This window comes from Beijerinckia sp. L45, from assembly GCF_009765775.1.
Classification (GTDB): Bacteria; Pseudomonadota; Alphaproteobacteria; order Rhizobiales; family Beijerinckiaceae; genus RH-AL1.
The window spans coordinates 33,173-130,887 of sequence record NZ_LMUU01000259.1 but is presented as its reverse complement, the minus strand read 5'-3'; the positions used below and the strand labels follow the sequence as shown (position 1 = coordinate 130,887).

General features: G+C 64.3%; 89 protein-coding genes, 1 tRNA gene and 2 pseudogenes. 55 read left to right on the top strand and 37 right to left on the bottom strand.

Going from position 1 to position 97,715, the window contains the following annotated elements:
• Positions 1-477: 477 nt before the first annotated feature.
• On the bottom strand, positions 478-1,524 hold the full coding sequence (locus tag GSQ79_RS26815; protein WP_158811794.1) for a helix-turn-helix domain-containing protein: 1,047 nt from the start codon (positions 1,522-1,524) through the stop codon (positions 478-480).
• Between the two features lie 210 nt (positions 1,525-1,734).
• On the opposite strand from GSQ79_RS26815, the gene GSQ79_RS26810 reads away from it, so the two are divergent.
• The gene (locus GSQ79_RS26810) at positions 1,735-3,207 is read left to right on the top strand and encodes an aldehyde dehydrogenase family protein (RefSeq protein WP_158811793.1); all 1,473 of its coding nucleotides are present in this window, start codon (positions 1,735-1,737) and stop codon (positions 3,205-3,207) included.
• Between the two features lie 331 nt (positions 3,208-3,538).
• Complete coding sequence (locus GSQ79_RS26805; RefSeq protein WP_246725609.1) at positions 3,539-4,051, top strand: MarR family winged helix-turn-helix transcriptional regulator; 513 nt, start codon at positions 3,539-3,541, stop codon at positions 4,049-4,051.
• 266 nt (positions 4,052-4,317) lie between these two features.
• Here GSQ79_RS26805 and GSQ79_RS26800 read toward each other — a convergent pair whose 3' ends face one another.
• Positions 4,318-4,734, bottom strand: a complete 417-nt coding sequence (locus tag GSQ79_RS26800) for an acyl-CoA thioesterase (RefSeq protein WP_246725608.1) — start codon at positions 4,732-4,734, stop codon at positions 4,318-4,320.
• A 207-nt stretch (positions 4,735-4,941) separates the two neighbouring features.
• On the opposite strand from GSQ79_RS26800, the gene attM reads away from it, so the two are divergent.
• The 6 genes from attM to GSQ79_RS26770 all read left to right on the top strand — a co-directional run bounded on the left by attM (position 4,942) and on the right by GSQ79_RS26770 (position 8,788).
• Positions 4,942-5,727 carry an N-acyl homoserine lactonase AttM gene (gene attM / locus GSQ79_RS26795; RefSeq protein ID WP_158811792.1) on the top strand — a complete coding sequence of 262 codons (786 nt, stop codon included), beginning with the start codon at positions 4,942-4,944 and terminating at the stop codon, positions 5,725-5,727.
• A 35-nt stretch (positions 5,728-5,762) separates the two neighbouring features.
• Positions 5,763-6,566: an SDR family NAD(P)-dependent oxidoreductase gene (locus GSQ79_RS26790; protein ID WP_158811791.1), complete on the top strand. Its 804-nt coding sequence runs from the start codon at positions 5,763-5,765 to the stop codon at positions 6,564-6,566.
• Between the two features lie 14 nt (positions 6,567-6,580).
• Positions 6,581-7,006, top strand: coding sequence for a cupin domain-containing protein (locus GSQ79_RS26785; RefSeq protein ID WP_158811790.1), 426 nt, complete (start codon positions 6,581-6,583; stop codon positions 7,004-7,006).
• 151 nt (positions 7,007-7,157) lie between these two features.
• Positions 7,158-7,925: an SDR family NAD(P)-dependent oxidoreductase gene (locus GSQ79_RS26780; RefSeq protein WP_246725607.1), complete on the top strand. Its 768-nt coding sequence runs from the start codon at positions 7,158-7,160 to the stop codon at positions 7,923-7,925.
• Between the two features lie 8 nt (positions 7,926-7,933).
• Positions 7,934-8,416, top strand: coding sequence for a thioesterase family protein (locus tag GSQ79_RS26775; RefSeq protein WP_210253230.1), 483 nt, complete (start codon positions 7,934-7,936; stop codon positions 8,414-8,416).
• A gap of 177 nt (positions 8,417-8,593) precedes the next feature.
• Complete coding sequence (locus GSQ79_RS26770; RefSeq protein ID WP_158811788.1) at positions 8,594-8,788, top strand: hypothetical protein; 195 nt, start codon at positions 8,594-8,596, stop codon at positions 8,786-8,788.
• Positions 8,789-8,851: 63 nt separating this feature from the next.
• Here the strand turns inward: GSQ79_RS26770 and GSQ79_RS26765 are convergent, their stop codons facing one another.
• Positions 8,852-9,190, bottom strand: a complete 339-nt coding sequence (locus GSQ79_RS26765) for a DoxX family protein (protein WP_158811787.1) — start codon at positions 9,188-9,190, stop codon at positions 8,852-8,854.
• Between the two features lie 62 nt (positions 9,191-9,252).
• Positions 9,253-9,636, bottom strand: a complete 384-nt coding sequence (locus tag GSQ79_RS26760; protein ID WP_158811786.1) for a DUF4267 domain-containing protein — start codon at positions 9,634-9,636, stop codon at positions 9,253-9,255.
• Between the two features lie 100 nt (positions 9,637-9,736).
• Here GSQ79_RS26760 and GSQ79_RS26755 point away from each other — a divergent pair, with 100 nt between their 5' ends.
• Positions 9,737-10,306: a TetR/AcrR family transcriptional regulator gene (locus tag GSQ79_RS26755; protein WP_158811785.1), complete on the top strand. Its 570-nt coding sequence runs from the start codon at positions 9,737-9,739 to the stop codon at positions 10,304-10,306.
• Between the two features lie 61 nt (positions 10,307-10,367).
• Here GSQ79_RS26755 and GSQ79_RS26750 read toward each other — a convergent pair whose 3' ends face one another.
• The 4 genes from GSQ79_RS26750 to GSQ79_RS26735 all read right to left on the bottom strand — a co-directional run bounded on the left by GSQ79_RS26750 (position 10,368) and on the right by GSQ79_RS26735 (position 15,888).
• Complete coding sequence (locus GSQ79_RS26750; protein ID WP_158811784.1) at positions 10,368-10,952, bottom strand: hypothetical protein; 585 nt, start codon at positions 10,950-10,952, stop codon at positions 10,368-10,370.
• A complete protein-coding gene (locus GSQ79_RS26745) occupies positions 10,949-11,932 on the bottom strand; it encodes a helix-turn-helix domain-containing protein (protein ID WP_158811783.1) in 984 nt (327 codons plus the stop codon). The genes GSQ79_RS26750 and GSQ79_RS26745 overlap by 4 nt, the downstream gene beginning before the upstream one ends.
• A gap of 645 nt (positions 11,933-12,577) precedes the next feature.
• A complete protein-coding gene (locus GSQ79_RS26740; protein ID WP_158811782.1) occupies positions 12,578-14,932 on the bottom strand; it encodes an FAD-dependent monooxygenase in 2,355 nt (784 codons plus the stop codon).
• Between the two features lie 83 nt (positions 14,933-15,015).
• Positions 15,016-15,888, bottom strand: coding sequence for an alpha/beta hydrolase (locus GSQ79_RS26735; protein WP_246725606.1), 873 nt, complete (start codon positions 15,886-15,888; stop codon positions 15,016-15,018).
• 275 nt (positions 15,889-16,163) lie between these two features.
• On the opposite strand from GSQ79_RS26735, the gene GSQ79_RS26730 reads away from it, so the two are divergent.
• A complete protein-coding gene (locus tag GSQ79_RS26730) occupies positions 16,164-16,829 on the top strand; it encodes an isochorismatase family cysteine hydrolase (protein WP_158811780.1) in 666 nt (221 codons plus the stop codon).
• 135 nt (positions 16,830-16,964) lie between these two features.
• On the opposite strand, the gene GSQ79_RS26725 is transcribed toward GSQ79_RS26730, so the two are convergent.
• From GSQ79_RS26725 to GSQ79_RS26705, 5 genes are all read right to left on the bottom strand, one after another.
• The gene (locus tag GSQ79_RS26725; RefSeq protein WP_158811779.1) at positions 16,965-17,708 is read right to left on the bottom strand and encodes an ABC transporter ATP-binding protein; all 744 of its coding nucleotides are present in this window, start codon (positions 17,706-17,708) and stop codon (positions 16,965-16,967) included.
• Positions 17,701-18,435 carry an ABC transporter ATP-binding protein gene (locus GSQ79_RS26720; protein ID WP_158811778.1) on the bottom strand — a complete coding sequence of 245 codons (735 nt, stop codon included), beginning with the start codon at positions 18,433-18,435 and terminating at the stop codon, positions 17,701-17,703. The genes GSQ79_RS26725 and GSQ79_RS26720 overlap by 8 nt, the downstream gene beginning before the upstream one ends.
• Positions 18,432-19,346, bottom strand: coding sequence for a branched-chain amino acid ABC transporter permease (locus tag GSQ79_RS26715; protein ID WP_158811777.1), 915 nt, complete (start codon positions 19,344-19,346; stop codon positions 18,432-18,434). The genes GSQ79_RS26720 and GSQ79_RS26715 overlap by 4 nt, the downstream gene beginning before the upstream one ends.
• A complete protein-coding gene (locus tag GSQ79_RS26710) occupies positions 19,343-20,227 on the bottom strand; it encodes a branched-chain amino acid ABC transporter permease (protein WP_158811776.1) in 885 nt (294 codons plus the stop codon). Before GSQ79_RS26710 ends, GSQ79_RS26715 begins: the two co-directional genes overlap by 4 nt.
• Positions 20,228-20,305: 78 nt before the next feature.
• Positions 20,306-21,493 (bottom strand): amino acid ABC transporter substrate-binding protein, encoded by a 1,188-nt coding sequence (locus GSQ79_RS26705; protein WP_158811775.1) that lies wholly within the window; start codon positions 21,491-21,493, stop codon positions 20,306-20,308.
• Between the two features lie 383 nt (positions 21,494-21,876).
• Here GSQ79_RS26705 and GSQ79_RS26700 point away from each other — a divergent pair, with 383 nt between their 5' ends.
• From GSQ79_RS26700 to GSQ79_RS26665, 8 genes are all read left to right on the top strand, one after another.
• Positions 21,877-23,109, top strand: coding sequence for a flavin-dependent oxidoreductase (locus tag GSQ79_RS26700; protein WP_158811774.1), 1,233 nt, complete (start codon positions 21,877-21,879; stop codon positions 23,107-23,109).
• A gap of 122 nt (positions 23,110-23,231) precedes the next feature.
• Positions 23,232-24,899 carry an AMP-binding protein gene (locus tag GSQ79_RS26695; RefSeq protein WP_246725605.1) on the top strand — a complete coding sequence of 556 codons (1,668 nt, stop codon included), beginning with the start codon at positions 23,232-23,234 and terminating at the stop codon, positions 24,897-24,899.
• Between the two features lie 2 nt (positions 24,900-24,901).
• Positions 24,902-25,690, top strand: coding sequence for an alpha/beta fold hydrolase (locus GSQ79_RS26690; protein WP_158811773.1), 789 nt, complete (start codon positions 24,902-24,904; stop codon positions 25,688-25,690).
• A gap of 21 nt (positions 25,691-25,711) precedes the next feature.
• Positions 25,712-26,842 carry an NAD(P)/FAD-dependent oxidoreductase gene (locus tag GSQ79_RS26685; RefSeq protein ID WP_158811772.1) on the top strand — a complete coding sequence of 377 codons (1,131 nt, stop codon included), beginning with the start codon at positions 25,712-25,714 and terminating at the stop codon, positions 26,840-26,842.
• A gap of 224 nt (positions 26,843-27,066) precedes the next feature.
• Positions 27,067-27,507: a RidA family protein gene (locus GSQ79_RS26680; RefSeq protein WP_246725619.1), complete on the top strand. Its 441-nt coding sequence runs from the start codon at positions 27,067-27,069 to the stop codon at positions 27,505-27,507.
• Positions 27,508-27,560: 53 nt separating this feature from the next.
• Complete coding sequence (locus GSQ79_RS26675; RefSeq protein WP_158811770.1) at positions 27,561-28,688, top strand: LLM class flavin-dependent oxidoreductase; 1,128 nt, start codon at positions 27,561-27,563, stop codon at positions 28,686-28,688.
• A gap of 250 nt (positions 28,689-28,938) precedes the next feature.
• Positions 28,939-30,519: an NAD(P)/FAD-dependent oxidoreductase gene (locus GSQ79_RS26670; RefSeq protein ID WP_158811769.1), complete on the top strand. Its 1,581-nt coding sequence runs from the start codon at positions 28,939-28,941 to the stop codon at positions 30,517-30,519.
• 113 nt (positions 30,520-30,632) lie between these two features.
• Positions 30,633-31,100: a MarR family winged helix-turn-helix transcriptional regulator gene (locus GSQ79_RS26665; protein ID WP_158811824.1), complete on the top strand. Its 468-nt coding sequence runs from the start codon at positions 30,633-30,635 to the stop codon at positions 31,098-31,100.
• 185 nt (positions 31,101-31,285) lie between these two features.
• Here GSQ79_RS26665 and GSQ79_RS26660 read toward each other — a convergent pair whose 3' ends face one another.
• The 4 genes from GSQ79_RS26660 to GSQ79_RS26645 all read right to left on the bottom strand — a co-directional run bounded on the left by GSQ79_RS26660 (position 31,286) and on the right by GSQ79_RS26645 (position 36,429).
• Positions 31,286-31,498 (bottom strand): hypothetical protein, encoded by a 213-nt coding sequence (locus GSQ79_RS26660; RefSeq protein ID WP_158811768.1) that lies wholly within the window; start codon positions 31,496-31,498, stop codon positions 31,286-31,288.
• Entirely contained in the window at positions 31,495-32,622 is a 1,128-nt protein-coding gene (locus GSQ79_RS26655) for a hypothetical protein (protein WP_158811767.1), read from the bottom strand. Before GSQ79_RS26655 ends, GSQ79_RS26660 begins: the two co-directional genes overlap by 4 nt.
• Positions 32,623-32,713: 91 nt before the next feature.
• On the bottom strand, positions 32,714-34,267 hold the full coding sequence (locus GSQ79_RS26650) for an indolepyruvate oxidoreductase subunit beta family protein (RefSeq protein ID WP_158811766.1): 1,554 nt from the start codon (positions 34,265-34,267) through the stop codon (positions 32,714-32,716).
• Entirely contained in the window at positions 34,264-36,429 is a 2,166-nt protein-coding gene (locus GSQ79_RS26645) for an indolepyruvate ferredoxin oxidoreductase subunit alpha (RefSeq protein ID WP_158811765.1), read from the bottom strand. Before GSQ79_RS26645 ends, GSQ79_RS26650 begins: the two co-directional genes overlap by 4 nt.
• A 435-nt stretch (positions 36,430-36,864) precedes the next feature.
• Between GSQ79_RS26645 and GSQ79_RS26640 the strand changes: the two genes are divergently transcribed.
• From GSQ79_RS26640 to GSQ79_RS26595, 10 genes are all read left to right on the top strand, one after another.
• Complete coding sequence (locus GSQ79_RS26640; protein ID WP_158811823.1) at positions 36,865-38,373, top strand: ABC transporter substrate-binding protein; 1,509 nt, start codon at positions 36,865-36,867, stop codon at positions 38,371-38,373.
• A gap of 67 nt (positions 38,374-38,440) precedes the next feature.
• Complete coding sequence (locus GSQ79_RS26635) at positions 38,441-39,412, top strand: ABC transporter permease (RefSeq protein WP_174243281.1); 972 nt, start codon at positions 38,441-38,443, stop codon at positions 39,410-39,412.
• A gap of 25 nt (positions 39,413-39,437) precedes the next feature.
• A complete protein-coding gene (locus GSQ79_RS26630) occupies positions 39,438-40,322 on the top strand; it encodes an ABC transporter permease (RefSeq protein ID WP_158811764.1) in 885 nt (294 codons plus the stop codon).
• Positions 40,319-41,200 carry an ABC transporter ATP-binding protein gene (locus GSQ79_RS26625; RefSeq protein ID WP_158811763.1) on the top strand — a complete coding sequence of 294 codons (882 nt, stop codon included), beginning with the start codon at positions 40,319-40,321 and terminating at the stop codon, positions 41,198-41,200. The genes GSQ79_RS26630 and GSQ79_RS26625 overlap by 4 nt, the downstream gene beginning before the upstream one ends.
• Positions 41,193-42,020, top strand: coding sequence for an ABC transporter ATP-binding protein (locus GSQ79_RS26620; protein ID WP_158811762.1), 828 nt, complete (start codon positions 41,193-41,195; stop codon positions 42,018-42,020). The genes GSQ79_RS26625 and GSQ79_RS26620 overlap by 8 nt, the downstream gene beginning before the upstream one ends.
• Before the next feature lie 29 nt (positions 42,021-42,049).
• Entirely contained in the window at positions 42,050-42,661 is a 612-nt protein-coding gene (locus GSQ79_RS26615) for a VOC family protein (protein ID WP_246725604.1), read from the top strand.
• Between the two features lie 203 nt (positions 42,662-42,864).
• Positions 42,865-43,647: a cyclase family protein gene (locus GSQ79_RS26610; protein WP_158811761.1), complete on the top strand. Its 783-nt coding sequence runs from the start codon at positions 42,865-42,867 to the stop codon at positions 43,645-43,647.
• 10 nt (positions 43,648-43,657) lie between these two features.
• Positions 43,658-44,566, top strand: a complete 909-nt coding sequence (locus GSQ79_RS26605) for a fumarylacetoacetate hydrolase family protein (protein ID WP_158811760.1) — start codon at positions 43,658-43,660, stop codon at positions 44,564-44,566.
• Between the two features lie 389 nt (positions 44,567-44,955).
• On the top strand, positions 44,956-45,408 hold the full coding sequence (locus GSQ79_RS26600; protein ID WP_158811759.1) for a hypothetical protein: 453 nt from the start codon (positions 44,956-44,958) through the stop codon (positions 45,406-45,408).
• 77 nt (positions 45,409-45,485) lie between these two features.
• Positions 45,486-45,740, top strand: a complete 255-nt coding sequence (locus tag GSQ79_RS26595) for a hypothetical protein (protein WP_158811758.1) — start codon at positions 45,486-45,488, stop codon at positions 45,738-45,740.
• 77 nt (positions 45,741-45,817) lie between these two features.
• Here GSQ79_RS26595 and GSQ79_RS26590 read toward each other — a convergent pair whose 3' ends face one another.
• The 3 genes from GSQ79_RS26590 to cpdR form a co-directional block, all read right to left on the bottom strand.
• A complete protein-coding gene (locus GSQ79_RS26590; protein ID WP_158811757.1) occupies positions 45,818-46,090 on the bottom strand; it encodes a hypothetical protein in 273 nt (90 codons plus the stop codon).
• A gap of 198 nt (positions 46,091-46,288) precedes the next feature.
• A tRNA-Val gene (locus GSQ79_RS26585) sits at positions 46,289-46,363 on the bottom strand.
• A gap of 128 nt (positions 46,364-46,491) precedes the next feature.
• Positions 46,492-46,875, bottom strand: a complete 384-nt coding sequence (cpdR, locus tag GSQ79_RS26580; protein ID WP_305764643.1) for a cell cycle two-component system response regulator CpdR — start codon at positions 46,873-46,875, stop codon at positions 46,492-46,494.
• Between the two features lie 299 nt (positions 46,876-47,174).
• Between cpdR and GSQ79_RS26575 the strand changes: the two genes are divergently transcribed.
• The 3 genes from GSQ79_RS26575 (at position 47,175) to GSQ79_RS26565 (ending at position 51,099) form a co-directional block, all read left to right on the top strand.
• Positions 47,175-48,116 (top strand): N-formylglutamate amidohydrolase, encoded by a 942-nt coding sequence (locus tag GSQ79_RS26575; protein ID WP_158811756.1) that lies wholly within the window; start codon positions 47,175-47,177, stop codon positions 48,114-48,116.
• Positions 48,117-48,401: 285 nt separating this feature from the next.
• A complete protein-coding gene (gene hisN / locus GSQ79_RS26570; protein ID WP_158811755.1) occupies positions 48,402-49,199 on the top strand; it encodes a histidinol-phosphatase in 798 nt (265 codons plus the stop codon).
• Positions 49,200-49,332: 133 nt separating this feature from the next.
• A complete protein-coding gene (locus GSQ79_RS26565; RefSeq protein ID WP_158811754.1) occupies positions 49,333-51,099 on the top strand; it encodes a DUF2786 domain-containing protein in 1,767 nt (588 codons plus the stop codon).
• Here the strand turns inward: GSQ79_RS26565 and GSQ79_RS26560 are convergent.
• Positions 51,059-51,778 (bottom strand): NUDIX hydrolase, encoded by a 720-nt coding sequence (locus tag GSQ79_RS26560; RefSeq protein ID WP_158811753.1) that lies wholly within the window; start codon positions 51,776-51,778, stop codon positions 51,059-51,061. The genes GSQ79_RS26565 and GSQ79_RS26560 overlap by 41 nt on opposite strands.
• Positions 51,778-52,668, bottom strand: coding sequence for a PhzF family phenazine biosynthesis protein (locus GSQ79_RS26555; RefSeq protein ID WP_158811752.1), 891 nt, complete (start codon positions 52,666-52,668; stop codon positions 51,778-51,780). Before GSQ79_RS26555 ends, GSQ79_RS26560 begins: the two co-directional genes overlap by 1 nt.
• Positions 52,669-52,805: 137 nt before the next feature.
• On the opposite strand from GSQ79_RS26555, the gene GSQ79_RS26550 reads away from it, so the two are divergent.
• Both GSQ79_RS26550 and GSQ79_RS29955 read left to right on the top strand, forming a co-directional pair.
• Positions 52,806-53,138, top strand: a complete 333-nt coding sequence (locus GSQ79_RS26550) for a rhodanese-like domain-containing protein (protein ID WP_158811751.1) — start codon at positions 52,806-52,808, stop codon at positions 53,136-53,138.
• Between the two features lie 95 nt (positions 53,139-53,233).
• Complete coding sequence (locus GSQ79_RS29955) at positions 53,234-53,482, top strand: hypothetical protein (protein WP_246725603.1); 249 nt, start codon at positions 53,234-53,236, stop codon at positions 53,480-53,482.
• 353 nt (positions 53,483-53,835) lie between these two features.
• Here GSQ79_RS29955 and GSQ79_RS26540 read toward each other — a convergent pair whose 3' ends face one another.
• Positions 53,836-54,099 carry a hypothetical protein gene (locus GSQ79_RS26540; RefSeq protein WP_158811749.1) on the bottom strand — a complete coding sequence of 88 codons (264 nt, stop codon included), beginning with the start codon at positions 54,097-54,099 and terminating at the stop codon, positions 53,836-53,838.
• A gap of 240 nt (positions 54,100-54,339) precedes the next feature.
• On the opposite strand from GSQ79_RS26540, the gene GSQ79_RS26535 reads away from it, so the two are divergent.
• The gene (locus GSQ79_RS26535) at positions 54,340-54,615 is read left to right on the top strand and encodes a hypothetical protein (RefSeq protein WP_246725617.1); all 276 of its coding nucleotides are present in this window, start codon (positions 54,340-54,342) and stop codon (positions 54,613-54,615) included.
• Between the two features lie 60 nt (positions 54,616-54,675).
• On the opposite strand, the gene GSQ79_RS26530 is transcribed toward GSQ79_RS26535, so the two are convergent.
• Positions 54,676-55,812, bottom strand: a complete 1,137-nt coding sequence (locus GSQ79_RS26530; protein ID WP_158811748.1) for an alanine racemase — start codon at positions 55,810-55,812, stop codon at positions 54,676-54,678.
• A 149-nt stretch (positions 55,813-55,961) separates the two neighbouring features.
• On the opposite strand from GSQ79_RS26530, the gene GSQ79_RS26525 reads away from it, so the two are divergent.
• Positions 55,962-56,222 carry a hypothetical protein gene (locus GSQ79_RS26525; protein ID WP_158811747.1) on the top strand — a complete coding sequence of 87 codons (261 nt, stop codon included), beginning with the start codon at positions 55,962-55,964 and terminating at the stop codon, positions 56,220-56,222.
• Positions 56,223-56,228: 6 nt separating this feature from the next.
• On the opposite strand, the gene GSQ79_RS26520 is transcribed toward GSQ79_RS26525, so the two are convergent.
• Entirely contained in the window at positions 56,229-57,752 is a 1,524-nt protein-coding gene (locus GSQ79_RS26520) for a CYTH and CHAD domain-containing protein (RefSeq protein WP_158811746.1), read from the bottom strand.
• 126 nt (positions 57,753-57,878) lie between these two features.
• Between GSQ79_RS26520 and GSQ79_RS26515 the strand changes: the two genes are divergently transcribed.
• Genes GSQ79_RS26515 through GSQ79_RS26505 form a run of 3 tightly spaced genes read left to right on the top strand, consistent with a single transcriptional unit; the run spans position 57,879 to position 60,434 of the window.
• Entirely contained in the window at positions 57,879-58,832 is a 954-nt protein-coding gene (locus GSQ79_RS26515) for an ABC transporter substrate-binding protein (protein WP_158811745.1), read from the top strand.
• 2 nt (positions 58,833-58,834) lie between these two features.
• Entirely contained in the window at positions 58,835-59,662 is an 828-nt protein-coding gene (locus GSQ79_RS26510) for an ABC transporter permease (RefSeq protein WP_246725616.1), read from the top strand.
• Positions 59,655-60,434: an ABC transporter ATP-binding protein gene (locus tag GSQ79_RS26505; RefSeq protein ID WP_158811743.1), complete on the top strand. Its 780-nt coding sequence runs from the start codon at positions 59,655-59,657 to the stop codon at positions 60,432-60,434. Before GSQ79_RS26510 ends, GSQ79_RS26505 begins: the two co-directional genes overlap by 8 nt.
• A 40-nt stretch (positions 60,435-60,474) precedes the next feature.
• Here the strand turns inward: GSQ79_RS26505 and GSQ79_RS26500 are convergent, their stop codons facing one another.
• The 8 genes and pseudogenes from GSQ79_RS26500 to GSQ79_RS26465 form a co-directional block, all read right to left on the bottom strand.
• Positions 60,475-61,806: a TadE/TadG family type IV pilus assembly protein gene (locus GSQ79_RS26500; RefSeq protein WP_158811819.1), complete on the bottom strand. Its 1,332-nt coding sequence runs from the start codon at positions 61,804-61,806 to the stop codon at positions 60,475-60,477.
• Between the two features lie 2 nt (positions 61,807-61,808).
• Positions 61,809-62,360, bottom strand: a complete 552-nt coding sequence (locus GSQ79_RS29950) for a TadE/TadG family type IV pilus assembly protein (RefSeq protein WP_158811742.1) — start codon at positions 62,358-62,360, stop codon at positions 61,809-61,811.
• The gene (locus tag GSQ79_RS26490; protein ID WP_158811741.1) at positions 62,360-62,905 is read right to left on the bottom strand and encodes a TadE/TadG family type IV pilus assembly protein; all 546 of its coding nucleotides are present in this window, start codon (positions 62,903-62,905) and stop codon (positions 62,360-62,362) included. Before GSQ79_RS26490 ends, GSQ79_RS29950 begins: the two co-directional genes overlap by 1 nt.
• A gap of 271 nt (positions 62,906-63,176) precedes the next feature.
• Positions 63,177-63,488 carry an integration host factor subunit alpha gene (locus tag GSQ79_RS26485; RefSeq protein WP_210253232.1) on the bottom strand — a complete coding sequence of 104 codons (312 nt, stop codon included), beginning with the start codon at positions 63,486-63,488 and terminating at the stop codon, positions 63,177-63,179.
• A gap of 355 nt (positions 63,489-63,843) precedes the next feature.
• A complete protein-coding gene (locus GSQ79_RS26480; protein WP_158811739.1) occupies positions 63,844-64,131 on the bottom strand; it encodes an MTH1187 family thiamine-binding protein in 288 nt (95 codons plus the stop codon).
• Between the two features lie 95 nt (positions 64,132-64,226).
• Positions 64,227-65,117, bottom strand: a pseudogene (gene mmsB / locus GSQ79_RS26475) (3-hydroxyisobutyrate dehydrogenase).
• 109 nt (positions 65,118-65,226) lie between these two features.
• A complete protein-coding gene (locus GSQ79_RS26470; RefSeq protein WP_158811738.1) occupies positions 65,227-65,628 on the bottom strand; it encodes a Rid family hydrolase in 402 nt (133 codons plus the stop codon).
• A 60-nt stretch (positions 65,629-65,688) separates the two neighbouring features.
• The gene (locus GSQ79_RS26465; protein WP_158811737.1) at positions 65,689-66,525 is read right to left on the bottom strand and encodes an alpha/beta fold hydrolase; all 837 of its coding nucleotides are present in this window, start codon (positions 66,523-66,525) and stop codon (positions 65,689-65,691) included.
• Positions 66,526-66,884: 359 nt separating this feature from the next.
• Between GSQ79_RS26465 and GSQ79_RS26460 the strand changes: the two genes are divergently transcribed.
• Positions 66,885-67,820 carry a LysR family transcriptional regulator gene (locus GSQ79_RS26460; protein ID WP_158811736.1) on the top strand — a complete coding sequence of 312 codons (936 nt, stop codon included), beginning with the start codon at positions 66,885-66,887 and terminating at the stop codon, positions 67,818-67,820.
• Between the two features lie 107 nt (positions 67,821-67,927).
• On the opposite strand, the gene GSQ79_RS26455 is transcribed toward GSQ79_RS26460, so the two are convergent.
• A complete protein-coding gene (locus tag GSQ79_RS26455) occupies positions 67,928-69,469 on the bottom strand; it encodes a carbohydrate porin (protein ID WP_158811735.1) in 1,542 nt (513 codons plus the stop codon).
• 505 nt (positions 69,470-69,974) lie between these two features.
• Between GSQ79_RS26455 and GSQ79_RS26450 the strand changes: the two genes are divergently transcribed.
• The 7 genes from GSQ79_RS26450 (at position 69,975) to GSQ79_RS26420 (ending at position 76,760) form a co-directional block, all read left to right on the top strand.
• Positions 69,975-71,087, top strand: coding sequence for an LLM class flavin-dependent oxidoreductase (locus GSQ79_RS26450; RefSeq protein ID WP_210253228.1), 1,113 nt, complete (start codon positions 69,975-69,977; stop codon positions 71,085-71,087).
• Complete coding sequence (locus tag GSQ79_RS26445) at positions 71,084-71,482, top strand: RidA family protein (protein WP_158811733.1); 399 nt, start codon at positions 71,084-71,086, stop codon at positions 71,480-71,482. Before GSQ79_RS26450 ends, GSQ79_RS26445 begins: the two co-directional genes overlap by 4 nt.
• Positions 71,483-71,619: 137 nt before the next feature.
• A complete protein-coding gene (locus GSQ79_RS26440; RefSeq protein ID WP_158811732.1) occupies positions 71,620-72,597 on the top strand; it encodes a BMP family protein in 978 nt (325 codons plus the stop codon).
• A 14-nt stretch (positions 72,598-72,611) separates the two neighbouring features.
• On the top strand, positions 72,612-74,129 hold the full coding sequence (locus tag GSQ79_RS26435) for an ABC transporter ATP-binding protein (protein WP_158811731.1): 1,518 nt from the start codon (positions 72,612-72,614) through the stop codon (positions 74,127-74,129).
• Positions 74,126-75,232: an ABC transporter permease gene (locus tag GSQ79_RS26430; protein WP_158811730.1), complete on the top strand. Its 1,107-nt coding sequence runs from the start codon at positions 74,126-74,128 to the stop codon at positions 75,230-75,232. Before GSQ79_RS26435 ends, GSQ79_RS26430 begins: the two co-directional genes overlap by 4 nt.
• Entirely contained in the window at positions 75,214-76,152 is a 939-nt protein-coding gene (locus tag GSQ79_RS26425) for an ABC transporter permease (protein ID WP_158811729.1), read from the top strand. Before GSQ79_RS26430 ends, GSQ79_RS26425 begins: the two co-directional genes overlap by 19 nt.
• 74 nt (positions 76,153-76,226) lie before the next feature.
• Positions 76,227-76,760, top strand: a complete 534-nt coding sequence (locus GSQ79_RS26420) for a flavin reductase family protein (protein WP_158811728.1) — start codon at positions 76,227-76,229, stop codon at positions 76,758-76,760.
• 129 nt (positions 76,761-76,889) lie between these two features.
• Here the strand turns inward: GSQ79_RS26420 and GSQ79_RS26415 are convergent, their stop codons facing one another.
• On the bottom strand, positions 76,890-77,603 hold the full coding sequence (locus GSQ79_RS26415) for a hypothetical protein (RefSeq protein ID WP_158811727.1): 714 nt from the start codon (positions 77,601-77,603) through the stop codon (positions 76,890-76,892).
• Between the two features lie 57 nt (positions 77,604-77,660).
• Here GSQ79_RS26415 and GSQ79_RS26410 point away from each other — a divergent pair, with 57 nt between their 5' ends.
• Positions 77,661-77,879, top strand: a complete 219-nt coding sequence (locus GSQ79_RS26410; RefSeq protein ID WP_158811726.1) for a hypothetical protein — start codon at positions 77,661-77,663, stop codon at positions 77,877-77,879.
• 100 nt (positions 77,880-77,979) lie between these two features.
• Here the strand turns inward: GSQ79_RS26410 and GSQ79_RS26405 are convergent, their stop codons facing one another.
• Both GSQ79_RS26405 and GSQ79_RS26400 read right to left on the bottom strand, forming a co-directional pair.
• Complete coding sequence (locus tag GSQ79_RS26405; protein WP_158811725.1) at positions 77,980-84,072, bottom strand: autotransporter domain-containing protein; 6,093 nt, start codon at positions 84,070-84,072, stop codon at positions 77,980-77,982.
• A gap of 338 nt (positions 84,073-84,410) precedes the next feature.
• A complete protein-coding gene (locus GSQ79_RS26400) occupies positions 84,411-85,679 on the bottom strand; it encodes an MFS transporter (RefSeq protein ID WP_158811724.1) in 1,269 nt (422 codons plus the stop codon).
• A 249-nt stretch (positions 85,680-85,928) separates the two neighbouring features.
• On the opposite strand from GSQ79_RS26400, the gene GSQ79_RS26395 reads away from it, so the two are divergent.
• From GSQ79_RS26395 to urtD, 8 genes and pseudogenes are all read left to right on the top strand, one after another.
• On the top strand, positions 85,929-86,921 hold the full coding sequence (locus GSQ79_RS26395) for an ABC transporter substrate-binding protein (protein ID WP_210253227.1): 993 nt from the start codon (positions 85,929-85,931) through the stop codon (positions 86,919-86,921).
• 17 nt (positions 86,922-86,938) lie between these two features.
• Positions 86,939-90,544: a hydantoinase B/oxoprolinase family protein gene (locus tag GSQ79_RS26390; protein WP_158811722.1), complete on the top strand. Its 3,606-nt coding sequence runs from the start codon at positions 86,939-86,941 to the stop codon at positions 90,542-90,544.
• Positions 90,541-92,253: an FAD-binding protein gene (locus tag GSQ79_RS26385; RefSeq protein ID WP_158811721.1), complete on the top strand. Its 1,713-nt coding sequence runs from the start codon at positions 90,541-90,543 to the stop codon at positions 92,251-92,253. The genes GSQ79_RS26390 and GSQ79_RS26385 overlap by 4 nt, the downstream gene beginning before the upstream one ends.
• Positions 92,228-92,569, top strand: coding sequence for a 2Fe-2S iron-sulfur cluster-binding protein (locus GSQ79_RS26380; protein ID WP_210253226.1), 342 nt, complete (start codon positions 92,228-92,230; stop codon positions 92,567-92,569). The genes GSQ79_RS26385 and GSQ79_RS26380 overlap by 26 nt, the downstream gene beginning before the upstream one ends.
• Before the next feature lie 231 nt (positions 92,570-92,800).
• Entirely contained in the window at positions 92,801-94,111 is a 1,311-nt protein-coding gene (urtA, locus tag GSQ79_RS26375; protein ID WP_158811720.1) for an urea ABC transporter substrate-binding protein, read from the top strand.
• A 105-nt stretch (positions 94,112-94,216) separates the two neighbouring features.
• A pseudogene (gene urtB, locus GSQ79_RS26370) lies at positions 94,217-95,781 on the top strand (urea ABC transporter permease subunit UrtB).
• Positions 95,782-95,794: 13 nt separating this feature from the next.
• Positions 95,795-96,946, top strand: a complete 1,152-nt coding sequence (urtC, locus tag GSQ79_RS26365; protein ID WP_158811719.1) for an urea ABC transporter permease subunit UrtC — start codon at positions 95,795-95,797, stop codon at positions 96,944-96,946.
• Positions 96,943-97,701 carry an urea ABC transporter ATP-binding protein UrtD gene (gene urtD, locus GSQ79_RS26360; protein ID WP_158811718.1) on the top strand — a complete coding sequence of 253 codons (759 nt, stop codon included), beginning with the start codon at positions 96,943-96,945 and terminating at the stop codon, positions 97,699-97,701. The genes urtC and urtD overlap by 4 nt, the downstream gene beginning before the upstream one ends.
• Positions 97,702-97,715 lie beyond the last annotated feature (14 nt).

The window sequence follows — 97,715 nt, the reverse complement described above, 5'->3', positions numbered from 1 at the left end:
TGACCGTATTGTCCTGGAAGATGAAGAACGGCACAGGCGCGGTCGAAATGACGGGCGCCGCCTTGGACGGCAAGTCTGCTGCGCTGGCCGTCTGGGCCTGGCCCAGCAGGCCGGCCAATCCGACGACACCAGCCCCGAAGATTGATTTCATTGCAGTTTTCCCCCTGCCCACACAATCGTGATGTAAATCCTTTAAGCTTGAGAGATCCAAATCGCCTAGCTTAAAGAGTCGCCCGTTGCGGCGAATAAAACAGCGTGGCGGCTGAATCTGCTCAGTAATTCTGCAAGTAACGCAGGATTTGCTTGATTGAGGCCCGCCGGCTCTTCAGTTCCCGCGAATACAATATGGACCGTGTCGCTTTAGTTACACACGCGCAGGCCCCGGAAAGGCCAGTGCGCAACCCTGACGACGCTTTGTCACGGATCCTGCTCTGGTCGCCGTGATTGGCGGTGGCCCCGGCGCCGCGGTGACCTGATCTACCGCGGGTGTCCAAGTTCGTGGTTTTGGCGGAAATGACGCGGGCTCGTCTGATAGGCCGTGCGGAAGGCTCGGCTGAAGCTGCTCGCCTCGGAAAACCCCCAGCGGTAGGCGATCGACGTGATACTCTGGTGCCGGAGGCTTTGGTCGGCGAGCTCACGACGGCATTGCGCAAGCCGACGCCGGCGAATGTACTCGCCGACCGTCGTCGCCGCGGCGGCCCGGAAGACTTCGTGAAGGTGACCCGTCGACAGCCCGATCGCCCGCGCCACGCTTTGCACGCTCAGCGCGGGTTCGTGGAGATGCGCCGCGATATGTTCGGTCGCGCGCGAAAAGTGCAGCGCCGACGCATCGCCGCCGCTGCGATGGGAGGCGCCGTCGAGCTGCGCCCGCATCGCCAGCGCGAGATGATCCGTCGCGCGTTGCGCCGCCGCCGGCAGAAACGCCGGATCGATCTCCTGCGCCAGGCGGTCGAGGAGCAGAAGGTTGTGCCGCGCGATTTGGACCAGAGCGTCGTTGCCGGACAGCGCCATGCCGGCGACATCGCGGCGCATCGGAAACAGGTCGCGGAACAGCGCTGCCGGCACCTTCAGAATGCTCTGGCGGAACACCTCGGGAAACGTGACCTCATAGGGACGGGACGTATCGAGAAACGCGATATCGCCGGCGACGAGCGTGGCCTGCCGTCCCTCCTGCGCGATGGCGCAGGTGCCGAGGTCCTGGATCATCAGTAGCCAACTGTCGTCCGTCCTTACACTGATCAGATCGCGCGTCCGGCTGACGCGCTGCGCATCCGCCTGGACGCTCAGAAGATCGTATCCCGGCGTGTCCGCGACCGGGATCGTTTGCGCGCGGATGCGACCGGCGTAAGGCGCCGCGTCCGACAGCGGCCTGGCGTCGACGCCGGCAATGGTTTGGCACACGTAGTCGCGCCAGAACGCCAGCCGCTGCCGCTTCGGAACGCTGGCCGTCGTCAAAACAAGTTCGGGACGGCGCGGTGTCGGCATTGTCGCTATGGGGCGCCGAGCCAGGGATTTCGACGTCATGACACACCTCCGCCCGTTGCGCTCCGATGCGCCGGGACCGCCAACCGGCAGATCATCCCGCGATCGAGACGGGAATCTGACGTGGTGTCAACTTCGAGCCAAGTTCCGGTCAAGACGAGGCGCGGTGGTTCTGAAATATTGCGAAGATGTCGAGTGACCGGACCGCGCATGCGGATCGACGCTCGGGGCATCGGCCTGCAGGAGAGTGTGATGAGCGCGGCGTTTGAAATCATCGACGGGGTCAAGACGTACAATCTCTTTATCGGCGGCGAGTGGACGCGATCCTCGCGCAACGAAGCGACGGAAAGCTACAACCCCGCCACCGGCGAACTTTTCGCCCGCGTGCATCAGGCCGGCGCCGTCGAAACCGAACGCGCCATCGCCCTTGCCGATGGGGCTTACAAGGCTTGGGCCAACATGGTCGTCTCCGAGCGTGAGACCGTATTTTTGCGCGCCGCCGATGTGCTCGCCGCGAAGACGCAGGAGATCATCGAGGTTCTCGTCCAGGAATCCGGCTCGGTCGGCGGCAAGGCCGGCTTCGAGGTCGGCTATTGCTTCGACCTGCTGCGCATTGCGGCGTCGGAACTCCGCCGTTCGCAGGGCGAGACCCTGCCGCAAACCGTGCCAGGCCAGTTCGGCTTCACGATCCGCCAGCCGCTCGGCGTCATTGCCGGCATCGCACCGTTCAACGCCCCGTTCCTGCTGGCGATGAAGAAGGTGGTTCTGGCGCTCGCCGCCGGCAACGGCTTCGTCCTCAAGCCGTCGGAAATGACGCCTGTCACCGGCTTGAAGATCGCCGAGATCTTCGACGAGGCCGGCCTGCCGAAAGGCCTGCTCAGCGTCATTCCCGGCCCCGCCGCCGAGATCGGCACCGCCATCTTCGCCGACAAGCGCGTGCGGATGATCACCTTCACCGGCTCGACGCAGACCGGCCGCTACCTCGCGGTGGAGGCCGCAAAAACCTTCAAGCGCTTTACCCTGGAGATGGGCGGCAAGAGCCCGTTGATCGTGCTCGCTGATGCCGACATCGATTATGCCGTGCGCGCCGCCGCCTTCGGCATCTTCTTCCACCAGGGCCAGGTCTGCATGGCGAACTCGCGCATCATCGTCGAGGCGCCGATCTTCGACGCGTTCTGCGAGCGTTTCGCCGCCGTCGCCAAAAGCCTGAAGGTCGGCGATCCGCGCGAGCCCGACACAATCATCGGGCCGCTGATCCGCCAGTCGCAGTGCGCGGTCATCGACGGCCACGTCAAGGATGCCACCGACAAGGGCGCGAGCCTGCTGTGTGGCGCCAGGCACGAGGCTCAGTTCTACTGGCCGACCGTCCTCAGCGGCGTGACGCCGGAGATGCGCATCTTCCACGAGGAGAGCTTCGGCCCGATCACCGCGATCATCAAGGTCGCGGATTACGAGGAAGCCATCGAAGTCGCCAATGGCACCGACTACGGCCTATCGTCGGGCGTCATCACCAACGACATGCAGAAGGCGCTCGACATCGCCTTCCGGCTCGAAACCGGCATGGTGCATCTCAACGACTGTTCGGTGACCGACGAGCCGCACGTACCGTTCGGCGGCGTCAAGAACAGCGGTTTTGGTCGCGAGGGCGGGCGCTACTCCATCGAGGAGATGACCGAGCTGAAGTGGATCACGGTCCAGCAGGGCCAGCGCGCCTTCCCGATCTGATCAAACGGGATTGCGGCAACCGCCGCTGGCGCGTCCGCGCGCAGGCGGCGTTTTCGTTTTGTGGGATACGGCGCGAGACCGCGCCGCGACAGTTCGCCGGCAGGCGGCCGTTCCCGACTTTGAGGCAGATGCGGCGAGTCGTCTGTGAATTGTGGTTTATTCACGTTGCAGTGCCCGCGTCTCTGGCTCTTCATCGGCGGCGGCGAGTCTCGAACATCTCTGTTGTTTCAGAGCGCCGCGGGTAAGCTTAAGACAGTGGGTCTGGAGCGGGTGGCATGGGGCGCCTGCGAAAAGGCCTGTTGTGACGGCAGCGGCTAAGGTGCTGAAGTTGGTGGACGTCGTAGCATTGAGTGGAGACATCGAACCGGATCACAAGCAGGAGCTGCGGGTCTGGCTGCGTTTGTTCGCCTGCACGACGCTGATCGAGAACGAAATCCGCCGCCGCCTGCGCGAGCAGTTCGAGTTCACCCTCCCCCGCTTCGACCTTCTCGCCCAGTTGGACAAGGCCGAGGATGGCTTGGTGCTCGGCGAAGTCTCGCGCCGCCTGATGGTCTCGCCCGGCAACATCACCGCGATCACCGAGCGACTCATGGAAAGCGGCTACATCACCCGCCTGCCGGCACCGTCCGACCGCCGCATCCAGATCATCCGCATGACCCACGCCGGCCGCGCCGCCTTCCGCACCATGGCGGATGCGCATAGCGAATGGATCAGCGAGCTGTTCGCCGGCCTCTCCCCCGAGGACCTCGAGGTGCTGAAGGACAAGCTGGTGATCCTCAAGCGCTCGACGCAGACTGCGCTTGGCGATGCCGCCGCGGCGCCCAAGGAACCGCTGACGCCTTAAGGTGGTCGTCGGCGATCGGAATGTCCACAGGCGCGCAGACGTCGAGTTGCGGAGATCGGGTCGCGCGCCGGGTCCTTGCCCCATCCCGGAGCATCACTCATCCTGACTCGACGTGGGTGTTTACGCAGCAGCCAAAATCGTGACGCGTGACGCAGAGTGACGCAAAAATGGTGATGTTGAAGCGCGTGCGTGTTGTCAGCCAGCAACAGCCGGGGCCCCCTCCACCGCCCTCGGCGGGTTCCTCCGCCGCTGCGTGGGTGAGGATTTTACCCGATCGTCTGAGCGGTGGGCGCCTTCGCCGGCACGGGCCTTGGCGCCCCTTCGTCGTCGAGGCTCACCACGATGAACAGCGCATCGACCACCTGGTGCTCGATACCGTCACGCGGGGCCGCTGCAAACCCTTCGAGCCGCAGCCGCAACGAGGTCCGGCCGACGCCTTCCACCGTGCCGTAGATGGAAAACTCTTCGCCGACGCGCAGCGGCTTCAAAAAGCGGAAATTTTCGACGGCGACCGTGGTGCAGGGCCCGGCGGCGCGGCGCATGCCGAGCAGGCCCGCGGCGAGATCCATCTGCGCCATCACCCAGCCGCCGAAAATCCCGCCGTTCAGATTGCCTTCCGAGGGAAGCGTCAGCGTCCGCAGCAGCGGCATGCGGGCGACAGGCTCGGGCGACGGAACGGACATGAGCGGGGTATCCTCGACCGCCGCGGACAGGGGTTTGCGGCACGCCTCATCAAACCAGAAGCCTCGCCGCGCGGCAATCATTTCAAGCTTAAATTACTTATTGACGCCCTTTCGAGCCCGGCCTAAATCGGATTGCTGCCAACGGATGAGCAGACCGGAAACCGGCGCTCGAGGCGATAAACCAGGCCGCTGTCGCGAGGGACGCTCATGTCTGATATCCGGCTTACCATTTTCCAGACCGGCACGCTGCGCTGCAAGTATCACGACGTCTATCTCAACCAGGGCATCGGCCAGGATTTCGAGATTCCCGTGCCGTGGTATCTGATCACCCATCCCCGCGGAAACGTCGTCATCGACGGTGGCATTCCATCGGGATGCGTCCAGGACCCCAAGGCCTATTGGGGCGTCGCCGCCGATTATTTTTGGCCGCAGGTCGGCGCGAACGAGCACTGTCTGGCGCAGATCGACGCCGCTGGCGTCGATCCCGCCAGCGTCACCACGGTGCTGCTCTCACACCTGCATCTCGACCATACCGGCGCGATCGGCCGCTTTCCCAACGCCACCCACGTCGTGCAGCGCACCGAATTCGAATATGCGCTGGCGCCGGACTGGTTCTGCGCCGCCGGTTTCATTCGCGCGGATTTCGATCGGCCTGAGCTCAAGTGGCGGCTTCTCGAAGGCGCCTGGGGCGATTTCTACGATCTCTACGGCGACGGCTCGATTATTTGCATCCGCACGCCGGGCCACACGCTCGGCCACCAGTCCTTCCTGATCACGACACCGCGGAACCGCGTGCTGCTCGCGGTCGATGCCGCCGACACGATGGACCATTGGGAGGAGCGCGCGCTGCCCGGTGCCGTCGCGTCCGTCGTCGATGCCGTGCGCTCCGTTCGCAAACTGCACGCGGTGCGCGAGCGTGCCGACGCGCTGGTCGTCGCCGGCCATGATTCCAAGCAGTTCGCCAGCCTCAAGACGGCGCCGGATTTCTACTAGCCCGCACGCAAACGACGATCGAGAGGACCATCGGCATGACACAGTTCGCGGGGCAAACGGCCATCGTCACCGGCGGCAGCCGCGGCCAGGGCGCGGCCGAAGCGCACCTGCTGGCGCGTGAAGGCGCGGCGGTCGCGATCTGCGACGTCCTGGTGCCGGAAGGCGAGGCGTTGGCCGAGCAGTTTCGCGCGGAAGGTTTTCTCGCGCGTTTCTATCATCTCGACGTCACCGCGCCGGAAAACTGGGCCAGCGTCGTCGCCGACGTGCTGGCGTGGCAAGGCCGCATCGATATTCTCGTCAACAATGCCGGGATCATCAACCGTACCGGCGTTCTCGCTACCGAGCCTGCCGCGTGGAGCCGCGTCATCGAGGTCAACCTCACCGGTGCCTTTCTCGGCATCCAGGCCGTCGTGCCGGCAATGCGCCGCCAGGGCCGCGGCGCCATCGTCAACATCGCGTCCAACAGCGGGTTTTCCGGGCACTACGATCCCGCCTATACCGCCAGCAAATGGGGCATCCGCGGCCTGACGAAATCGGCGGCGATGGAATTCGTCGCCGACGGTATCCGAGTCAACTGCATCTGCCCCGGCCTGGTGATCACCGGCCTCAACGCGACATCGCCGCATCTCGGTTCGATGATCGGCATGACGCCGATGAAACGCGCCGGCGCGCCGGACGAGATCGCCAAGCTCGTGCGCTTCCTCGCCAGCGAAGACTCGAGCTTCATCACCGGCGAGGATTTCGTCATCGACGGCGGATTCACCGCCGGCGCGGCGTATCGACAGGTCGCGGTGCAAACCGGTCTGCTGTCCGACGCGCCGGCTCCCGAACAAGTCTAGGAAGGAAGGACACGATGGACATGGTGAGACCGGTCGTCACGCGCGCAGGCCACGAGGACACGCAGACCGGCCAGTCCGGCGGCGCGGTCCGCGTTTCCGGCGTCAGCAGGCAGCATACGCCGGCGACCAGGATCTGGTACGGCAAGGTGAGCAACCTGCCGGGCTACCGCTCGCCACCGCACCATCACGGCGAGGCCGAGACCGGCGGCTACGTGCTGCGCGGCACGGCGCGCATCTATTTCGGGCCGGACTATGCGGAGTTTCTGGACATGAGCGAAGGCGACTTCGTCTTCGTGCCGCCCTTCATGCCGCATGTCGAAGCCAACATGAGCCTCACCGAAGACTTGGTTTGGATCACCGCACGCACGCCCGACAATATCGTCGTCAATCTCGACGACGTGCCGGATTCGACGCTCGCCGGCTTCGTTCGCGGCAAATGATCCGCTTGTCCAAGCGCGTGTGGCTAGAGCATTTTCCACAAAAGTTGCAGACGTTTGTGGTCAAGAAAATGCTCTACCGTTTTTGAACGAGAGCAATTTCTTTACCGCTTTGGTGATTCCACCAAAGCGGAAAGCCTTTTAGGCCTGAGATATGACGAGCGACATGGAATTTTCGGGCCGGCATGCCCTGGTTACGGGCGGCAGTCGCGGCATCGGCCGCGCCATCGCCGCCGCCCTGAAGCGCCGCGGGGCAACGGTCACGATCCTCGGCCGCGACGAGGTGACCATGCGCGCGGTGGTCGCCGCCGGCGAGGCCGATGCCTGCGCGGTTGCCGACGTCACAGACACGACGGCGGTGGACGCCGCGGTGCGCCAGGCGACGCAGCGCGCGCCGATCGACATCGTGGTGGCCAATGCCGGCGCCGCGCAATCCGCGCCCTTCGGGCAGACCACGGCAGCCATGCTGCGGGCCATGCTCGACGTCAATCTGATGGGCGTCATCCATATCGCGCAGGCCGTCGCGCCGGCCATGATCGCGCGCGGCGAGGGGCGCATCATCGCCGTCGCCTCCACCGCCGGCCTCAAGGGCTACCCCTATGTCACCGCCTATTGCGCGGCGAAACACGCTGTCATCGGCTACGTCAGGGCGCTCGCCGCCGAAACCGCGCGCACCGGGTTGACGGTGAACGCGGTCTGCCCCGGCTTCACCGAAACCGACCTCGTCGAAGAAAGTATTGCGACCATCATACAAAAAACCGGGCGGCCGCGCGAGGCGGCGCTCGCCTCGCTGACCAAGCGCAATCCGCAGGGACGCCTGGTACAGCCGGACGAAGTGGCGGATGCCGTCTTATGGCTGGCCGGCCGCGGCGCGAGCGCCATCACCGGCCAGGCCATCGCCGTCGCCGGCGGCGAGGTTTAGAGGCACCCGTGACCGCCGTGTCCGATACCCCGCCCGCCCGAGCCAAGCCGCTGCCGCTCGCCGATCTGCCCGCAGCGGCCTGGCGGCAGGACGTGCGCATCCGCTTCTCGCATTGCGACCCCGCCGGCATCGTCTATTTCGCGCGCTATTTCGACATTTTGCACGGCGTCGTCGAAGACTGGTTCGAGGACGCGCTCGGCCTTTCACATGCCACCCTGATCAAGCAGCACCGCATCGGCCTCGGCTACGCCCACGCGGAGGCCGATTTCTTCGCCCCCGGCTTTCACGGCGACGTGCTCACGGTGATCCCGCTGATCGCGCGCATCGGCGGCAGCTCGATCGGGTTGAGACTGCACGCCTATCGCGGCGACACGCCGGTGCTTGCGGCAAACCTCGTCATCGCCACGACATCGCTCGACGCGCACCGTTCGATTTCGGTCCCGGATGACGTGCGGGCTGCCCTGACGGCATATCACGCAGTGGTAGTTTAGTATCAAACTATTTTGTCCCGGGGCTTGCCGCAAGCGAGAGCCCGGGATGCTCGTCATCGTTCAAGCACGAGCCCCGCCGCTGCGTTGGGATCTCGTTAAGACTCCGCGCGCATACCGCTTCGACCATCCGAACGGCGATGATTCGCCCCGCCCGCAAAGGCGTTGCAGGAGTTTGACGTGTACAGCCCGCATCCGCTCGAAGACCTGCTGCACGACGCCGACTTGTTCTGGATCTACCTGAAAGGGCAGTGGCAGATGGCGAGCATCATCTGGCGCGGCGGCCGTCCGCTGCAGGTGTCGGTGGCCCCGGGGGCGGTGATCGATAGTTGGGAAGCCTGCCGTTTGCTGCCAGCCATAGCCGTCGTCGCCTGAGGCCCCTGAAGGGCGGTCCGTGACCGCCGTCGCTACTGCCGCCACGGTCGCTTGCGGCCAAAATCACCCGTGAATCGCGATCGCCGCGATGGCCGCCGCCGCCAGGACAGCGGCAGCCGGCAGGTGCCCCCAGTCACGATGGCGGATGACCGTCGCGACGGCGGCCGCCAAAATGATGGCGCTTGCGGCCGCTCCCAGCCGAGACGTCGCCGGGATCAGCAGAAGCAGACCAGCCGCGATTTCGAGGCCGCCGGTTATCCGATGGAACCCAGCCGGATAGCCCCACCGCGCGAAGGATTTGCGGATCGACGCCGGGCCCGCGACATTGACCGCTCCGGCTCCGATCATCACGATACCGAGTGCGATCGGAAGCCCATCAGCGAAGAGTTTTGCTGCCAGCATGGCTTGCTCCTTATTTGCAAGTCTCTGATTTTATGGATCTTTCGATCGGCGGCTCGCACCGATCATGAGGCGCCGCCGATGAGGCACGCGGCGGCGGCGATAATGGCCAGCGCCGCACTGCCATGGATGCCGAATGCGACGGCTCTGCTTCCGCCCGTTCGAAGGACGATCGTCGCGTCGCCCAAGGGGATGAGGCTTGCCACGAGCAAGAAATCGCCGAGCAGACGCGGCGATCCGTTCGCCATGAGCAGGCAGACAAAAAGGCCGGAAACGATGTCTCGCATGCCCTTCGCGGCCAGCCAGCCGATAAAGCCGCCCGATGGTTGCGGGGAGTCAGGAATACCAAACTCACGGGAGGCGACGGCCGGCCCCCACAGAAACCGCGAGCCGATAAACATAATGGCCGCCGCGATCAGGCCCGAAAGCACATATCCGATGAAGATCATTGCAAGCTCCTGTCATTTGCAGAATATCTAGCGCCGCTAGATTAGCGTGTCAAATCGAATCTAGCGTTGACACGGTTTCGCGCATTGATAGGAATGTGGGATGTCTATTGTCGATCGCAAGGAGCGCCAGCGGGCGGAGCGCTATGACCTCATCGTGGCGGCAGCGCGCGACCTGGCCGAAGCCGAAGGCTGGGATGCCGTCACCACGCGCCGTCTAGCGGGCCTCATCGACTACAGCCAGCCGGTTCTCTACAGCCACTTCAAGGGCAAAGCCGACATCATGGCCGCCGTGGCCAACGGCGGATTCGAGGAGCTTGCGACACGCTTGCGGACGCAGACGGCCATGGGCACGCCCGACGTCTTGCGCAACGTCTGTGCCGCCTACCTCGAGTTCGCCCGGTCGCAGCCGGTCACCTACGAGGCGATGTTCGTGCTCCCGACGCAGATCAAATTTGCCAGCGCGGACACGCCCATCGCGCTGCGGGCGACCTTCGCCGAGTTACTCGCAGCCCTCGGGCCAGACCGGCCATCACCGGAACTGCTTGCCGAAGTGCTCTGGAGCGCGCTGCACGGGATGGTGGTTCTCGTCCAATCCGAACGCATCCCGGCGCGAGGTGCCGACGTTCGACTGGATGTTCTCGTCCAAAGTTTCGGTCGGCAGAGCAGGTAACGCCGCGCGACACGGTCGCTCCTGGCCTGAGCGAGCGACGGCGTTCGCAGTGCCCTCGGCCTCAGCGAGCCGCGGTCAGCGTTGAGACCAGCAGCTTGACGCCGAATGCGCTCATCTTGACACGCTGTTCCCGCGACAAGCCCTGAAACGCCCTGCCCATGCGTCTGAAATAGTCGACGACCAAAGTGCTTCCCTCATTCTCGCCGACACACACGTTGATGATGTCGTGGGCGGACTGGAAGGCGCCCTCAAAATAGAGGCGCGGGATTTTCATGACGAAGATCTGATAGTCGTCGAATTCGGCGCGGTACGCTTTCGTCGCATCGAGCACGAGGAGATGCCCGGGCGTCAGGCGGATATCGCGATCGTGTTGTTCCAGATGCATAGTTCCCCGCATCTGCATGATCGCGATGAGATGATCGACATCGTCCGTTATGCCCGAAGCCGTCCGCTCATGTACTTGAGCAACGCTCGATATGGCGGCAAGGGTCATGGAGCCGACCCGGGATTGCACGATCATGCCGGCCGGCGCCAGCTTCGACGGGAAGCGGATATCCAAATCCAGGTAATTCTGCCTAATGGTTTTGTCCCAAACGTTTGCTCGTTCAGTCGCATTGACGTTTCTGAGATCGATAAGCGGATTCATCGGCCGTCTCCAACCGCAATTTGTTGAAGGCGCTCATCCCGACGCGAGGCTCTGACGTCTTTCGGGGACACGCCGAAGCGCTCCTTGAACCGACGTGAAAAATGGCCCTGATCGATGAAGCCATTTTTGTAGGCGACGGCGCCAACGGCCACCCCCGCATTGGCATTCTCGGACAGCATCGCATGCGCGCGAAGCAGGCGCCGCTCCCACATCCAATCGATCAGCGAGATCCCTTCGTCAGCCGCAACCTGATGAAGGCGCCTGACCGAGATGTTTAGAGCGGCAGCCACCTCCTGCATCGCCAATCCGGCGACGCCGATGTGACTGGAAATATAGCTTTGCGCGCGACAGAGTATGGCGGCGCCGCTCATCGTTCGCGGCGGCGCTTGTTCGATCTTCTCCGCAAACCCGGCAGCGATCAGTTCGATCGCTATAGACGACAGTCGGGCGGCGCTGGCTTCTGCCAGGCCCGCGTTATGATGGGTCAAGGACCGGAGGAACGCCGATATGACGGGAAAGCTCGGTTGGTCGGCCTCGATGCAAAGGCCTGGCGCATGACGGATCGGCCCCAATGCCCGCTCCAGCGCTTTTCGCGGCACGAAGACGTCGATTACGTCGAGACGCTCGGGGTGACTGCTGTAGTAAGGCTGCGTGATGTCGATGAGCACCATGCCGCCGCGGCCGCTCCGCTGACGCCCGCAATGGTCCAGGTTGAAAAGCTGGTCCGACTCGAGCAGGACGACATAATCGTCGTTGTCGCCGGACTTGATCAGCGATCGCGTGCGATGCAACGTCTGACTGACCCCGGTGAATCGCCCGACCTTGAGGTCGCCGACCTCCACCAGGTTGATGTGCGAACTGAAGCCGTTGGTCTCGTAATCGCCGAGCGCGACCGATCCGATGAGTTCGCCGCAGACGAACTGCCAGTAATCGAGCCGGTCCTTCTCGGCCACGTCTTCGGTGCTGAAACGCTCGGTCATCGTCGCGCCTTCTGGATGAACCGGCGGCGTGGCGGCAACCGGGTTTCGCGTGAGAGCGTTGTGCGCGCACCGCCCCCAGGCTTCGATCGAATATACTTTTTTTTAGAGATTAAGATACTACCGCCAGCTTGGTGCCTATTAGTTGCGTATGCATGCATTTATCCGGCAGTTCGAGGCAAGAACTGCAGCAGTCTCGGTCATTCACCTTTGAAGGCGGATCGGTATGCTCCGACGTACCACCGCAGGACGCTCGAATGAGTGTCCGCAAGGCAGCACCATTTGGAGCCCAGAGGTGACACTATCGGAAGCCGAGACGATTCTTGCATCAGCGACAAGAATAGACGACGACACGATCTACAATGCCGCGAAAGTCATTCTCCGCCAGGGACATCCTGACGTTTTCGCCGCGATGGCACAGGCCTTTATCAGGACCTTGCGAGCCAAGCGCTGGCATGAGGAAAGTGCTTTAGGCCGGCCCATCTTCGAAAGCGCCCATCTTTAATTCAAAAAACGTCGAGTGTCAGACCACGCCCGAGAGCGCTTATCGCTTTGGTGGAATCACCAAAGCGATAAGACGTCTCTTTTTCTCACGACGTCAGAGCATTTTCCCGATTACGAAAGTCTGCAACGTTTGTGGAAAATGCTTTAAACGCCGACGTCCCGCCGATGCTTCGCCGGCCGGGCCTTCTTCTGCACGGCTATCTGCTTTTCCCGCACCTTGGCCATCTCGCTATGCGCCTGGTTGCGGCCGGCCAGATAGGGCGCCGGCCAGGACTGGTTGCGGGCGCCGTACCAGGCTTCGGCCTGGTGGGTGAAATAGGGGTTCCACAGATGCGGCCGGCCGAGCGCGACGAGGTCGGCGCGGCGGGCATGAAGGATGGTGTTGACCTGGCTCGGCTCGGTGATCGCGCCGACCGTCATCGTCGCGAGCTGCGGCACGTTGCGGATCGCCTCGGCGAACTGCACCTGGAACATCCGGCCGTAGACCGGCTTCTGGTTCGCCACCGTCTGGCCTGCCGAGACGTCGATGAGATCGCAACCGACCTCGTTGAACGCCTGCGCGATCGCAAAAACCTCGGCCTCGCCGATGCCGCCGTCCGCCCAGTCCAGTGCCGAAATGCGTACCGACATCGGTTTTGTTATCGGCCAAACCGCGCGCATCGCCGCGAACACCTCCAGCGGAAAGCGCAGTCGCGCCTCGATCGAGCCGCCGTAGTCGTCGCTCCGCGTGTTGGTCAGCGGCGAGAGGAACGACGCCAGCAGATAGCCATGGGCGCAGTGAAGCTCCAGCAGATCGAAACCGGCGCGATCCGCGCGCGCCGCCGCCTGGACGAACTCGGCCACCACCGCGTCCATGCCGGCGCGGTCGAGTTCCTGCGGCACCTGGCTCGCATTGGCGTGCCACGGCAGCGGCGACGCGGAAACCAGCGGCCAGTTCTTCTCCGCCTCGTCCAACGGATAATCCGGCTTCGCCCAGCCGACCTGCGTCGAGCCCTTGCGCCCGGCATGGCCGAGCTGCATCGCGATCTTGGCGCCGGAATGCTCGTGGATGAAGGCGACGATGCGCGCCCACTGCGCCTCATGCGCATCGGTCCACAGGCCGGGGCAGCCCGGCGTGATCCGTGCGCCGGGTGACGTACAGGTCATCTCGACGAAAATCAGGCCGGCCCCGCCCAGCGCATGCGAGGCATAATGGACGAGGTGCCAGTCGGTGAGATTGCCGGCCTCGTCCGCCTTGTATTGCGCCATCGGCGCCATGACGACCCGGTTGGCGAGCTCCATCTCGCGCAGCCGGAATTTGGTGAACATCGGCGTCGGGCGGCTCTTGCGGTAGTCGTCGCCGGTCTCGCGATAGAGGCGGTCGTAGAACTCGGTATCGGCGCGCGCGATAAAGGTTTCGTCGCGGATCAGGAGGTTGTCGTAGGTGACCGACTTCGCACGGCACATCACCGTCATCGCGAACTGCATCGGCTCCATATCGAACGACCGGCTCATGTGCTCGAACCAGGCGAGCGATACGTCGGCATTGTGCTGCACGACCTGGCACGGCACCCGGCGCGCGCCGTCATAGGCCTTGAAGGCTGCCTCGACGTTATGGTCCGCCTCGGCAAGCACCGCGTCCGACAGCGCGATGCCGCATTCCATCGCGAGCTTGGTGCCGGAGCCGATGGAGAAATGCGCAGACGCCTTGGCGTCGCCGAGGATGACGATATTGTCGTGGTGCCAGTTTTCGCAGAAAATGCGGGGAAAGCGGCGCCACAGCGAGCGGTTGAGCAGCAGCGGATGGCCGTCGAGTTCGGCGGCGAAGAGCTGCTGCAGCCGGTCGCGGGACGTTTCCTCGTCGGCGTCGGCGAAGCCGTGGCCCTGCCAGCACGCCTCGTCCATCTCGAACACCCAGGTCGAGCGGCCTTCCTGATATTGATAGGTGTGGGCGCAGATCACGCCATGCGCGGTCTCGCGGAAGAAATAGTTGAACTCGGCCATCGGGCGGGTCGAGCCCATCCAGCAGAACCGGTTGGATTTCAGCGCGATCGTCGGTTTGAATTCGGCCTTAAAATGTTCGCGGATCGGCGAGTTCACGCCGTCGGCGGCGACGATGATGTCGGAACTGGCGAAGCGGATCTTCAGCGTCGCCGGATCGATCGGCGCCTCGAAATGCAGGGCGACGCCGACGTCGCGGCAGCGCCCCTGCAACGCGCCGAGCAGGTGCATCCGCGACGTCCCGCAGAATCCGTTGCCGCCGCAGCGGATCTCTTCGCCTTTATAGTGGATCGCGATATCGTCCCAGTAGGCGAAGTGGTCGCGGATCCGCTCATATGATTCCGGATCGCGCGACAAAAACTCGTCGAGCGTGTCGTCGGAAAACACCACGCCAAAGCCGAAGGAATCATCGGCTGCGTTCTGCTCGAACACCTCGACGACGTAGTCCGGCCGCGCCTTCTTGGTGAGCAGGGCGAAATAGAGACCGCCCGGGCCGCCGCCGATGACCGTGATTTTCATGCCCGCGGCTCCCATGCTCGTGCCGCCACAATTTAGTTTAGACTTAAAATGTTTTCAAGGGCGGGCTCTTGCGTCATGGTGGCCTAGCGTGCTCGCGTGGCCGCGACGGCGCCGAGAACCGCCCGCACCAGCGCCCCATCCGGCTGATCCAGGCTCAAAGCGATGTCGAAATGGTGGAAGCCCGGCATCGGGATCGTCTCGCCGGCATGCCCCACCTGGGTCCAGGCCGCGGCATAATCAGCGGTCTGCCGCTTGAATTCCGCGCTTTCGAGCCCGCCGACAGCGGCCAGCAGCAGCGCCCGCGATTGCTCCGGGATCAGGAGTTGCGGGCTGTTGCGCCGCGCTGCGGCTTGGTCGAGCGTCATCCAGGCATTGATATGGGTCGCGACCAACGGTTCGAGATCAAACAGGCCGCTCAGCGCCAGCCCGGAGGCGATGACGTCGGCCGGCAGGTCGAAGTCTTGCGTCCATGCGTCGGCGAGCAGCATGCCGACGAGTTGGCCGCCAGCCGACGAGCCGCCGACATGAACGCGCTGCCCGTCGATCCCATGCGCCGCAGCGTTTTGGTGCAGCCAGGCCACCGCAGCGCGCACCTGGCGGACGATCTCGTCGAGCGTGACGGCAGGCGCGAGGGAATAGTTCATCACCGCGACCGCGACGCCGTGCGGCACCAGCCCGCGTGCGGCGAACGCATTGTCATCCTTCGAAAGCGCGCGCCAGTAGCCGCCGTGGATCCAGAGAAACAGCGGCGCATCCGGGCCGGCGGGATACAGATCGAGCGTCTCTCCGGAGGCGGGATCGAAGACGACGTCGCTGATGCGTTCGAGACCGCGCACGGCCTCGGCGCTACTGCTGACGTAGCGGCCGTATTCGTAACCGAAGTCGGCGACGCTGGCGCGGGCATTGTATTCGCGGTCGAGTGTTTCCTGATCGAAGCCGCGGTAGATGGCTGTCACGCTGAAGCTCCTGGCTTTCGACGAAACAGCGGCTGCAGGCCTGGCGGCGTACCCGCGCTGTTTCACGAACGATAGGCCGAGTATGGCGGCAAACGGTTCACAGGCCAAGCCGCAAGGCGCAGCACGCATCGGACATGAGGCACGTCCAGCCATGTGCGAATGCGCAACCGCGCTTCGTTGACAAGATCCGCACCGGCCTTTTTACTGATCGGATCGACTCCGTCGCTGCCGGCTCCGACACCGTCGTCGGATGTCGCGCGCAAAAAGGTCCTATCATGAGCAAGCCGCCCGTCCGCTGGCCGATCAACGGCCGCCGCACCGCCATCGTCGTCGTCGACATGCAGGGCGTATTCTGCAATCCGGACGGCGCCATCTACGTGCCCGATACCGCTGGCATCGTCGCACCGATCGCCACACTGGTCGAGGGCGCGCGCAAGGCCGGCCTGCCGATCATCTATCTCCGCCACATCGTGCGGGGCGACGGCAGCGACACCGGCCGCATGCGCGATCTCTATCCGACAGTGGACGTGATTCTTGCGCGCGACGCCCACGACGTCGACGTGATCGATAGCCTGAGGCCGCTCCCCGGCGACATCATCGTCGACAAGCTGTTTTACAGCGGTTTTCACGGCACCGACCTCGACACCATCCTCCGCGCCCGCGACGTCGACACGATCGTCGTCTGCGGCACCGTCACCAATGTTTGCTGCGAAACGACGATCCGCGATGCCGTGCACCGGGAGTACAAGGTCGTCGCCCTGGCCGATGCCTGCGCCGCCATGCCTTATCCCGACATGGGGTTCGGCGCGCTGACCGCGGCGGAGATCCAGAAGGTGAGCCTTACCACCATCGCGATGGAATTCGGCGAGGTCACCACCACGGCCGACATCCTGCAGCGGATTGCGGCGGCGGCTGTTAAGCGCTTTGAAGCGGCAGCGTAGCTCACCACCCGTCATTGCGAGCCGAAGGCGAAGCAACCCAGGGGCTGCCGCTCCGGCGATAGTGACAGATTGCCCCTGGGCTGCTTCGCTTCGCTCGCAATGACGATCGCACGATCGGGGCCGGCGCGAAATACGCTACAGCCCCAGATAACTCTCGCGGATCGACCCCATCGTCAGCAGCTCCGCGGCGGGACCGTGCATCTTCACGTGCCCGTCTTCCATCACGTAGCCGTAGTCCGCAATATCGAGCGCCGCCTGCACGTTCTGTTCGACGAGACAGATAGTGATGCCGCTGTCGCGGATGGTGCGCAGCTGCCTGAAAACCTCGTCGGCCATCATCGGCGCGAGACCCAGGCTCGGCTCGTCCAGCAGCAGCAATTTTGGCCGCGACATCAGCCCGCGCGCCAGCGCCAGCATCTGCTGCTCGCCGCCGGAGAGCGAGCCCGCGCGCGACTGCTTGCGTTGGAGAAGCCGCGGAAACAGCGCATACATGTCCTCGATGCGCTGCTTCCAGCCCTCATGCGCGCGCGGCGAAAAAGCGCCGACCTTCAGCGTTTCGTGCACCGTGAAGTCGGGAAACACCAGGCGCCCTTCCGGCACCAGCGCGACGCCCTTTTCCAGCCGTTCATGCGCCGGCAAGCCGGAGACCACGCCGCCGTCGAAGGTGATCGCACCGCTGCGCGTGGCGATCAGCCCACTCAACGCGCGCATCAAAGTGGTCTTGCCGGCGCCGTTGCTGCCGATCACCGCGGTAATCGAACCCTCGCGGATCGAGAAATCGACGGTCTTCAGGATCTCCATTTCGCCATAGCCGGCGCAGAGATTTTTGGCTTGCAGGAGATCGACTCGCAGGAGATCGACATGCAGGGGATCAGGCATCGCGCGTCTCCCCGAGGTAGGCTTTGATGACGCGGGGGTCGTTGGCGACCTCCGCGGGCGCGCCTTCCATGATCTTACGACCATCATGCAACACGAGGATTCGGTGGCTGAGGCGCATCAGCGCCTTCATCACATGCTCGATAACGATGATGCTGAGCATGCGGCTGTCGCGCAGATGGCGGATGAGATCGAGCGCGTCGTTGGCCTCGCTGGCGTTGAGGCCGGCCAGCACCTCGTCGAGCAGCAGCAGGCGCGGCTCGGTGGCGAGCGCGCGCGCCACCTCGAGCCGCTTGCGGCCGGCAAGGGTCAGCGCGGCGGCAGGGAGGTCCGCGCGATCGGCGAGGCCGACCTCGTCGAGGATCGCGCGGCACTTTTCCCGCGCTTTCGGCTGCGACAGCGTGCGGCTGCGCCCGTAGAGCGCGCCGACCATGACGTTGTCCAGCACGCTCATCGTCGCGAAGGGGCGCACGATCTGAAAGGTGCGCGCGACGCCGAGACGGTTGACGCGGTGCGGCCCACGGCCGTCGATCTTTTCGTCTTCAAGCAGAATGTGCCCGGAGGACGGCGGCAGGTTGCCGGCGATGAGCGAAAACAGCGTCGTCTTGCCCGCGCCGTTGGCACCCATAAGCCCCAAGATCTCACCCTTCTCCATCGAGAATGATACGTCGTGCAGGGCGACGATGCCGCCGAAGCGGCGGGTCAGGTTTTCGACGCGAAGAAAACTCATGCGCGCCGCCTCCGCATCAGCCAGGCGAGTTGGCCGCTGATGCCCTTAGGCACGAACAACACGAAGCTTACCAGCAGCACGCCGAGGATGACGAGATAGACGTGCGGCGCGCGCGCCCACAGCAATTCCGACAGCAGCACGATGAAGGCGGCCCCAAAAATCGGGCCGGGCGCCCGGTCGCTGCCGCCGATGATCGCCATCGTCACGATGGTGAACGACGTCGTTGGGCTGAACAGCTGCATCGGCTCGAAATAGGTGGTGCGCAAAACCCAGACCGCGCCGACGACGCCGGGGATGAAGGCGGAGATGACGAAAGCCGCGATCTTGAGGAAGGTGACGGGCACGCCGAGCGTCTCGGCGGCGGTCTCGTCCTCGCGGATCGCGCGCAGGCCGGCACCCCAGCGCGAGCGTGCCAGGCCCCAGGTCAGCAGCGTCGCCACAACCGCCAGCAGCAGCATGATGTAATAGAGCGTCTCCGGGTCGGGCGCCCCGAAGATGAGCCGGCCGCTTGATTCCAGCCCCGCCTCGACGGCGATGACGATGTATTTGAAGAACTCGGAGAGGCCGAGCGTCAGGATGACGAAATACGGCCCGCTGACCCGCAGCGCGGGGTAGCCGATGACGAGCGCGAGCAGCGCGCCGGCAAACCCGGAACCGAGCAGGATCTCCCATAGCGGCGCGGATTGCCACAGCAGCGCCATGACATAGGCGCCAAGGCCATAGAACACCGCATGGCCGAGCGAGACGTAGCCGGTCAGTCCGGAAAAGGTGACCCAGCTCTGGGTCAGGGCGATCCAGCTCAGAAGCTGCAGGGCGACGCCCAACGAATAGGCGTCGAGCATTTGGGGCGCGGCGATGCACAGCGCCAGAAGCACGGCAATGCCGGCAAGGCTGAAAATCCGCGTCTTCATCGCATTTTGCGCCCGAGCAGGCCCTGCGGGCGCAAGAAGAGGATGGCGATGAACACGCCGTAGACGAGGATCGAGCGATAGGCCGAGGAGGTCAGCGCGACGCCGTAGATCTCGATGGTGGCGAGCAGGACGGCGCCGAGAATACCGCCGGTGAGATTGCCGAGGCCGCCGAGGATGATGACGATGAAGGCCGAGATCGTGTAGGGGAAGCCGCCGAAGGGCGTCACCGTCTCGGTCATGCTGACGAGCGAGCCGGCAAGCCCCGCCATGCCGAAGCCGACGCAGAAGACGAGAAGCTGAATGCGATCGGCATTGATGCCGACGAGCGAGGCGGCATCGCGCTGCTGGATCAGCGCGCGCGTCGCGAGCCCGAGGCGGCTGAAGCGGAAGAACAGCACGCAGGCTGCGGTCGCCGCCGCGCCGACGCCGAGCACCGCCAGCCGGTTCAGCTCCACGCGGGCGTCGCCGAGCGCAAAGATGCCGTTGAGATAGGTGTAGCTGCGCTGGTCGGCGCTGAAGGCGATCGACAGGCCGTTCTGGATGATGATGGAAAAGCCGAAGAAGATCAGCAGCGAGTTGGATTCGAGCCGCGCGGCCAGCTCACGGTTGCGCACGACGTAGCGGAACACCGTGACGTAGCAGAGCGCGCCGAGCGCCGCGGTGAGCGCGATGGCGCCGAACATCGACCACAGCGTGCCCACGCCGAGCAGCTCGAAGGCCCAGAACGACGTGTATCCGCCCAGCATCATCAGCTCGCCATGCGCCACGTTGAGCAGCCGCATCGTGCCGTAGATGAGGTTCAGGCCGAGCGCCACGAGGGCGTAGATCGAAGCCAGGACAAGCGCGGACAGCAGCAGTTGCGTGGAAGCGAGTTGGTCCATCTTACCATCTGTCGGGAGAAACCATGGCCGCCGCGCACGGCGGCCATTTTTGGCGGCGCAGTCAGGTTGGCCCGAGCTTTAGTTTGCCCAGGGACCCTTCTTCTGGAAGGTCGACGTGGCGTCGCTCGCCGGCCAGATGATCTGCGGCTTGCCCTCCTGGTTCTGCAGGAACATCGTCGGCGTCGAGGCGTTCGACACGCCGTCGAATTTCACCGGCCCGTCGATCGTGTCGAAAGTGGCGGAGGAGATTTCCTTGCGCAGCTTGTCGTGGTCGAGGCCGACTTTGGCGACCGCCGCCTGGGTGATCTCGCAGGACATGTAGGCCAGCGCGACGTCGAGATAGTCGGGCGTCTCGTTGTAGCGCTTGGAATATTCCTCGAAGAACGGCATCGCCTTCGGCCATTTGGTCTGATACGGCGACCAGTGACCCATCGTCACGATGCCGTCGAGGTTCTTACCGAAAATCTTGCTGAAGAAGGCGGCGCTCGGGCCGACCAGCACGAATTGGAACGGCGCCGACAGGCCTTGTTCGCGCGCCGCCTTCATGAACAGCACGGAATCGCCGGGGAAAGACAGCGAGAAGGTCGCGTCCGGCTGCTCGCTCTTCATCTTGCTGACGATCGAGGTCATGTCGCGAATGTCGGGCGCATATTCGACGGACGACAGCAGCTTGATGCCGGAATCCTTCAGCGCCATCTTGAGGTACTTTTCAACCTCCTGCGCGAAGGGCGATTGCAGCGTCGAGATCGCCACCGTCTTGATGTTCTGCGCCTTCATCAGCTTGACGAGTTCCGGCCCCATCACGTCGGGCAGGGCCGAGGTCGGGAACCAGATGTTGCCGGGTTTCACGGCCTTCAGCTGAACGGACGCCGCGGTGCTGCCCATCATCGGAAACTTGTAGCGCTCGAGCACGCCAACGATGGCAAAATGCGCGGGCGTCGCATAGGGCGAGAGCAGCAGGTCGACCTTGTCGTCGGTGATCAGCTTTTCGTAGATCGCCGCATCCTTGGTGAAGTCGGACTGGTCGTCGTAGACGATCAGCTTCACCGGGCGCTTGGTGCCGGCGACGTCGAGGCCGCCGCTGGCATTGAGATCGTCCGCCCACATCTTGTAGGCGTTGAGGGCCGGGATTGCCGCCGGGGCGAACATGCCGGTCTGCGCGATGCCGACGCCGACCTTTACCGGCTCGACGGCAAAGGCCGTGGCGGCCAGGAGCATCGCGGCGCTTGCCGTGGCGGCCCGAAGGGCGATGGACTTCAAGTTCATGCGTGCAAACCCCCGACTAAAAAGTGCAACCCCGGCGCCGTGACACGACGCCGCCCGATCGATCAGGCGTGCCGAAGCGCCCCCGCTTCAGCCATGATCGCGGCGATGGCCCCGCGACGAGCGCGCGACCGCTTTGACCACCGATAGATATTCGATGCCTAAACTAACGGACAAGCCTATGCACGGTCCGGGCCACGATGGCGATTGCGCTGCGGGTCGGTCGCGGCCCCGCCCTGTGTAAGGCTGACTCGAACGCGCAGATTGCGTTGGCCGCGCCTTTGCAAGCGATGGTCTATTCGCAGCGTAAGCGGGCCCGGCACCGCCCTTGCCGCCTTCGATGCTTTAGGCTTAAGATAAGTGGCCCACGGGTGGGGAGACATGGTTTGACCGTCATTATCGCAGGCGCTGGCATCGGCGGCCTGGCTCTGGCCCTCGCGCTCGAGCGCCGCCGCATCGATTTCCTTATGTTCGACGCGGCGGAAGACCTCAAGCCGCTCGGCGTCGGCATCAATATCCTGCCGCACGCAATCGGCGAGCTGGCGGAATTCGGCCTGTTCCCGACGCTCGACGCCATCGGCGTGCGCACGCGGACGCTCCGCTATATCAACATGTTCGGGCAGGCGATCCTCGACGAGCCGCGCGGCCTCTATGCCGGCCACGAGCGGCCGCAGCTGTCGATCCACCGCGGCATGCTGCATGCGACCATGCTCGCTGCGGTGCGCGAGCGCTGCGGCGACGCGGTCGTGCGTACCGGCCATAAATTCGAGCGCTTCGAACAGACGGGCACCGGCGTCACCGCCTTCTTCCGCACCCTCGACGGCGGCCTGGTCGAACAGGCTGGCAGCGTGCTGGTCGGCGCCGACGGCATCCACTCCATGGTCCGCGCGCAACTGCATCCCGACGACGGCCCGATGGGGTGGAACGGCACGATGATGTGGCGTGGCGCGGTCGACTGGCCGCTCTTCGACGGTGGCGACACGATGATCGTCTCCGGCGATATGAAGGAGAAGCTGCTCTATTATCCGATCGGACGCGGCGCGACGGACGGCACGATGCTTACCAATTGGGTGCTATGCCGCATCGTCGGCGACGGCAGCGCCCCGCCGCCGCGCCGCGAGAGCTGGTCGCGGCGCGGCGACCTCGCCGACATTTTGCCGTCTGCCAAAAAGTACAAGATCCCCGGCATGGACGTCGTCGCGATGATCGAGGCGACGCAGGACATTCTGGAATATCCGATGTGCGACCGCGAGCCGCTTGCGGATTGGGGCGAAGGCCGCGTCACGCTGCTCGGCGACGCCGCGCATCCGATGTACCCGGTCGGCTCGAACGGTGCGGCGCAGGCGGTGATCGACGGCAAGAGGCTGGCTCACCATCTCGCGTCAGGCCCGGTGCCCAAAGCTTTGACCGCCTACGAGGCGGAGCGGATTCCCGTGACGTCGGCGATCGTGCGATCGAACCGCGGCGGCGGTCCCGAGCGCGTCGTCGACGTCGTGTCGGAGCGGGCGCCTAACGGCTTCGATCGGTTGGAGGACGTCATCAGCCACGAGGAACTGGCGGCGATCGGCGGTGCCTACGCCAAGATGGCTGGCTTCGCGTTGAAGGAAAAGCAGGCCTGAGCTAGCCGCAACAGGAGATTGCACCATTCTTGCATAATGCTTTAGGCATAAAATATCGGCATGTGCCGACGTCCGCTCGACGTCGGGCGTCCCGATAGGCTCCGTCAGCAAAGGCCCCCGCCGTGGCACCCTCCGCCTACGTCGATACATTCGCTCACGACCATCTTCCGCCGCAGGATCTCTGGCCGGAGATGCTCGTGACGCTGCCAGAGTACCGCTATCCCGCGCGGCTCAACTGCGTCGCCGCCTTTCTCGACCGCTGGATCGACGAAGGCCGCGGCGACGCCACCTGCGTCATCGGCCCGGACGAGACCCTGACCTATCGCGGCCTCAGCGACCGGGTGAACCGCATCGCCAATGTTCTGGTCAACCGCCTCGGCCTAAAGACTGGCAACCGGGTGCTGCTGCGCTCGGCCAATACCGTGACCATGGTCGCGACCTATCTCGCCGTGCTCAAGGCCGGCGGCATCGTGGTGGCGACGATGCCGCTGCTGCGCGCCGGCGAGATCGCCTTTCCCCTCAACAAGGCGCAGATCGCCTTGGCGCTCTGCGACCACCGCCTCGCCGAGGACATGGAGCGCGCACGGGCGCTTGCGCCGTGTCTGGAGCGCATCGTCTATTGGGGCTCGGGCACCGCCGACTCGCTCGAAGCGATGGCCGCCGGTGAACGCCCCGATTTCGCCACCGTCGACACCGCGTCGGACGATGTCTGCCTCATCGCCTTCACCTCCGGCACCACCGGCGAGCCGAAGGGAACGATGCATTTCCATCGCGACATGCTGGCGATCTGCGATGGTTTTGCCGCCCACATTCTGCGCGCCACGCCGGATGACCGCTTCATCGGCTCCGCCCCCTTCGCCTTCACCTTCGGCTTGGCCGTGATCCTATTTCCGATGCGCATCGGCGCCGTCGGGATCGTGCTGGAGCGCGCCGGACCCGACGAACTCGCCGTGGCGATCGAAGCCTATCGCGCCACCGTCTGCTTTACTGCTCCCACCGCCTACCGCCGCATGTTGACGCGCCTCGGCCAGCACGACCTGTCGAGCCTGCGCAAATGCGTCTCCGCCGGCGAGACGCTGCCGCGCCCGACCTTCGATGCCTGGCTCGCCGCCACCGGCCTCAAACTGATCGACGGCATCGGCGGCACCGAGATGCTGCATATCTTTCTCAGCGCGCGCGAAGACGAGATCCGTCCCGGCTCGACCGGGCGCCCGGTGCCGGGCTACCAGGCTCGTGTGGTCGATGCCGCGGGCAACGAGGTACCCCCCAACACCCTGGGGCGCCTCGCCATCAAGGGACCCGTCGGCTGCCGCTACCTCGACGATCCCAGGCAGACGACCTACGTGCAGGACGGCTGGAACTTCCCCGGCGACAGCTATGTCATGGATGCGGACGGCTATTTCTGGTACCAGGCGCGCTCCGACGACATGATCGTCTCGTCGGGCTACAACATCGCCGGACCGGAGGTCGAGACCGCACTGCTGCGTCATCCCATCGTTGCCGAATGCTGCGTCGTCGGCGTTCCCGATGGCGCGCGCGGCACCATCGTCAAGGCTTTCGTCGTGCTGGCACCAGATGCCGAAACCGATCCCGGGCTCGCCAAGGTGCTGCAGGATTTCGTCAAGGCGGAGATCGCGCCGTACAAATATCCGCGGGCCATCGAGTTCGTCGACGCGCTGCCCAAGACGTCGTCGGGCAAGCTGCAACGGTTTGCGCTCCGCCAGCGCGCGGCAGGCGACGCTTTGGCCGCGCCCGTTCCAGACATCCAACCCGTAGAAACGAGGATCTGACTTTGGACTCTGTCACCATCAACAACCATCCGATGACCTATACCGAGAGCGGCAAGGGCAATCCGCACGCGCTGGTGCTGCTGTCGGGCTGGGCGCAGGACGACCGCCTGTTCAAGAACCTCGAGCCGCTGCTCGCCAAGGATTTCCACGTGCTCTGCCCGAACTATCGCGGGCATGATGCCGAGCAGACGCTGCACGGCGACTTCACCGAAGCCGATCTCGTCGACGACGTCGCGCAGTTCATCGCCGCGAAGAAGCTCGAAAACTTCCACCTCGTGTCGACCTCGCACGGCTGCTGGGTGAACATCGATCTGTGCGACAAACTCGGGCTCGACCGCACCATGGTGATCGATTGGCTGATGACCCCGCACGACGGGTTTTATCAGCAGCTGAAGGATGGCCAGGATCCCGAGCGCTACCAGCTCGGCCGCCAGAGCTTCTTCGACGAGTGGGTCGCGGCCACCGACAATGCCGACGTCATCAACCACATTCGCACCGAGATGCCGTGGTTCAAGGGCGAGATGTGGATGCGCGCCTGCCGCGAGATCGAAAAGGCCTATCGCCATTGGGGCAGCCCGCTCGACCGCATGCAGGCGCTCGCCAAAAAGCCGGAGGTGCTGCACATCTATTCGCAGCCGCTGTCGGCGGAATACCGCGATTTCCAGGCCGCCTTCGCCAAGGACCATCCGTGGTTCCACCCCTGCCACGTGACGGGGCAGACGCATTTCCCGACACTGGAAAGCCCCGTGGCGGTCAGCGAAGCGATCCGCAGCTTCGTCACCGCGGCCTGATCGGTCCTTGAAAGGCAGCATATGTCAGGGTTGAAAGCGATCATCGCCGGCGGCGGATTCGGCGGGCTCACCGCCGCCGCCGCACTGGCGCAACGCGGCTGGCGCGTCACCGTGTACGAGCGCCAGGCGGAGGTGCGCGCCGCCGGCTCCGGGATCTACATCTGGGAGAACGGGCTGCGCATCCTCGACGCGATCGGCGCCAAGGTGGTTTCGAACGAGACCTTTCGCGGCCGGGCGATGGAGCAGCGCGACGGCCAGAACGGCGTGATCGACTCCGGCGAATTTCCGCCGGATCTTCGCCTGGTGACCGTCCCGCGCAAGACCCTCCTGGAAGGGCTGCGGGATGCGGCGCTCCGCACAGGTGTCGACATCCGCACCGGCGCCGAAGTCATCGACGCCAGTGCAGGCGGCACGCTGACCTTCGCCAGCGGCGCGGTGGAGAACGCCGACCTGGTGATCGGCGCCGACGGCGTCTGGTCAAAAGTCCGCGAAGCGCTCGGCCTCGAAGTGTTCCACGAGCAGACGCTGGAAGGCGCGCTGCGCGCCATCATCCCTGGCACTCAGGCCGAGCTCGGGCCGGGCGGCCAGGATAAATACATCGAGAATTGGAACGGCGAGCGGCGGTTTCTCATCACGCCGCTCAGCGCCAGCGAGATCTATCTCGCCTTCACCTGCCCCAAATCGGACGAAGCCGGCAAGCAGAGCCCGCTCGACAAGGCGTCTTGGGGCGCGACCTTCCCGCACTTCGCCCATCTCATCGATCGCGTCGAGGCGCTGCTGCCCTGGGGCACTTACAGCACCATCAGCGTCAAGAGCTGGTCCGCCGGCCGCGCCGCGATTTTGGGCGATGCCGCCCACGCCCAGCCGCCGAATCTCGGCCAGGGCGGCGGCATGGCGATGCAGAACGGCCTGGCGCTCGCCGTGGCGATGGAAGGGGTCAGCGATCGCCGCGACATTCCGGACCGGCTGGTCGCCTGGGAACAGCGCGAGCGCGACCTCGTCGACCACTGCCAGAAATGGTCGCGGCTCTACGGCGAGGTTTCGTTTCTGCCCGACGATGTCCGCAAACGGGCGATCCTCGGCACCATGGCCGATCCCTGGATCCGCACCCAGATTCTCAAGGCCGCCCGCAGCCATCCGACCGGCACCTGACGTATGAAAGCTGAGATACCCCACAGCTTAGAACCTTGCGTGGAAACTATTTTAAGCCTAAAATGAAGTCACCGCGCATTGCGCTCTGCTTTGTTTCAGGCGGTCCCCGGCAGCGCGACCGCGTCGTTACCGCGCCGCGAGACCCCGCTGCACCAGACGTCGAAAGGTTCGTTGTGCCGATGTCGGCCTTGATTTCCAGTAATGCCCAAAACGGCGCCGCGCCTCTGACGGACGGTGCCGTTGCCCCGGTCGCCGGCAACCGCATCCTGCATCCCCAAGGCTGGCCGCGCGCGCGCGGCTATGCCAACGGCGTTGCCGCGGAAGGCCGCATCGTCGTCACCGGCGGCGTCGTCGGCTGGCGCATCGACGGCAGCTTCCCGGCCGACTTCGTCGGGCAGGCGCGGCAGACGTTCGAGAACATCGCCGCGATCCTTGCGGAGGGCGGCGCGACACCGGAGCACATCGTGCGGCTGACCTGGTACGTCACCGACATGGACACCTATCTGGCCGATCCCAAGGGTCTGGGCGACGCCTATCGGTCATTGTTCGGACGGCATTTCCCGGCGATGGCGGCCGTGCAGGTCGTGCGCCTCGTCGAAGCCGCCGCGATGATCGAGATCGAGGCGACCGCGATCGTACCCTTCGAGATCAAACCGATCGCATAGAGACCTGCCGCCGCCTGCTGCGCATCACGATTGGAAAAAAGATGGAGACGCCGATGTCCATTCAGAATCCGATGCTTCGCAAGAACCGTTTCAAGCTCGGGATCTTCGCCGCCAACTGCTCCAACGGCATGTCGGTGACGACGGTGCCGGAGCGCTGGGATGCCTCGTGGGACAGCAACCTGCGTCTCGCGCAGATGACCGATGACGCCGGCCTCGATTTTTTGCTGCCGATCGCGCGCTGGATCGGCTACGGCGGCAAGGCCATCAACTTTCAGGGCGGCGTTTTGGAGACGACGACCTGGGCTGCCGGGCTTCTCGCGGCGACCAGGCAGATCGCGGTGATCTCGACGGTGCATACGGCGGCCAACAATCCCGTCGTGGCGGCGAAGCAGATCGCGACGCTCGACCAGATCGGTCACGGCCGCGCCGGCCTCAACATCGTCGCCGGCTGGAACGCGCCGGAATATGCGGCGCTCGGGCTTTCGCTCCCTGCCGCTCACGCCGAGCGCTATGCCTATGCGCAGGAATGGATCGACGTCGTGCAAAAGCTTTGGCAGACGCAAGGCGTGTTCGATTGGGACGGCACCTTCTTCAAGCTGAAGGGCGTGCATAGCGACCCCAAGCCGATGCGCGGGCGCGTGCCGCTGGTCAATGCCGCCGGTTCCGGCGAAGGCCGCGAATTCGCCGTGCGCAACGCGGACTTTCTCTTCACGCCCGCGATCGACCTGACGCGTTCCATCGACGAGATCAAGGCGCTGAAAGCGCAGGCGGCCGGCGTCGGGCGCGACGTCGACGTGCTGACCTTCGCTCATGTCGTCTGCCGGCCGAGCGAAGCCGAAGCCAAGGCCTATTACGATCATTACGTCGCGCAGACCGACTGGGAAGCACTCGACGCCCTCGTCGCGCTGCAATTCGCCCACGCACAGTCGTTCCCGCACGATCTGCTGGCGATGATCCGCGAGAGCATGGCGGCCGGGCACGGCGGTTTTCCGCTCACCGGCACGCCGGAACAGGTCGCAGACGGCATCCAAAAGCTCGTCGAGGCGGGCTTTGGCGGCACCACGCTGTCCTTCGTCAACTACGTCGACGAGTTCCCCTATTTCCGCGACGAGGTCTTGCCGATCCTCGAAAAGCGCGGCCTGCGCACGGTGGCGCCGACCTCGGTGCTCGAACCCGTCTGATCGATTCTCCCTTGCGCGAAGCGCGGGGGAAGGAGACCGCCGAAGGCGGTGGCGTGGGCAAGGGCAAGACCCAAACCGACCGATGTGCCGGCGCCTGGCTCATTCGCGATACGCCAAGCGAGCCGCCCCTCACCATGCTTCGCACGGTCCCCAGGTCGAAAACGGCGCGGGGGAGAATCCCGCCCCATCCAATGCTTGCATTGTCATAGACCGCTTTTACGATGCGCCGACAGCGCAAGGGAATCCCGCCATGGCCGAAGCCGATTACATCCTCGTCGGCAGTGGCATCAACGGCCTCGTCTGCGCGGCGATGCTCGCGCTCAAGGGCCGCAAGGTTCTGCTGCTGGAGCGTGAGGACCGCATCGGCGGCTGTATCCGCACCGAGGCGATCACCGCGCCGGGCTTCGTCCATGACGTGATGGCGACGACCTTCGTCCTGTTCGTCACCTCGCCGGCCTTTGCCGTGCTCGGCCCCGAACTCGAACAGCGCGGTCTGGCCTTCGCCCAATCAGAGGTGCCGACCGGCGTGCTGCGACCGGACGGCGCACATCTCGTGCTCACGCGCACGCGCGAGACCAACCGCGCGGCGTTTGCAGCGCAAGCCGCGGGCGATGGCGACGCCTTCGATCGCGAGATGGCACTGTTCGGCCACAACGCCGGCCTGGTCTTTTCGGTGCTCGGCGGCAGGCTGTGGTCGGCGGCAATGCTGCGCACGATGGTCCGTGAAGTCTGGACGCGCGGCCCGCGCGGCTTTGCCGCCTTCCTCGGCGAAACCCTGACGTCCGGCCGCGCGCACCTCGAAGGCCGCTACGCGTCGAGCCTGGTGCGCGACCTCTTCGCGCCCTGGGTGCTGCACACAGGTCTTGGGCCGGAAAGCGCGTTTTCCGGCGAGATGCTGAAGGTCATCGGCTTCGCGCTGGAAGCCGCCGGCGCGCCGATCGTCAAAGGCGGCGCACAAAGCCTGCTCGACGCCTTCGCGCGGCTGATCCGCGACAAGGGCGGGATCATCGAGACCGGCGCGGACGTCGCCGGCGTCACCCGCGACGCTAAGGGCCGCGCCAACGGCGTGACGCTCGCCGACGGCCGTCGCCATGCCGCTAGGCACGGCGTGATCTGCTCGACGGCACCGGAGCAGCTGTATCGCCGCCTGCTTGGCGGCAAGGATCTGCCGGCCGAGATCGACGATGGTTTGGCGCGCTACCGCTATGGCAAGGGCAACATGCAGGTCCACTACGCCCTCGACCGGCCGCCGCAGTGGCGCGGCCCGGGCCTCGCTAACGTGGCGCTGCTGCATCTGACACCCGGCCTCGACGGCGTGTCGAAGGCCTGCAACGAGGCCGAACGCGGCATGCTGCCGGCAGTGCCCACCATCTGCGTCGGCCAGCCCACGGCGCTCGACCCGAGCCGCGCCCCGGCCGGCAAGGCAGTGCTCTGGCTGCAGCTGCCGGAAATGCCGCGCACCATCAAAGGCGACGCCGCCGGCACCATAGCCGCGCCGGACGACGGGCGATGGACGCCAGACATCCGCGAGGCCTATGCCGATCGCGTCGAGGCGATTCTCGCCCACCACATCGACGGCTTTGGCGAAAGCGTCATTGCCCGCCGCGCCTATTCGCCGGCCGATCTCGAGGCGATGAACGTCAACCTCATCGGCGGCGATCCCTACGGCGGGTTCTGCGGGATGGACCAGTTCTTCCTCTGGCGCCCGTTCAAGAGCACGGTCAACCACCGCACGCCCGTGCCGAACCTCTATCACATCGGCGCCGCGACCCATCCCGGCCCCGGACTCGGCGGCGGCTCGGGCTATCTGCTGGCCAAGGCCCTGTCGTGAGCAAAGCGAAAGGCAAGGGAACGCCGCCCGCCATCGCCGAGCAGACGCTGCATGCCGCGCCGCGCCGCGGCGCGAAAGCGCCCGACGCGCCGTCGCCGCTATCCGCCTGGCCGATGGGCGACGAGGAGGCGATCCCGACGATCGGCGAGATCGGACTCAACCAGTTCGCGCCCTACCTGCTCAACCGGCTTTCGGCGCAGTGGAACGCGGAACTGCAGGAGGTGCTGAAAGGCCTCGGCATCAGCACCACCAAGATGCGCGCCCTGGCGGTTTTGACGGTGGCGTCCGGCATTACCGTCAACGAACTCGCGCTGTTCGCGGTGACCGAGCAATCGACGATGAGCCGCACCCTCGACGGGCTGGAAGACCAGGGTCTGATCCGCCGCAAGCCGAAGGCCGACGACATGCGCGTGCGCGAAGTCTTCATCACCGAAAAAGGTCTCGGCCTCTTCGCGTCGCTGTGGCCGGATATTTATGGGCTCTACGCCCGGTTCTTCGAGGGCGTCGACGAGATGGAGTTCCGCGGGTTCATCGCGACGCTGCACAAGGTGCTGCGCAACACGCGGAACCAGCCGACGTAGGATGCCTCGCGTACAGCGTTAAGGGTGCAGCCTGCCTCGCTTCAAAGCCCACAGTTTAATGCGCTTTGCTTTGTTTTTCTGCTGGTTTCCCGAATAAGCGGAATAATTGGCGTATGCATGGGTAGAGTTGGCAGGAAGCGGATCAGACAGACAAGGGATTGCCTCCACGTCAAACTCGCCGACCGTCACACCATAGACGGCGTCAGATCGATATCCCTGGTCTCTATACCGAAGATAAGCCGCCGATGCATCCGTGAGCGAGCCTCGATCGACCGAAAGCCTGCTGCCATCTTTCGGCGTGGGCTGGAAAGCTTGACTTGATGGCTCTCCGTCAAAGAGAAAGCCCGGATGGATTTGGCGAAGTAGATCTCGTCCTTGTCGCTGAGCTCAGCCCTCATGCAGGGGCTCCGACGAACAAGTCGTCGAATGCAGCAAAGAACATGTCATCCAATTCGTCGAACGCCTTAACGTCCATTTCCTCGGGCCCGTCGATCCTTATGCCGTAGATCTCGACCGAGCCCATTGCGCTGATTTCGACCGAGAGGTCCCAGCCGAGATGCTCGAACTCGAAAAGAACGCCGCCTGCGATCGTTGGGTAGATCTTGTACAGCCCCGCGAAATGCGGACGTTTCGACAATAGCAAATCGGCGGCTTGTGTTGCGTGCGCACCGATCTCGAGTCCGTCCCCGTCGTTCCATCCACCCTTCAAGTGCTGCAGTTCAACAATCCTTTGACGACAGCGACCGAGGCCGTTCGCGGACGCCGGATCAATCAGCGCGACATCGAGAACCTCGACGATCTCACGCAGGCAGTCCGCCTTATCGAGTTTTACCTGAAGTGAATACTGAACATCTGCATCTATATTGCCATCGAATTCACTCGCCACACGGTCGCTGTCGATAGGAATGCGTATCTCGCCGTGCTTAGTCGTCAGAACATTTATGTAACCATCGATATGAAGCCCAAGAAGCTTCCCAATACCCTCAGACCGCGCCTGGTAAGTTTCACTAACATGGGTGATTAAAATCTTGCGACGAAATGAGTCGAGATAAACCACGTTCCCGTCACGACCTTTGCTGCCGACAAATTCAATACGTTCGTGGTCTCGCAAGCCCGACCCAAGCTTGTTAAGTGCCCGGATTTGCTCGGACGACAAAATTGTCGGGAGGCGATCGTGTCCCGCCCCATCGACCAGTTCTACAAGCTGAACGCAGGATCGCTCGACGAACACCTCTAGTTGGTCGGCGAAGCCTGGAAGCATCGCTTGCACAACGTCTCGTTTCCAGCTCAGTCTTGGTATCGCACTGCCCGAGTCGATCCCAACTAGGTCAAAGGCAATGCTTGCTTCAAACCCTTTTGGGAGACGTCGATCCGAATTGGCGGCGCGCCAATTTTCTTTTGAATAGAACACAAGGAGGTCGCGAAACGCGGGCAGGTCGGAAAGAACATCCAGCGGCAATCGTCCACCCATGAACCGGACGCCGACATATCGCAGCTGAAACGTTCGGTCTGCCTCGGTCATGCCATTTTGTCGCCTTCCAACACCATCCCGTCAAGAGAGCGGCGCATGCCCGTCTCAAAATGGTTGCTTGGCGCCCAGAATCAAGAAATCATCACACATACGCGCTGCGCATGGTCGCCAGCGCGCCGTCGAGGGCCGCGCCCTTCTCGTCCGCCAGCGCGGCCTCCTTCAGCCGCCGCAGCCAGGCCGCGCTATCGGCACGGCCCGTCAAAAAGCCGACCTCCGCCAGCACCCGGTCGAACTTCGACAGGCCTCTGGCATGGGTGTCGGAATAGCCCTTCACCAGCCGGCGGCAGGCGAGCGCCTCGACGGCGAGATCGTAGTCGCGCGGCGCGGTCGCCGTCACGACATCGAGCCAGTGCGCGACATGCGCCATCTCGCGCTCGTGGCGCAGCGTCCCGCGGCGAAACGCCTTGAGACCGGACACGATGTAGAGGCCCAGAAACCAGAAGATCGTGGCGGTACGCACACGGCGTCCGCGGTTCACCACGCGGTCCAGCGCTTTCACGAGCCGAGGACGAGCTTCCAGCGCTTGCCCGAGCCTGCGTGGGAGCGAACCCAACACCTCTTCCATGCGCGGGTGCATGAACTCGGTCATGATGACGATCTGGTCGCCCTTGGCACCGACTTCGCGGTGCACCCGGTCGAAGCGGCTCGCCCGCGTCTTGAGATCGGCGACGCGGATGACGTCGTCGTAGCTCATCCCCACCGCGAGGTATTTTGCCGCCTGCACGGTCAGCGCGAAGCTTTTGGTGTCGCCACCGCATTGCCGGTCGAGCGCCAAAAACGGCGCGAGGCGATCGAGGTATTCGTTGGCGTAGGCGACATCCTGGTAGTCGACGAGCCGTTCGACGCCGGCGCGGGCGAGGTCCTGGGCCTCCGGCGGCAGTTCGCGGGCGATCCGGTCGAGAAGCGCGTCGAGCGCGGCGTATCCCGTCGCGACCGGTGCAGGCGCGACTTTTGGCGGCGGCGCCGGGATGTCGTCCAATGGCTTCTGCGTCACGCCCGAGAATCCGGCGGCGAAGCCGCGCAGGCTCGGTTCGGCGCCCTTGCCGCCGACACGGATGGCGTTCTCATAGGCGTCACGGCGGAACGGCAGCACGGCCGCCCCGGCGAGTGCGCCGAACAGCGTGGCGGAGATCACCGTGCCGTTCTGCTCGGCAAGCGCCTGCATGTCGAAGCCGATGATGCGTTTCGCCGCAATGCCGGCGGCGGCGAACACCGCGTTCGGATCGGCGATGCCGTTGCCCGGCTTCTCTTTTTCCTGGACGGCGAAGGCGCGGTGCGTCGAGGCGATCAGCACCGTCCTGTCGGGCGTGACGAGGCCGCGCATCATCGAGCGCCCGGCCTCCATGAATTCCGCCGCCAGGACCACATCGACGTCGCCCGGCGTCGGCATCAGCGCGAAGATGGGGCGGCGGCCGGCCTTTTCTGGCAGCATTTCGATATAGTAGATCGTCGCGCCGGTGCGCTGCGCGACGCCAGGCACCGAGGTCGATTGCGCCGCCCAGCCTTCGGCCTCCGCCATCGCCACGATCCAGTCCGACAGCACGCCGCCGCCCTGCCCGCCCATCGCCAGGATCGCGACGCAGAGCGGCCGGTCGGTGGAAAGCCGCACGGGGCGCGCGAGATCGACGAGTGTCATGACGACATCTCGGCCGCGAAGACAGTGCGGCGCGCGGCGCGGCGGCGCTGCAGATGGCCGATGACCGCGCCGCGAACGCGCGCCAGCAAACGATCCACGCGCGTCGGGTTGGAGATGATGTCGGCGCGATAGAACGAGGGGCAAAGCACCGCCGCCTCGGCGACTTCGCCGCAATTGCCGCAGCCGACGCAGGTCTGGTCGATGGCGGCGACGGGATCGTCGCGCAGCGGGTCGGACGTTTCCTTCACCGACAGCGAGGGGCAACCGGAGAGCCGGATGCAGGCGTGATCGCCGGTGCACACGTCCTCGTCGACGCCGAATTTTTCGCGCACCATGCGCTTGCCGTCCTTGATCGCCTTGGCGATCAGGGGGCGGATGCGCCGCTGCTTGTTCAGCATGCACTCGGAAGACGCCACGATGATCTTCGGGCCCTTGTCCTTCGACGACAGCGCGTCGCGCAGCGTATCGCGCATCCTCGCGACGTCGTAGGTGCGGTCGATCTGCCGTACCCAGGTGGCGCCGATGCCTTTCACCGCAGCGACGATCGAATTGTTGGTCAGCCGCCCCGGGTTGTCCGCGCGCGACGACAGGATGTCCTGGCCGCCCGTCGCGGCGGAGTAGAAATTATCGACCACCATGATGACGCCGTCGTGCTTGTTGAACACGGCATTGCCGACGCTTGTGGCGAGACCGTTGTGCCAGAAACCACCGTCACCCATGATCGAGATCGGCCGCTTTTTCGCCGGCACGTTGAAGGCGGAGGCCGAGGCCGGCCCGAGGCCGTAGCCCATCGTCGTCGCGCCGATGTTGAACGGCGGCAGGATCGAGAACAGGTGGCAGCCGATGTCGGCAGACACATGATGGATGCCGAGTTCTTCCTCGACGAGCTTCATTGCGGCAAAGATCGGCCGCTCCGGACAGCCGATGCAGAAACCGGCGGGCCGCGCCGGCACCACCGCGGCCAGCGCCTTGATGGCGGGGTCGGCAAGAACCATCGCGGCGCTCGGCACCGGCGGTCGGTTGCCGAGCAGCAGCGGCGCATGCGTCTCGATGAAGGCGGCGAGGCCTTTGACCAGCACCGGCGCGGTATACTCGCCGCCCTGCGGCAGCAGGTCCTTGCCGCTGACCTTCGTATTGATGTCGCGGCGGCGGAGCAGCGTATGCAGCGTGTGCTCGATATACTCCGGCTGGCCCTCCTCGATCATGATGACCGCCGTCTTGCCGAGGCAGAACGCGACCACCTCGTCATCCACCATCGGATAGGTCACGTTCATCACGTAGATCGGCACGGTGGTCTCGCCGTAGACGTCGGCGAGGCCGAGGAATTGCAGGGCCCGCATGACATTGTTGTAGAGACCGCCCTGGATGATCAGGCCGATCTCGCCGACGTCCGGACCAAAGTGCTCGTTGAGCTTTTGTGCCTTGATGAAGGCGACGGCGGCGGGCCAGCGGTTCTCCAGCTTTTCGTTTTCGTGGGTGTAGGCGGCGGGCGGCAGGACGATGCGGCCGAGGTCGCGCTTGGGGTTTTCCAGCGCGTCCTTCAGCGTGAAGGTCGGGCGCTTGTTGTCCTTGGCGACGAACTGGCCGTGGACGTGGCAGCCGCGCACGCGGACCTGCATCATCACCGGCGTGTTGGAGGCTTCGGAAAGCTCGAACCCGTCCTCGACCGCCTTCACCATGCATTCGAGGTTGGGGCGCGGATCGAGCAGCCACATCTGCGATTTCATCGCGAAGGCGTGGCTGCGCTCCTGCATGATGGAAGAGCCCTCGCCGTAATCCTCGCCGAGGATGATCAGCGCGCCGCCTTTGACGCCGCCCGACGACAGGTTTGACAGCGCGTCGGCGGCGACGTTGGTGCCCGCCGTCGACTTCCATGTCACTGCGCCGCGCACGGGATACATCACCGAGGCCGACAGCATCGCCGCGGCAGCCGCTTCGGAGGCCGAGGACTCGAAGTGCACGCCGAGGTCGTCCAGCACGTCCTTGGCGTCGGCGAGCACGTCCATCAGATGCGAGATCGGCGAACCCTGATAGCCGCCGACGTAGGACACGCCGGACTGCAGCAGTGCCTTGGTGATCGCGAGAATGCCTTCGCCGCGGAACACGTCGCCGGCGCCGAGCTTGAGGTCCTGGACCTCGGACGCGAAGGATCGTTCAGCCATGCCACACTCCTCGCACGCCGACGGCCAATGACCCGCCGAACGATCTATGCATTGTCATATGATCTGGCTTGCCATTGTCAACGCCTCTTAAGCCGGCGCACGCCGCGTGCGACCCTATCATCAAGTAACCTTTCAATAGAAAGCCCGATGGCTAGCGCGACAACGCAAACCCGGGCGCCCGTGGCGGCGTCTTGGTCTTGCCGGAAATGGGCAATGTCTTGTTAGACATCATCTGCATCTTTATCGAACGAAGCGCGCCTAAACATTCTGCAGCGGCTGCGCAAAATCACTGCAATGCGGCCATAGCGGAAACACCGATAACGTTTTAAGTTTGAAGGAGTGAGCGCGGGCCTTGTTATTGTTGGCGTACCGCAATTTTGGGGAAAACGGATGGTTGGATTGTCACCCCAGCACGCCCTGTCACGCCGGCAGACGATGGCGCTCGGCGCGGGGGGCTTCATCGCCAGCCTGCTCGCCGGACGCATCCCCGTCCAGGCCGCGGACAACGGCACGCTGACCATCGCCTACCACGTCAATTTGCCCTCCTTCGATCCGACGATGGGACCGTCCGGCGTCAACCCGAGCATCCAGGCGATCTACCGCTCGGTCTTCGACCAATATATCGGCCAGAAGCCGGATCTCAGCTGGGAGCCGGGTCTGCTCACAGCCTGGGGCTGGAACGAAGACAAGACCAAGATCTGGATGGATGTCCGCCCCGGCGTCACCTGGCACGACGGCTCGCCGCTGACGCCCGAAGACATCGTGTGGTCGCTGACCCGCGCCGGCGACCCGAAGGGGGCCAACTCGATCCAGTTCATCTGGTCGAAGATCGCCAACTTCAAGATCGACGGGCAGAAGATCACCGCCGACGTGGTCTCCTTCGAGCCCACCATCTTCATGTGGATGGGCTTCATGACCGGATACGTCATGCCGAAAGCCTATTTCGAGAAGGTCGGGGCGGACGGCTTCGAGAAGAAGCCGATCGGCACCGGCCCCTACATGGTCGACGAGTATCAGGGCAACGCGTTCCTCCGTCTCAAGGCCAATCCGCATTACTGGGGGCCGAAGCCGGCGTTCGAGACCGTCGTGTTCAAGTTCGTCACCGATGCGACGAGCCGGGTGGCCGAAATCGAGAGCGGCTCTTCCGACCTCACCCTCGAAATCCCCTACGAGGAATATGATCGGCTGCGCGCCAAACCAGGGTTCGCCGGCGTCGCCACGCCGGTCTCCGACATCGGCCTGATCTTCATCACCAATGTCGCGCCGATGCTCGACAAGAACGTGCGGATGGCCGCCCACCTCGCCATCGACAAGGAGGCGCTGGTAAAGCGCCTGCTCAAGGGCTACGGCGTGCCGATCAGCACCTTGGAAGCGCCGATCTACACGGCCTACGATCCCGCGATCAAGATTGCCTACGATCCTAAGAAGGCGGCGGAGCTGTTGAAGGCCAGCGGCTTCTCGCCGGAGAAGCCCGTCAAATTCACCATCCAGACGACGCGCGGCTACAAGCCGAAAGACTATGAGATGATCCAGGCGATCGTCGGCATGTGGCGCAAGGTCGGCATCCAGGCCGAGATCGAAGTCTACGAGATCGCCAAGCACTACGAGTTGCGCCTGAGTGGCAAACTCGGGCCTGCGGCCTTCTACAACTGGGGCAATGCCACCGGCGATCCGACGAATTCGACCGGCTTCGCGATGTTCCCGATGTCTCCGCACAGCGCCTGGAAGGGCCCTGAGGTGCTCGGAATGATTGGGCCTCTGTGGGGCGAGAAGGACGAGACGAAGCGCATCGCTGGCTGGAAGGCCGTCGATCGCGCGGTGGCGGACGATGCTCTGATCATCCCGCTGCTGCAGTATGTTCAGCCGGTCATCTTCAAGAAGGCGCTGAAGGTGACCGCGAACGAGTCGGCGGCGATGCAGCCGACCCTGGTCGCCAAGGCGTGATGTGTAAAGCGGGCCTCGTCATCCAGGCGCGCCCGTGATCGCCGGCGCGGCCCACCGCGCCGCAATGATGGCGGTGACGTTGTTCGGCGTCGCGCTGGTGGTCTTCGTGCTGCTCCGCGTCGCGCCGGGCGACCCCATCGCCATGATGATCGGTCCCGGCGCCAGCCCGGCCGACATCGTGGCGCTGCGCGCACACTACGGGCTGGACGGCTCGCTCCCGATGCAATTCGCTGTGTGGCTCGGCGCGATGCTGCACGGCGATTTCGGCACGTCGATTTCGCTCCGCCGCGATGTCGTGGCGTTGATCGGCGAGCGCTTGCCGGCGACCCTCGAACTGGCGTTTTGCGCGCTCGGCGTCGCCCTCGTGCTTGGCATCGCCCTCGCGGTGATCGGCACGCTCGGCAAGCGCCGCGCTGGCGAAGCGGTGGTCGATGGTGCGACCGGGCTGCTGCTCGCCATTCCCGATTTCGTCTGGGCCCTGCTGCTTGTGCTGCTGTTCGGCGTCGCGGTGCCGCTATTTCCGATGTCGGGCCGTGTCGACCCGAGCCTCGGCGCGCAATTTCATACTCCGTTTTATCTTCTGGAGGCCCTGGTGACAGGCCAGGGCGCGGCCGTGCGCGATGCCGCCGCCCACCTTGTGATGCCGGTTCTGGCGCTCGCTCTGCCGCTCGCCGCGATCATCGCCCGCGTGCTCAAGGGTGCGCTCGACGAGGCCATGGTGCAGGACTACGTCCTCCTTGCGCGCGTCAAAGGGTTTTCCGAGTTGCGGATCGTCACCCGCGAGGCGCTGCGCAACGCGATCGGCCCGACGCTGGCCCTGACCGGCGTGCAGTTCACCTTCCTGCTCGGCGGCACGGTGATCGTCGAGCGCATCTTTTCTTTTCCCGGTCTCGGCAACATGGCGATCGAGGGCGTCATCAATCGCGACCTGCCGCTGATCCAAGGCATCGTTCTGACCTTCGGCTTCCTCTTCATCCTGACCAATCTCGTCGTCGACCTCACGGTGGTTGGCCTCAACCCGAAACTCCGCCATGGTTGAGGCGCAAGTGTCCCCGAGTCAGGCCATGCCGAAACCCTTTTCGCGCACACGCGGCCGACCGCGTTTTCCTGCACTGATCCGCCTTCTCCAAAATCCCAAACTCGGCCTCGGCGGCGGCTTCGTTCTGCTTCTGGTGATCATCGCCGTGTTCGCACCGGCCATCGCGCCGCATGATCCGCTGGAACAGGATCTGATGGCGTCAGCGCTGCCGCCGTTCTGGCTCGCCGGTGCGGATCCGGCGCATCTTCTCGGCACCGACGATCTCGGCCGCGACGTGCTCTCGCGCCTGATCTTCGGCTCGCGCGTCGCACTGACCGTCGCCGTGGTGGCCGGCGTTGCGGCCGGCACCGTTGGATCGTTGCTCGGCCTTCTCGCCGGCTATTTCGATGGCTGGACCGATATCGCGGTCTCGCGCCTCATCGAAATCTGGATGGCCTTCCCGGCAGTGCTGCTGTCGATCCTCATCGTCGCGATCCTCGGCTCCGGCGTCGGCACCGTGATCGTCGCCATCGCGATCATCGACTGGACGCGGTTCGCCCGGGTGATCCGCGCCGACACGATGGCCAACGCGCAGGCGGACTACGTCGTCGCCGCGCGGACGCTCGGTTTCGGGCGCTGGACCATCCTGTTCCGCGAGATCCTGCCCAACGTCATGCCCGGCCTCATCGCGCTTCTTGCGATGGAGATGGGGATCGCCGTGGTGATCGAGGCGATCCTCTCCTTCGTCGGCCTGTCCGTCTCCTCGGACACGCCGACCTGGGGGAGCATGATCGCCTCCGGGCGGCAGATCATCTACCAGGCCTGGTGGGTGTTCGCCGCGCCGCTCGCCGCGGTGTTCGCCACGGTCCTCGCCTTCAACCAGCTTGGCGACGGCCTGCGCCGCGCGCTCGATCCGGTGATGCGGCGATGAGCGAACCAAGACTCCTCAGCATCGAGGGCCTGTCCGCCGTCTCGGATCGCGACAACGGTGCGCCGATCCTGCGCGACGTGTCGCTCGCGGTGGCGCCCGGAGAAATCCACGGCCTCGTCGGCGAAAGCGGCGCCGGCAAGTCGACGATCGCGCGCGCCATTCTCGGCATGACGCCGCGCACCGTGCGAATCACGCAAGGCGCGATCATCCTCGGCAACACCGAGCTGCTGAGCCTCGACGCAAGGCAGCTGCGCCGGCTGCTCGGGGCCGAAGTCGCGCTGATCCCGCAGGACCCGCTGACCGCCCTCAACCCGAGCCGCCGCATCGAAGCGCAGATGACCGATGGTTTGCGCATGTGGAAAGGCCATTCCGCGAAAAGCGCGCGGGAGCGGGCGCTCACGCTGCTCGACGAAGTGCAGATGCGCGAGCCCGAACGCGTCATGCGCTGCTATCCGCATGAACTCTCCGGCGGCATGCGGCAACGCGTGCTGATCGCCGCCGCCTTCGCGCTGGAGCCGAAGCTGGTGATCGCCGACGAGCCGACGACCGCGCTCGACGTCACCGTGCAGAAGCAGATCCTCAAACTGATCCGCGCGATGCAGGCGCGGCACAAGACCGGCGCGATCTTCGTCACCCACGATCTCGGCGTCGTCGCGCAGATCTGCGATCGCGTCACCCTGCTCTACCAGGGCAAGGTGATGGAACATGGTTTGACGGCGGATCTTCTGCTGAAGCCGCGACACGCCTACACCAAGGCGCTGGTGCGGGCGACGCCGCGCTACGACCGGCCCGTGGACGGCTTGATCCCGGTTCCGGACGCCGTCATCGCCGCCTGCCGCGCCGAGATCGCCGGCTTCGACGGGGCCACCCATGGCTGAACCCTTGCTGAGCGCCCAGAACCTCGTCATCGGCTACCGCCGCGCGGCGTTCGGCGCTTCCCAACCGATCGTGCCGGTCGTGAAGGGCGTTTCGCTTTCGATCGCGCGCGGCGAAGTGGTCGGCATCGTCGGCGAATCCGGCTCGGGCAAGACCACGCTCGGCCGTGCGCTGCTCGGTCTGATCGCGCCGATGTCCGGCTCCATCGCGTTCGACGGCACGCCCGTCTCCGGCCTTGACGAACAGAGGATGCGGCCGTTGCGGCGCCGCATGCAGATGATCTTTCAGGATCCGATGTCGTCGCTCAATCCGCGGCATAGGATCCGCCGCATCCTCACCGCGCCGCTGCTGCTCCACAAGGTTGCGCGCACGATGCGCGAGGCGGATCAGCAGGCCGCGATGACGCTCGAGCGCGTGGGCCTGCCGCCCGGCGTGCTGACGCGCTATCCGCACGAAATCTCCGGCGGCCAGCGCCAGCGCGTCGGCATCGCCCGCGCCATCATGCTGAAGCCGGACTTCGTCCTCGCCGACGAAATCGTCTCCGGCCTCGACGTGTCGACGCAGGCGCAGGTGCTGCGCCTGATCGGCGCGCTCACCCGCGAGATGGGCTTGGCGATGGCCTTCATCAGCCACGACCTGTCCGTCATCCGCGCCATCTGCGACCGCGTCATCGTGATGCGTCAGGGCGAGATCGTCGAAGAAGGCGCTTGCGACGTCGTCTTCGACGCGCCGCGTGCCGCCTATACCCGCAGCCTCATCGACGCCATCCCGTTGCCGGTGCCCGACTCGACCTGGCTAACGCGCGTAGACGTCGCTGCATGATCGCCAACCTTCGTTCCGGGAGTCCTGTGATGATGTTCAAAAAACGGGTGACGTTGAAGACATTGGGCCTTGCCGCAGCGGGGCTGCTCGCGATCACCGGCACGGCACGCGCCGACACGCTGCCGGGTCTGCGCGGCCATGACCACACCGGGATCACCGTGCCCGATATGGCGCAGGCGATCGACTTCTTCACCAACGTCCTGGGGTGCCATGCCGCGATGACCTTCGGGCCGTTCAAGGACTCGGGCACCTTCATGAAGGATGTCCTCGACGTCGACCGCGCGGCCGTGATCGAACAGATCACGATGATCCGCTGCAAGGCCGGATCGAACATCGAGCTGTTCAAATATACCGCGCCGGACCAGAAGACGGCGATCCCGAAAAACAGCGACATCGGCGGCATGCACATCGCGCTCTATGTCGACGACGTGCAGGCGGCGAAGGACTATCTCGACAGCAAGCACATCCGCACCCTGAAGGGTCCGATCCCGATCGCCGAGGGGCCGGCGTCGGGCGAAACCATCCTCTATTTCTATGCGCCTTGGGGCCTGCAGCTCGAGGCGATCAGTTATCCTCACGGCATGGGATACGAGAAGGGCGCCAGCACGGTTCTGTGGAAACCCACAGCGCCCGCGCAATGAGCGATGTCCGATCGCCGCCCGAGTCATCATCTTGAAACAACGAAGCAAGACAGCTTAATCTCGCGACCTGCCGCGCAAGCAAACGAGCGCCGCAGCCTCGCGATCGAAGTTCGACCCGCCGGCCCCGATTTCACCACGCGCCACTGCGTGCCGATCGGCACCCGCGGTTTCAGGTCCAACACTTCAGGAAAGAGTGAGAGAGAATGTCGAACGAGCTTTTAGCCCAAGTCGCCGTGGCGCTCGCAAGCGGCGGGATCCGCGTCGTCGATCTCACCCAGACCTTGAGTCCTTCGACGCCGGTGATCGGCCTCCCGCCGCCCATCGCCCCGTCGAACGCCTTCCGTATCGAGGAAATCTCGCACTACGACGAACGCGGGCCCGCCTGGTACTGGAACAACATTTCCATGGGCGAGCATACCGGCACTCATTTCGACGCGCCGGTCCATTGGGTCACCGGCAAGGATTACGCCGACGGCTACACCGACACGCTGCCGGCGCAGCGCCTGGTCGCCCCCGCCGTGGTGATCGACTGCTCGAAAGAGGCTGCCGCCGACGAACGCTTCACCCTCCAGCCCGACCACATCACGGCCTGGGAGGCGAAGCACGGCCGCATTCCGGACGGCGCCTGGGTGCTGATGCGCACCGACTGGTCGAAACGCAGCGACCCCGACGCCTTCCTCAACATGAAGGAAGACGGCCCGCACTCGCCCGGCCCTTCGGTGGAAGCGATGCGCTTTCTGGTGGGGCAGCGCAACGTCAACGGCTGGGGCGTCGAATGCGTCGGCACCGACCACGGCCAGGCCTTCATGTTCGAGCCGCCGTTTCCCGCGCACAACATGATGCACGGCGCGGGGAAGCTCGGGCTCGCCAGCCTCACCAATCTCGATCAGCTGCCGCCGACAGGGGCCATCCTGATCACGCCGCCGCTGAAGATCGAGAACGGCTCGGGCAGTCCGCTGCGTGTCCTGGCGCTGGTCGGCGTCTGAGAATCCCAGCGTGCAGATCTTGAGATTGAGCCTCGACGGCGCGCCACGTCTCGGCGTCGTCGAGGACGCGATGATCGCCGTCCTGCCGCCATACCTCGGCGACATGGTCGATGTGATCCGCGCCGGTGCCGACGGCCTTGCTGCCGTCGCCGCCGCCGTGCCGGGTGCGCCGCGCGTTCCCCTCGCCGGGGCGGCGCTGCTCGCCCCGATCGATCGTTTTGGTCGCGACATTCTTTGCACCGGCTGGAATTACTGGGCGCATTTCGACGAGAGTGTCGGCAAGCGTGGCGACCAGGAGGTGGCACGCCCGACCGCGCCGGTGTTCTTCACCAAGGCTCCGCATGCCGTGATCGGACCGCTCGACCCGATCGCCTATGATGCCCGCATCTCCGCCAAATGGGATTACGAGGCCGAGATCGCTGTCATCATCGGCAAGCGCGGTCGCAGCATCCGCGTGGACGACGCCGCAAACCACATTTTCGGCTACACGCTCGCCAACGACGTATCGCAGCGCGATCTGCAACGCCGCCACGGCGGGCAATGGCTGAAGGGCAAGAGCATCGACGGCACGATGCCGCTCGGCCCGTATATCGTGACGGCGGACGCTATCGACCTGTCGAGCGTGCGCCTCGCATGCCTCGTCAACGGCGTGGAGATGCAAAGTGCCATGGCGAGCCAGATGGCGTTCACCGTGGCCGAGCTGATCGCCGAGCTCTCCTTCGGCATGACGCTGGAACCGGGCGACGTGATCCTGACGGGAACGCCCGCCGGCATCGGCAGCGCCCGCGAACCGCCGGTGTTTCTGCAGGAAGGTGACGTCGTCACGACGCGCGCCACCGGGCTCGGCGCGATGAGCAACATGCTCATCGCCGCCGATCTTTACGGTGCCTCGACGGTCGTCATCGGGGCACCGGCATAAAGCGCGGGCCGAGGGCACCCCGCTGCACCTAGCGCGGCGCGAAATGCAGCCCGTCGATGCCGTTGTTGAGCGTGTCCGTGTCGAGCGAAGCGTCCATGACGATCTCCTTTTAACAGGTATGTGCCTGCAGTTGATAAATGCTCCTGATGACCCGAGCTTTCAATATGTCGATCGTCATATAATTTTTCGATACGGGCATGATTCAACGACCGGAGGATGGTGTCGCGCCCGGCGTCGCGTATGGTCAGCGCCGGCGGAAGGCCGCCGCCGAAGGACGCTTCATGCCAGCCCGCTATCCCAGGACTATCCGTTTTGGTATGTCGATCGCCCTGTGCTGCGGTAGCTTTGGCTCAAGCGGCGCGCAGGCCGGTCCGCCGGAGGAAAAGCCCGTGACGCGTTTGCAAGACGCTCAATCCGCCGTCGATGCCATCTGGACGACGCTGCCGCTGAGCGGCGAGCACGCGATGTTCGTGTCGGAAAAGGCGCTATTGTTCGGCGCCTACACGCCGCGCCCGACCAGTACGTTCAAGCCAGGTGAAACCCTGCTGACCTATATCGAACCGGTCGGCTATGCCTGGGCGCCCGCGGCCGACGGCCTGTTCGCCTTCGGCGTATCACTCGATTTCGAGATCCTCACGCCGGACGGCAAGATCCTCGCCGGCCAGAAGAACTTTCTGTCCTATGCGACGGCGTCGCATGCCAAGGTCAAGGAGCTGATGCTGACGGCATCACTGAACCTCGACGGCTTTCCGGCCGGGTCCTACGTGCTGCATTATACGCTGCGCGATCTCGAGAGCCCGAAGATCGCGGACATCGCCCTTCCCTTCCAGATCGCGGACTAGCGGGAACATTCCTCCAAATTCACGGTTGGATGCGCGGCACTCGTGCCCAATCGATAAAACAATTTGGAGGAAGCCCCATGAAGATTTTGACCTGCGCGAGTCTCGCGCTGTTGCTTTCGCTCGGCGCCGCGCAAGCCCAGTCGATGAACAAGGATGAGGGTGGCGGCAAGGGCGCCGCACCCGGCGCGACGGGTGCAATGGGCAACGTCAACGCCAATGGCGTCGCGACCGATCCAGGCGGCGTGAAGGCGCAGCAGGGCGCCACGTCGAAGAGTGCGCCGGGCACCGTCGGCGCCTCCCCCGGCACGACCCCGCCCGCCAAAGGCCAGTAATCAGCCGTCGGCATACCGTGATCGACAGCGAACGCAAAGCGGCCGGAGATTGTCCGGCCGCTTCTGCTATTGCGTCGTTATGGGAGCAGTTCTGTCGCCGCAAAGGGCTCGGTCTTTCCCGTGCTCTTCGAGTTACCGGCGAAGTAGAGTTGGCAGACCGTCTTGCCGTCCTCGTCCATGACGTGCATGCGCCACGTCTCTGCGGTCCAGGGGTTTCGTCCCTCGTCCCGCAGAATCTCGCCCATTGTTTCCAGGGCCTGGGATTTGGCTTCTTCCACACTCGAAAAGACAACGCCGTCATGATCGAGGGACGTGTCGCCGTCTTTCACGTGGAAGAAATAGCGCGGCATTCGGCTTGCTCCCTAGAAAATCGAGGACACAAGTCCGGCCTGTTCTTTAAGTTCCCGAAACATTTGGCGTTTCAACGGCGAAGACACCCGATCACGGCACGACCCACCCGATATCGTGGCCGCCGTCCACGGCCCAAAGCCTCAGAATGCTCGCTGAAATCTAAAACCAAGTTCACCAGCTAAATCAAAGATTTAGTGTGGTGGGCACGACAGGGATTGAACCTGTGACCCCTGCAATGTCAATGCAGTGCTCTCCCGCTGAGCTACGCGCCCTACGCACTTGGTCGTCCGCGAACTCGGGTCGTTCGCGAGAGGCCGGATATATCGGCAAGGATCGGGGGACGCAACCGGAAAGCGGCATCCCCGCACGGAAATCCGCGGATCGGCCGCGGCGAGACGTCTCAAGCGGCGAGAAGCCGCTGCACCTCGTTGACCAGATCCTTGAGATGGAAAGGCTTCGACAGGATTTTGGCCTGCTTCGGCGCGTTGTTGTCGGGATTCAGCGCGACTGCGGCAAAGCCGGTGATAAACATCACCTTGATGTCGGGATCGAGCTCCGTGGCGCGTCGGGCCAGTTCGATCCCGTCCATCTCCGGCATCACGATATCGGTCAGCAGAAGCTCAAAAGGCTCTTCGCGCAACCTGTTGTAGGCGGACAGGCCGTTGTCGAACGACGATACGTCGTAGCCGGCATTCTGCAGGGCCTTCGACAGAAAGCGCCGCATATCGTTATCATCTTCAGCGAGCAGGATTTTTCCGGTCACCATGTCATCCGTATCGTTCATGTCCCACCCTCGCAACGCCGCCCATATGGCGCCGGGTATGTAAAAATCGAATGAATGCTGGGCGATTGTCTGGCGTTCGGCAAGCCGCTCTTCGTTAGCGACCCGCCTCTTGAAGAGAACGCCGGCATCATAGACATAGAATTGGCGTCGGCATGATGCCGCTTCGACTCGTTGAGACGCAGGAGTGGTTCCCATCATGGCCAAGAAGCGCTCTAAGCGATAGGACGGATTTCAGGCGCGATGCGTAACCCATGCAGAAGCCTCATCGGCGGGCCTTGCCCGCTCTCCCGGGAGGATGAATGAGCAACGGGGAGCCAACAGGTTCCTTCGGCGGGTCGCACGAACCGGCGCATGAGCCGGAACTCGATCCGCCCTTCGACGTCGTCGAGCCGCAAAGCTTGACCTGCCCGCTCGTGTTCTCGTCGCCGCATTCGGGGTCGATTTATCCCAGCCGCTTCCTGCAGAGCGCCCGCCTCGACGCTTTCGCGCTACGCCGTTCGGAAGATGCCTTCGTCGATCAACTTTTCGCGGGCGCCCAGGCGCTCGGCGCGCCGCTGATCAAGGCGCGGTTTCCCCGCGCCTATCTCGACCTCAATCGCGAACCCTACGAACTCGACCCGCGGATGTTCGACGGACGCCTGCCGGGCTTCGCCAACACCCGCTCGGTGCGGGTGGCAGGCGGCCTCGGAACGATCGCCCGCGTCGTCGGTGATTCCCAGGAAATCTATGCCGCACGGCTGTCCGTCGACGAGGGAATCCAGCGTATCGAACGCCTCTATAAGCCGTATCATGCGACGCTGCGTCAGCTGCTCGAACGCTCCTACCAGCAGTTCGGCATCGCGGTGCTGGTCGATTGCCACTCCATGCCCTCGGCCCCGGCGCTGGTGAGCCTCGGCGGCGACAAGAAGCTGAAGACCGATTTCGTCATCGGCGATCGCTACGGCACCAGCTGCGACAAGGATCTGGTGGAGGGGCTGGAACAGGCGATGCGCCGTCTTGGCTACATCGTCCAGCGCAACAAGCCTTATGCCGGCGGCTTCATCACCGAGCATTATGGGGCGCCGCTCAACGGCGTTCACGCCGTTCAGATCGAGGTGAACCGCGCTCTTTACATGGATGAACGGCGGATCGAAAAGCTCGGCCGCTTCACCGATGTCGCCGCGGACCTGACGGATGTCCTGGCGGCGCTCGCCGAGGCGACAACGAAACGCGGCAGCCCGGTGAAGACGGCAGCGGAATAGGTCGCGCTTGGCTTACGGCCAAAAAAGAGGCCGCCTGCGTTACCACAAGCGGCCTAAGTCTAGGGAGGAAACGCCCAAGGAGGGCATCGGCGATAGCAAGGCTACCGCACCGCAACAAGATGCCAGTGCGCCGCACAAAAATCAAGCGCTGCAGTTGACTTTTCCCGCGCATATGCAGGTACGCAGGCAAGCCCTGCGTTTTCCGGGCAGCTGGATTCCAGCGCCGGTTGCGGCTTCCGCGCGGTCGTGGCACTGCCTTTCAAGCGCGCCGGGGGACATCACACCATGACAGCCGTTGATTTTGCAGCCTTCGTCGAAAAACTCGGCGACGCCGCCAGCGAGACGATCCTGCCGTTTTTCCGCACCACGCTCGGCACCGAGGACAAGAACAGCGGCGGCATTTTCGATCCCGTGACCGAGGCCGACCGCGCGGCCGAGGTCGCGATGCGGCGGATGATCGAGTCGATGTTTCCCGCCCACGGCATCGTCGGTGAGGAGTTCGGCTCGGTGCGCGCCGACGCCGACTACGTCTGGGTTCTCGATCCGATCGACGGCACCAAGGCCTTCATCGCCGGTCTGCCCACCTGGGGCGTCCTCATCGGCCTGATGCACAAGGGCCAGCCGACCTACGGCATGATGGTTCAGCCCTTTACCGGCGAACGCTTCGTCGGCGATTGCGGCAGCGCGCACTGGCACGGCCCAGGCCTCGGCAAGGCCCGCGAGCGCCGCCGCCTGACGACGCGCCGCTGCAACAGCCTCGCCGTCGCGACCGTGATGACGACCTCCCCGCTGCTCTATAAAGACGACAAGCTTGCGGCGCTGCGCCGGCTCGAGGCCGAGGCGCGGTTGGTCCGCTACGGCTGCGATTGCTATGCCTTCGCCATGCTCGCCGCCGGCCACGTCGACTGCGTTGTGGAATCCGGCGTCCAGCCCTATGACGTCGTCGCCCTGGTGCCGATCATCGAGGGGGCCGGCGGCATCATCACCAACTGGGACGGCGGCCCGCCGGCCGCCGGCGGCGACGTCGTCGCCTCGGGCGATCACCGCCTGCACAAGCTGGCGCTGGAGCGGCTGAAGGGGTGATCATCGCGCCGTGCCTCTTGTGGAACGCGACGACAGGGGATGATGACGCGCGATAGCATCGTTAATATCTACACGGGTCTGACCGTAAGGAGGACCGATGGCGACAGCGCAAAATCGCAGGATCCCTGATCCTTTGGCTCAGTCCCGGGGGCTGCTTGCAGCGGTCCTGACCCTCCATGATGAAGCCATGAGCCTCGCGCTGAAGCCGCAGATTCAGAACGTGGTCCGGCAGTGGCTGCCGCTCCGATTCGACGAGACGGACGAAAGCGAAGCCGAGGCGACCACCGTAGTCGCTCTGATGCTTGCCGGGGACCTCGAGCTGTTTAAGCCGTCCTCGAGCGGCAAGACCACCTTCGATCGACTCGCGCAGCGCCGGCCTCCGGACGCCGAATTCGATGTCGCAGCGCTGAAGTCCCTTCGGAACGCCCGCTTTCTGCCTCTGCGCATCTTGTCTCGCTCCGACGCGGTTTTTACCGCCCAAAATCTGGCGACGGGCGCGACGGTATCGATCTTCGACGAAGAGCTCCCGCAAGCCGTCGTGGGATCGACGCTGGTCGCTCGCGTTTGCCCGCTGTCCGACGATCTCTTCGGCCTGGTCGGCGTCGTCACGCCGCTCGACGACGCCGGGCTCGCCGTCGCGCTGGATTTCGTGCGGCCGGGAAAAGGGCTGACCAACGATCATCGCTGCGCTTCCGCCGTCTATCGTCATGTCGTTCGTCATGGCGGCCCTAAGATCGCCGGCCTCAACGACTTTGCCGAGACGGACGACCCCGCTCCCCACGGCTTCGAATTGAACGAGCTCGATGCGATCGCTCGGCTCTGGACCGACCTTGGGGACGAGGAACTGCCTGGGCCGAGCGTTGAAACCGTGCGCAATGTCGCAACGCCGGGCGAAGTCCTCAAGATTCTTTTCAAGGCTGCCGCCACGCAGCAAGCCGAAATGGATCTCGCACGTGGGTATCGTCGCATCGCCGACGTTCTCATGGATACGTTGCACCGACGCGCGGCGGTCGGCTCCGGGCGCGACCTCAGCCCGCTCGACACCATCGCCGCCGCAATCGCACACGAGGTCGCGACGAACGATTATCCGCGCGAAGCCCAGGCGCTGTTCGTGGCGCTGCGCACCAAGCTGACGGGCGCCGCGAAACCGCGAAAAAATCAGGACGACCTGACGCGCGTCATCGAACGCATCCGGGCCCTGCGCGCCAAGACCATCGATCAGGGTTGCACCGAAGAAGAAGCGTTGGCGGCCGCCTCCAAGGTGGCCGAATTGCTCGACCGCTATGGGCTCTCGCTCAGCGAAATCGATATCCGGACGCAGACCTGCGAAGGTGTCGGGGTCGATTCGAACCGCAAGCGCGTCGGTCCCCTGGACGAGTGTCTGCCTTCCATCGCCGGTTTTTGCGACTGCAAGGCGTGGCAGGAAAAGACGGCAGCCGACACGCTGCGCACCGTATTCTTCGGTCTGCCCGCTGACGTCGCAGCCGCGCATTATCTTTACGAACGGGTCGCAGCGGCGTTCGAGACCGAGACCACCATCTTCCAACGCAGCGCGCTTTACATCGAGATTCTGGGCGTCGATCGACGCGGAGCAACCACCTCTTTCCAGGTCGGCCTCGGACACACGATCAGCACCAAGCTCGCCAAGTTGCGCGCCACGCGCGATGAGACCGTGCTATCGGGCTCAGGTCGGGAGCTCGTTGCGGTAAAACACGCCGTCATCGACGACGATCTGGCCAAGCTCGGCCTGGCCTTCAAATCGAAGCCGATCAAGCGGCATCTCGTGCAGCCCGACTCCTATGAAGCCGGGCGGGTCGCGGGACAGCGGTTTCAGGCGCGCCGCGAGATCGACGAGCCGGTCACCCCGCGGCAAAAGCGTCATGCAGATAGGTCAGCATGAACCCTGGCATCCGCGTGGCGTCGAGATCGTCCGGCGACCACACGGGGACCAGCGCGTCGAGTTCGGGATCAGCTTCGGCCGCGCGGAAGACCGCGAAGCGCTGCATCAGCGCCTCTATGCTGAGGGGCGAGCGCAGCGCCTTCATGCAGGCGACGCGGGCGTCGTCGAAGACGATGGTCCAGCCGTCCTCCACCGTGACATCAGCCGCGCCGAACCCGGTTTCCTCCGCCAGCTCACGCAGCGCGTTGGCCTGGAGATCCACGATGCCCGCGGCGTCGGCATCGGCGGGCTCGGGCGTGCCTGCCGGAAAGTAGAGTTTTCCGGCACTTGCCGTTCCGGCGCTCATCTCGCCGAGGATGAAGGCCCCGTCTGCCGAGCGCAGCGCCGCCATCGCGAAAAGATTGACCACCGGCGCGCCGGGAAATCCGAAATCGCGCCAGCAGAGGAACGGCTTGTAATTGGTCTCGAAGCCGCGCGCCCGCAACGTGCCGCCGTCGGCCTGGTCAATGGCGAGATCATGCGCCACCAGCACCCGCCCATCGAACAGGCCCGGCTTTTCCGCCCGCAAATCCGCCCAATGCGCGTCGATCCGTACGGCCGCGTCGCGGGCGAAAGCCCAATCGTAGGCCTCGCAGCGATAATCGATCGTCGCCGCCCGCCGGATCGCCTGGGTGCGCATCAAATCTCGAGCGTCCCTTGCGCGATCATCACGGCGGAGCCGCCGATGGCGACGCGGCTCAACTGGCCGCCCTCAACGGCCAGGGCGAGGCCGATGAAGCTCGGGCGACCCATCTCGACGCCCTGATGCAGCGTGCAATCATGATCGCCATCGGCCAAGGCTTCGTTGGCCACCAGCACGCCGGCGAAGGCCGCGGCGGCCGAACCTGTCGCCGGGTCTTCGGCCACGCCGAGCCCCGAGGCGATCATCCGCGTGCGATAGGCATGCGGTCGCCGCGCGCCGTCGGGCGTGTAGAGGTAATAGGCGCGGCGCTCCGTGGCGGCGCCGGACAGCGCCGCCCGCCCGAGCGCCTCGAGCGAGGCGAGCGGCACGAAGGTGAACGGCACGCCGGCGGAAAAGCAGGTGGGCCCGTGCTCGCCGAAGCCGATATCGTCCGGCGCTAGGCCGAGCAAGCTGGCGGCCTCGTCGCGGGACGGGCCTTCGCCGGTCCGCTCCGGCAGCCGCGGCACGTCGAACGACGCATGCGCCGCCTCGCCGCGCCGATGGCGGACGCTGCAGGACACGGGGCCGATGCCCTCCTCGAGCACCAGGCCGACATCCTGGCCGTGCAGCAGATCCGGCGCCTGCAGCTTGGCGAGCAGGACCGCCGTGCCGACCGTCGGATGCCCGGCGAACGGCAGTTCCGTGGTGGGGGTGAAGATGCGCAGCCGCGCTGAATTCACGGGATCCCGGGGCTCGGCCACGAACACCGTCTCGGACAGATTGAACTCGCGGGCGATTTTCTGCATCGCCACGGCGTCGAGGCCGGCGCTGTCGAGCACAACGGCCAGCGGGTTGCCGGCGAGCGGCTCCGCCGTGAAGACATCGAGCACATGGTACCTTCGGCGCATGCGGCCCCCCTTGTTGGAGGCGAGATGCACGCCCCGCTCCCCCGCCGTCAAGCCGATAGCGAACACGGGGCGCGCAAAGGCTTGGACTAGGCGACGTCACCGCCTATGTTTCGCCAAACACAGGAAAGCGCCCACCCATGCCCGATTCTTTCACCGTCGAGAACGTCAGCCGCGAAGACCTCAAGCGCGGCATGGCCGACGGCACGATCGTGCTCGTCGATGTCCGCGAGCCCTACGAATATGCCGATGGTCATATTCCCGGCGCCGGTCTCAACCCCCTGCAGAGCTTCGATCCCGAGGCGCTGCCGCCGCAAGAGCCGGGCAAGCGCATCGTGCTCTCCTGCCGGTCGGGCAAACGCTCGCTCGTGGCGATGGAGCGGGCGCGGGCGGCGGGCCGGACCGACATCACGGCGCATTATGCCGGCGGCATGCTCGACTGGAACGCGGCCGGCGAGCCTATCGAAGAGTAACGTTAAATCGACATCTGCCGAACGCCTAGGCGGCTGAAGCTTGACTGCAGCGTTCAGCGCGCCATGTGTATCCCATGTTGTTTGGAGAGACTCAGATGAAACTTCGTTTTGCCGTCGCCGCCAGCCTGCTTGCTCTGGCGTCGCTTCCGATCGCTGCCCAGGCCCAGGGTCTTGTCGGCGGCGCTCGTGAAGGCGCGCATGAGGGTGATCGCGCAGCGGGTCCGCTCGGTGCGGTCGTCGGCGGCGCAGTCGGCGCCGGTGTCGGTACCGTCAACGGCGCGCTGGGCATCCACCGCGGTCACCGTTGCTACTACCGCCACGGCCATCGTCATTGCCGTTATTGATCCCGCGGGCTCGACGAGCCTTGCCCTAAAGCAAAGCGGCGCCCGTGAGGCGCCGCTTTTTTTGTTCGTCCTGCCGAAGGCTACTTCTTTTTGTCGGCATTCGCGCCGATCTTCAGAGAAGCCGCCGCCGCGATCACTTTCGGCTTTTCCTTCTTGGGCTTCTTCTTTTCCTTTTGAGCGCCGTCACCTTTTGCCATCACGCACCTCCATTCGATTCAAGCTTAGGCTTGGGACATGACCGCGTCTATATGGCCTTGCTCCAAGCCCCTGCTTTTACCGCGATATTCCTGGCCCTTTCCGGCAAATTCAAGAGCGTCGCACGCACGGTCGCAAAGCGTCGCCTTACGTCCGAATCAGTTGTTCGACCCACGGGCCCCTGGCGCGCCGTCAGCGTTGGGCGGTCGCTTCATCGTGGTGCCCGAGCTATCGCTGCGCCCCGAGGTCGGCTGATCCGGCTGCATGGTCTTGCCGGAGGACATGCCGTTGGCGTTCGGCGGCCCCTTCATCTTCACCGCGCCCGTCGCACTATCGGAGTCGCCCGGGCTCTGCGCCATTGTCATCGATGGTGCGAGGGCAAGCGTTGTCGCCACTGCGACACACAGAATCGTAAGTCTCATGGTCGTTTTTCCCGTTCAGTTGCTGTTTTATTTTTTATTTTGGTAACGGGAGACGCTGGAGCGTAGTTCCGAGGCCGCATTATGCCGTTCGGAGCATCGAATCATCACCAGTCGCGCCTGCGGATGCTCTCGCAAATCTATCCTAATTCATCGAGCCCGACGCGTGTCGTGGAAAAAAGGAGGGAACGAGACCGGTGGCATGCCGTTTACGGCGAAACCACTGGAGATCAATCAATGTCGATGAAACATGCCATTCTCGCTCTCGGTCTCGTGATCGCAGTGCCGGCTTCGTCCTTTGCACAGGGCACGATCCGCGGCGCGGAACATGGCGCCAATGAAGGCGACGCGGCGGCCGGTCCGGTCGGCGGCGTCGTGGGCGGTGCCGTCGGCGCTGCAACCGGCACGGTCGGCGGTGTTCTTGGCGTCGGTGGCGATCACGGCTGCGAGTCGAAGACGGTGCATCGTGAGAACGGCGCTGGCGACTCCGAGACGGTGCATCGCAGCAACTGCCCGTAACGAGAATTTCCTTGAACAGCGACGGCGCGGGTCTTATCCGCGCCGTTTGCGTTTGCGCCTTCAGTGGCCGCGGGCGTCGATCCGCCAGACCGCGACGAGCCGGTCGCCATCCACGACGTGAAGCCAATCGTGAAGGTTGACCGTCGGGTCGCAATGCGGCGTGACGAGTTCGATCTTCGCTCCCAGCCCCGGGCGGTTCGGCGCATAGATGCGCCCGTGTTCGTCGCCGAAGAACGCGTAAGTCGCCTCGCCTTCGACGCCGCGCGCGACGAGCGGCAGCGGCCCGTCGGTCGCGAGGCTTTTGACCCCGGCATCGATCGTGACGTAATCCGCCGCGTTGACGCTCACCACGCTCGCCTGCGCGAAAAGGGCGATCTCAAACGGTTGCGACGCAAGACCGTCACGAAGCACAGGCGCATATTGTGCGTCGCCGAACAAATAGGACCCGGGCTGCAACTCGGTGAACGGCGCCATGTCCATATCATGGGTGCCGGTCCCGGCCCCGCTGACGATCTCGAGACGCAATCCCTCTACCGCGGCCGCGGCGATGATTCGGGTTACGGCCTCGCGCAGACCCGCCGCCCGCGCCGCGCGCGCCGCGCGGTCCTCGATATGCTGGATGTTGCCGGCGTAGGCCTGCAGGCCGCGCAATTCTACATGGGGCAGTGCCTCAACGGCCGCCGCCAGCGCGACGGCATCCGCTTCCGTTGCCACGCCGGTCCGATGGTAGCCCGAACTGAAATCGACGAGGATGCCGAGCGGAAAGCCGAGCGACGCGGCAGCCGCGGACAGCGCTTCGGCATTCGCCGGATGATCGCAGACGACCATCAGGTTGCCGGCACCCGCGCGCCGCGCGATGGCGATCAGGCGTTTGATATGCGTCGGCGTCACGACGGGCGACGTGATGAGGACGCCGGGGATGCAGCCGGCCACCATGATCTCCGCCTCGCGCAGCACCGTGCATGACACGCCCAACGCGCCGGCAGCAATCTGCCGACGCGCGATCTCGACGCTTTTGTGCGTCTTGGCGTGCGGGCGCAGGGCCATGCCACGGCCCGCCGCCGAAGCCGCCATGCGCACCAGATTGCGCTCGAAGGCCGGCAGGTCGAGGACGAGGGCCGGCGTCTCGAGCCGATCGCGCCCGTCCGGCGCGCCGATCAGATCCGCGTTCGGTCCGAGGTCTTGAGAGTTTGGCATGGTCCGCCTGTCCGCTGCATCACGCGTGTACGGAGCGCCTTAAGCGGCCACCACGGATCAATGTCAAATCCGGTCCAAAGCCCCGAAACCGAATTCCGACATGCCCTATCCCGTGCTATAGCGCGAGCGGATCTATTAGGAGCATAGTGATGAAAGTCGTCAGAGTCGGTCTCGCCGTCGCCGCGTTCCTCGCGCTCGGCACCCCCCTCGCCAGCGCGCAGATGGTGGTCAACCCGAACCTCGGCGAACGCGTCGACTATCCGTTCTACACGGACGATGGCCAGCGCCTGCATTTCCGGCATCATCACCATTATCGGCACGCCGCCTACCGCTACCACTCGCGGTTTTTCATCATCAAGTCGGCGTTCCCGACGCCGCCAGTGTTCGGCTGGGCCACCTGCTGCCAATAGGCCGCGTCAGAATACGCCGGCTTTAGCGATCCGGCGCGCCGCCTTTGCGGCGCGCTTCAGCGCATCGCCCTGCGGCGGCAGCGCGGCGATCATGCCGGCAGCAAAGGCCGCGCTTTTCCAAAAGACGAACGGCGTGCCGGGCGGGACGTCGCGGTCGACCATCGTCGCGCGAAGGTGGTCGCGCATCGCATCATGGTCGTGGAGCGCGCCGAGCGTCTCCTGAAGCACCTGAAGATCGCTCTGCAGCCGGCGGAACGGCTTGCTCCCACGCCCCAGCTTCTTCGCATTCTCGAAGAAATCGAGGTTGTAGCGCAGCATCTTGGCCTTCTTCCGGATGTCGTGCAGCGCATCGCTCGTCATGCCCGACAAGCCATCCGCCTGTTTGGCCAGGGCCCGGCGACCGTGTTCGAGGCGGTCTTTGACGAAAGGCCGGTAGCCGGCATCGCGTTCCGCTTTGCGCACGCCATCGCCTGAAAATGCCAGCAAATCCAGCACCAGCAGGCGCCATCGTTGCGAGTGGAGCGCGGCCTGCAGGTCCGCATGCGCCTGCCCCTGCAGGCCGCGCATGATCGTCGCGAGATCCGCGGCCCCGGGGATCGCCGCATCAGCCTCCGCCGGATCGAAGACCTCGCTCTGGAATACGTCGGCATCGCGGGCCGTGCCGAGCGCATCCCCGATCCACTTGATCTCCTGGGTGAGGGCGTCGAGCGCGCCTTGCCGCAGCGCGGGCTTGAACAGGTTCAGCGCCCCGCGCAGGCGGCGCAGCGCGATCCGTGCCTTGTGCGTCGCCTCCAGCGCCTCGGCCGTCGGGATCAGGGTGGCATTGACGAGCAGCGCGTGCAGGCAGGCTTGAACGATGGCCTCGAACGCCTGCGCGAGGGTCATGCCGTCGGTAAGGGTCAGGGCCAGCGCCTTCGTCGGGCGCCCCCAACTGGCGTCGGCGAGGCCGTAGCCGCGTTCCGATTTGCTGGAGAGGCTCAACACGAGCGGCAGGTCGCGCACCAACGCGCGGGCAAGCGCCAGCACGGTATCGGCCGACCCCTCCTTGAGCTCCAATTCAAATTCGCTGACCGGGAGCGCGCGATCCTTGGCGCGGATCTCCCCCTGGTCGAAGGCGCCTTCGATAGCGGCGCCATTGTAGCGGATCGGCACCGTCGTGCGCCGGACCTCGACGGTAAACTGCGGATCGAGTTCTTCGGCCCGACGGCCACGAAATAGCGCCTTCAAGGGGGTCGAGCGGAGCCATTCCGCATCCGGGCGCGCCGCGCTCGCTACACATTCCCACTCGTCGCGGTCGACGATCGAGGCGCCGGACCGCTTGAGCGTATGCACGGTGCCCTGCTCCGATCGCCGAACTCGCAGGCTGATCCGCCGCGCACGCAAAAGCGCGCCTGCCGTGTCGAAGTAGGTCGACACCAAACGGCTGGCGCCGCGTGCCGCGAGAGCGTCCGCCAGGGCCGGATGAGCCATGAGGCGGCCCGAGTCACGCGGATCGATCTCGAATTTCAATTCGTACTCACGATCGTCCAAACGTCATACCCTGTTTCATGCCGCCCACCGCCATGGGACCCTGACGCAGCCGCGCGCCTGCCTCACATCAAGGCACGGGCCTTGCTGGCAGTCGAGATCGACACAGCAATCCCAGGAATTCCCTCTATGATCAACCGCCGCGACCTCCTGAGCGGCCTCGGTGCGGGCCTCGCCCTCGCGCCGCTGCCTGTTTTTGCGGCAGAGCCGATCACCATCAAGGTCGGCGTGCTCCGGCTGATCCATTCGATCACACCCTACTTCTACCAGCAATTCGCCCCTGCCGGCGTGACCATCGAGGTCCTGCCGTTCGAGAGCCCGACCGAGGGCAAGAACGCCGTCGTGACCAAATCGGTCGATTTCGGCACCTTCGGGATCGCTGCCGCGGTCCTCGGCGGCGCGGCCGGCGAGCCGATCGTCGTGATCGCCCTGATGTGCGATCGCGGCATGGGGATCATCGCCAAGAAGGACTCCGGGATCACCACCCTCAAAGACCTGAAAGGCAAGCGCGTCGCCCTATGGCCTGGCTCGACGCAGGAGGTCTTCGCCCTCGAGCGGCTACGCATGGAAGGCATGAGCGTCAAGGACATCACGCCGGTGCGGATCTCCTTCAGCGAGATGCATATCGCTTTGGCGCGCGGCGACATCGACGCCTATGTCGGGGCCGAACCCGCGCCCGGCGTCAGCCTCTCTTCGGGCGTCGGGACGCTGGTCGAGTATCCCTACGGCACGGAAATGGGCGCGCTCAACCAGATCCTCGGCACCCATCGCGACACGATCGACCAGAACCCCGATCGCGTCCGCCTGCTGCTGCAGATTCACCGACAGGCGTCGGACTTCGCGGCAAAGAACCCCGATGCCGTCATCGCCATGGCCGGCCAGAAGCTCGGACAGAAGAAGGCAGCGCTGCTCATCTCGATCCCCAACGTCGAGCTGAAGTGGAAGCTCGGAGCGGCCGAGGTCAAGCAGGTGAAGGCCTACGCCCAGCACATGCTGGAGCTGAAGCAGATCAAGCGCCTCCCGGAATTTTCCACCTTCCTCGACACCGAATTCGTCGATGCGATGGCCGCGGCGCAACCGTGACGCTGGCCGCCGATCCCTTGGCGCCTGCCATCCCGCGCGGCCAAAACCTTGCGGCGCGGCTGAAGACGCCGGCGCTCGCCCTTATTCTGCCCGTGATCTTCCTGGCCGGCTGGCACCTTGCGACCGCCGGCCGGCCCTACAGCCTGATCCCGCCGCCCGCCGACGTCTGGACGGCGATGCAGGATTTCGCCGTCGGCGGCATCAACGACGACGCTTTCAGCGCCACCCTCCTGACCCATCTCGTCGCCTCGCTGTCGCGGGTGTTCGGTGGCTTCGCGCTGGCCACGCTGCTGGCTTTGCCGCTCGGCATGCTCATCGGCCGGGTGCCGCTGGCGCAGCGGCTGTTCGACCCGACGCTGCAGTTCCTCCGCCCGGTGCCGGTCACGGCGTGGCTGCCGCTGTCGATGATCCTCTTCGGCCTCGGCCCGCGCTCGGCCTATTTTCTCGTCTTTCTCGGCGCCTTCTACCCCGTGCTGTTCAACACGATTTTCGGGGTCCGCTCGGTCGAGCCGCGGCTGTTCGAGGCGGCGGCGATGCTCGGCTGCGGTCCCCGCGCGCAATTTTCGCGTGTGGTGCTGCCGGCGGCGCTGCCCTCGATCTTCACCGGCCTGCGGCTTGGCCTCGGCTTCGCCTGGGTGGTCATCGTCGTCGGCGAGATGACCGGGGTGCAGACGGGGCTCGGCGCCGTCATCATGGAAGCCCGCCAGCTGTCGCGCACCGATCTCGTCATCTGCGGCATGCTGGTGATCGGCATCGCCGGCTACCTCTCCGACCGCGCGCTGATGCTGATCGGCCGCCGCCTGCTGGCCTGGAGCCCTACCCATGGATAAGGCCGCGCTGCCGATCCTCGACATCCGCGACGTGTCGAAAACCTTCAGCCTGCAGGGCCAGCGCATCGACGCGCTGCGCGGCGCCAGTCTCACGATCAAGCGCGGCGAGTTCATCTGCATCATCGGCGCGTCCGGCTGCGGAAAATCGACGCTGCTACGCATCGTCGCCGGCTTCGAGACCGCGACGTCCGGCGAGATTTTGATGTGGGGCAAGCCGGTCGCCGGTCCGATGCCGAGCCGCGGCATGGTGTTCCAGGACTACGGTCTGTTCCCCTGGCTGTCGGTGCGCGGCAACATCGCCTTCGGGCCGACTTCGCGCAAACGCCCGAAGGCCGAGATCCGCGACACCGTGGAGCGCTACGTCGAGCTCGTCGGCCTGCAGCGCTTCGCCGACGCCTATCCCCACCAGCTCTCCGGCGGCATGAAGCAGCGCGTGGCGATCGCCCGGGTGCTCGCCAACGAGGCCGAAGTGGTGCTGATGGACGAGCCCTTCGGCGCGCTCGATGCGATGACCCGCGAGCGGCTGCAGGCCGAACTCTTGGAGTTGTGGCAGCGCACCGGCCTCACAGTGATCTTCGTCACCCACTCGATCGAGGAGGCCATCGTGCTCGCCGACCGCATCGTGGTGATGTCGCCCGGCCCCGGCCGCATCGACTCCGTCCACGCCGTCACCCTGCCCCGCCCCCGCGACGTCGCCGACCACGATTTCAGCGACGTGCGCCGGATGATCGGGAGGCAATTGCACAGCCATCTCGCGCCAAAAGTGGCGTGAAGCGCAACACGTTTGGCGCTGCCCCTGCCGATGCCATGCGTTACTGCGTGAGATGCGCCGTCTTCACGGCGTTGGCAAACAGGTTGTTGATGGCAGCCGTGATGTCGCCATCGGTGCTGACCTGCGTGTAGAGCCCAGGTGAGGCACATTGCGACAGAGCCGTTCCGATATTCGGCTGGAACGGTGCAACATTGTCGTTGTAAAACGCATTCGTCGGAAGCGGATTGTAGGTCGTGTACAGGATCGCGATGCGGACCCCGCGGGATCGGAGCGGCGTACACCAATCCGTTGTGCCGCCGATCGTCGTGATTTTCCGTCCGCCGGCATATAATTCGTCAATCACCCCGTCCGTCACGATGAACAGCACGGCCTGCGGACTGTCCGATACTTGGTTCGTGCCGTTTCCAGGATTGGCAATTTGCAGGCTGTTCATGGCCGTATCGAATTGCGTGTCCTCGTCGTTATTGTCATTTGTTTTTGTCAAATTGTTGCCGCCATAGACTTCCAGCATTTGGATATTGGCGGCGTCGGACTGCGCCTGCGACAGGTTTGAAGTCAATTTCGTTATCGTGTTGAAGGCGGTGTCGAACGTATAGGTGCCGATCTGGTATTTTGCGTTATTCTGGCTTCCCGTGGCGATCGCCGTCGAGATCATGCTCGAGACTGCCGTCTGCACGAGGTCGATGCGGAGCGTGACACCAAGATTTCGGGCGAGCGTGTAATTGTCTTCCGGGGTCGAGCTGTGTTTCGGGACGGGGTTCCCCACGACGTCGCCCGCGGCGGGATTGGTCTCGTGGCAGGCAAACGCGCATCCGCCCTGCTGGGATGTGTTGGCGACCATCGTATTGATGCCCGCAGTCGTCGCCGCGATGCCCATTGAGGGCGACGTATCGATCAGCAGATAGAAGTTGATGTTTGGCGCCACGTTGGCGGACGACTGCGACGTGCCGCCGATGGTCATCGTTTTCATCTTCAACAAGGTGGCGAAGGCATTCTGCGATGCGGCCGTGTAGGAAACCGTTGCCGTTCGAACGGTTGCCGTTGCACCGGCCGAATCAACGACCTTTACGGAAAGGTTCGCCGCGTCGACGGTCACACCCGACAGGCTATTGGCCTGCGCGTTGAACATTGCGATCGCAGCAGCCTTGGCGGTGTCTGGCGTTTGAACCATCATCGCCGGCGTTGTCGCTGCAAGCGCCGCGGCATCGGCAACCGCGTTCAGTTTCGCTTCGCGGCGCCCGGCAAGCGAATAGTCGACGCTCATGCCGATGAGCAGAAACACCGGCAGGCTCGCGAGCGCGAAAGTGATCGTCACGTTGGCGCGCTGCCCGCCGACAAATCGTTTCACGAAGTTCAGGACCGTTGGGAGCATTGTCATGATCCGGTGAGAGCCACGGATTGCGCCTGGCGCGGGCGCATGTACAGCTGATCGCTCATCAAGTGAGACCCGGTGAGCTGATACCCGAGGGTCGGCGTGTAGAGGTAGCTGACCTGACTGAGGATGACCGACGTGCCGGGCTGCATGATGCCGACGGGTAGGACGACCACCTTGCCCGTCGTGAGCGCGGTCGCATTGAAAGGCCGGCTCCACGCCACGGTTGAGACCCCTGCGGCACTCGTCGTGATCTCGCTGAGGACGATCGACAGATTCGTCGTCGGAAAGGGCGCCATGACCTGCGCAGACGCATTGAGCACGTTCGCGATATCGTCGTTGGACATGCTCACGTACTGCGTCGTCAAGTCGGCGACGGCACGCGTCGTGATGGTCATCTTTCGATAGGCCGAAAGCATCTGGCTGATTTGGAACCCGCCCAGATAGATCAACAGCAGAAGGGGAAGGACGAGCGCGAATTCGACGGCCGATACGCCGCGCTTGTCGCGCGCCACGCGCAGGACTGCTTGCAGGATTCGGGCGGTCGGCGACATCACTGGTACTGCTCGTTCTTGAACACAGCCGTCGCCAACAGCAGGTGGTTGCCGTTGCTGAGGTTGGACAGGGTGAAGTTCAAGGGGCCACCGATCACCGGCATCTGATACATCACGCGCAGCACGACGATGTCGCCGGGATTGCCCGGGCTAAAACTCCAGACGTTGGACACGGAGCCGTTCTTCGCGAACTTCACCGTAGGGGCGGAGGTCACCGCAGAAGAGAACGACGAATAGCTCTGCACATCGATCATGACGTTGCTGCAGGACAACAGACTAGGCAGCCTTGCGCAGACAAGTGCCAGGTATTGCTGCTGGCTCAAGGTGTTGGTCTGCGCGTATCCCGTCAAAAGAAGGCGCCCGGACTTTTCGGCGGCGGTCTCGAGGCACTGTCCGCAAAAATAGACGAGCGCGGTCTGGATGGACGCGAGCAGGAGCGCGAAAAAAGGCGCGCTGACCAATGCAAATTCGACCGCTGTCGATCCGCGAGGATCGCTCGCGAAGGCTCTAAATAGGCGAAGCCCCCTGAAAAACGTAAAAATCATTGCTCAAAATCGCTATGCCGCGTTTTATCTATGTCACGGCATACGCAATAATTCTTAATTTAGAGTGCGGCACATCCCATAAAATTCAACGCGTTGGCGTGCACCCGGATACTGCAGTCACGGGACGGCGCGTTATTGTCGTTAAGTCGGCGACGGCCTTAAGTTGCCTGCTAGACACATCAAAGCCAGCCGGACGCGCTCGCCGTGGCGTGACACCGAGACGGAGCGGCCACGCGATCCTTCGCAACGACTCGTGCAGACCGACTGCCGACTACGATGCCGGGGGCTTCCCGCCATTCATCAGCGCGATCAGCGCCGGTGAGGGCTTGAACGTCAGGACGCGGCGCGGTGCGATTGCGGCTTCGAGCCCGGTGCGGGGATTGCGCCCCATGCGCTCGCTCTTTTCGCGCACCGAAAACACGCCAAATCCCCGAAGCTTGACCTGGTCCCCGCCGACGAAGGCCTTGGACACTTCGTCGAAAATCGTTTCGAAGACTTTCCGCGTATCCGCGCGCGAGACCGGCAGACAGGTGACATAAACCGCGTCGACGAGGTCGGCGCGCGTCGCGGTTTTGCGGTCGATCGTAGCGTTCCGAGTTTTCACGGCCTCACCTATGCACCTATGCCCAAGCATAGCTACGACGCGATTCGTGCCCTGCCGCAATTGACCGAAAGATGTAGATATTTCGGTGGCGAATGCCGATCTCGCGCTCTGCACAGCGGCAGAGTCACGGTGTTGTATGCGGACATTCGGCGGGTATGCCGCTGATTCTTAAGGAACTACTTCGATGGAGCGCAGAAAATCTCCTCGACGTCCAGATCACGATATTTTGAGCGCCATTCTATTCTATAGCCGCAGCGCCGAATTCTTGTCTTTCGGCACGACCTGACTGGCACCAAACCAGCCAGCTGTTCTTTACCGCCAGACTGCAGTCCATTTAGGAGACGGCAGCCATCTTGTCGGCCATCGACTGATCCTTGTCGCGACGCGTCGAAAAGATCAGGGTGAAGAAGGTGCGTTCGACACCCAGCTCGGCGAGCCTGGCTTCGCATTGCTCCGCCAGGCGGCAGATGGCGCTCAGCTCGCCCTCGACGTTCGTGCCATTGGCATGCATCGTCGCGGTGAGGCCACTGGACTCGATGATCGTCCTGATCTCCCGCACATAGGGTGAAACCGACGGGCCGACACCCATCGGCACGATACACAGGTCTGCGGCCACCTTCATGGAACTCTCACTCAAAACGTTGCGACGCCGGAGCTAGAGCAGAAAACGACGCGGGAAGCACGCGCCGCCGTCCGTACGGCGCAATGGAACGCGTGTCAGGCTGATGGATGGAGCTGCTTCAGGTAGGTGACGACGGCTGAGTAATCCCTGCCGCGGCCGCCGGCCTGCACGAACCGATCGAAGATGTCGCACGCGGCTGCGCCAAGCGGCGTTCCCAGACCTTCGGCGCTCGCCACGCTCTGCGACAGGCCCAGGTCCTTCAGCATCAGCTCCGCCGCGAAGCCTGGCTGATAATCGCGGTTCGATGCCGACGTCGGGACAGGCCCAGGCACCGGGCAATGCACGGTCAGCGCGTAGCACTGGCCCGACGCGGTCGAAGCCACATCGAACAGGGCCTGATGCGAGAGCCCCACCTTCTCCGCAAGATTGAAGGCCTCGCTGACGGCGATCATCGAGATGCCGAGGATCATGTTGTTGCAGATCTTCGCCGCCTAACCGTTTCCGGCGATCCCGCAATGCACGATCTTGCGACCCATCGCGGCAAGGATCGGATTGGCGCGTGCGAACGTGTCCGCCGCGCCACCGACCATGAACGTCAGGGTCGCGTTGCTCGCGCCCTCGGTGCCGCCCGAAACCGGCGCATCCAGCGACGCATGGCCTGCGGCCTGGGCCAAAGCATGGGCCTCCCGCGCGCTGGCGACATCGATGGTCGAAGAGTCGATCATCATCGTGCCGGGACGAGCGGCCCGCGTCGCTTCCCGCCAGACGGCGTTCACCAAGGCACCGCTGGGAAGCATGGTGACGATGACGTCGGCATCGCGTGCCGCAGCGGCGACCGACGACGCAATCACGATGTGCCGGGCTTTCGCCGCGGCACAGGCTTCCGCCTGGACGTCGTAGCCTACGACAGTGTGACCGGCCCTTTGCAGGTTGGCCGCCATTGGGCCACCCATGTTCCCGAGACCGATGAAGGCGATAGTCGTCATGAGCTCACTGCGTCAAGGCTGAGGAAGAAAAACGACCGCTGCGACGTCGAGGCGTCGCAGCGGTCTTGGTGCGGGTGTTGGGAAGGCGGGGATTGTCCTGCGATCGACGTTACGCGGACAGCACGGCCGTCGTCGCGATCTCTACGAGGAACTCCGGCTTCACCATTTCCAGTTTGACGCAAAACCGCGCCGGCAGAAGGTTGGGGAAGTACTCGACGTAGATCGCGTTCATCTTGTCGTAGTCGGCAAGGTCCCGCAGAAAGATCTGATTGAACGTCACGTCGTCCATCGTGCCGCCTGCCGCCTCGACCACAGTCTTGATGCTGTCGAGGACGCGACGCGTCTGGACTTCGATATCGCCGACACCGACGATGCTGCCATCATAGGGGTCGGTGGCCAGCATGCCCGCGACATAGACATGATTTCCCGCTTTGACGCCCCAGTTCAGATGATAGGTGCCGGCCGAGGTCTTGCCGCGGATCCAGTCTTTCGGGTTGATTGGCGTATTCATGGTCGGGTCCTCTTCTCGGGTTCGGGTGGTGCGATCGGCATGCAAAAGCCAATCGCCGTGTCAGACAGTCAGAAAGGCGATGACGGTGTCGTTGAAGGTTTTCGGATCGCAGTGGGACACGGCATGCGCGCCGTCGGACAAAACCTTGAGCGTCGCATGCGGGATCCCTCGCGCCAGTTCTTCGGAGCAGCCGGCCGGCGTCAGAATGTCGTCCTGCGCAACCAGGATCAGGGTCGTCGACTCGATGTCGGGCAGATAGGACGAGCCATCGAAATCGACGACGGCAGCGACGCGCGCTTTCAGGATCGACGGCGTCGTCGAGTTCGCAACCGCCGCGACAAGATCGCGCGCGATCCGGTCCCACTGATCGGAGACGAAGCGCGGCGGATAGAGGAAGATCGGCGATGCCTCATGATATTTCGCGACGCCATAGGCGTCCAGCAGGTTCAGCCGAAGCTCCATGCAGAGCCGCATCTGCGGGCACAGGGTCGCCCACGTCCCGTACAGTACGAGACGATCGATGCGCTCGGGATAGCGCGCTGCAAGGACCTGTCCGATGGCGCCGCCCGTCGAGTGGCCGATGAGCGAAGCCCGCTCGAAGCCGACGGCATCCATCAGGCCCAGGAGATCGTCGGCCAGCATCTCGATCGAATAATCACGCTCCGATCGCACGCTTTTGCCGGTTCCGCGATGATCGTAGCGAAGCACCGTAAAATGCTTCCGCAACTCGGCGATGTTCGGCTCCCAATAGGAGGCAACACCGGCGAGGCCCGTGACGAGGACGACCGGCGGCCCCTCACCGGAGATCTCGTAGTAGAACTCCGAATCCTCGACCGCGACAAAAGCCAATGTCCATGCCCCCAGAATAGCGCGGACGAAGGGCGCGTGATGCGCCATGTCCGTCGGTGTTGAGATTCTTGCTTCGACAGGCTTGCAGCCCAAGGCGGCACCGCCGCGCGACATGCCGTCAGTAGCAACTGGCCCTGCATCGCCGTAGATCAAAGTCGAGACGGCGGCGTTGCCCGAATTGAGCTGTCTCGTGGGTCTCGCGCTTTGCGCTCCGCTCGCGTCGCATAATCAAGGCGATCGCTCGGACGGACCTTGGCGGACGCACGATCCGTCGATCGAGTTCACCCAAACGAATGGACGCTTGTTGCCGTTACGGCAACGGAAATGGCTCTTGTGGCCTCGGTTTTGCATCACACGGCATCGGCGCCAGATGCTCTGCCGCGCGAGGGCGAAGAAGGCGACCAGCAATGAATTTCGTGGCGTTCAAGTATTTTAATGAAGTGGCCAAGACGAAATCGATCCGCCGCGCCGCCGACCGGTTGCATATCGCACCTTCGGCGGTGAGCCGACAGCTCGTGCAGCTCGAACACAGTCTTGGCGCGTTGCTCGTCGAGCGCACCAACGTCGGAATCATGCTGACGCCGGCCGGCGAAATGGTGGAACGCTATACGCTCGGCATGTTCAACGACCTTGAGCGGCTGCAGGCCTCGATCAAGGATTTCAAAGGTCTGCAAGAGGGCGAGGTCAAACTATGCGTGATGGACGGCATCGTCTCGGGCTTCCTGCCCCGCGTCATCTCCGAATTCAATGCGCAGTATCCCGCCATCAATTTCACCGTCACGTCCGATTCGACCGACCGCATGATTGAGGCGCTGATCCGCAACGAAGCGGACATCGCGGCCGTCTACAACAGCCGTCCGCGCGATGAGATCGAGGTCGTGGCGGAACATGTCGAGCCGGTGGTGTGCCTGTTGAGCAAGGACCACCCGCTCGCCAACCGCGCCAGCCTATCGCTTGCCGAGATCTGCGACGTTCCGGTCGCACTGCCGCTTGGAAGCTTTGGGCTGCGCCAGATTTTCGATCGCGCGATCGCCGCCCGAAAGCTGTCGGCACGCGTCATGCTGTCCACGAACAAGCTCGAGCTGACGCGCGGCATTGCGCTTGCGGGCCGCGCCGTGACGATCGGGCCGCGGCTCTCCGCGATGCGCGAAATCCAGGAAGGGTTGCTGAAGGCGGTGCCGATCGAAGAGCCGGAATTCGCGGGCGCCAAGTCGACGATCTGCGTGCATCGCGAACGCCCGCTGTCCTACGCCGCCACCGAGTTTCTCAAGAAGATCGCCAAGGAATTCGCGATGATCGGCGATATCGATTACAGCGGCGTGCCGCAGGTCGAGCGGCCCTGAGTCCACGTTTCGCGTGTTGGCATCTGCGTTGGACCCAAACAGCATGCCGCCCTGCGATCCCGGAAGCCGGAACCGCAAGGCGGATCTTTGTCGTCGTTTTTGAAACCTTAGTAAGGCTGGCTCGAAAGGCCCAGGATGGCGCCGATCGGAACCGCGGCGTCCATGCCGAAGTAGAAGCCGTCCCGGGAGGCGACCGTCGACGCCGGGTTGTAAAAATTGTTGTTGTTGGCGAAATACTGGATCGTCGTGTTGATCGCGAGATAGCTGGCGATCTGGTGATGCGAGCTCAATTCGAACTCGATGCCGTTGCGCGACTTGGTGTACCCGGAACCACCGGCGGCGATGTTGGAGTCCTGAAGATAGGCTTGTTCGCGGTTCGAAAGCTGCGTGAAGTGGATCTTCGCACCGAACGTATCGAAGGGACGGCTCTGGAACGGCGCCAGCAGCGTCAATCCGACGTAGGATTCCATGCTGACAAGGGCACCCGAGGTCACGGGTGCCGAGACGCTGGCATAGGCCGCAAGCGCCGTCGGGTGAAGGTTGTCGGTGAGACCACCGTCAGCGCGCCAGACCGTCTTGATGGCGTCGAGCACGAAGCCGCCGTCGCCGGTGTTCATTCTGAGCGGCTGACCCGGATTGAGGGCCGCCGATTGGCCGGTGGTCGTGAAATAGGGGTCTGCGACCGTGGACGTGTTGTAAAAGCCGACCGCCTCGACGCGCTCGGGATATTTTGCGGTCGTGTAGTCGGTTTTGTAGCCGACTTCGCCGAGGAGGATGGCGCCCGTCGATTTCGTTGCCGCGAAGTTGAAGCCGTGTTCGGCCTCGGCATCGGGATTGTCCTCATAGGCGCCGGCCTGCACGTAAAGCGCCGGGGTGATGTTGTAGGCCGCGCGAGCCCCCCATGATGCCGAGTGGCCCGTACGGGTCCGGGCATCCTGTTCGACGACGTCGTTCCAGCAACTCACGAGGTTGGGGCAGATCGGCAGGATGAACGCCCTGAGCGCATTCGTACGACCGATCTCGATGTCGAGCTTGTCGTTGGCAAACTTCTGCTCGTAGGTCAGCACGGTCAGCTGGTTATCCGTCGGATTGTAGACGGGTTCGTATCCGGACGTCAGGCCGCCGTAGCGCGCGCCGGTCGACAGAACGTTGACCTCGCCGTGGAACAGCTGCTCCTCGACATGCACCGTGCCGCCGGTGATGTTGGCAATATGACCCATGTCGAAGTCGGCGCCGGCGACGAAGAAGGCGGTATTGCTGCTGGAATTCTTGACGATGCCGGAATTGAGGTTGTTGTAGTAGGTCTCGACTTCAAAGAGATGCAGCGTGATGCCGGCGTCCTCAAAAGCCTTGCCGACCTTGGACAGGGGACCGGTCGGGCCTGCCGCCACGGGAGCGGCCAGCGCGGCGGGATGCGAGTCGGGCGAGATCCGGCCGGCGTTCGATCCGGTTGCACCACCCCGATACACAGCACGGTGCCGCAGCTTGATGCGACGCTTTTGAGCCACCGATACCGTCGGCGCCGTCGCATTGGGCGTGTCAAGCGCGGCGCTCGACTGCTCCGCAGCCTTACCCGCGGTGACGGTCAGGGCGAGCAGGCCGATGGCAACGAGGCCGATGCCTCCGGACTCAAAATAGCGCTGTTTCATGGTTTCGTCCCCTCGTGAGATCCATACAGCGGGTCGCGATCCCCCGCGACCCGTCCGCGCTAAAGGTAAGTGGCACACAAAACCAATTGCGCATTTTGTGGCGCTTGGTGGTGGTGTTGCCTCAAACCAGAAGCTCGGCGTTCTGTGCTGATGATCTCTTGTTAATCGGTGCCCGCGTCGAGCCGTAACACCGATCGAGCGGATGCTTGTTGCCCAAACTGCAACGCCAAACTGTGCTGCTTCTGGCGGCAGACGGCGCTTTTCCCATCGCCTTATGTTCACTGACCTTTTAGGAAAAGCGTAGAATCGTCGCGACAAAGTTGGCGCCCTATGCACGACTGAGTGGCACATTCGGCCAGGAAACGCCCAAAAGATTTGCGTGGGATTGAGCGTTGCGACTCCGGCAACGCGGCATAGTGCAATCTCGGGTATGCGCCCGCGGCGGCGGGCTGCTAGATTTTGCCCAGCGACGTACCCCTTTCGCCACGAGGATAGAGCAATGGGCTTGGCTGAAAAATCCGTAGAGCTCGGCGTCTTCCTGCCTGTCGGAAACGGCGGCTGGATCACGTCGACGACAAGCCCCGAAACGCCGGCAACCTATGCCTTCAACAAGCAGGTCGCGGTCCTCGCCGAGAACCTTGGATTTGATTTCGCGCTCAGTATGGCGAAATGGCGCGGCTACGGCGGCCCGAGCAAGCATTGGGATACCACGCTCGAATCCCTCACCACGATGTCCGGGATTGCGGAGGCGACGAGCCGCATCGGCGTGTGGGGCACCGTTCATACGATGGTGTTCCATCCGGCGGTGGTGGCCAAGATGGCTGCGGTGCTCGACCAGATCTCCGGCGGACGGTTCGGCCTCAATCTGGTAGCCGGCTCGAATCCGAGCGACCAGGGCCAGATGGGTCTGTGGCGCGACCTCGATCACGCCGGCCGCTACACCCTCGCCAAGGAATGGATCACCGTCGCCAAGCGGTTGTGGACCGAGGAGCGGGTCGACCACGAAGGCGAGTTCTTCACGCTGACCGATTGCATGTCCAATCCCAAGCCGGCGAAGCTGCCGCCGATCATCTGCGCCGGCGGTTCCGACAGCGGGTTCCGCTTCACCGTCGAGAACTGCACCGGGAGCTTCCTGCTCGGCAGCGACTCCGACGATTTCATCAAGACGGGCTTGCGCGCCAAAGAGATCGCCGCGGACATGAATCGCCCTGAGTTCAAGACCTATGGCCTGTTCACCATCGTGCCCGGCGCAACCGACAAGGAGGCCGAGGATCGCGTGGCCTTGTTCAATTCCGGCGTCGATCGCGTGGCTCTGGACAACCAGACGCGGGAATATTCCGGCGACAAAAGCCTCAAGCAGAACACCATGGCCAACCGTTTCATTCAGCAGGGGACCGAGGCTCGCTCGATCACCAAGGCTGCGGTCATCGGCTCGCCCGAAACCATCGCGCGCAAACTCGCGACGATCATCCGCGGGGCCAATCTCAACGGCGTGACGGTGATCGTGCCCGATTTCATCGACGATCTCAGAACTGTCGGCACGGACGTCGTGGCGGCATTGGCCGCAGACGGCATCGTCACCACCGCCTCCGCAAATCAGCGGCAGGTGGCGGCATGACGCGGCTCGTCAATCCACCAGCTCTGAAGGCGCAAAGCTATTACAACCATGCCGTGGTCAAGGCCGGAACGCCGGTGTTCCTGACCGGCCAGGTCGCCTGGGATGGCGACGGCATCATCGTCGGGCCCGGCGACATCGCGGCACAGATTGCGCAGACGTGGCGCAACATCGACGCCCTGGTCACCGAGATCGGCGCGACACGACAGGATATCGTGAAGCTCGTGACCTACGCGACAAGCCGCGATTTCCTCCCCGCCCTGCATGCGGAACGCGGGCGTTTCTTCGGCGACGGCCCCTACCCCGCCAGCACGTTCATCCTGGTCGCCGGCCTTGCCGAGCCGGACCTGCTGGTCGAAATCGACGTCACCGTGATGCTGCCGCATGGTGCGGCGTAACCGGCTGCCAGTCCCTTACGCCGATGCAGACGCCACAAGTTTGATCACGACCTGCCAGCCCGATTTTCTCGCCTTGCCGATAGCCGCTTCCTGCCGAAACGCCTCCTCCAGATAGAAACACGACGGTCATGACCCCTATGAACAAAAGCCTCGCCCGCCGCATGCTCCTCGTCTCCGCCGCCGCCCTTGCCGTCTCGGGAAGCGCGGCGCCGACATTTGCGGCTGATCTCCCGGAGGTCGCCGGTCTCTTCACCGGGTCGGTGACGCAGGGCAGCTGGGATGTCGGCGGCTATCAGGCCTTCGAGAAGATGGCCAAGAAGTATAACTTCAAACCATCTCACGTCGAGGGTGCGTCGTACGAGAAGGCGCCGGCACTGCTGCGCCAGTTGGCCTCGCGCGGCGTCAAGATGATCATCTGTCATTCGTCCGGCTATGCCGCGGCGATCCAGGAAGTCGCTCCGGATTTCCCCAACACGCAGTTCGTCCTCTACAGCTATGCCGACTCGAGCCATGGCCTGAAGAACTATACGGCCTGGTCGGTCAACTGGGATGAGTACGGTTACGTCGTCGGCGCTCTGGGCGCCGGGGCGAGCAAGACGCATCACATCGCGATCGTCGCCGCGGAGCCCATTCCTTCCGCCAAGCGGTCGATCGAATTCATGATTAAGGGCGCCAAGAGCGTCGATCCGAAAATCCAGGTGGACACCGTCTTCACCGGTTCGTTCACCGATGTCGCCAAGGCGAAGGAGATCACGACGGGTCTGATCGCCCGGGGTGCGGACTTCGTGATCCCCTCCGCCGACGCGGCGGATGCCGGGATTCAGCAGGCCGCGGATCAGGAAACCGCGATGACGATGGGTGAATATACCGACGAAGGCGCCAAGTTTCCCAACGCCATCGTCAGCAGCACCATGCTGAACTACACGATGGCCTACGATCAGATCGGCAAGATGTTCACCGACCACACGCTTGGCGACAAGGTCGTGCCGCTCGATCTCGCCGGCAAAGCCTGGACGTTGAGCACGCCGTTCAAGCACGTGGACAAGGCCGTCGAGACCAAGACGCTCGCCGTCATCGACGCGATCGCCACCAAGAAAATCGACGTCGAGAAGTAACTAGCACGATGGACATGCGGGACACGCCGATCGTCGCGATCGACCATGTGACCAAGCGCTTCAAGGCGCATGTGGCGCTGGATCGCGTGTCCCTGTCCCTTCGCAAAGGCGAGCTTCACGCGATCGTCGGCGAAAACGGCGCCGGCAAGAGCACGCTGATGAACATCCTCTTCGGCCTTCAGCAGCCGGACGAGGGTGGCATCCTGATCGATGGCCGCCAGGTCATCCACCGGAGCCCGTCTGACGCGATCGCCAACGGGATCGGCATGGTGCACCAGCATTTCAAACTTGTGCCGAGTTTCACCGTCAAAGAAAACCTGTGCCTCGCGGCACGGCCGGCCGTGCGTGCCAAACTCCGGACGGACCGCGACGTCGCGGCGATCGCCGAGCGTTATGGCATGACGCTCGATCCGTCCGCCCTGACGGGGCGTCTGCCGCTTGCCATCCAGCAGCGGGTCGAAATTTTGAAAGCGCTGGTCAACGAGGCCGTCGTCTTGATCCTCGACGAGCCGACGACGATCCTCAACCCCCGCGAGGCGGAATCGCTTTATGGCGTGCTCGGCCACCTCACCCGGGAAGGTCACGCCGTCGTCGCCGTGACGCATCATCTCGACGAAGTGTTGCGCTACAGCGACCGCGTCTCGGTGATCCGCCATGGCACGCTCGTCGGCACCGCTCTGACCAAGGAGATGAATCGCGACGCGCTGGTCCAGCAGATCGTCGGGCGCAGCGTCGCCGTCGATAGCCGGCTGCCGGGCCGCGTCGACGCGGTCGGCGAGGAGGAACTGCGCCTCGAAGGCGTGTCGGTTCCAGGCACCGCCTTTTCGTCCGGTCTGCACGCCGTCGACCTCACAGTGCGCGCGGGTGAAGTCGTCGGCATCGCCGGCGTCGAAGGGAACGGCCAACGCGAATTGTTCGATATCCTGGCGGGCCTGCGGGCGCCGGTCACGGGCCGGGTGTGGACCCGGGCCATGGACGCACGGCAGCGGCCGATCGTCAACCTCGTTCCCGAGGATCGGCACACCGAAGGCCTGATCCTCGATCTTCCCGTATCGATCAACCTGCTGCTCGACCAGCTCGACGGCGCCGCCTATTCCCGCTTCGGGGTCTTGCGACATGGCGCGATCGCGATGCGGGCCCGCGACCTTGCCAAGACCTACGACGTGCGGACCGCCGACATCGCGCTGCCGGCGCGCAGTCTCTCCGGCGGCAATCAGCAGAAGATCGTCATCGCCCGGGCGCTCAGCGGCGCCCCGCGCGTCCTCATCGTCTACCAGCCGACCCGCGGCCTCGACGTGGCGGCGAGCGAAGAGGTGCTGGCGCGACTCCGCGGCGCCGCGGATGACGGCCTCGCCGTCCTACTCATCTCCAGCAACCTGCAGGAGATCATGCGCATGAGCGATCGGATCAAGGTTCTCTACGAGGGCGAGTTCGCGGGCGAGATCGCCGGCGTGGATGCCACCGCCGATCGCCTCGGCCAGTGGATGGTCGGGGGACGCGATGCGGACATCGCAAGCAGGATGGCGTCATGAAGACAGATGTCGCAACTGACGCGTTCCCGCCGCCGATATCGTGGCGCGCGCGCCTGCTCGATCTCGGCGGCGGCGGCCTACGCCTCGGCATCGTTCTCGCGACCTTCGCCGTCAGTCTCATCCTCGTCCTCGGCATTCTCGCGGCGCTGGGCGTCGCCCCCGGCCGCGGCCTGTCCGTTTTCGTGATGGGCGCCGTCGGATCGCAACGGGCGTTCGCCGATACGCTGGTCTTTATGGCGCCGCGGCTTCTCGTGGCGCTCGGCGCCATCGTGGCTCTGCGGTGTGGCCAGTTCAACCTTGGCGGCGAGGGACAGCTGCAGGTCGGGGCGATCGGCGCGATCCTGCCCGCGACGATGCTTCCGCCCTCCCTAGGCTGGCTTCTGCTTCCCTTGTCATGCCTCTGCGCCGCGGCGTTCGGCGCGCTCTGGGCGCTGATTCCCGCCGTCCTAAAACTCTGGCGGGGGGCCGACGAGATCATCGTGACCCTGATGCTCAACTTCATCGGCATCTATCTCGTCAAATATCTCGTCCAGGGGCTGCTGCAGCCACGGGGATCCGAGTTCAACATGTCGGCCAAGGTGGCCGATGGCGCGATCCTCCCGGTGCTCGTCCCCGGCACGCGGCTTCATGCCGGGGTGATTCTGGCGCTGCTCGCCGCCGCGGTCGTGTGGTTCCTGTTGTATCATACGGCCTATGGCATTCGCCTCCGCGCCACCGGGCTGAGTCCGCGAGCCGCGCAGGTGCAGCGCCTCCCGGTTGCCCGGCTTCTCGTCAGCTCGATGGCGATTTCGGGCGCGATCGGCGGGTTGGCTGGCGCCACCGAAGTCCTGGGCGTGCAGTACCGGCTGATCGACGGGTTCAGCACCAACATCGGCTTCGACGGTCTCGCCATCGCCTACCTCGGCAGCCTCGAGCCCCTGGCGACCGTGCTGGTCGCGCTGTACTTCGGCGCCATATCGAGCGGAACCTTGGCGCTTCAGAGCGTGCTCAGCATTCCCGGCGCGCTGTCGGACATCATGACCGGCCTGCCCATCGTGATCCTGGCCTGCGTCCATGGCGTCCTGCTTCTGAAAGGGAGACCCTTGTGGAAATCGACGCGGTAACGCTCGGGCTGTTCCTCGCCTCGGCCGTTCGCCTGAGCGGCCCGCTGATCCTGGCAAGCCTCGGCGAATTGATCTCCGAACGCGCCGGCGTCTTCAACATCGGGCTCGAAGGCATCATGCTTATCGGCGCCTTCGCCGGTGCCGCGACCATGGTGCTGACCGGGTCGCCGATGCTCGGGGTCGCCGCCGGCGTCGGTGGCGGTGTCGCGAGTGCCGCGATCCTGGCGACGGCCGTCGTGATCATGCGCGCGGATCAGGTCGTCACCGGCATCGGTTTCAACCTGCTGGCGCTGGGAACCACGTCGCTGCTCCGCCAGCTTCTCCTGGCCGGGCCGACGGAATCCGTCTCGGTGCGTGCCGTCTCGGTCTACAAGATCCCGGTGCTCTCGACCTGGCCGATCGTCGGGCGCGGCCTGTTCTCGCAAAGCCCGCTGCTTTACGGCGGCGTCGTGGCCGGCCTGCTCCTGTGGCTGATGTTTCGCTATACGCGGCTCGGCCTCCTGGTCCGGGCCGCCGGCGAGGGCGCCACGGCCGCCGATGCGGCGGGTCTGTCGGTGACCGCGATCCGTTTCGGCGCCATGCTGGCGACCGGCGCGATGACCGGCCTCGGCGGGGCCTATCTCGCCATCGTGGCGTCGGGCGGCGTCTTCGTCGACGACATCACCGCCGGCCGCGGCTATCTGTCGATCGCGATCGCCATCTTCGGGCGCTGGAATCCGATCTGGGTGGTGTTGACCTCGATCCTGTTCGGCTGCGCCGACGCGTTGCAGTACCAGGGCCAATCGATCGGCCTCAACATATCCCCCGCCCTTCTTCTGATGTTTCCGTTCGTTCTCGCGCTCGTCGCGTGGGTCGCGATCGGACGAAGCGCCACGGGGCCGTCTGACCTCGGACGTCCGTTCATCCGCAGCGCCCGCTGACGCAAAGACGGGGAAGTAGACCGCCCGGATCGGCTGCCTTTCACCATGCCCCTACACCAAGAGCCCAATACCCGATGACCGTTTCAGTCTCTCCCAGCGTTCCGCGCGAGCCCGTGCCGCACACCGATACCGAGCGCGAAAGTTTTCGCGCCGCGATGCGCCACCTGGTCGGCGGCGTCAGCATCATCACGGTGGGCGGGGGCGCCGAGCGCGGCGGCCTGACCGCCACATCGGTCACCTCACTGTCCGCGGATCCACCGAGCCTTCTCGTCTGTGTCAAACAGAGCGCGTCGGGCCTTCCGCTGCTGAAAAGTCATGGTCGCTTCGGCGTCAGCATTCTCGGCCATGAGCATCAGGCGATCGCCGATCGCTTCGCAGGACGCGACGGCAGCCAGGGCGCCGACCGCTTTGCCGGCGGCGATTGGATCGGCGGATCGGACTACCCGCCGGTTCTGGCCAACGCCCTCGCCTCGTTCGAATGCGACGTCGAGGATCTCGTCGATCGCTTCTCCCACACTATCGTCATCGGCCGGGTCCGGGAGACACGAGCTTTCGGCGGCGACGGAGCGCTCGTCTATTGGCGCGCCGGATACAATCGCCTCGGCTGAACGCCGGCGTTCCGACCTTCGTAAGGCCGAGGCGGTGGTCGAACAGGCCAGACCATTTTCCACAAAAGTTGCAGACTTTTGTGATCGAGAAAATGCTCAAATTTTTTTAAAAAAGAGAGCCGCGGTCGATCAATCGGAAACGCTTGGGCCGCCGCCCGCCAAGGGCCAAGGCGTCGCGAACGAATAGGAAAGCTGCAGCCTGACACCGGGGTGTCTGCCGCTCTGATGATTGATCGGGATCAGGGCTTCCAACCCGAGCGTGACATCGCCAATCACCCAAAGAACGCCGGGATCGATAGTGCCCGTCGTCGGAACCCGCGATCCGTTGTTGGCAATCGGGATCTCAATCTCGTATTCGACAAGAGGAATCCACCCCTTCAGACTTTTCGCCCAATCGATACTCGGTACGTTCGCCGCGGCGTAAGCAAAACTGTACTGAAACGACCCTTCCAGACTGAGAGCGTAGGGGTTCGACTGATAAGGGTCGTCGACGCCTTGTGTCGACGGCGACGGACGTGACCTTGCTTGAACCGGAGCCTCGAAACCCAGCTGTCCGGTGACGGCGAATGGCCGTGCCCAGGCCAAGCTATCGGACAGATCGCCGGCGCCTCGCCCGAAATAGAGGGTCGGGACGAGAGTGGTGAAAGTGTCGGCCCCGACCTGCGCTGATCCCGTCCGGCCCAATATGCTGGAAAGACCGGCCGAGAAGATGAACTCATGCTCGGCGTTTGCGATGAACTGGTATTTTAGGCCGACCTCCGCATCTTGGAAGCCGCTGCTGCCCGGCCGAAGCGATGTGAAATCAGATTTTATCACGAGGCTCAAAGGGGCCGCGAGCTTCAAAGAGACGTCGGTGCTGAAGTCGGTCCGGCGCGCCCTGTCGGCCGTCCAGCGCGCGATTTGCGGCGCGATCTCGGTTTCGACTTGCGGCTCATCGACGACCAGGGTCGCCGGAAAGTCGCGGTTGCCGGCGTCCTCGGCCCGAGCCTGATGCGGCGCGGCGGCCTGGCAGACGAGCGCAAGCGCTACGACCAGGGCTTTTATTCGCCGGGACCGAGCCGTTCGGGGCGCGACGATATACAGATGGACGTCGATAACACGCACTCAGGCCGGACATGATTCTCTATGTCCGACAAAACGCCGGGAAAGAATACCTGGACAAACAGGGAAGATTTCCCGGGCGGCCCCGGTTGTGTGCGGTCTCGAGCGACAGGATCGGCTACCAGCCGATCCTGATCCCGCCCTTCCCGGCGTAGCTCGTGGCCTCGCCCGAGAACTCGCCTTCGAAGGTGCCGAACAGCGTGACGCTCTGGGTCACCGCGAGCTCGCCGCCGGCCTTGACCTGCGCGGCATTGCTGGCCTGGCGCGCGCCGTCGACGATGAAGCTCGCGGCAGGCAGCGAGATCAGCGACGCCTGCAAGGAGCGCTGCGGCGCGAAGTCGTGGACATAGGCGAGGCTCACCGTCGGCGACAGCGTCATGCCGTTGCCGATTGCGTAAACCGTGTCGAAGCGCGCGCCGACGATGCCGGGGACTGAGGCCAGGCTCTGGCCGGGTACGGCGAGGCCGAGAACACCGGGACCACCGCCGCCAGCCTGCTCGGTGAAGCCGCTCGTCCACAGTTCCGCGATTTCGAGGGCAACGAAAGGCGTGACGCCCACCGCGCCGAGGCCCACATTGAGCCGGCGTCCGGCCTCGATCCGGGCCCTGATTTCGCGCGAACCGAAGTTTCCGTTTTCCGTTTCGCCGGCCAAGGCACCGAAGCCCTGGACCTGTCGACGGGTCGTGTTTTCAAAGGACGAAAAGGCGACGCTCGACTGCACGTAGGCCGGTCCGAAGGTCGCGGTGGCATAGACACCAGCGTGGCCGCCCTTGACCTCGCCCTGCGTCGCAGCACCCGGCGCGTAGAAATTGCCATCTGTGCCGCCGCCGGCGACGCCGATCAGCAGGTCCGGCGAAATCCTGTAGTCGATGCCGGCCGCGCCGCCGCCGATGCTGTCGGTTTGCCCGGTGGCGCCGACCCCGGCATTGCCACGAAGCGATTCACCACCGCCGAAGCCGGTCGACCAGGCGCGCCACGGGCGCGGCGCCTCGGTGTTGAGATGGATCGGGCTCGGGAAGGCAAGCGTCTCGCCGGCATAGGCCAGCGGCACGACTGTATCAGCCGACACGCTGACGCTGACTCCGCCGCCCGGTCGGAAGAACGCCGACTGGTCCTGCATGGCCGAGGTGAACAGCTTGTTGGCCGTGAAGGCGAGGTTTTGCGCGCCGGTCAGCCCCTCGCCGGACAGCATGTCGAAGGTCGAACGCGCGGCCGCCCCATTGCCGAGAATGAGGTTGTTGAGGATGGCGGCGCCGTTGGGATTGGCCGGGCCGCCCACAAGAGCGTTCGCGGCATTCTGGATCGCTTGGCCGACGGCGCGCTGGTTCGATGTGGCGCCGACCGACGCGAACGACACGTCGTTGCGGGCAAGCGTCAGGAACACGTCGTTGGCATCGTAGCTCAACGTCGGCGTCAGGAAGGCGGAGCTCGACGTTGCTGCCGCGAATTGCCCGCTGACGCCGTCCGTCGCCGTCAGGATCGTCACCCGCGTCACATTGGGGAAGTTGAAGTTGCCGATCAGCGCCTGGACGGTACCGCCGGCGATCGTCGCCAGGCCCGTCGTGTTCAGACGATCGTTGGTGGTCGGCGTGACCTTCACGTCGAAGAAGGAATTGGCGGCAAAGCTCGTCGGCCCGATCGCCGTCAATGTGCCGACGGTGAGGCCGCTGCCGGGCGACAGCGTCGCGCCGCTCGCCACCGTCAAGCCACCGATCGTGCCCGAGCCGGTCAGGGCGGCGCCGCTCTGCACGGTGGTGCCGGAGACGATGGAGCCATCGACCTCGAGGACACCCTGAGCGACGCTCGTCGCGCCGGTATAGGTGCTCGCGCCCGTCAGGACGAGGGTGCCGGTGCCCGCCTTGGTCAAGGCGCCGGTGCCGGTGATGGCGCTCGACAGCGTCTCGGTGAAGGCGCCGGTATCGACCGTCGGGTCACCGGTGCCGGTGAACAGGAACGGGTTGGCGATCGTCAGGCCGTTGGCGAGGAAGGCGAGCGTCGTGCCGTCGGCCATCGCGACCTGGCCGGTGCCGAGCGCCGTGTTGCTGCCCACGGCGAGCGTGCCGCCCGAGAGGGTCGTGCCGCCGGAATAGGTGTTGGCGGCGGTCAGGTCGACGGTGCCGGTGCCTGTCTTGGTGAGCGCCGCGGTGCCGGCGAGCGTTGCGGTGATCGTGCCCGCCTGGACGGTATCGGTGCCGGAGACGGTCAACGTGCCGTTCTGGGCGACGCCCCCGGTGAAAGCGAAGGTGGTGAGGCCGACGGTGTTGCCGCCGAGATCGAAGGTGCCGGCCTGTTGCGTAAAGCTGGTCAGGCCGCCGAGCGGTCCCATCACTGCGAAGATGGAAGCGTTCGTGACGTTTGCCGCCGCGAAGGTGCCGGATGCCATGACCGTGCCGGTGTTGGTGAAGACGCCCGTGGCCGTCACCGTCCCGGTCGAGGTCAGGGTTCCCGAATTGGCGAACGAGGCCGCGGCCAGGGTGCCGGCGGTGTTGATGGTTGCGGTGTTGGTGACCTCCCCCATGAACGTTGCCGAGGCGCCCTGATCGATCTGGAAGGTGCCTCCGTTCGTCAGAGACGCGCTTTGAGTGATCGCACCGCCGCTCGCGAGCCCCAGAAGACCGCCGGTGACGGTTGTGGCGCCGCTAAAGGTGCTGACGCCGCTCAGGGCCTGCGTTCCGGCGCCGCTCTTGACGAGGCCCCCGGTCCCGCCGATCGAGCCGCCGAAGTTCACCGCGGTCGTCGCCGCGGTATTGATCGTCAGGGTGTTGGCGCCGAGCGCGACCGACGTTGTGTTGGCGGCCTCGCTCGACAGCGCCTGGATCGTATTGTTGGCGCTGAGCGCCAGGGTTGCGGTCGCACCGCCGCCGACGCGGCCGAGATCGACGCCGCTGCTGGTCGCCAGCGTGTCGACCGCGCCGAGCGTCAGGGTGCCGGCTTCGACGGTCGTGGCACCGGTAAAGGTCTGCGCCTTGGCGAGGATCACGTTGCCGGCGTTGGCGCCGGTGCTATCGTCCTTGTCGAACGAGCCGGACAGCGTCGCGCCGACGCCAAGCTGCGCGCCGTCGCTGATGACGCCGTTATAGGTGCCGTTGGTCGCCTGATCGAAGACCACCAAACCACCGGCGTTGGTGATGTTGGGATTGACCGCCGGGAGATTGGCGGTGGTGATGTCGAGCACGGCCCCGATCTCGACGAAGGTGCCGCCGGAATAGGTGTTGGCCGTTCCGGTGATCTTGAGCGTGCCGCCGATCAGTTCGAGAGACCCGGTGCCCGACACCGCGTTGGCGAAGACGCCGCCGCCGTTCTGCGCGAACTGCAGCTGGCTCGTCCCGTTCAAAACGATCCCGAAGTTGGTCGCGAATTCGTTGGCCACCGCACGCAGCTGCGCGCTGTTGTTGAGAACGACAGAGCTGCCGGCGAGAAGGCCGAGTGCGTTCTTACTGCCGCCGCTCACGTCGAAGAGGCCGGAGCCGTTGAGCGTCAACGCCCCGGCGACCGCGGCGCCGGTCTCGGTGATCGTGCTGTTCAGGACCGAGCTGAGGTTGTTGGTCGTGTCGCCGACCGTCAACGCGGCGCCGTTGCTCAGGAGGACGACGCTGTTGTTGCCGACAGAGCTCAAGGTGGTGAGCGTGTTGTTCGCAGTCACCGACAAGGTGGCGGGTGCCGGCTTGCTTTTGGTATCGGCCAGATTGATGCCGGCGGCATCGGTGCCGAAGATGTTGGCGCCGGCAAGCGTCACCGTGCCTGAGTCGATCGTGATCAAACCGCTGACCGCTGCTGCCGTGCTGAGCGCAACGGCCCCCGAGCCGGCGAAGGTCAGGCCATTGCTGCCGGTGATCTTCGACGAGATCGTCGCGTTGGTCCCGCTCAGCCAGATGACGCCCTCGCTGCCGCCGAAGGCCAGGGTGCCCTGGCTGATCGCGCTGCCGGTGGCGAGAATGAGCCCCGCCGCATCCGTGCCATCGCCTAGGGTCAGGCTATTGGCGGCGCCGAGCGTGATGGTCTTGCCTTCGGTGTTGAGCGCGAAGGCGCTGACGTTGCCGACCGGCGCCGCATTGGCGGCCAGCGCGACGACCGCCGTCGGCGCAGTGCCCAGCGTCGTACCGGTGTAAGTCGCCTTGACGTAGCCATTGGCACCGTAGGTCACGAAGTCATAAGGGCCGACGCTTTTCGAGCCGCCGTTATTCGTCACGATCCACGCCGGCGCGATGCCGTCGATGAGCGAGGCGGTCCCGACGCCAGACCGCAGCGTTTCCGTGGCAGTGCCGAGCGACGTCGCGGAGGTCGGCTGGATGATCAGCGTGCCGGCGCCACTGCGGGCAATACCGTTGGTCAGCGTGACCGTTTCGCCGGCCTTGCCGCCTGACAACTGCAATGTAGCCGTGCCGCCGATGGTCAGATTGGCGAACGTCGCAGCGCCGGCGGTCGTCTTGTTGCTGTTGGTGATAACGAGCGCGCGTTGCACATCGGTCAGCGTTCCCCAGCTCGTGGTGAAACCGTTGACGTCGATCGTGCTGCCGCTGCCGAGGAAGATGTTGCGCTCAAGCGCGGTGAAGGAGGCGCCAGCCTGTAGCGTGCCGCTGTTCAAGTCGATCTGGCTGATCTGCCCCGCGGTCGCCACGGTATTGCCGAGCGCGGCGTCGTCCATCACCTTCACCGTTGGCGCATTGGTGTTGCCGATGATGAGATTGCCGTAGAACAGGGAATTGTTGCCGGACAGGACCAGCACGCCCAGGTTTGCGCTGTTGTCGTCGATCGTGAGGTCCGAGGCTCCTGACGCGTTGCCGATACCGATGTTGTTGACGCCAAGCGAGACGATCGGGCCACTCAGCGTGGTCACGTAGCCATTCAGGTCGATCGTCGCGGTTTCGCCGCCGACGGCGATCGGGCGCAGCGTCGTGAACGTGCTGGTGCCGTTGCCGGCGGCGGTACCGATTTGCAAGGTGGCAGCGCCTTCGTCGAGGCTGTTGAAGACGATGCCGTTGGCCGCCTGCACGCTGGTCTTGATGTTCGCGGGATCGATGGTCGCGCCGGCGGGGACCGCGGCGCCGAGCGAAGCATCGTTGGCGACGATCAGCGTGCCCGCGAGCAGCGACGTGCCGCCGGTATAGGTGTTGGCGCCGCTCAACGTGACCGTGTTGCCCTTATCGGCGCCGAGTTGCAGCACGAAGCCGGTGTTCGGTGTACCGATCGTGATCGGCGCCGCTGCGGTGCCGGCGTTGATCGTCGTGAGGCCGGTGAAGGTACCGTTGCCGTCGAGCGCACCGGTGGCGAGCGTCGCGTTGCTGATGACTCCGTTCAAAGTGATGCTGTTGGCCAGAATGAAGCCCGGCAGCTGCGCCGCTGTAACGGTGCCGGCGACGTTCGGCAGCGTCGTCACGCTCGCCGGATTGAGATTCCACTGGGTGGCGAGCGCAACGTCGCCCGGCGAGATCGTCGGCAGCCCGAGGCCGCCGTTGGCATTGCGGTAGGCAGCCGCCTCGAAGAAATCCTCGTAGAAACCCGTCATCTTGTCGAGGCCGGGGGTCGACGCGCCGACCGCTCCGGTGATGTTCGCCGCCGTCGTGAACAGCGTCGAGCTTTTGTTCTTGAGGATGCTGTATTCGAGCCCGCGATAAACGTCGCTGGTCAAACCAGTGAGAGCTGTCGGAAACGGCGCGCCCGTCGCCGTATTCACGGTCTGCGGGACACCGTCATTGAGCGGCAACAAGAGGTTCTGCGCCTGGAGCGTCGCGAAGAACTGTGCCGTCGTCAGATTGGAGTAGTTGGCGATGACATCGACAAAGACCGTCGGGTTCGACGCGCCGTAGATCGAGTCTTCCAAAGCCGTGAGGGTGTGATGCCCATCCGTCAGGTAGAGCTGGCCGCCGGGTCCGATGACGACAGGTTCGATGTCGGTCAGCAGATTCGCCTGCAGTTGTGACGGCGACAGGAGATCGAAGCCCGCCGTCTTCTTGCCGACTTCGGTCAGGCCTTCGTTGAGCTGCGTCGGACGCAGGCTGTCGACGGAAACAGCAAAGAGCGCGGTCGGGCCGGCCTGGATCGCCGCGGCGGCAGCGGCGTTGTAGGTCTGGAAGGCGTTGGCCGCGAGTTGCCCGGCCTGAGCGGTGGTCCCGCAGACCGCAAGCAGAATCGCCGGCGTGATCAGGCCAGCATAAAGAAGTGTTCCAAGGGCGCTCGAGCGGGAGACATTGGCTTTTCGGGAAACGAACATGACTTGGACACTCGAACGGACGCCGACTTGGTTGGTCGGTGCACGTAGGGCTTACTCAAGACACTTTTTTGACAGATTTCGTCACGCTTTGTTGACACATCTGCTCACGCTACGGAAGCGTCGCCTTTATTTTCAGTGCGCTAAATCTGCAACGGCCTCAGAGGCGCGATGACCAAGGGTATTTCTCGGTTCGGTTGCAACAGAACTTGCGCGCAAAGCCGACAGTCGACCTGCGCTGACCGAAACGGTCCACGTGTGAAAGCGCTGCCTCATCGTGGCAGCGTCTATTGATTGGATATGCAAGCTAAAGCCGTGCTCAAGGCTCGCGGCTGCGGCGTCTATGCTGGAAGCGGCTTCCCGCGCGTCTCCGGGAGGAAAAGAACCGCGACAATTCCGACTGCGAAGCAACCGGAAAAGATGGTGGCCGCCTCGCCATAGCCTCCAAAGAACGCGATGAAAGCGGATGAGAGCAACGGCCCCAACATAGCCAAGAAGCGAGCGGAGTTGAAGATGATGCTGATCGCGCTGGATCTGATGCTCGTTGGGAAGAGCTCAGGCGGATGGATAGCAAACCAGCCGTATAGCCCGCCGGTCAAAAAGCCATTTGCGATTTGCAAGACGACGAAGGTCTTCGCGTCGCTGACGAGCAGAAACAGGATCGGCGTGATGATGATCGATCCCGCGAGGTAGAAGATCAGAGTGCCGCGCCGCCCCCATCGCTCTGCAAGCAGCCCGAATGCAACGCAGCCGATGATTTCCCCGATCGCGAAGAGCAAACCCGCGAGACCGGCGTAGAAGACTGCGTTTTTTGGATCACGCGTCAATGTCGCGACATAGGTCGGAACCCATGACGAAATGGCCCAAAAACCGACCGTGATCGACGCCGAGACAAGCGTCGCGAGTGCGAGATTTCTTCGATTTGCTTTGAGCAGGATGCCGATCGACGGCCCTGACGATGCCGCACGCGACCAGCGATCGGACTCCGGGATCATGCGGTTGACGAGGATGACGAAAATGGCGGGAATGATTCCGGCGACGTACATCCATCGCCATGTTCCCCCGGAGGCACCGCCGATCGCCAGCCAAAGCAAGGATGCGACGACGAAGCCGCCCGAGAAAGCGGCCTGCAGGACGCCGGCCGCTTTGGTGCGCAACCGATCGGGCCAGACTTCCTGAAGCAAAGAGGTTCCCACCCCCCACTCGGCGCCCAAGCCGACCCCGGTGAGGAAGCGCGTCAACGCCAAAGTCTCCCAGGAGTGGGCGAATGCGCTGCTGCCGGTGAAGAGGCTGTAGAGAACCACAGACCCGATCATCGTATAGCGACGTCCGATCCGGTCGCCGACCAGTCCGCCGATCACGCCGCCAATCGCCCATCCAAAAAGCGTTAACGAGATGAGATAAGCGGCAAATCGCGGCAAATCGTGAAGCTGGGAGGCCGGAACGAGTTCATGCAGCGACGGCCCGATCGTCAGGAGCAGAGCGTATGTCTCGTAACCGTCGAACATCCACAACAGCATCGTGATGGCCAGGACCGCCCAGTGACGGCGCGTCAGACTTTGCTGAATTGGCGCTCGGATTTCATCCGCGCTAATTCTGTCGTGTATCATCGCGCCCTATCCATCGTCACACGCTGCATTTGAGTTGGTGAAAATACCAACTCCTAGAGTGCGGGCTCACGATTGGCTAGAGTTTGAAAGCTTCTCATTTGCGTCACATTTTAGAATATCTATCCGTTTACGCAAAGTTGTATTAGTCTATGAGGGACGCAATGGGCTTTTGACGGCCCCCGCAGACTGCAATTTTGACGCGCAGAGTGGCAGCGCAGCGCGCCGCCGAAGAAGATGAAGAGGACGCCTTTGCCTAAGCTCTCAATCACGGTGGCGACCGGCCCTTACGACAGGGTTAGAGCCATCCGCGATGGCCACATCGAGATCGAAGGGTGCGCGGTCAACTACATCGAGCTCAATCCCGAAGAGCTCTTCTTCCGCGCCGCCCGTCATGCGGAGTTCGATGTTTGCGAGATGTCGTTCAGCACCTATATTCTGCAGGTCGCCAAGGGCATTTCCCAATACGTTGCGGTCCCGGCCTTTCTCTCGCGGGCCTTTCGTCATTCCGGATTCTATATCCGAACCGATCGTGGCATCGATCGGCCCGAGGATCTGCGCGGCCGCACGGTGGGCGTGCCCGAGTACCAGATGACGGCAGCGCTCTGGCAACGGGGGCTTCTGCGGGACCAGCATGGGGTGGACGTCGACGCGATCCGCTGGCGCACGGGAGGCGCTGAAGAGCCCGGGCGCAAGGAGCGGATGCGTATCGAGCTCCCCTCGGGGATCGATGTCCAAGCTATACCGACCGATGAGACATTGTCCGGCATGCTGGCGCGCGGTTCTCTGGACGCCGTGATCATGCCTGGCGTTCCCTCGTGCTTCGTCCAGCAGCTGCCGCACATCGGTCGTTTGTTCCCGGACTACCGTCGTGCCGAACAGGATTATTACGCCAAGACGAAGATCCATCCGATCATGCACGTTGTGGTGGTCCGCAAGGCGTTGCTGGCGCAATGGCCATGGCTCGCGGCAAGCGTCTATAAAGCGTTCAGGCAAGCGAAGGCTGCAGCGATCGTCGATCTCGAGTATCAGACGGCGTTTCGCACGACGTTACCCTGGCTTTCGGCTGAACTCGCGGCGACGCGGGAGGTCCTAGGACACGACTTCTGGCCCTACGGCGTCGATGAAAACCGGCACGAAATCGAGACAATGCTCCGCTACTCCGCGCAGGATGGACTGATCGACACGGATCTTTCCGTCGAAGATCTGTTTGCATCCTCGACGCTCCAATCATCCCGAATTTAGAAGGTCTGGATCGTAGAATGGGCTGGCAATTTTGGGTGGACCGCGGTGGCACGTTTACCGACATCGTGGCCGTTCGACCGGACGGAAGCCTGCAGACCCACAAGCTCCTGAGTGAACGGCCGGATCATTATCGTGACGCGGCCGTCGCTGGTATCAAGCATCTCCTCGGCGTGGCACTCGATAGCCGGATCCCGGACGGCTTGATCGACGGCGTTCGGATGGGAACGACCGTGGCAACCAATGCGCTGCTTGAGCGCAAGGGAGAGCCGGTGCTTCTCGTCGTCAATCGCGGATTCGAAGATGCCCTCCGCATTGGCGATCAGACACGTCCGAAGCTTTTCGACTTGAACATCCTCCTGCCGGATCCGCTGTACCAGAAGGTTGCGGAGGTCTCCTGTCGTGTCGGTGCAGACGGCATCGAAGTGTCCGCCGTTGACGAGGACGAGGCCCGCCGTTTGTTTGCAGAGGCGGCGGCCAACGGGTTCAAGGCCTGCGCGATCGCCCTCATGCATGCCTGGAAGTATCCTGCCCAGGAACAGACCTTGGCGGGCTTCGCGCGCGACGCCGGCTTCGAACAGGTTTCCGTCAGTCACGACACCAGCCGGCTTCTGCGCCTCATCCCGCGAGCGGAAACGACCGTCGTAGACGCCTATGTCTCGCCGATTCTCAAGCGCTATGTCGATCAGTTCGTAGCAGACCTTCCGGGCGTCCCGGTCCTCTTCATGCAGTCCCACGGCGGGCTTGCCGAGGCTAACGCGTTTCGCGGCCGGGACGCACTGCTTTCCGGACCGGCGGGCGGGCTCGTCGGCGCCGCACGCACGGCAGCGGTGGAAGGCGTCGATCACATCATCGGCTTCGACATGGGCGGCACGTCCACCGACGTCTGTCTCTATGCCGGTCAGTTCGAACGGACCGTCGAAAGCGAGATAGGCGGAGTCAAGATCCGCGTCCCGATGCTTTCCATCAACACCGTCGCAGCGGGCGGCGGGTCCATCCTCGTCTTCGATGGCGCGCGGTTTCGGGTCGGCCCGGAAAGCGCGGGCGCGACCCCTGGGCCGGCCTGCTATCGACGCGGCGGTCCCCTGACCGTGACCGATGCAAACGTGCTGCTCGGAAAGATCCGCGCGTCCCATTTTCCAAAGATCTTCGGGGATCACGGCGACGCCTTCATCGACGTCGATGTCGTGAGCCGGAAATTCGACCAGCTCGCGACGGATGTCGAACAGGCCACCGGCCGCCGCATGGATCCCCGGGACATCGCGGAGGGCTTCGTGCAGGTCGCCGTTGCCAACATGGCGCGCGCGATCAAGCAGGTGTCGCTATACAAAGGCCTCGATCCCAGTGCGTTCACGCTGTCGTGCTTCGGCGGCGCCGGCGGACAACATGCCTGCCTGGTCGCCGATCAGCTCGGCATCGGTTCGATCCTTCTCCACCCCTTCGCCGGCGTGTTATCGGCTTATGGTATGGGCCTCGCCGATCGAAGCGCCCTGCGCGAGCAGGCCGTTGAAAAGGCGTTCGAACGCGCCTCGCTTAACGAGCTCCAGGAGCTGGCGGGCCGCCTCACGGAGGCCGCGGCAGCCGATTTGGGTCTGCAGGGCGCAGGCGCCAGCGCCATTCGTTACGAACGATGGATCAGCCTTCGGCATCAGGGAACGGAAGCGGTCCTCGTCGTTGCCTACGGGACGTATGACGAGATCATCGAACGCTTTGATCAGGCGCATCGACGCCAGTTCGGTTTTCCGTCTTCTGAGCGCGGCATCGTCGTCGATTCCCTTCGGGTCATCGCTCTACGAGAGACCGACGTGCTCGCCGACCTCGCGGTTCAAGCGCTTAGTCCGGCGCAAGACGTCGACCTCGAAAGCGGTGTCATCTGGTCGAATGGCGCGTCTCACGCCGCACCGGTTTTCGAGCGGACCTCGCTTCCGAAGGGAAAGCGCATCGAGGGCCCGGCCCTGATCAAGGAGGCGAACGCGACCACCGTGATCGAAATCGGATGGTCGGCAACCGTGACCTCTGCCGGGCATCTGCTTCTGCAACGGACCGTGCCGCTCGGGTCCCTGGCGTCGAAGGATTTGGCGACGGCCGATCCCGTCAAGCTCGAACTCTTCAACAACATCTTCATGAGCATCGCCGAGCAGACCGGGACGGTCCTGCAGAACACCGCGCAAAGCGTGAACATCAAGGAGCGGCTGGACTTTTCCTGCGCCATCTTCGATTCCGACGGTAATCTGGTGGCCAATGCGCCGCACGTGCCCGTGCACCTCGGGGCGATGAGCGAGAGCGTCAGGCTCGTCCTGCGCTCGCGCGGTTCGTCGCTGAATCCGGGTGACGTCATCGCCTTGAACAACCCGTATGCCGGGGGCACGCACCTTCCCGACATCACCGTCATCACCCCCGTGTTCGCCGATGGCGGGCGCGACATCCTGTTTTTCGTGGGGTCGCGCGGTCACCATGCTGACATCGGGGGCACGACGCCCGGCTCGATGCCACCGAACTCCCGACGATTGGAGGAAGAGGGCGTCGTGATCGACGACTTCCTTCTCGTCACCGACGGTGTTTTTCAGGAGCAGGCGTTTCGCGAACTCCTGTCCGGGGGCCCTTATCCCGCGCGAAGCCCCGACGTGAACGTGGCGGACATCAAGGCGCAGATCGCAGCGAACCAGAAAGGCGTCCACGAACTCGAACGTGTGATCGCGACGTACGGGCGCGACACCGTTCTTCGCTACATGGGTTTCGTCATGGACAATGCCGAAGAGAGCGTCCGCAAGGTCATCGATCGTATCAAGAGCGGTTCGACCCTGTACACCATGGACGATGGTTCGCCGCTCGCCGTTCGCGTCGAGGTGGATCATGCCAGACGTACCGCTGTGGTCGACTTCACGGGCACGGGCGCGCAGCGGGAGGACAATTTCAATGCGCCGCCGGCTGTTTCGCGCGCGGCTGTGCTGTACGTCTTCCGCTGCCTCGTCGGCCAAGACATTCCGTTGAACGACGGATGCCTTAGGCCGATCACCATCATCATCCCGCCGCGCACGTTCCTGTCGCCGGAGCCGGGCCACGCGGTGGTGGCCGGCAACACCGAGGTCTCGCAAGCCATCTGCAATGCCTTGTTCCTGGCTCTTGGGGCTTTGGCGTGTGGGCAGGGCACCATGAACAACTTCCTGTTTGGCGACGCGACACGCCAATACTACGAGACGATCTGTGGGGGTGCCGGCGCCGGCCCGGGGTTCGATGGTGCATCGGCGGTGCACACGCATATGACGAACACGCGGATGACCGATCCGGAAGTGTTCGAGCTTCGCTATCCCGTCCGGGTCGAACAGTTTTCCGTCCGCACCGGGTCCGGCGGCCGGGGTCGGCACCGCGGCGGCGATGGAGCCGTCAGGCGGCTCCGGTTCCTTGAGCCGATGACTGCTGTCCTCGTGTCGTCGCGGCGAACCCAGGTACCTCTCGGCTTGGACGGAGGAGATCCTGGGGCGGTCGGCCGCCAGTGGATCCAGCGCCTGGACGGAACAAACGAGGGTTGTCCCGGGATCTTTCGGGCCGAAGTTGGCGCAGGCGACTGCATCGTTATCGAGACACCCGGCGGCGGCGGCTTCGGATCGGCACAGGAGGCGTCATGACCATCGACCAGGAGACCACCAGCCTCGTCACCGACGTGCTCGTCATCGGGTCGGGGGCGGCCGGCATGTCGGCCGCTCTGGCTGCGGCAAGCGCCGGCGCGGCGGTCCTGCTCATCGACCGAAGCCTCATTGGTCGTGGCGGCGCCACGGTCATGGCGCAGATGACGGTGGCTGCAGCGCTTGGCGAAGAGGTTCCGGACGCCGCGGAACATCATTTGGCCGATACGCTGCAAGCCGGCCGCGGCCTCTGCGACGAAAGGCTCGCGGCGATCGTCTGCGAACGGGGGCCCGGCGAGTTGCGGCGTCTCGACGGCTGGGGTGTCGGTTGGGCGCGCCATGATGACGGAAGGATCCGTCAAGCCCATGCGCCGGGCCACGACCGGCCCCGTTGCGCTTATGTGGACTTCCTGTCCTCGGGGCCGGCAATCTCGAAAACGCTTCGCGCCCAGGTTCAACGCCAAAGTTCGATCCGCAGGATCGGCGACCTTTGCATTACGGACCTCGTCGTCACGGACGGAGCAATTCGGGGCGCCGTCGGTTTCTCCCTGCAGGACGGCCAGCCGGTCGTCATCACGGCGCCATCGGTCATCATCGCGACCGGGGGGTTGACGCGACTCTATCGGCGCAACAGCGCGTCGCTGAATATGGCGGGCGACGGCTATGCTCTCGCCTTGCGAGCCGGCGCCTCCCTCATCGACATGGAGTTCGTGCAATTCTTTCCGATCGGGCATCTGGCGCCCCGGTTGATCGGCATGGATCCCATCATGTGGGATCCGTTTCGCTACAAGCTTGGTGGCCGCCTTCTCAACGGCGAGGACGAGGAGTTTCTCGATCGCTATGGCGAAGGGGCAGGCGGCCGCTACGTGACGACGCGAGATCTGGCGACTTACGCGATCATGAAAGAGGTCGAGGCCGGCCGCGGAACCCCGTCGGGCGGCGCCTATCTCAGTTTCGAGCATGTGCCGGAGGCCGCTCTAAGGGAAGCCTTCGGTCCCGTCATAGACCGATTGGCGGCAAACGGCATCGACTTGACGCAACGCCCCGTCGAGGTCGCGCCAATCGCCCACTACCACATGGGCGGCGTCCGCGTCGGGCCGTCGATGGAGACCGATGTGACAGGACTCTACGCGGCCGGCGAAGCCGTCGGCGGTTCGAACGGTGCGAACCGTCTGAGCGGCAACGCCGTCACAGAGGGACTGGTTTTCGGCCGAGAAGCCGGTACCAACGCCGCCGCGCATAGCCATTCGACAACAGGCCGGGCATCCGCATTCGACGGTGCGACCGAAGCTCTCGATCTTCTCGGAAGCCATCAACCTGACGCGGCTCTTCCCGGCGCTTTGTTTGCCGAACTTCAAGCCACCATGTCCGACGATGTCGGTCCGTTCCGGACAGAGGCGGGGCTGCTTCGAGCGCTCGACACGCTTGCGCGCATCCGAACCGAGGCCGGCGATCGGCCATCCGGCTCGATCGGCCACTGGCCGGTTCAACGGCTCGATTGGTTCGATTTGCGCAACGCGCTCGTGGTCGCCGACTGCGTCGTGCGCTCGGCGCTTCGACGAACGGAGTCCCGAGGGGCCCATCAACGGGAGGACTTTCCGTCATTGAGCGCAGACTGGACGCGCAATCTCGTTTTGCGGCGCGGCTCTCACGGACTGGATATGCGCACGACAAAAGTGGGAGATCATGCTGATGCCTTCGGCTCGCCTTAAGATCCGCAGAGGCGGAGCGGTTGACGCGCCCTCCTGGTCCATCTTCGATCTGCCGTTCGAACTTGGTGAGTCCGTTCTCGACGGGTTGCGGCGCATTCAAAAGCTCCATGATCCGTCGTTGGGATTTCGCTTCAGTTGCATCAACGCCAATGCCTGCAAGGAATGCATGGTGCTGGTCGACGGCCGTGTTTCCTATACCTGTACGGCTCGTCTCGAAGCCCGGGAAATGACCCTCGAACCGCTTGCGAACAAGACGTTGCATCGGGATTTGGTGACCGAAATCGCGCCGCCCGATGAACGATTGCACAGTTCATGATGACCCCGGGCAACCGCCCTTGATTGCACGTCTTAGGTCATTGGCTCTTGGGGGCCAGAACGGCGCGGCTATCTCGCCGCGATCAGTTGCTTCGCGGCAGCGGGGATGATGCCCGTAAGGGCATCGTTACGCGCGCCGCGATAGGCCCTCCTTACGTCAGATAACGCAGCGGAAGCGCGTTGCGATGGCACGGCCTTTGAATGCCTTGAAGCATCGGAAGGGGGTGGTTCCATGTCCTCAAATTCATTTAGCAGCGTTACCCGCCGTCGGCTTCTCCAAGCATCAGGCGCCGTCGCCGGTGCCGGAGCGCTCGGCAGCGTCGGTCCGCTGGCCGCGGCCGAACCGATCAAGATCGGGATCCTTCATTCGCTGTCCGGCACGATGGCGATCAGCGAGACGACGCTGAAAGACGTGATGCTGATGCTCATCGACGCGCAGAACAAGAAAGGCGGCGTGATTGGGCGGCCGCTCGAAGCGGTCGTCGTCGATCCCGCCTCGAACTGGCCGCTGTTCGCCGAGAAGGCGCGCGAACTCATCGCCAAGGACAAGGTCTCCGTGGCGTTCGGCTGCTGGACTTCCGTGTCGCGCAAGAGCGTCCTGCCGGTGTTCAAGGAACTCGACAGCCTGCTGTTTTATCCCGTGCAATACGAGGGCGAGGAGAGCGAGCGCAACGTCGTCTATACCGGCGCCGCGCCCAACCAGCAGGCGATCCCCGCCGTGGACTACCTCGCCTCCGCCGATGGCGGCGAGGTCAAGCGCTGGGTGCTGGCGGGCACCGATTACGTTTATCCGCGCACCACCAACAAGATTCTCGAAGCCTATCTGAAGAAGAAGGGCGTCGCCCCCGACGACATCATGATCAACTACACGCCGTTCGGGCAATCCGACTGGCAGACGATCGTCGCGGACATCAAGCGCTTCGGCTCGTCGGGCAAGAAGACGGCGGTCGTGTCGACGATCAACGGCGACGCCAACGTGCCGTTCTACAAGGAACTCGGCAACCAGGGCATCGCGGCCACGGACATTCCGGTCTGCGCCTTCTCGGTCGGCGAGGAAGAGCTCGCCGGCATGGACACCAAGCCGCTGGTCGGCCATCTCGCGGCCTGGAACAACTTCGAATCCATCGATACGCCCGCCAACAAGGCGTTCATCGAGCAGTGGCATGCCTTCACCAAGAACCCGAAGCGCACCACCAACGATCCGATGGAAGCGCATTACATCGGCTTCAACATGTGGGTGAAGGCCGTCGAAAAAGCCGGCAGCGCAGAGCCCGACAAGGTGATCGATACGCTCGTCGGCATCACGCAGGACAACCTCACCGGCGGCACCGCCGAGTTGCTCGCCAATCACCATATCACCAAGCCGGTGTTCATCGGCGAGATCAAGGCCGACGGCCAGTTCGACGTCGTGTGGAAATCCGACAAACTCATCGCGGGCGACGCGTGGTCGCGCGAGCTCGACGGTTCGAAGGATCTCGTCGGCGACTGGAAGACGCTGAAGTGCGGCAACTACAACACCGTCACCAAGAAGTGCGGCGCCTGAGACGCATCACGCCGCCCGCCTGACCGGCGCGGGCGGATGCAATCCAAAGGGGCCTTCGTGCGCTTTGCCCTGTTCGCCGCTTTCGCTTCCGTCGGCCTTGGCTTCATGGCCCTGGCCGGCGTGACCTCGGCTTGGGCGGAGACGCCGACCGCCGCGCTCCTCGACGATTTCACGAAGGATAATTTTGCCGCGACGGACAAAGCCATTGCCGCGCTCGCCGTCAGCGGTGACGCCCGCGCTGCACCGGTTCTCGAAGCGCTGAAGGCGGACCATCTGTTCTTCACGGTCGATCCCAAAGCGGTCTTTATAAAAGATGCGGAGGGCCATCTCAGCGACGCCGCGACCGGCGCTGCCGTCGCGACCGAGCCGGCGACCTTAAAGCCCGTGCGTCTCAACAATCGCGTGCGCGGCGCCCTCGCCGTCGCCTTCGGGACGGTCATGCTGGCGTCGCCGACCCGGGCCGCCGCGCCGATGCCGCGCAGAGCATCTTCAAATCCCGCGATACCGCGGCGCTGCCGGCTTTGACCGCGGCTCTCGCCAAAGAGAAGGACATGCGAGTCAAGACGATGATGGATCTCGCCACCGCCGCGCTGATAGCGCTCAAGACCAGCGCCAGCGACGCCGACCGCATCGCCGCGATCAAGACGGTGGCGGCGCACGGCGATCGGGAAGCGCTGGCCGTGCTCGATCAGGTCGCGGCGGCCAGCACCGGCGCGGTCAAGGCCGAGGCGGACGCGGGGCACGCCGCGGTCACCACCAAACTGGCGCTCTGGGGATACGCGCAGAACGCCTGGTACGGCCTGTCACTCGGCTCGGTGCTGCTGCTCGCGGCGATCGGCCTCGCCATCACCTTCGGCGTGATGGGCGTCATCAATATGGCGCATGGCGAGATGGTGATGCTCGGCGCCTACGCGACCTTCATGACCCAGGAGCTGATCCGCACGCGGTACCCGGCGCTGTTCGACTATTCCCTGCTGATCGCACTGCCGGTCGCGTTCGCGATGACCGGCGCCATCGGCATGCTGATCGAGCGCACGATCATCCGCTTTCTCTATGGCCGGCCGCTCGAAACCCTGCTGGCGACCTTCGGCCTGTCGCTGATCCTGCAGCAGTTGGTGCGCACGATCTTTGGCGCCAACAACCGCGAGGTCGGCGCCCCGGCCTTCATGGCGGGCACGACGCAGATCGGTGGGCTGTCGATCACCTACGGCCGGTTCTGGATCATCATCTTCGCCGTCACCGTCTTCATCGCGCTGCAGATGCTGCTGCGGCTGACCTCCTTCGGGTTACGCATCCGCGCGGTGACGCAGAACCGCCGCATGGCATCCGCCATCGGCATCAACACCAACCGGGCCGATGGGCTGGCGTTCGGGCTCGGTTCCGGCGTCGCCGGGATCGCCGGCGTCGCGCTGTCGCAGATCGACAATGTCTCGCCCAACCTCGGGCAGAGCTACATCATCGACAGTTTTATGGTCGTCGTCTTCGGCGGCGTTGGGAATTTGTGGGGGACTCTCGTCGCCGCTTTTACCTTGGGGATCGGCAACAAGTTCATGGAACCCTTCGCCGGTGCGGTGCTGGCGAAGATCGCGATCCTCGTCTTCATCATCCTGTTCATCCAGAAGCGGCCGCGCGGCCTGTTCGCGTTGAAGGGCCGGGCGGTGGAAGCATGACGAGACGCTGCTCATGCTGACCGCGCGCCTTGCCAGCCACCGCCGCACGATGGGCGCGGTGATCAGTCTCGTCGCTCTCGCGATCCTGGTGCCGCTTCTGCTGCTCGCACTGCCGGAGTCCTCGGCCCTGCACGTACCGTCCTATCTCGTGGCGCTGTTCGGCAAATATCTATGCTTCGCGCTGCTCGCCGTATCGCTCGATCTCGTCTGGGGTTATTGCGGCATTCTCTCGCTCGGCCATGGCGCGTTCTTCGCGCTCGGCGGCTACGCGATGGGCATGTATCTCATGCGCCAGATCGGCACCCGCGGCAGCTATGCCGACCCTATCCTGCCGGACTTCATGGTCTTCCTCAACATGAAGGCGCTGCCGGTGACATGGTGGGGCTTCAACCATTTCGCCTATGCCATGCTGATGGTGCTGCTGGTGCCGGGCATTCTCGCCTTTGTCTTCGGCTTTCTTGCGTTTCGCTCGCGCGTCAACGGCGTCTATCTCTCGATCATCACCCAGGCGATGACCTACGCGCTGCTGCTCGCCTTCTTTCGCAACGACATGGGCTTCGGCGGCAACAACGGGCTTACCGACTTCAAGGATATTGTGGGGTTCAACGTCCAGGCCGACGCGACGCGCGCCGTCCTGTTCTCACTGTCCGCTCTCGCCCTTGCCACTGCCCTCGTCGCGTCGCAAGCGATCGTCGTTTCGAAGTTCGGAAAAGTTCTCGTCGCCATCCGCGATGCGGAATCCCGCGCGCGCTTCGTCGGCTACCGCGTGGAAAACTACAAACTGGTGATTTTTACGCTGTCGGCGATGATGGCCGGCATCGCCGGAGCGCTCTACGTGCCGCAGGTCGGCATCATCAACCCCAGCGAATTCCAACCGACCAATTCGATCGAGGCGGTGATCTGGGTCGCCGTCGGCGGCCGCGGCACGCTGGTCGGCGCCGCACTCGGCGCGGTGCTCGTCAATTTCGGCAAGACCTACCTCACCGGCGCCTTTCCCAGCGCCTGGCTCTTCGCGCTTGGGGCTCTGTTCATCGTCGTCACGATCTTCATGCCGAAAGGAATCCTCGGCCTTCTCGATCCGCGTCGCCGGCGCGCGCCGCCGCGCAAAGACGCGCCCGCCAGTGTCGAGGCCGCGATCGACGCCAACGTGCCGGTGGACAGATGATTGACAGACCGGCGCTGACCTCCTCGCTGCTTTATCTCGACAACGTTGCTGTCGCCTTCGACGGCTACAAGGCGTTGCGCGGCCTTTCCCTCGTGCTTCGGCCTGGCGAGATGCGGGCGATCATCGGGCCCAACGGCGCTGGCAAGACCACCATGATGGATGTCATCACCGGCAAGACCAAGCCGGACAGTGGCACCGTCTACTTTGCCGGGTCACACGATCTCACCAAGCTGGACGAGCCGGCGATCGCCGAACTCGGCATCGGGCGCAAGTTCCAGAAGCCGACCGTGTTCGAGAGCCACACCGTCGAGGACAATATTTTGCTGGCACTGAAGGCGCCGCGTGGGCCCTTCGCCACCCTGTTCGGCAAGCCTGCGGTGGGCCAGCTCGAGAAGATCGAGACGATCCTGCGCACAACGCGGCTGACGGATCACCGGGCGCGCATGGCCGCCGACCTGTCGCATGGCCAGAAGCAATGGCTCGAGATCGGGATGCTGCTGGCGCAGGACCCGAAGCTGCTGCTCGTCGACGAGCCGGTCGCCGGGATGACCGATGCCGAGACGGTGCAGACGGCGGACCTGTTGCGCGAGATCGCGCGGGACCATTCGGTGGTGGTCGTCGAGCACGACATGACCTTCGTGCGCGATCTCGGCGTCACCGTCACCGTCCTGCACGAAGGGTCGGTGTTGGCGGAGGGGCCGCTCGACGTCGTCAGCGCCGAGCCACGGGTGATCGAAGTCTATCTGGGGCGGTAAGGCATGCTCTCCAT

Coding starts and splice junctions, on each gene's coding strand:
- GSQ79_RS26815 (WP_158811794.1), bottom strand. CDS start 1,524: ATGACGTCGAAATCCCTGGCTCGGCGCCCCATAGCGACAATGCCGACA.
- GSQ79_RS26810 (WP_158811793.1), top strand. CDS start 1,735: ATGAGCGCGGCGTTTGAAATCATCGACGGGGTCAAGACGTACAATCTC.
- GSQ79_RS26800 (WP_246725608.1), bottom strand. CDS start 4,734: ATGTCCGTTCCGTCGCCCGAGCCTGTCGCCCGCATGCCGCTGCTGCGG.
- attM (WP_158811792.1), top strand. CDS start 4,942: ATGTCTGATATCCGGCTTACCATTTTCCAGACCGGCACGCTGCGCTGC.
- GSQ79_RS26790 (WP_158811791.1), top strand. CDS start 5,763: ATGACACAGTTCGCGGGGCAAACGGCCATCGTCACCGGCGGCAGCCGC.
- GSQ79_RS26785 (WP_158811790.1), top strand. CDS start 6,581: ATGGACATGGTGAGACCGGTCGTCACGCGCGCAGGCCACGAGGACACG.
- GSQ79_RS26780 (WP_246725607.1), top strand. CDS start 7,158: ATGACGAGCGACATGGAATTTTCGGGCCGGCATGCCCTGGTTACGGGC.
- GSQ79_RS26765 (WP_158811787.1), bottom strand. CDS start 9,190: ATGCTGGCAGCAAAACTCTTCGCTGATGGGCTTCCGATCGCACTCGGT.
- GSQ79_RS26760 (WP_158811786.1), bottom strand. CDS start 9,636: ATGATCTTCATCGGATATGTGCTTTCGGGCCTGATCGCGGCGGCCATT.
- GSQ79_RS26755 (WP_158811785.1), top strand. CDS start 9,737: ATGTCTATTGTCGATCGCAAGGAGCGCCAGCGGGCGGAGCGCTATGAC.
- GSQ79_RS26750 (WP_158811784.1), bottom strand. CDS start 10,952: ATGAATCCGCTTATCGATCTCAGAAACGTCAATGCGACTGAACGAGCA.
- GSQ79_RS26745 (WP_158811783.1), bottom strand. CDS start 11,932: ATGACCGAGCGTTTCAGCACCGAAGACGTGGCCGAGAAGGACCGGCTC.
- GSQ79_RS26740 (WP_158811782.1), bottom strand. CDS start 14,932: ATGAAAATCACGGTCATCGGCGGCGGCCCGGGCGGTCTCTATTTCGCC.
- GSQ79_RS26730 (WP_158811780.1), top strand. CDS start 16,164: ATGAGCAAGCCGCCCGTCCGCTGGCCGATCAACGGCCGCCGCACCGCC.
- GSQ79_RS26725 (WP_158811779.1), bottom strand. CDS start 17,708: ATGCCTGATCCCCTGCATGTCGATCTCCTGCGAGTCGATCTCCTGCAA.
- GSQ79_RS26720 (WP_158811778.1), bottom strand. CDS start 18,435: ATGAGTTTTCTTCGCGTCGAAAACCTGACCCGCCGCTTCGGCGGCATC.
- GSQ79_RS26715 (WP_158811777.1), bottom strand. CDS start 19,346: ATGAAGACGCGGATTTTCAGCCTTGCCGGCATTGCCGTGCTTCTGGCG.
- GSQ79_RS26710 (WP_158811776.1), bottom strand. CDS start 20,227: ATGGACCAACTCGCTTCCACGCAACTGCTGCTGTCCGCGCTTGTCCTG.
- GSQ79_RS26705 (WP_158811775.1), bottom strand. CDS start 21,493: ATGAACTTGAAGTCCATCGCCCTTCGGGCCGCCACGGCAAGCGCCGCG.
- GSQ79_RS26685 (WP_158811772.1), top strand. CDS start 25,712: ATGTCAGGGTTGAAAGCGATCATCGCCGGCGGCGGATTCGGCGGGCTC.
- GSQ79_RS26675 (WP_158811770.1), top strand. CDS start 27,561: ATGTCCATTCAGAATCCGATGCTTCGCAAGAACCGTTTCAAGCTCGGG.
- GSQ79_RS26670 (WP_158811769.1), top strand. CDS start 28,939: ATGGCCGAAGCCGATTACATCCTCGTCGGCAGTGGCATCAACGGCCTC.
- GSQ79_RS26665 (WP_158811824.1), top strand. CDS start 30,633: ATGGGCGACGAGGAGGCGATCCCGACGATCGGCGAGATCGGACTCAAC.
- GSQ79_RS26660 (WP_158811768.1), bottom strand. CDS start 31,498: ATGAGGGCTGAGCTCAGCGACAAGGACGAGATCTACTTCGCCAAATCC.
- GSQ79_RS26655 (WP_158811767.1), bottom strand. CDS start 32,622: ATGACCGAGGCAGACCGAACGTTTCAGCTGCGATATGTCGGCGTCCGG.
- GSQ79_RS26650 (WP_158811766.1), bottom strand. CDS start 34,267: ATGACACTCGTCGATCTCGCGCGCCCCGTGCGGCTTTCCACCGACCGG.
- GSQ79_RS26645 (WP_158811765.1), bottom strand. CDS start 36,429: ATGGCTGAACGATCCTTCGCGTCCGAGGTCCAGGACCTCAAGCTCGGC.
- GSQ79_RS26640 (WP_158811823.1), top strand. CDS start 36,865: ATGGCGCTCGGCGCGGGGGGCTTCATCGCCAGCCTGCTCGCCGGACGC.
- GSQ79_RS26635 (WP_174243281.1), top strand. CDS start 38,441: ATGGCGGTGACGTTGTTCGGCGTCGCGCTGGTGGTCTTCGTGCTGCTC.
- GSQ79_RS26630 (WP_158811764.1), top strand. CDS start 39,438: ATGCCGAAACCCTTTTCGCGCACACGCGGCCGACCGCGTTTTCCTGCA.
- GSQ79_RS26625 (WP_158811763.1), top strand. CDS start 40,319: ATGAGCGAACCAAGACTCCTCAGCATCGAGGGCCTGTCCGCCGTCTCG.
- GSQ79_RS26620 (WP_158811762.1), top strand. CDS start 41,193: ATGGCTGAACCCTTGCTGAGCGCCCAGAACCTCGTCATCGGCTACCGC.
- GSQ79_RS26615 (WP_246725604.1), top strand. CDS start 42,050: ATGATGTTCAAAAAACGGGTGACGTTGAAGACATTGGGCCTTGCCGCA.
- GSQ79_RS26610 (WP_158811761.1), top strand. CDS start 42,865: ATGTCGAACGAGCTTTTAGCCCAAGTCGCCGTGGCGCTCGCAAGCGGC.
- GSQ79_RS26595 (WP_158811758.1), top strand. CDS start 45,486: ATGAAGATTTTGACCTGCGCGAGTCTCGCGCTGTTGCTTTCGCTCGGC.
- GSQ79_RS26590 (WP_158811757.1), bottom strand. CDS start 46,090: ATGCCGCGCTATTTCTTCCACGTGAAAGACGGCGACACGTCCCTCGAT.
- cpdR (WP_305764643.1), bottom strand. CDS start 46,875: ATGAACGATACGGATGACATGGTGACCGGAAAAATCCTGCTCGCTGAA.
- GSQ79_RS26575 (WP_158811756.1), top strand. CDS start 47,175: ATGAGCAACGGGGAGCCAACAGGTTCCTTCGGCGGGTCGCACGAACCG.
- hisN (WP_158811755.1), top strand. CDS start 48,402: ATGACAGCCGTTGATTTTGCAGCCTTCGTCGAAAAACTCGGCGACGCC.
- GSQ79_RS26560 (WP_158811753.1), bottom strand. CDS start 51,778: ATGCGCACCCAGGCGATCCGGCGGGCGGCGACGATCGATTATCGCTGC.
- GSQ79_RS26555 (WP_158811752.1), bottom strand. CDS start 52,668: ATGCGCCGAAGGTACCATGTGCTCGATGTCTTCACGGCGGAGCCGCTC.
- GSQ79_RS26550 (WP_158811751.1), top strand. CDS start 52,806: ATGCCCGATTCTTTCACCGTCGAGAACGTCAGCCGCGAAGACCTCAAG.
- GSQ79_RS29955 (WP_246725603.1), top strand. CDS start 53,234: ATGAAACTTCGTTTTGCCGTCGCCGCCAGCCTGCTTGCTCTGGCGTCG.
- GSQ79_RS26540 (WP_158811749.1), bottom strand. CDS start 54,099: ATGAGACTTACGATTCTGTGTGTCGCAGTGGCGACAACGCTTGCCCTC.
- GSQ79_RS26535 (WP_246725617.1), top strand. CDS start 54,340: ATGAAACATGCCATTCTCGCTCTCGGTCTCGTGATCGCAGTGCCGGCT.
- GSQ79_RS26530 (WP_158811748.1), bottom strand. CDS start 55,812: ATGCCAAACTCTCAAGACCTCGGACCGAACGCGGATCTGATCGGCGCG.
- GSQ79_RS26525 (WP_158811747.1), top strand. CDS start 55,962: ATGAAAGTCGTCAGAGTCGGTCTCGCCGTCGCCGCGTTCCTCGCGCTC.
- GSQ79_RS26515 (WP_158811745.1), top strand. CDS start 57,879: ATGATCAACCGCCGCGACCTCCTGAGCGGCCTCGGTGCGGGCCTCGCC.
- GSQ79_RS26505 (WP_158811743.1), top strand. CDS start 59,655: ATGGATAAGGCCGCGCTGCCGATCCTCGACATCCGCGACGTGTCGAAA.
- GSQ79_RS26500 (WP_158811819.1), bottom strand. CDS start 61,806: ATGCTCCCAACGGTCCTGAACTTCGTGAAACGATTTGTCGGCGGGCAG.
- GSQ79_RS29950 (WP_158811742.1), bottom strand. CDS start 62,360: ATGTCGCCGACCGCCCGAATCCTGCAAGCAGTCCTGCGCGTGGCGCGC.
- GSQ79_RS26490 (WP_158811741.1), bottom strand. CDS start 62,905: ATGATTTTTACGTTTTTCAGGGGGCTTCGCCTATTTAGAGCCTTCGCG.
- GSQ79_RS26480 (WP_158811739.1), bottom strand. CDS start 64,131: ATGAAGGTGGCCGCAGACCTGTGTATCGTGCCGATGGGTGTCGGCCCG.
- GSQ79_RS26470 (WP_158811738.1), bottom strand. CDS start 65,628: ATGAATACGCCAATCAACCCGAAAGACTGGATCCGCGGCAAGACCTCG.
- GSQ79_RS26465 (WP_158811737.1), bottom strand. CDS start 66,525: ATGGCGCATCACGCGCCCTTCGTCCGCGCTATTCTGGGGGCATGGACA.
- GSQ79_RS26460 (WP_158811736.1), top strand. CDS start 66,885: ATGAATTTCGTGGCGTTCAAGTATTTTAATGAAGTGGCCAAGACGAAA.
- GSQ79_RS26455 (WP_158811735.1), bottom strand. CDS start 69,469: ATGAAACAGCGCTATTTTGAGTCCGGAGGCATCGGCCTCGTTGCCATC.
- GSQ79_RS26445 (WP_158811733.1), top strand. CDS start 71,084: ATGACGCGGCTCGTCAATCCACCAGCTCTGAAGGCGCAAAGCTATTAC.
- GSQ79_RS26440 (WP_158811732.1), top strand. CDS start 71,620: ATGAACAAAAGCCTCGCCCGCCGCATGCTCCTCGTCTCCGCCGCCGCC.
- GSQ79_RS26435 (WP_158811731.1), top strand. CDS start 72,612: ATGCGGGACACGCCGATCGTCGCGATCGACCATGTGACCAAGCGCTTC.
- GSQ79_RS26430 (WP_158811730.1), top strand. CDS start 74,126: ATGAAGACAGATGTCGCAACTGACGCGTTCCCGCCGCCGATATCGTGG.
- GSQ79_RS26420 (WP_158811728.1), top strand. CDS start 76,227: ATGACCGTTTCAGTCTCTCCCAGCGTTCCGCGCGAGCCCGTGCCGCAC.
- GSQ79_RS26405 (WP_158811725.1), bottom strand. CDS start 84,072: ATGTTCGTTTCCCGAAAAGCCAATGTCTCCCGCTCGAGCGCCCTTGGA.
- GSQ79_RS26400 (WP_158811724.1), bottom strand. CDS start 85,679: ATGATACACGACAGAATTAGCGCGGATGAAATCCGAGCGCCAATTCAG.
- GSQ79_RS26390 (WP_158811722.1), top strand. CDS start 86,939: ATGGGCTGGCAATTTTGGGTGGACCGCGGTGGCACGTTTACCGACATC.
- GSQ79_RS26385 (WP_158811721.1), top strand. CDS start 90,541: ATGACCATCGACCAGGAGACCACCAGCCTCGTCACCGACGTGCTCGTC.
- GSQ79_RS26380 (WP_210253226.1), top strand. CDS start 92,228: ATGCTGATGCCTTCGGCTCGCCTTAAGATCCGCAGAGGCGGAGCGGTT.
- urtA (WP_158811720.1), top strand. CDS start 92,801: ATGTCCTCAAATTCATTTAGCAGCGTTACCCGCCGTCGGCTTCTCCAA.
- urtC (WP_158811719.1), top strand. CDS start 95,795: ATGCTGACCGCGCGCCTTGCCAGCCACCGCCGCACGATGGGCGCGGTG.
- urtD (WP_158811718.1), top strand. CDS start 96,943: ATGATTGACAGACCGGCGCTGACCTCCTCGCTGCTTTATCTCGACAAC.